The following is a 112,064-nucleotide window of genomic DNA, read 5'->3' on the forward strand; positions in this document are numbered from 1 at the left end:
GCGGCCGCGTACGGCCCGCTGCCCACCAAGGGCCGCGCCTTCATCTCCGTCGCCAACCGCGACAAGCGCTCGATGATCTTCCCGGCGCGTGAACTGGTCGCCCACGGCTTCGAGCTGTTCGCCACCTCCGGCACGGCCGAGGTCCTCAAGCGCAACGGCATACACGCCACCGTCGTGCGCAAGCAGTCCGAGGGCACCGGCCCCAACGGCGAGAAGACCATCGTCCAGCTCATCCACGACGGCGAGGTCGACCTCATCGTCAACACCCCCTACGGCACCGGCGGCCGCCTCGACGGCTACGACATCCGTACCGCCGCCGTGGCCCGGTCCGTGCCGTGCCTGACCACCGTCCAGGCACTCGCCGCCGCCGTCCAGGGCATCGACGCCCTCAACCACGGCGGCGTGGGCGTGCGCTCACTCCAGGAACACGCCCAACACCTGACCGCGGCCCGCGACTAGCAGCCCCGAGGGGGACACCGGAAACGGTGTCCCCCTTCGTGTGAGGCTGTGTGAGGACACACTGATCATGTACAAGCTCTTCTTCCGGCTCGTCTTCAAGTGGATGGACCCGGAGCGGGCCCACCACCTCGCCTTCCGCTGGATCCGCCTCGCCGCCCGTGTCCCCGTGCTGCGGACGTTCGTCGCGGCCGCGTTGGCGCCCCGCTACCAGGAGCTGCGGACCGAGGCGTTCGGGCTGCGGATGCACGGCCCGTTCGGCCTCGCGGCGGGCTTCGACAAGAACGCGGTCGCGATCGACGGGATGTCGATGCTCGGCTTCGACCACATCGAGATCGGCACGGTCACGGGGGAGGGGCAGCCGGGCAATCCGAAGAAGCGCCTGTTCCGCCTTGTGCCGGACCGCGCGCTGATCAACCGCATGGGGTTCAACAACGAGGGCTCGGAGGCCGTAGCGGAGCGCCTGGCGGCCCGTACGCCCGTCTTCAGGACCGTCGTGGGCGTCAACATCGGCAAGACCAAGGCGGTCCCGGAGGCCGAGGCCGCCGCCGACTACGTGAAGTCCACCGAGCGGCTGGCCGCGCACGCCGACTACCTCGTGGTCAACGTCAGCTCCCCGAACACGCCCGGGCTGCGCAATCTCCAGGCCACGGAGTCGCTGCGACCGCTGCTGACCGCGGTCCGCGAGGCCGCCGACCGCGCGGTGACCACGCGCCGGGTGCCTCTGCTGGTGAAGATCGCGCCGGACCTCGCCGACGAGGACATCGACGCCGTCGCCGACCTCGCCGTCGAGCTCGGCCTGGACGGGATCATCGCCACGAACACCACTATCGCGCGCGAGGGTCTCGGTCTGACATCCGAACCCTCGCTGGTCAAGGAGACCGGCGGGCTCTCGGGCGCGCCGCTGAAATCGCGCTCCCTGGAGGTGCTGAGGCGCCTCTACGCGCGCGTGGGGGACCGGATCACCCTGGTGGGCGTCGGCGGCGTCGAGAACGCCGAGGACGCCTGGCAGCGGATTCTGGCCGGTGCCACGCTCGTCCAGGGATACAGCGCCTTCGTCTACGAAGGCCCCTTCTGGAGCCGCGCCATCCACAAGGGCCTCGCCGCCCGCCTGCGCACCAGCCCGTACGCCACCCTGGCCGACGCGGTCGGCGCCGACGTGAGGAAGACGAGGAAGACGGCATGACCGAGCCTTTCGGAGCCCGACTGCGCCGCGCCATGGACGAGCGGGGCCCGCTGTGCGTCGGCATCGACCCGCACGCCTCCCTGCTCGCCGACTGGGGTCTCTCTGACGATGTCGCGGGCCTGGAGCGCTTCAGCCGCACCGTCGTCGAGGCTCTGGCCGACCGGGTGGCCGTCCTGAAGCCGCAGAGCGCGTTCTTCGAGCGCTTCGGGTCGCGGGGCGTCGCCGTCCTGGAGAAGTCCGTCGAGGAGGCGCGGGCGGCAGGCGCGCTCGTCGTCATGGACGCCAAGCGCGGTGACATCGGCTCGACCATGGCCGCGTACGCCGCCGCCTTCCTGGAGCAGGGCTCGCCGCTCTTCTCGGACGCGCTGACCGTCTCCCCGTATCTCGGCTACGGGTCGCTGAAGCCGGCGATCGAGCTGGCGCGCGAGAGCGGCGCGGGTCTGTTCGTGCTGGCGCTCACCTCCAACCCGGAGGGCGGCGAGGTGCAGCACGCGGTATGCCCCGCGGACCCGGCCGGCCGGAACGTGGGCGCGACGATGCTGGCGCACCTCGCCGAGGAGAACGCGGGGGAGACCCCGATGGGCTCCTTCGGGGCGGTCGTCGGCGCCACGCTGGGCGATCTCTCCTCGTACGATCTCGGCATCAACGGCCCGCTCCTCGCCCCCGGGATCGGCGCCCAGGGCGCGACCCCGGCCGATCTTCCCGGCGTCTTCGGAGCGGCGGTGCGCCAGGTGGTGCCGAACGTCAGCCGGGGTGTTCTGCGTCACGGACCCGATATCGCCTCGCTACGCGCGTCATCGGACCTCTTCGCCGAGGAGATCAGGGCAGCTGTGGCGGCGGCGTAGCGCCTTCGGCGAGCGACTCGCGGGGGGCCCGCGTCTGAATACATCCTCAAATCCGGGGCATTTTGTCCCAAATGTTCGGATCGGTTGAGGCTGACCAGGACTTTTCCGCTGTTCTCGCTGACTCCGGCGGACTTGCCCGCTAGTCTCCGACGAGAGTCAACGGGCAGAAGCGTTGCTCGTTGCTCGCCAGGTGTGGGGCGACTAGGTTCCTCACCGGTCCGTATCCGACAGTTCGACATCCGAGGTGACGTAGGCGTGGCTCTTCCGCCCCTTACCCCTGAACAGCGCGCAGCCGCGCTCGAAAAGGCCGCCGCGGCTCGCCGGGAGCGGGCCGAGGTCAAGAATCGACTCAAGCACTCCGGCGCCTCCCTTCACGAGGTCATCAAGCAGGGCCAGGAGAACGACGTCATCGGAAAGATGAAGGTCTCCGCCCTCCTGGAGTCTCTGCCTGGCGTGGGCAAGGTCCGCGCCAAGCAGATCATGGAGCGACTTGGCATCTCCGAAAGCCGCCGTGTGCGCGGTCTCGGCTCCAACCAGATCGCGTCTCTCGAGCGCGAGTTCGGCGGCGGTGCTGCCTGACGTTCTCAGACACTCCTGAGAACCTGGATAATCGCTGCATGGCTGCAACACCCCGGGGGACGACCCCCGTACCCCCGGACGTACGTCCGCGGCTGACCGTGCTCTCCGGCCCCTCCGGGGTCGGCAAGAGCACGGTCGTCGCTCACATGCGCAAGGAACACCCCGAGGTCTGGCTCTCCGTATCGGCCACGACCCGAAAGCCGCGCCCTGGTGAGAAGCACGGCGTCCACTACTTCTTCGTCAGTGACGAGGAGATGGACAAGCTGATCGCCAACGGCGAGCTTCTCGAATGGGCGGAGTTCGCGGGCAACCGCTACGGGACGCCGCGCAGGGCCGTGCTCGACCGGCTGGAGACGGGTGAGCCGGTCCTCCTGGAGATCGATCTCCAGGGTGCCCGGCAGGTCCGTGAGTCCATGCCGGAGGCCATGCTGGTGTTCCTGGCTCCTCCCTCCTGGGAGGAGCTGGTGCGCCGACTCACCGGGCGGGGCACCGAGCCGCCCGCGGTGATCGAGCGCCGTCTGGAGGCTGCCAAGATCGAGCTGGCGGCCGAGCCGGAGTTCGATACCACCCTGGTCAACACCTCTGTCGAGGATGTAGCACGTGAGCTGCTAACCTTGATGGAAGTTGTCTGATCTTTTTAGGTCATTCTTTTCCCCTTTCGGAAGGCAGAGCGTGTCCTCTTCCATCACCACGCCCGAGGGCATCATCAACCCTCCGATCGACGAGCTCCTCGAGGCAACCGACTCGAAGTACAGCCTCGTGATCTACGCGGCCAAGCGTGCCCGTCAGATCAACGCGTACTACTCGCAGCTCGGTGAAGGCCTCCTTGAGTACGTCGGTCCCCTCGTGGACACGCACGTCCACGAGAAGCCGCTCTCCATCGCCCTGCGCGAGATCAACGCGGGTCTGCTGACGTCCGAGGCCGTAGAGGGCCCCGCGCAGTAAGTAATATCTGCAGATTGCAGAAGGCTTTTCCACAGGCCCGGCAGCGTGACTGTCGGGCCTGTGGTGTGTCATGGAGTCGTACGGTTTCGAGTGGAAGCGTGCGTGGGGCGAGTGCGGGGAGGTCCGGTGGACAAGCCGAAGGTCGTGCTGGGGGTCAGCGGTGGCATCGCCGCGTACAAGGCGTGCGAGCTGCTGCGCCGGCTGACCGAGTCGGGGCACGACGTACGGGTCGTACCGACCGAGTCCGCGCTGCACTTCGTCGGCGCCGCCACCTGGTCGGCGCTCTCCGGGCACCCCGTCTCGACCGAGGTCTGGTCCGATGTGCACGAGGTGCCGCACGTCCGGATCGGCCAGGGGGCCGATCTGGTGATCGTGGCTCCGGCCACCGCGGACATGCTGGCGAAGGCGGCGCACGGCCTCGCCGACGACCTGCTGACGAACACCCTGCTCACCGCCCGCTGCCCGGTGGTCTTCGCACCCGCCATGCACACCGAGATGTGGGAGCACCCGGCCACGCAGGAGAACGTGGCGACGCTGCGCCGCCGCGGTGCCGTCGTCATCGAGCCCGCCGTGGGCCGTCTGACCGGCGTCGACACGGGCAAGGGCCGCCTCCCTGACCCCGGGGAGATCTTCGAGGTCTGCCGCCGGGTGCTGGCGCGGGGCGTGACCGAGCCGGATCTCGCCGGGCGTCATGTCGTGGTCAGCGCCGGCGGCACGCGCGAGCCGCTCGACCCCGTCCGCTTCCTCGGCAACCGCTCCTCCGGGAAGCAGGGGTACGCCCTCGCGCGCACCGCGGCGGCCCGGGGAGCCCGGGTCACGCTGATCGCCGCGCACACCGGGCTGCCGGATCCCGCGGGCGTGGACGTGGTCCCGGTCGAGACGGCCGTCCAGTTGCGGGAGGCGGTGCTGAAGGCCGCTCCGGACGCCGACGCCGTGGTGATGGCGGCCGCGGTGGCCGACTTCCGGCCATCGGTGTACGCGAGTGGAAAGATCAAGAAGAAGGACGGCCAGGAGCCGGAGCCGATCGTTCTGGTCCGCAATCCGGACATCCTCGCGGAGATCTCGGCGGACCGTTCCCGCCCTGGCCAGGTGATCGTCGGCTTCGCCGCGGAGACGGACGATGTCCTGGCCAACGGGCGGACCAAACTCCGGCGCAAGGGCTGCGATCTCCTCGTCGTCAACGAGGTGGGGGAGCGCAAGACCTTCGGTTCCGAGGAGAACGAGGCGGTCGTGCTCGGCGCCGACGGAAGCGAGACCCCGGTGCCGTACGGGCCCAAGGAGGCCTTGGCCGAAACTGTGTGGGACCTGGTCGCACACCGGCTCGGGTGAACGTCTCATTCGCTTCAACAGACTCGGCAAAACCAGCACATCAGGGTGTGGGAACCTGGCGGAGATGGTCCGTCGTGTCGCAGAATGCGCGTGCCGCAGGTCACAGCACTCCCGAGAGGCGAGACAGTAGCCCCGCGGCCGAGTGCGACCGATAAACTGTTCTCGGACGACGCCGGGCGCAGCTCCCGACCGTCCGCCAATGATCAGCCAGCAGCCGCTGCAACCCCAGGGAGCGTTGTGTCCCGTCGCCTGTTCACCTCGGAGTCTGTGACCGAGGGTCACCCCGACAAGATCGCTGACCAGATCAGCGACACCATTCTCGATGCGCTTCTGCGGGAGGACCCGAAGTCCCGGGTCGCCGTCGAGACGCTGATCACGACCGGCCTGGTGCACGTGGCCGGCGAGGTCACGACCAAGGCGTACGCGCCGATCGCGCAGCTCGTGCGCGACAAGATCCTCGAGATCGGCTACGACTCCTCGAAGAAGGGCTTCGACGGCGCCTCCTGCGGCGTCTCGGTCTCTATCGGAGCGCAGTCCCCGGACATCGCACAGGGCGTCGACACGGCGTACGAGAAGCGTGTCGAGGGTGATGAGGACGAGCTCGACAAGCAGGGCGCGGGCGACCAGGGCCTGATGTTCGGCTACGCGACGGACGAGACGCCGGAGCTGATGCCGCTCCCGATCCACCTCGCGCACCGGCTGTCGAAGCGCCTGTCCGAGGTCCGCAAGAACGGCACGATCCCCTACCTCCGCCCGGACGGCAAGACCCAGGTCACCATCGAGTACGACGGTGACAAGGCCGTCCGCCTCGACACGGTCGTGGTCTCCTCGCAGCACGCGTCGGACATCGACCTGGACTCACTGCTGGCCCCGGACATCCGCGAGTTCGTGGTCGAGCCGGAGCTGAAGGCGCTCCTGGACGACGGCATCAAGCTGGAGACCGAGGGCTACCGGCTGCTGGTGAACCCGACCGGCCGTTTCGAGATCGGCGGTCCGATGGGTGACGCCGGCCTCACCGGCCGAAAGATCATCATCGACACCTACGGCGGCATGGCCCGCCACGGCGGCGGCGCCTTCTCCGGCAAGGACCCGTCCAAGGTCGACCGCTCGGCCGCGTACGCGATGCGCTGGGTCGCCAAGAACGTGGTGGCGGCGGGTCTGGCCTCGCGCTGTGAGGTGCAGGTCGCCTATGCGATCGGCAAGGCCGAGCCGGTCGGCCTGTTCGTGGAGACCTTCGGCACGGCCAAGGTCGACGCGGAGAAGATCGAGGCCGCCATCAACGAGGTCTTCGACCTCCGCCCGGCGGCGATCATCCGCGACCTGGACCTGCTGCGGCCGATCTACGCGCAGACCGCCGCGTACGGTCACTTCGGACGCGAGCTGCCCGAGTTCACCTGGGAGAAGACGGACCGGGTGGACGCGCTGCGGAAGGCCGCGGGGCTTTAGCTCCTGCACTTTCTTTGCGAGGCCCGGTGTCCCTTCGGGGCGCCGGGCCTCGCCGTGTCAGACGTCGGCGTCGTCTCCCGCCGGGGTGGGGCCGGCGCCGTTGGCGTACGGCACCGCGGTCTGGCCGAAACGGCGGCGTATCTCCTCCGCGGCCACAGCGTCCCGGGACGCGATCGCCATCGCGACCTGATCGGCGATCAGCGCTCCCTCGTCCTCTCCGGGGCGGAAACCCACCCGCCGGAAGAAGTCGGCGAACACGTCCGCCGCAGCCGGTACGCGGTTCTCGAAGACCGGCATCTCCCGTTCCGGAATCGGATGCTCGGTGGGTTCCGAGGGAAAGGCCTCCGGGACCAGATACCGGAAGGGCTCGTCGACTTCGGTGTTGTTCGCCGCCGAGGAAAGCCGGGCCAGGAGGCCGATGTCCTTCACGGTCTTCTCCACATGATCGTCATTCTTGGCGAGCCACCACACGACCGCGCTGCCCGTGCTCGTCAGGACATCACCGCCGAGATACTCCCGCTTGTTCTGCTCGTACTTACGTTGGTGCTCCCATACCGCCTCGTCCTTGCGGATGGCCGCCAGCCGGTCAAGCCGCTCCCGGTCCTCCTCGGAGAGAGTGAGGACGACGTCGAGGGCCATGGCCTGGACATGGCCCTCGCGGTCCGGCTCCATCACGCCCAGCGCTCCGTTGAGCTCGTGCTGGACGAGTGAGCTCCTGAAGGGATCAAGGGCCGCCGTGACGTAGCGGGCACGAGTGAGGACGGCTTCCACCGCCAGCGCACCCGGATTGATCAGCTGGTCGCCCGACATGGGGTCCACTGGGCACCAGCGGACCCGCGCGGAGAAGAGAAAGTCGTAGTCGGGCAGCCTGCTGGGCAGCGGCACCCGGGTTACATGAAACTCGCGTCGCTCGACGACGGGCGGTGCGGCCTGCTCGATCAGGGAGCCGGGTGGGAACGGGTCCCGCCGACGTGCACGGGTCGCGACGACAGTGGCCGTCGACCACGCGGCGAGCAGGACGACTATGGCACCGCCCCACATCCACACGGGCCAGTGCAGGCACAGCCCGAGGATGAGGACGAGCAGTGCGCAGATCAGACTGAGGAAGAACGAGACCGTCTTCTGGCCGGAACTCACGAGGGGGACGCCTCCAGATCGGGTGACCGTTGCGAGAAGTACGCGGTCTGCGCCCTGTTGATCGTGCGCAACAACTGTGCGGACAGGGTGGGTGAGACGGATCGCCGTGCGTCGGCGTACACGCGGCTGAGCACTGGATAGCGGGAGGCGGCAGCATTGACCAGAATGTCCAGGGCCGAGCCGGAGAGGTCACTGTCACCGACCGCGTCGGCCGTGGCCAGCCAGTGGTGGGCACAGGGTGCCCACCGCTCGGGAGTGTGCAGGTCGAAGGCCATCCGCCAGCACCTGGTGAGCCACTCCCGGGTGGCCGACGCCAGCAAGAAGTCGTCCGGGAGGTCCGAGAAGTCGAGGAACAGATCTGCGTCTCGCCGGTGGTGGCGCGATGACTGGGCTGTGGCCATCCGCCAGAGCAGGCGGCGCTGAAGCCTGCTGTCCTGGCCTACGTAACGCAGTAGGGCCTCGCGGGCTACGCCCCGATGGGGCTCGTTCCGGGCGAGGTGATGAAGTCGTACGAGCGCGGCTTCAGGATGGTGGATCGACATGACCTTCTCGCAGACTTCCACCAGGACCTCGCGACGGTTCTTCGTAGGACGGCTGGTGCTCCACTCGCGTGTCAGCCTGCGGAAGTCACTGCCATACGTCTCGTCCTCGATGCTCTTCCCGAGCAGATGGGCTGCGGCTCGCACCTCCGTCGCGCGGGGAGCGTCGTCCCGGGTCCAGAGGTCGATGAGCGTGAGGAGATCCTTGGTGTTGCCCGTGCCCAGACACATCTCTGTGAAGCGTCCCACCAGTCGTTCACGGTCCGTCTCCGTGAGTTCGTGCAGTTTCAGGACTTTGCCGAGCCACTTGCCCAAAGGCGCCCGTACATCGGGCAGGTTGGTCCAGAAGTGACGGCGAGCGGCCTGGGCGAAGCCGAGTTCGGTGAAACGTACACGGGCGTCATCGCCCATCTTGGCGTGCACGACCGACAGGCGCTGCGAGAGACCGTTGTGCTCCAAGAGAGGGCGACTGTCCTGCTCCGAACCCACGTTCTCCAGCAGCATCGCCGTCGCCCGATGCACGGCCTCTGCACGGGCGCCGTCCAGCATGGCGGCCGTGAGCAGCAGCGCCCGCTGCCTGCCCTCCTCCAAATCCGGGAGCAGATCCGCCACTTGCCGATCCCGGTCGGTCAGGGCCGCTATGGCGGTCTCGCACCATGTGGCGAACGTGCCCTGCCCAGGATCGGCGGCACGGGCTTCCACGATCAGGTCGGTCAGACGAGCCACCTCGCGCATCGGCGGATGCGAATCGAGATGGCCGCACAGTACGCCCCGATCCTTCTGCCAGATCGTGTCGCCCAGACCGCTGAGGCGCAGATGACGGACGGCTGCTTCCCACTCGCTGGGGCGGCCGATCTTCTTGTGAACGAAGTCGGTGGATGGCCGTTCCTCGAACCGGTGCGGGAGCACGATCGCGAGGAAGGCGCCCTTCCGCAACAACTCGTGGTGGAAACCGGGCAATTCCTTGTGGACGGCGCTCCATACGGCGATGTCCGTCGCGGACATGTCGAGGAGCATCCGGTCCTCCTCGCCAATGAGATCGGGGGAGAGCCATGCCGCGTTCTCTTTGGGCTGCTCGGGCGCGAGTTCGTGGTACGTCCCTTTTCCGTGCGGGAGTTCACACAGCAGGACCCGGGCCGCCGAGCTCCTGCCGCTCCCCGGTTCGCCGTGCAGGATGACCGTGTGATCCGTTGCCAGCACGTCGTATGCGGCGTTGATTCCTTCCGGACGGGCGAACCGCCTCTGGAGCCGGATGAGTTGGTTCTCGGCGACGCGGCGGGGAACGGCGGCGGGGGTCTTGAGGAGGGACTGTTGCGTCGCTTCGAAGACGTTCAGGTACAAGTCCCTGAACCTGTCGCTCACTGCTCGTCGTCCTCACCGCGGGGCGGGGCTCCGAAGTTCTGATGGATGCCGTTCTCGTTGTTGCCCTCGATGCAGTTGGCGCCGGCGCCCGACTGGCGCACGGTCCGGCTGCTGGGGCCGATGTGGACGGAACCGTGCGTCCCTTTGACACTGCTTATGTCACCGTTCACGGTCCCCGCCTGGACGGACGTACCTCGGACGTCGCCGACGGTGTTGCACAGTGCGCGGGACTCGGGCTCGGTCGGCGCCTCGCTGTCCACCCTGGCGAGCTCCGGCACGAGAGTGGTCAGCGCGTCGCCGAGCTGCTTCAAGTCGTACTCGTCGTTTTGGTGGTCGTACCGGAGGCTCTGGCAGTCGGCGAGCCTGGTCAATGACTTGGGGAGCTGGTCCTTGGCCGGACGTTCGGTCCTCCGGCCGATCAGGACGGGCACGACCCGTATTTCGCACAGGAACGCCTCTTGGATCTCCTTGCGCACCCAGTCGCCCTCGCGGTCCAGGGCCGGATGCGCCAGCCACTGGGGACCGATGAGCGCGAGGAGCACGCCGCTGCGGCGCACACTGTGGATGAGGTTCTCGTCGAAGGCCGCGCCGGGCGGGATCGACTTGCTGGCACGGTAGATCCGGTCCGTGCCAAAGCGTGTCGACAGGGCGCGCTCGATGGTGGCCGCGGCTTGCTCGCCGTCACCGGTCCGATAGTTGATGAAGACATCAGGCATGACGAAATGGCCTTTCTGGGTGGGGAATGATCGCGTGTCGGTCAGTGCGCAGAGGGAGCGATGGTGGCCGCGAGTCGCGGAGCGAGGGACTGGTAGGCCGGATGGTGTGGATGGCGGGAGAGGATGCGAGAGAGGCGGCGGAGGTCTGTGGTGATCGTGGCCGAGGTCACGGAGGCCGTTGTGGCCAGGAGGACGGTCGTGAGCTCGCAGGCGTGGTCCAGTTCGCCCGCGACCGCGTGGGCGAGGGCGCGGCGGGTGCCGTAGCGGGCCTGGGTGCGCAGGGCGTGGGCCGGGAGGCGGGCGCATTCGCGGTCGAGGAGGTCGGCGGCTTGGCGGGGCCTGCCCAGGTCCAGGAGACACCAGCCTGTGATCATGGAGACAGGATCATCCAGGTGTGTCGGTCCGAGTACCGGAGTGGGCGCTGTCGGGGCGGTGTCCGCGGTGGCGCGGACGAGGAGGTCACGCGCCCTGTCCAGGTCGCGCATGCAGGCGTCGTAGTCGCCCGCAAGCGCGTGGCCCTGAGCTCTGCGCTGCGCCGCCAGGCCGCGGATACGGGGTGGGAGCCGGTCGCTCAGCGCGCCTGCCGCCAAGGCGATGGTGTCTGCCGGTTTTCCTTGGTAATACGTGATCAGGGCCCGGCGTACGAGGGCGTACGAGGCGAGGTCCTGGTCGCCGGATACGTCGGCCAGGGCGACGGCGTGGTCGGTCCAACGCACGGCCGCCTCGTCGTCACCCGCTTCCTGCGCCATCCAGCCGGTGAATTCCGCGAAGCGGGCGGAGAGGGCGAGCAGGCCGTTGCCCGTGCGAGGGGTGGCCTGGGCGGAGAGTGTGTGGAGTGCCTTCGTGTGTTCCGCGAGGGCCGGGATGAGCGCGTCCGGCGGCGACAGTTGGGCTATGCGGCGGTATTGGTCGAGCAGTCCGCGATGCGCGCTCAGCAGCGTTCCGTCGGACGGGACTTCCGGGGGTGGTGAGGTGTGGTCTGCCGTGCTCAGGGTGAGCACGGATGCGGCGCTCGCGGTCATCATCTGGCGGCGGGTGGGCGGCGGCCAATGGGATGAGGGAGGTAAGCCGGGAGGCTCGTCCGGTGCATTGGTCGGTGGCATGGCTCCTGCCTGGTCGAGGGGCGAAGAACGAGGACGCCGTTCGTCAGCGGGTACGAGCGCGGACAGGGTGCCGCCCGCGTCGAGCGTCGCGTCGCACAGGCGGGCGAACTCGGTGGTGGCCCGTTTGTGGCCCGTCTCGATCTTGCTGATCTGGCTCTTGCTGTAGTGCACCGATGACGCGAGTTGCGTCAGTGTCAGCCCGGCGGCCAGTCGTAATCGGCGCAGTTCGGGCCCGAACACCTGCGACTGCTCCAGCACGTGAACCTCCTCATGCCGAGGCCGCCCTGCCGGGCCCGTCGTCGCGCACCAGCGTGTGCCGGGCTTGGTGACGCGAGCAAGGCGAGAGGCGGAGTTTCCCGTTTCCAGTTCTGATACCGGGTTGACGGAGGGCTTCAACGTCGGCCCGCCGTGGAGGCCGGATCGGAGGTGGAATTGGCTGGCGGGGCAGACTTGTGGGTTCGTGCGTCGGTGAGCTCGAGGGGGATTGCGAGCCGGCAGCGGTGGGAACTCGGGGACCGGGCGTTGTCGGTGCGGTCTGGTAGGAATGCTGCTGTGAGCAGCAAGGACGGTCAGGGTGACGGCGGAGGCGAGGGGGCGCCGCCGGAGCAGCTTGCGTTCATTCGGGAGGCGGTGCGCAAGGCGCCGCGGGCGAAGCCGAGGACGTGGCGGGGGGCCGCGCTGGCGAAGGAACTGCCCGTCGCCCGTGTGCTCGTCGACAAGGGTGTGCTGCACCTTGACCGGTACTTCGATTACGCCGTGCCCGAGGAGTTGGACGCTGACGCGCAGCCGGGGGTGCGGGTGCGGGTGCGGTTCGGGGCCGGGCGGCATCGGGTGCGGGACGGGCGGCGTGAGGGTGGCGGGCTGATCGACGGGTTTCTTGTCGAGCGGCTGGCCGAGTCCGACTACGCGGGGCCCCTGGCCGCGCTTGCCCAAGTCGTTTCGCCCGAGCCGGTGTTGGGTGCGGAGTTGCTCGGGCTCGCGCGGGCTGTCGCGGATCGGTATGCGGGGAGTCTGGCCGATGTGCTGCAGCTGGCCGTGCCGCCGCGCAACGCACGGGCGGAGGGGAAGCCTTCGCCCGAGCCGTTGCCCGTTCCCGAGGTGCCTGAGGTCGGGTCCTGGGCTCGGTATGCGCGGGGGGCCGCCTTTGTCGAGTCGCTCGCGGCGGGTGGGGCGCCGCGGGCGGTGTGGAACGCGCTGCCGGGGCCCGAGTGGGCCGACGAGCTGGCGCGGGCCGTGGCGGCGACGCTCGCCTCGGGGCGCGGTGCGCTGGTCGTCGTACCGGACGGGCGGGCCGTCAGCCGGGTCGATGCCGCGCTGACCTCGGTGCTGGGGGACGGGCGGCATGCCGTGCTCACCGCCGAGGCCGGGCCCGAGAAGCGCTACCGGCAGTGGCTCGCGGTGCGGCGTGGGTCCGTACGGGCCGTCGTGGGGACCCGGGCTGCCATGTTCGCGCCCGTACAGGATCTGGGTCTCGTCGCCATCTGGGACGACGGGGACGGGAGTCACAGCGAGCTGCACGCGCCTCAGCCGCATGCGCGGGAAGTGCTGCTGCTGCGGGCCGCGCACGACAAGTGCGCGTTTCTGCTCGGTAGTTGGAGCTGCACCGTCGAGGCCGCGCAGCTCGTGGAGACCGGCTGGGCCGCGCCGATCGTCGCCGAGCGGGAGCAGGTGCGCGGGGCGGCTCCGCTCGTACGGACCGTGGGGGACGGGGATCTCGCGCGCGACGAGGCGGCCCGGGCCGCGCGGCTGCCCACCCTCGCCTGGCAGATCGTGCGGGAGGGGCTGCGGCAGGGTCCGGTGCTCGTGCAGGTGCCGCGCCGGGGCTACGTACCGCGGATGGCCTGTGCACAGTGCCGGGCACCCGCGCGGTGTCGGCACTGTGCCGGGCCCTTGGAGGGGCAGGACGCCGGAGGGCTGCGGTGCGGGTGGTGCGGGCAAGACGAGGGGGGCTGGAGCTGTCCGGAGTGCGGTGGGTTCCGGCTGCGGGCACAGGTCGTGGGAGCGCGGCGGACCGCCGAGGAGCTGGGGCGCGCGTTTCCGGCCGTGCCCGTGCGGACCTCGGGACGCGAGCAGGTGCTGGACACGGTGCCGGGGGCGCCCGCGCTCGTCGTCAGTACGCCGGGCGCGGAGCCCGTGGCCGAGGGCGGCTACGCGGCGGCGCTGCTGCTGGACGGCTGGGCGATGCTGGGGCGGCCCGATCTGCGGGCCGGCGAGGACGCGTTGCGGCGGTGGATCGGGGCGGCGGCGCTGGTACGGGGACAGGGGGAAGGCGGGACCGTGGTGGTCGTCGCCGAGCCGACCCTGCGGCCCGTGCAGGCGCTGGTGCGGTGGGATCCGGTCGGGCATGCCGTCCGGGAGTTGGCCGAGCGGGCCGAGCTGGGGTTTCCGCCCGTGTCGCGGATGGCGGCCGTCTCCGGGACGGCGGAGGCACTCGCCGGGTTCCTGGACGCCGTTGAACTGCCCGGTGAGGCCGAGGTGTTGGGGCCCGTGCCGGTGCCTTCGGCGGATCCGGGGCGGCTTCGGCGGGTGGGGGCGCCGCCGGTGGGTGAGCAGTGGGAGCGGGTGCTGATCCGGGTGCCGCCGGGGAGGGGGGCCGCGTTGGCGTCCGCGCTGAAGAGTGCGCAGGCGGCTCGGATGGCTCGTGGGGGGAGCGGGGGCAGTGGTGAGGTGGTGCGGATTCGCGTTGACCCGCCGGATATCGGGTGATCGTTCGGCGCCGCGGGTGGCGGGTGAGGGGTGGCGGGTGGCGGCAGCGGGGGCAGTCGGCTGCCTGCCCGGGATACGTGTGGGACGGGACATGTGGCTGCCCCCGACTCTTGTCGGGGGCAGACGGGTGCGCGGGTCAGCCGTTGCGCGGGCCCGGGAAGGCGCTCGGCCTGACCTCCTCGCGGAGGGTGGGGCTGCCTGCTGTCGGCTGGGTGGGCAGCGGCATGGGCATCGGCATGGAGCGGGCCGCGGGAACCGTGGGCATGCCGGTGTTGACGGCGACCGGGCGGGAGCCCAACGGTTCGGTGGCACGCTCGGCCTCGGCGGCAGCCTGGGCGGTGGCTCGGCGGGCGCCGTAACGGCGGTGCACCGCCTGCTTGGTGACCCCGAGTGCCGAGCCCACCGCGTCCCACGAGAAACCCAGTGAGCGGTCGAAGTCCACGGCGGCCGTGACCAGGGTCTCGACGCTGTCCCGCAGCTCCTGGGCGAGGCGGACGGTCGGCGCGGGAGCGCGCCCGTAGACGACGAAGCCCGTGGACGGGCCGGAGCGGCGCGGGCGGTAGACGTTGCCCAGCTGGGCTGTCAGCGTGCGCAGTGCGTCCACCTGCCGGCGGACCCGCTCGATGTCCCGCACCAGCAAGTGCAGGCTGGCCCGAGCCTGGGCGTCGTGGGTTGCGTGGTCGGCCATGAACAAGCCTCTCGAACCGGCGTTGAAAAGGACCGGGTCGCGAGTGCGGCCCGTTTTGGTCAACTCTTTCTTGACCAACGCGTTTCCGGGTGAGTGGTCACGCTTCAGGGGCGTGGGGGCATATGCGTACGCCCCCGGCGGTCGGGCGTGCGCTCGTCATGGCCCTCAGCTGGGCGAAGGTGAGTCGGCCGCCGTCTCGCCCACATCGCCTGCGGTTGCCCGCGTCGGTCGTGCTGTCCGCACCGGGCGTGCTGCCCGTGCGCGTCGGTTGACGGGTGGGGACTTCCCATTGGACCGGTGGGGACTTCACAGACAGAGACGGACAGACGGAGACGGATGGGGACTTCACCTTGGGGTTGCGCCATCGGCAGCAGCAGTCGCCGCGGCGCGCAGCCGCTGTCCGGTCGTCGCCGGGGCCGGTCACGCGTACGCCCCATAGACTGGTGCGCTGCCCGTCACGAACCCGCCCGAGAGGCCGACTCCCACCCATGAAGCTCGTCTTCGCAGGCACCCCCGAGGTCGCCGTTCCCGCTCTGGACGCCCTGATCGCCTCCGGCCGGCACGAGGTGGCCGCCGTCGTCACCCGGCCCGACGCGCCGGCGGGGAGGGGGCGCAGGCTCGTCGCGAGCCCCGTCGCCGAGCGGGCGGCGGAGGCCGGGATCGAGGTGCTCAAGCCGACGCGGCCGCGGGACGAGGCGTTTCTGGCACGGCTGAGGGAGATCGCGCCGGACTGCTGCCCCGTCGTCGCCTACGGCGCCCTGCTGCCCCGCGTCGCCCTCGACATCCCCGCCCATGGCTGGGTCAACCTGCACTTCTCGCTGCTGCCCGCCTGGCGCGGGGCGGCGCCCGTGCAGCACGCGGTCATGGCGGGGGACGAGATCACGGGCGCGTCCACCTTCCTGATCGAGGAGGGGCTCGACTCCGGGCCCGTGTACGGCACCGTCACCGAGGAGGTGCGGCCCACCGACACCAGCGGGGACCTGCTGACCCGGCTCGCCTTCGCGGGCTCCGGGTTGCTCGCCGCGACGATGGACGGCATCGAGGACGGCACTCTGAAGGCGGTACCGCAGCCGACGGACGGCATCACCCTGGCGCCGAAGATCAACGTCGAGGACGCCGAGGTGGACTGGGCCGCGCCCGCGATGCGCGTCGACCGGGTCGTACGCGGGTGCACGCCCGCGCCCGGTGCGTGGACCGTTTTCCGCGGGGAGCGGCTGAAGCTGATCCAGGTCGTGCCGGTTCCCGAGCGGACGGATCTTGCCCCGGGGGCGCTGTCCGTCGGCAAGAACAACGTGTACGTCGGGACCGGTTCGTATGCCGTCGAGTTGTTGTGGGTGCAGGCGCAGGGGAAGAAGCCGATGCGGGCCGCGGACTGGGCGCGTGGGGTGCGGATCGCCTCCGGCGAGGTGGTGGGGGGCTGAGCTTTTCGATTCGGCTGCCGGTGGGGTGGGGGTTGGTGTGTGCTGCGGGTTGTGACGTGCGGGTCGTCGTGGGCTGGTCGCGCAGTTCCCCGCGCCCCTAAAAGCGGGGCGTTTCCCGTGCCCTGGGGAGAAGGCGGGCCGTTTCCCGTGCCCGTCAAAAGGAGTGTGGCCACTGCGGCGACGTACCCTGAACCTGTACCTCTTCCACGATCCGGAGCACCTTTTACGTGAACGAGCAGGCCCGACGGCCCCGTCAGCAGGGCAAGCCCTACCGTCGTCCCAAGAAGGACCCCGTGCGGATGCTTGCCTTCGAGGCGTTGCGGGCGGTGGACGAGCGGGACGCGTACGCGAATCTCGTGCTGCCGCCGCTGTTGCGCAAGGCGCGGGAGAAGGGGGACTTCGACGGGCGGGACGCGGCGCTCGCGACGGAGCTGGTGTACGGGACGCTGCGCCGGCAGGGGACGTACGACGCTGTCATCGCCGCGTGTGTCGACCGGCCGTTGCGCGAGGTCGACCCGCCGGTGCTGGACGTGTTGAGCCTCGGTGCGCATCAGCTGCTGGGGACGCGGATCCCGACGCACGCCGCCGTGTCCGCTTCGGTCGAGCTGGCGAGGGTCGTCCTCGGCGACGGGCGGGCGAAGTTCGTCAACGCCGTGCTGCGGAAGATCGCGCAGCACGACCTGGACGGCTGGATCGAGCAGGTCGCGCCGCCGTACGACGACGATCCCGAGGACCATCTCGCCATCGTGCACTCGCACCCGCGGTGGGTCGTCTCGGCGCTGTGGGACTCGCTCGGCGGCGGACGCGCCGGGATCGAGGATCTGCTGGAGGCCGACAACGAGCGGCCCGAGGTGAACCTGGTGGCCAGGCCCGGACGCGCCACGGCCGACGAACTCCTCGGCGCGCTCGGTGCGGAGGCCGCCCTGCCCGGGCGCTGGTCGCCGTACGCCGTGCGGCTGTCCGAGGGCGGCGAGCCGGGTGCCATCGACGCCGTACGCGAGGGCCGGGCCGGTGTCCAGGACGAGGGCAGCCAGCTCGTGGCGCTCGCCCTCGCCAACGCGCCCCTCGACGGGCCGGACCGGGCGTGGCTCGACGGCTGCGCCGGGCCCGGCGGCAAGGCGGCCATGCTCGCCGGACTCGCCGCCGAGCGCGGGGCCCTGCTGCTCGCCTCCGAGAAGCAGCCGCACCGGGCCAAGCTGGTGGCGAAGGCGCTCCACGGCAACCCGGGGCCGTACCAGGTCATCGCCGCCGACGGGACGCGGCCGCCGTGGCGTTCGGGGACCTTCGACCGCGTACTGATGGATGTTCCGTGTACGGGACTCGGTGCGCTGCGCCGCCGTCCCGAAGCACGCTGGCGGCGCCGTCCCGAGGACCTGGACGGCTTCGCGCCGCTGCAGCGCGGGCTGCTGCGCACGGCGCTCGACTCGGTGCGGGTCGGCGGTGTCGTCGGGTACGCCACCTGCTCGCCGCACCTCGCCGAGACCCGGGCCGTGGTCGACGACGTGCTCAAGCAGCACGACGCCGAACTCCTCGACGCCCGCCCGCTCTTCCCGGGCGTGCCGGCCCTGGGTGACGGGCCCGACGTACAGCTGTGGCCGCATCTGCACGGGACGGACGCGATGTATCTGGCGCTGATCCGCCGGACGGGCTGAGCTCCTCCCTGCTCTGGCCTGAATCTGTTCCGGCCTGATTCTGTTTGCGGGTCACTTGTAGGTGATGGCCGATGTGCCGTAGCGGCAGTACGTGCCGTCCGGGCCGCTGCCGATCTTGTCCGGCTCAGCGCCTGTGCTGTTGCCCTGGAAGCGCTCGCAGACGGTCATCCCGCTGTCGCCGACGATCGTCACACCGGAGAGGGTGGCGGTGTCCCCGTAGTTGGCGTTGATGCCGACCAGTGTGTTGCCGGGGCCGGTCGCTCTGACGTTGTCGATCACGACGTGGCGTTTGTACTGCGTGTCGCAGTTGCCGCACGAACGGTAGAGCTTGCCGAACTCGGCGACCTGGAAGTTCCTGATGGTCAGCGTGCCGGCGCCGTTGTGCTGGAAGACCTTGTCGTCCGCCTTCCGCGCGCCGCCGCCGATGACGGTGTACCTGGCCGAGGGCGACGTGCCCTTGAAGGTGGCCGCGTCCTCGCCGACGTCCTGCCACCACACGTTCTCCAGGGTGCAACTGCCCAGGCAGTGCACGCCGTCGGCGGCCGGGGCGCCGAGGACGACGTTCTTCAGGGTGGCGCCGTCGGCGAGTTCGAAGACCGCGTCCTGGTCCTCGTCCTGGCCGTCGCCACCGAGGGCGCCGGAGCCGAAGAAGCGCTTCAGGCCGCCGTCGTAGGTGCCGGAGACCTCGACGGTGGAGGTCACCGGCCTCCCCGCGGTCGCGGTGGGCCAGGAGCCGAGGGCCGAGCCGGCGGGCGGGGGCGCGGCGGCGGCCTTCGGGGACTTGGAGGCGGACGCGGCTGCGGACCTGCTCGCCGATGCCGAGGCCGACCCCGAGGCGGACGGGGATGCGGACGGGGACGACGTCGGGCGCGACGGTGCGGGCGACGCCGAAACGGGCGCCGGGTCCCGGTCCTCGACCGCCTTCACCGTCGAGCTCTCGCCGCTCCCCTTCAACAGGATTCCGCCGGTGATCGCGCCCCCGATCAGAGCGGTGGCCACCACGCCGATCAGAAGGGTGCGACGGTGCCGGCGGTTCGTTCTCCTGCGCCCCGGCCGGCGGTGCAGGGCTGCTCTTGGACTCACGTGCTGGCCTTCGTTCGGAAGTTCGTCGAGCTCCTCGCCCGGGAGTCGCCACGGCTTCCGAAAAGGTTGCCGTTCCTGCTGAAGGTTGCCGTTCCTACTCCGTCGGCCCGCCCGGCCGCGACGCCGTTTCCGGTTCCTCCGCGGCGGCCGTCGACTGTGCCCTGCCGCCGTCCTCGTGGGCCAGCCGGTGCGGCCACCACACCTTCGGACCCACGTCGAGGAACAGGGACGTCACGAGCACCGACCGCACGACGAACGTGTCGAGCAGTACGCCCAGGGCCACCGCGAAGCCGAGTTCGGCGAAGGCGACCATCGGGAGGGTGCCCAGGGCGGCGAAGGTGCCGGCGAGGACCAGGCCCGCCGAGGTGATGACCGCACCGGTCGCCGCCAAGCCCGTCACCACGCCCTTGCGCGTGCCCTGGCGGGCCGCCTCCTCGCGGATGCGGGTGGTCAGGAAGATGTTGTAGTCGATGCCCAGGGCCACCAGGAAGACGAAGACGAACAGCGGGAAGTCCGTCGACTCGCCCGCGTAGTCGAAGAGGTACCGGAACGCGAGCGCGCTGATGCCGAGCGCGGCGGCGAACGACAGCACCACCGTGCCGATCAGCAGCAGCGGGGCGATCAGGGCGCGGAGCAGGCCGCAGAGGATCAGCAGGACCGCGACGAGCACCAGCGGGATGATCAGGATGTTGTCGTGGGTCGTCGCCTTGTCCATGTCGAGCAGGGACGCGGTGCCGCCGCCCACCTGGGCGTCGGCGTCGGGGACGGCGTGCACGGCGTCCCGTACCCGCTCCACCGTCTGCTTCGCGGCCTCGCTGTCCGCGGGGGCGGTCATCGTGGCCTCGAAGAGGACCTTGCCCTCGAACTCGGGTTCGGTGTTCGGTGGCAGCCCCAGGGAGTCCGGTACGACGCCGGAGGTGGCCGCGACCGCCTGGCCGACCTCCTCGGCCCGGTCGCGGTCGCTGACGATGACGAGCGGATCGCCGCTGCCCGCGGGGAAGTAGCGCGCCGACACCTCCTGGCCGACGATCGAGTCCGGTTTGCCGGTGAAGGCGTCGGCGTTGCTGATGCCCTCCGCGCGCAGCTGGATCAGGCCAAGCGAGAGCAGCGCGAGTGCCGCCGCCGTGACGCCCCAGATCATGCGCGGGCGGCGGGCGAAACTTCGGCCCATGCGGGCCCAGGCGCCGCGCTCGGCCGGGTCGGCGGCGCCGACGTGCGGGATCACCGGCCAGAAGATCCAGCGGCCGAAGATCACCAGCAGGGCCGGGAAGAGGGTCACCATCGCGGCCAGCGCGACCGCGACGCCGATGGCGGCGACCGGGCCGAGGCCGCGCGTCGAGTTCATCTCGGCGGCGAGCAGCACCAGCATGCTCAGCACGACGGTCGCGCCGGACGCGAGCACCGCGGGGCCCGCCCGGTGCAGGGCCAGCGCCATCGCCTCGTGGCGGTCCTCGTGGCGGCGCAGCTCCTCCCGGTAGCGGGCGACCAGGAGCAGGGCGTAGTCCGTCCCCGCGCCGAAGACGAGGACCGTGAGGATGCCCGCGCTCTGGCCGTTGACGGTCAGGCCCGCGTGCTCCGCGAGGAAGTAGATCAGCGCCTGCGAGGTGAAGAGCGCGGCGACCACACCGAGCAGCGGGACCAGGAGCAGCGTCGGACTGCGGTAGGTGATCAGCAGCATCACGATGACGACGGCCATCGCGGACAGCAGCAGCGTGGAGTCGATGCCCTCGAAGGCCTCGGAGAAGTCCGCGGACGTACCGCCAGGACCGGTGATGTGCACGGCGAGCCCGTCCCCGCCGTCGCCCACCACGTCACGGATCGAGTCGACGGCGGGCGCGATCTCCTCCCAGCCGTTCTCGTCCATCGTGATGGGGACGAGGAGCTGGGCGGCACGCGGATCGCTGTCGCGGTCGAAGACCGGCTCGCGGGTCTCCGCGCCGCGGATGCCGTGCGCCCGCAGCTCCTTGATCTGCCGCGCGTCGTCGGCGATCCGCGCCCGCTCCTGTGCGGTCAGGCCGGCCTCGCGGGCGTACACGACGACCGCGGGGATCTGTTCCGGCCTGAAGTCCTCGGAGATCTGGAGGACCTGGGTGGACTCGGCGGAGCCCGGCAGCCAGGAGGCCGCGTCGTTGTCCTGGGCGTCGGTGAGTTTCTGGGCGAAGGGCGCGGTGAGGACGAGCAGCACCAGCCACAGTCCCACCACGAGCCACTTGGCCCGGCGTCCGCAGACCAGATGCGCGACGCCTCGTTTCGGCCGACTTCCTACGTCCGTCATGGCCACCCCCGCAGCCGTATCTGGACCCTGTGGGCGGCCCAGCATGGCACGGGCGAAGGCGCGCCGTAAGAGGCGCGGGGCCGTGCCGCGTGCGCCTGCGCCGTGCGGGTGGGACCGGCCACGAACGACCCGCGGGTTCCGTATCGCCCGAGCCGCGGGGAACCGGCGTTACAGCAGGGCTCGGCGCATGGCAGGCTTGGAGCATGGCCGCGCAGATCAACCCGAGCATCCTGTCCGCCGACTTCGCCCGCCTCGCCGAGGAGGCGAAGGCGGTGGAGGGGGCCGACTGGCTCCACGTCGATGTGATGGACAACCATTTCGTACCGAACCTCACGCTTGGTGTGCCGGTCGTAGAGTCCCTGGCGCGGGCGACGGACACGCCGCTGGACTGCCATCTGATGATCGAGGACGCCGATCGGTGGGCGCCCCAGTACGTAGAGGCGGGTGCCGGTTCCGTCACCTTCCATGTCGAGGCGGCCGCCGCGCCCGTGCGGCTCGCGCGGGAGATCCGGGCCAAGGGCGCCCGCGCCTCCATGGCGCTCAAGCCCGCGACCCCCATCGAGCCGTACGAGGATCTGCTCGGCGAACTCGACATGTTGCTGATCATGACCGTCGAGCCGGGCTTCGGAGGCCAGGCCTTCCTCGACATCATGCTCCCCAAGATTCGCCGCACCCGCGAGTTGATCAGCAAGCACGGCCTTGAACTGTGGCTTCAGGTCGACGGCGGTGTCTCGGCCGCCACCATCGAGCGCTGCGCCGAGGCGGGCGCCGATGTCTTCGTCGCCGGCTCGGCGGTCTACGGGGCGGCCGACCCCGCGCAGGCGGTACGTGCACTACGCACGCAGGCGGAGGGGGCGATGGCCCGGGCAAGCTGGGCGTGCGACCACTGAGCCAAGGGAACGTGAACGCCGCCCCTCAGGGCTGATCAAGTACGCCGGATCTGCAAGGATGAACGGCGAATCCAGAGTGTGAACAGCAGTGAGGAGAACGCCGTGTCGGGTATGTCGGCGGGCCGGTCAGCCATGCGGATGGGACCCGCTGAGCTGGTGCAGGCGGCGGCCATGGCCCGCCGCTTCTACCTAGAGGGCAAGTCCAAGATCCAGATCGCCGAGGAGTTCGGCGTCAGCCGCTTCAAGGTGGCCCGGGTCCTGGAAACCGCTCTCGAACGAGATCTCGTGAGGATCGAGATCCGTGTCCCCGCAGAGCTGGACGCGGAGCGCTCGGACGCGCTGCGCGCCCGCTACGGCCTGCGGCACGCCGTTGTCGTGGAGTCTCCGCCGGAGGCCGTGGAGTCGCCCGACCCGGAGAACCTCGGCGAGGTCGCCGCGGATCTGCTGGGCGAGCTGGTCGCCGAGGGCGATGTGCTCGGCCTGGCCTGGGGCCGCTCCACCATCCACATGGCGGCCGCCCTCGACCGGCTGCCGCCGTGCACGGTGGTGCAGCTGACGGGTGTCTACGACGCCGGGACGGCCGAGCGCGGCTCGGTCGAGGCCGTCCGCCGGGCCGCCCAGGTCTCGGGCGGGGACGCCCACCCCATCTACGCGCCGATGCTGCTGCCGGATGTGGCCACGGCGGCGGCGCTGCGCAACCAGACGGGCATCGCCCGCGCCTTCGAGTACTTCGACAAGGTGACGGTCGCCTGTGTGTCCATCGGTTCCTGGGAGGCGGGCATCTCCACGGTGCACGACATGCTCAGCGACGAGGAGCGCGCGCACTACGCGTCGCTCGGTGTCGCCGCCGAGATGTCCGCGCACCTCTTCGACGCCGAGGGCCGACGGGTCGGGCGGGACCTGGGAGAGCGGTGCATCACCGTCGAGGCCGACCGGCTGCGGCGTATCCCGGAGGTCGTCGCGATCGCCGGCGGGCAGCGCAAGGCGGCCGCCATCGACGCGGTGCTGCGGTCCGGTCTGGTCACCAGCCTGGTGACGGACACGGCGGCCGCGGACTATCTGATGACGGCTGGTCCGACGCCGCTTCCGGCCCTGAACCGGGCCGACCCCGACGGGCCGTGATCACCCGGAGGCTCCGAGGGGCCGTGATCCGCTGAGGGGCTTCGGCCCTTTGGCGGGACGGCCCCCTCGGAGGCTCGGCAACGCGCCGCGCGGGGACGGCTGTGGCAGCATCGGCGGCATGCTGCTCCGGTCCGTCCCCCGTCTGTTCGCGGGGCTGCTCGTCTGCCTCGCGGTCCTGCTGACCGGCTGTTCCGCTACGGATACGACGGCTACGACGGACCCGAGGGACACGAGGACGGACACCGGGACCGTCGGCATGAGGACGGTCGAGGAGTCGCGGCTTCCCGCCGAGGCCCGGCAGACCCTCGCTCTCATCGACACGGGCGGCCCCTTCCCGTACGCCAAGGACGGTGCCGTCTTCGGCAACTTCGAGCGCGAACTGGCCCGGCACCGGCGCGGCTACTACCACGAGTACACGGTACGGACGCCGGGCGAGCGGGACCGTGGAGCCAGGCGCATTGTCACCGGGCAGGGCGGCGAGGTCTACTACACCGATGATCACTACAAGTCGTTCAGGACGGTGTTGAGATGACCGAGGACGTGGCGGGCCGGCTCGCGGTCACGCTGGACCTCGACGGGGTCACGGACAAGACGGACTTCATGGAGCGGTGCGTACGCGCCCTGGAGCTGCCGGACTGGTTCGGCCGTAACTGGGACGCGCTCGCCGACAGCCTCGGCGATCCCTCCGTTTGGCCCGCGGCCGCCGTGGAGAAGGGGCTGCTGGTCGTCGTCACCGGCTGGCGGACGTACGCGAAGGCGCGGCCGGACGAGTGGGAGATCGCGCAGGACGTGTTCACCCAGGCCGTGGACCGGACATCGGCGCTCTCCGTGGTGTTGGCTCTCGGAGCCTGAGCTACGACGGTAGCGCGGCGCCTGAACGACCGGGCGGAACTCACGAGTCGTCGGCGGGTGCGGTCCTCAAGGGTGCATCGCCCTCAGGACCTGCTGCGTGCCTGCTCCAGGGCGGTACGAATCTCCTCGGCGCTGGCCGGCTTTCCCGGGTCGCGGGGCCAGGGCAGTCGGGGGTCCGACAGGTAGGGGAGGACCCAGGCGGGGCTGCCGTCCTGGACGCGCCGGCTCTCCGCCGTGGCGCCGGCGTCGACGGTGTCGTAGCCGAGCCGGTCGAGCAGAGCGGTGACGGACTCCTTGGCCGCGTCGTCGTCGCCGGTGATCGGGAGCGCGCTGCGGTCCGGGGACCCGGCGGGACGGGCGAGGGCGAGGAGGTGCTCGAAGTAGATGGTGCTGAATGTCTTGACCGCCCGAGCCCGGGGAACGTACCGCTGGAACAGCTCTCCTGCGGTCAGGCTGCCTGTCTCTGGTTCGGCGATGACGCCGTCCCGCCGGCGGTAGTAGTTGTTCGCGTCGATGACGGTCTTCCCGGCCAGCGCGTTCGCGGGCAGGTGGGGCACGGCGCTGAAGGGGACCGCGACGACCGTCCAGTCGCCGGCCGCGGCGGCTTCCGCCGGAGTGGCCGCACGCGCCCGGGGGCCGAGGTGGTCGGTGAGCGCGCGCAGGGTTTGGGGACCGCGCGAGTTGCTGAGCACCAGGTCGATCCCCGCGTCGACGGCCAGGCGAGCGACCGCGCCGCCGATGTTGCCACTGCCGATGATGCCGAGTGTGTCGTTCATTGCTTTCCTTGTGGTGAAGAAGTGCGTACTCGGGCGCCCCCGCGCCCGCAGACCGCACGGTCTGCGGGCGCGGGGGCGTGTTTCGGTGCGCGGACGGATGCGCGGTGTGTGGGCTGCGCCAGGTGGTCAGTGGCCGGATTCGAGTCGTTCCTTCAGAGCCTTGCCGTAGCGTGCGCCGCTCTCCTCCATTTTGGCTCGGTTGGGCTCCACGGCTTCCACGGCGGCTGGGCCGCTGAACTCCTCGGAATCCGTGACTCGCGTTCCGCCGTCATGGGGGTCGAGGAGGAAGGAATGTACTCCGGTGACGACGCCGGGGACGCCGCCCTCCCAGGCCAGCCGGCGCGGTGCCTCGTAGTGCAGGACCGTGAACTCGTACTCCCCGTCCATCTCGGATCCATTCGACAGACGGGCCCGCAGCTTGGTGCCGGGCCGGACTTCGGTGGGCACGTCGACGAAGCTCAGGTCGGGGTGCCACTGTGCGTATCCGGCGAAGTCGGTCAGGACCTTCCACACCTCCTCGGGGGAAGCGGCGATGTCTGTGACCGTGCTGATGACCGGGTTGTTCGTCATGTTTCTCAGGCCTCCGTACGGTTTTCGAGGACGATCTTGCCCCGGGCGTGGCCGCCGGCCAGCAGCTGCTGGGCCTGCGCCGCCCGGTCGAGGGGGAAGGTCCGGCCGACGTGCACGGTGAGCTTGCCCTGCTCGGCGAGCTCCACCAGCCGGGTCAGGTCGTCGCCGTCGAGGTGCAGGAAGACGTCGATGGTCCCGGGGTACTCGGCGGCGGACAGCGTGATGGAGGCGACCCGCGCCCCGAGGGCGGCGATCGCGTGCGTCGTGGACAGGGAGCCACGCCCCGCGGTGTCGAGAATGGCGTCGATCCCGTCCGGGGCGATCTCGCGCACCTGCTCGACGAGTTCGTCGCCGTAGCGCACCGGCGTCGCTCCCAGGGAGGCGATGAACGTCTGGCTGGTCTCGGAGCCGGTTCCGATCACCCTTGCGCCGCGCGCGGCGGCGATCTGCACGGCGAGGTGTCCCACGCCGCCCGCCGCCCCGTGCACCAGGACGGTGTCACCGGCGCTCACCTCCAGGCTGTGCACGATCGCCTGGTACGCGGTCAGTCCGGCGACCGGCAGTCCGGCGGCCTGGGCCCAGCTCAGGTTCCGCGGTTTGCGCACCAGTTGGCGCGGTTCGGCCGAGATCTTCTGCGCGTAGGTGCCGTAGTGCATGGCCTTGTCGCGGACGAAGCCGATCACCTCGTCGCCCGGCCGGAACCCCGTCGTCGCGGTTCCGGCCTGCTCGACGACCCCGGCCAGGTCCCACCCGGGGGTCACGGGGAAGAGGAAGTCCACGACGGGATCCGGGGCTCCGCTCTGGAATCCCAGGTCCGCCGGGTTGAGGGCGGCGGCCTCGATTCTCACCAGGACGAGATCGTTGAACATCTTCGGATCCGGAACATCGACGACTTCAAGGACCTCGGGTCCGCCGAATTTCTGATACTGAACGGCTCTCACAGCATTGCCTCTCGTATGGCGTGCGGGTCGGCACGGCGCAGGCACCTCATCCGGCCGAGGGGGCGGGGCGCACGACCAAGCTGACCAGGGCATCTACGGCGGAGCAATGACGGTCTGGGCAACGGGTAATACCCTGGAGGCATGAATCAGCTGGAGACCCGGGAACTGGTCTACTTCGTGGCCGTGGCCGAGACGCTGCACTTCGGCCAGGCCGCGGAGGGCCTGGGCATCACCCAGCCGCCGCTGTCCCGGGCCATCGCCCAGCTGGAGCGACGCGTGGGCGTCCCGCTGCTGGAACGCACCACCCGGCAGGTGCGGCTGACCGCCGCGGGTGAGGTGTTCCTGGCCGAGTGCCGCACCATCCTGGCGGCGCTGGACACCGCCGTACGCAAGACGCGTAAGGCCGCCGAGCATCGGGTCACCATCGCGGCACGGCCCGGCTCCGGCCCCGGCGTCCTGCCCGCCCTGCTCGCCGCCGCCGAGGGTGCGGATGGCGTGCACACGGACGTCGTGTTCACCTACGACGAGCTCGGCGCCCTGCGGGACGGCACCGCGGACGTCGCCCTCATGTGCCAGACGGTTGCCGTCCCCGGCCTCGAACTGATGGAGCTCGGCCCGGAAGAGCCGGTCGTCCTGCTCCCGGCGGGCCACCGCCTGGCCGAGCGCCCGTTTTTGTCCCTCACCGAGGTGGAGGCGCTGGCGGGCTACAAGGCGCACCTGCCCAACGAGGCATTGGACGTCATGGTCGACCGCGTCGCACTCGGCCGGCTCGTGGTCGTCGTCGGTGAGAGCGTCCGTGGCCGCTTCGGCGAATCCGTCCGGGCGGTGCCCGTCCACGGATACCCGGCCACCCAACTGGTGCTGGCCTGGCTCCCGGACGCCCGCCCGGCCGCCTCCCGCCTCACCGCGATCGCCCACGCCGTGCTGGCGGGACGCACGCCTGGACCGCCGGCGCCGGCCGAGCTCTGACCTCAGCGCAACTCGGCCGTAGGCGGACGGCGGTCGACACGACGCGCAGCGGGCGGCAGCGCCGGCCGGCGGCCTCTGCTTCACCCGCGCTCACGAGCCTCTTCGTAACCATTCGTACTCGACCGTTGCCGTCGCCGCAGGGGGGCGGACGGAGCGCCAGGGGCCGCCTGAGCGGTGGGCGGTCACTCACCCTGTCGACTTGCCGGCCGCCGCCTCGGCCTGTCTCCTCGCGGAAGTCTCACCTCGAATGACTTGCACCTGCCACTAGCGGCAGGTTCTACCGTGGCGGCCGAAGTCGCAGACCAGTGGCGTGAGTTGGCCGCCGACCGGTCTGCATCAGTGCCGCCGGACCAGCGCCCGCGGCGACCGCTCCCCGTCCACAGAGGAAAATCGTGAGCTTCAATCACATCTGCATCATCGTGAGTGATCTGGACCGATCGCTGCCCTTCTACCAAGACCTCCTGGGATTCAAGAACGTGATAGCGGAAAGCACCGAGCCCGGAATCTGGTTCGACTCCTCGACGCTCGACGACATTCTTGGCGTGAAGAACGCGGCGACCCGGATCGTGGTCGTCGCCGACGACGATGGCGCGGCGCTGGAACTGCAGCAGGCGGCCAACCCGCTCTCCACCAAGGCTCCGGACGAGTACCTGCGCTACGGCAAGACAGGCGTCAAGGAGCTGGCGATCGATGTGGCCGACATCGACGATCTCTTCCAGCGTGTCAAGGCCGCTGGTCACGAGCTTCAGACCGACTACATCTGGTCCCCGTACGCAGGAACCCGTTCTTTCCTGTTCTACGACCCCGACGGCGCGCTCATCCAGGCCATGGAAGTCTCGGAGGAGCGATTTCCGCGTAAGTGAGGCGATGCCCGACGCGCTCGCTCATTGAACCGCTCCGGGGCTGGTAGAAGCTGTGGTGCGTCCCGGGCCTGATGGAATCGCCTTGCTGGTTCCCGGCACTCGATGAGCTTCTTCGGGGTCAAGGCTTCGGCGTTGCTCGCGCGATGCCACGGTCGTGGCGATCCGTCAGCTCGGCGGGCCTCGGAGTGCGGCAGGCACGGTTTCAAGATCATGGAATTCCCCAGTGCCGTGATCCGAGTGGAAGACCGTGCCTGCCGGCGCGGCCGGCCGAGGTGCTGGACCCGCGGGATGATGCCCCGGGGTGCGTGCTGGAACAGGTCGGCGCCCAACCCGATCCGCTTCTGCCCAGGCGGGTCCTCAGCTGACCATCAGCAACTCAGCACGTTGTCTACCGGAGGAGACGAGAGGTTCGTGATGTCGTCATCAGCTACGCTGAACCTCACGCTGACGTCAGATGCAACTCTGGTATGACGCGCAAGAGGCAAGGAGCAGCCATGCGGATCGGAGAGGTCGCCGAACAGGCGGGAGTGAGCGTTCGGGCGCTGCGCTACTACGAAGAGCAGCGGCTGCTCGACTCCACGCGCACCAGCGGGGGACAGCGGCAGTACCCGGACGGCGCGGTCGAGCGGGTCAGGATGATCCAGACGCTGTACGCCGCCGGTCTGTCGAGCAGGCTCGTTCGCGAGGTCCTGCCTCGGTGCATGCATGAGGGCGAGGTGACCTACGAGTTCGTCGAGAGCATCATCACCGAACGGGCCCGCATCGACCGCCAGATCAACGACCTGACGCAAGTGCGCGCCCGCCTCGACGAGATCATCGCTGCGGCAACGGACCCCAATCATCCGGAGTACTGCCACCCGGTGCACTCCGGTCTCCCCAGTAACGCCTGAGGCGGTCTCACCGCGCTCAGGGCCGTACGCGCCGGCGCCTCGTCCGCTCCGTGCACCGTCCCGCCGCGGTCGGTGCAACCGGCAGCGGTCGGAGACCGGCCTCCGACCGGGCGACCCGTGTCACAGCCGTGCGGGCCGTCGTGACAGGCATGGCAGCAGGCGCCGCCCTCCACCGCCTGACCGACGCCTGCGATGAGATCAGCTACCTCGCTGGAGGCGGTCGGCAGGGGCGGCACCGTCCTGGGAGGCGGCCCAGGAGGCGAGGAGGCGCAGGGCTTCTTCGGAGGGTGAGCCGGGTTCGGCGGTGTAGATGAGGAGGGTGACGCCGGGTTCGTCGTCCACGGCCGAACCGTGCCAGGCCAGCGTGAGTTCACCGACGACCGGGTGGTGGAAGCGTTTGACGCCGGTGCCGTGACGGCGGACGTTGTGGGATCCCCAGCGGGTGCGGAAGGCGTCACTGCGGGTGGACAACTCACCCACCAGATCGTGGAGGTCCTTGTCGTGCGGGTTGCGGCCGGCCTCGGTGCGCAGCACGTCCACGGTCATGTCGGCGATGAGGTCCCAGTCCGGGTAGAAGCGGCGGGCCGCCGGGTCCAGGAACTGGAAGCGGGCCATGTTCGGCGGCGTCGTGCCGCTGTCGTAGAGGTCGGCGAAGAAGGCGCGGGCGAGTTGGTTGGCGGCCAGCAGGTCCAGGCGGCCGTTCGTCACGAACGCGGGCCCGGCGGTGACGGCGTCCAGGGCCCACTGCAGGCTCTTGGGCAGCGCCCGCTGCCGGCTGGAACGTGACCGGGGGCGGGCCAGTGTGTCGGAGCCTTCCTGGGCCTGGGCCAGGTGGAGCAGGTGCGCCCGTTCGACCTCGTCCAACTGGAGCGCCCGGGCGACCGATTCGAGCACCGCGGGGGAGGCACCGGTCAGGTTGCCGCGCTCCAGCTTGCCGTAGTAGTCGACGCTGACGTCGGCCAGCGTGGCGACCTCGCTCCTGCGCAGTCCGGGCACGCGGCGCCGGCTGCCGGCCGGCAGCCCTGCCCGCTCCGGGGTGATCTTGGCTCTGCGCGAGGTGAGGAACTCGCGGACTTCGTCACGGTTGTCCACACCTCTGACCGTACGCCGCCCGTCCGGCCGTAAGCGTGTACTGCCAGTACATGGATCAACAGCCACTGGTTGCCCGCGCGAAACGAGGGTTCCCTGGATGACGTGGCACTCAGCCAGCCAGCCAGCCCGGCCGTCCGACGCGGCCGGTCCCTCCGTACGCAAGGAGCAACCCCCATGCGCGGTGTCGTGATGCACGCCCCAGGTGACTTCCGGGTGGAGGAGCGCGAAGACCCGACGATCCTGAAGCCCACGGACGCGGTCATCCGCGTGGCGGCGGCCTGCGTGTGCGGCTCGGACCTGTGGCCCTACCGCGGGGCCGAGCCCTTCGAGGCACGCTCCCCGATCGGCCACGAGTACGTGGGCGTCGTGGAGGAGATCGGCAGCGCCGTCACCACAGTCAAGCCCGGTCAGTTCGTCGTCGGCGGCTTCTCCACTTCGGACAACACCTGCGCCAACTGCCGTGCCGGCTACCAGACCGCATGCGTCCAGCGCGAGTGGATGAACGAGATGGGCGCCCAGGCGGAGCGGCTGCGCATCCCGCTCGCCGACGGCACCCTCGTCGCCACCCCGGGCACCCCGGACGAGGACCTGATCCCGAGCCTGCTGACCGCTTCCGATGTGCTGGGCACCGGCTGGTTTGCCGCTGTCGCCGCCCAGGCCGGTCCCGGCAAAACGGTCGCCGTGGTCGGTGACGGCGCGGTCGGCCTGCTCGGCGTGCTGGCCGCCCGACAGCTCGGCGCCGAGCGGGTCATCGCCATGAGCCGGCACGCCTCCCGGCAGAAGCTGGCCCTGGAGTTCGGCGCGACCGACATCGTCACCGAGCGCGGAGACGAGGGCGTCGAGAAGATCAAGGAGCTGACCGGCGGCTTCGGCGCCCACTCGGTCATCGAGGCGGTCGGCACCCAGGAGTCGATGCTCCAGGCCATCCGCTCCACCCGCCCGGGTGGCCATGTCGGTTACGTCGGCGTCTCCCACGACGTCACCCTCGACGGCCAGGAGCTGTTCTTCTCCCACGCGCACCTGCACGGCGGCCCGGCCCCGGTCCGCCAGTTCCTGCCGCGGCTGATCGACCTGATCTGGACGAGGCAGATCGACCCGGGCAAGGTCTTCGACCTCACCCTCCCCCTCGACCAGGCCGCCGAGGCCTACCAGGCCATGGACGAACGCCGCGCCATCAAGGTCCTGCTCAAGCCCTGACCGGCCACCACGCCCCAGAGCATCCGCGGCCCCGGCAACGACCTGCGACGACCTCAGCCTCTCCGGGTGCCGCATCCCTTGCGAAAGGACGGTAGGCGCATGAGTGACGAGATGAGATACGGGCACTTGGGCCGCTCCGGTCTGCTGGTCAGCCGGATCGGCCTGGGGACGATGGACTTCGGTTTCACCGTGGACGAATCGACCAGTTTCGCGGTCATGGACACCGCCGTCGATGCGGGTATCAACCTCTTCGACACCGCCGACGTCTACGGCGGCCCGCAATCAGCGGACATGGCCAAGGGGTACGGCGTCTCGGAAGAGACCATCGGCCGGTGGCTGAAGCGCAGCGGGCGCCGCGACGACATCGTCCTGGCCACGAAGGTGTACCAGCCGATGGGCCGGGGCCCGAACGACCGCCGGCTGTCCGCCTACCACATCCGGCGCGCATGCGAGGCGAGCCTGCGGCGCCTCCAGACCGACCACATCGACCTCTACCAGATGCACCACATCGACCGTGCCACGCCCTGGGAGGAAATCTGGCAGGCGATGGAGCAGCTGGTGCGCGAGGGCAAGGTCAGCTACGTCGGCAGCAGCAACTTCGCCGGCTGGGACGTGGCGCTCGCCCAATCGGCCGCCACCGCACGGCACTTCCTGGGCCTGACCTCCGAACAGAGCCTGTACAACCTCGCCGTACGGGCCGTGGAACACGAACTCGTCCCCGCACTGCGCCACCTCGGCATCGGACTGATCCCCTACAGCCCACTGCACGCCGGCCTGCTCACGGGCGCACTCGCGTCCGCCGCCGAGGGGCGCATCCGGGACGAGTCGATGCTTCAGCGCATCGACGCGCACCGCGACCAACTCGAAGCGTACGAAGAGCTGTGCCGGGAGCTGGGCGCCAAGCCGGCGCACATGGCGCTGGCCTGGGTGCTGCACAACCCTGCCGTCTCCACCACGGTCACCAGAGCCACGACGAGCGAGCAACTACGGTCCAACCTGGGCGCACTGTCCGTACACCTGGACGACGAGACCGTGGAACGCCTCGACCGCATCTGGCCGGGGCCGGGGGAAGCCCCGCAGGCGTATGCCTGGTGAAGCCGGTCCCGGGCCGACCGGCATCCCAGGCCGCCGTACTGTCGCATCGCCGAGTTCTTCCGAGGGGCGACCCGCCCATGGCGCGGATCGCTGGGACCTCAGCCCTGACCACCACACCGACCACCACACCGACCACCGCGCCGACATCCGGGACTTCCTCGTCGGCCGACGCGCCAGGATCACCCCGGAGCAGGTCGGACTGCCGATCAGCGGCCCACGACGGGTGCCCGGGCTGCGGCGCGAGGAGGTCGCGCAGCTTGCGTCCATCAGCACCGACTACTACACCCGGGTCGAGCAGGGGCGCATGCGGGCGTCCGTCTCCGTCCTGGAAGCGGTCGCCCGGGCCCTGCAACTGGACGAGGACGAGCGCAGGTACCTGTTCGACCTGGCCCAAGCAGCCGGTCCCGCCCGGCGTGCGGCTCGCCGCCGCGGGGATGTCGAGGTGCCGCCCTCCGTCCAGTGGATGCTCGACTCCATGACGAAGTCGTCGTCCTTCGTACGCAACGGCCGCATGGATGTCATCGCCCACAACGCGCTGTTCCGTGCTCTGCACGCGCCTATGTTCGACAGCGACAGCGGCAGCGACACCGGCAATCGACGCGGCCGGCCGAACATCGCCCGCTACCTCTTCCTCGATCCGCGCTCAGCCGATTTGTTCGTCGACTGGGAGGCCGCCGCCGTGACCACCGTCGCGCTGATGCGCGCCGAAGCCGGGCGCGAACCCCGCGATCAGGCCCTGCGCGAACTCATCGGCGAACTGGCCACGCTCAGCACCCAGTTCCGCACCCAGTGGGCCGCCCACCACGTCCGCATCCGCCACTACGGCATCAAGCGGCTGCGCCACCCCGACGTCGGCCGCCTGGAGCTGGCGTACCGATCCATGGACCTGCCCCTGTCCGACCGTGCCGTGTACGACCTGACTGTCTATACGGCCGAGCCCGGCACCTCGTCCGAAGACCGGCTCAAGCTCCTCGCCAGTTGGACAGCCAGACAACCGTCGGCCACAGAGCCCACCCGACACGAGAGTCACTGAGACTGATCGGCGAAGACTCCCACCGGGCCGCCGCGGACATGTGCCCGATGATCACCAAGTGCGCGGGGTCGGCGTCGGCGGTGGCGAAGGGGCGGGCGCTCGGTATCCCGGGCGCCCGCCCACCTCAGCAACCGAAGGTTACGGCGTGACCTTCTCGATCAGGACGGTGCCGGCGCCCGCGACCGTGCCGCGCGCGTTCAGTAGCCGTACCTGTCCGATCAGGTCGCGTCCGTCGGGTCCGGTACCCGTGGCGGTGACCTCGGCGGACACCGTCGCCGAGTCGCCCGTGCCGAGCTTCACCGGCGCCGGGTCGTCGACCGCGACAGTGCCGAGCGTCGCGGAGAAGTACGTGTCGCGGTAGTCGTACGTGGTGGAGTCGCCCGACATCGCGAAGCTGAGCACCTCGATGGTGTACGTACCGGCGGCCGGGTCGACGATGGAGACCGACTCCTCGGAGTCGGCGTCCGCGTCCTGCCCGACCACGTTGCCGTCCTTGTCATAGACCGTCAGGTCGAGGTCGGCGGCCGGGTCGGAGACACCGCCGATGACGACGTCCAGCGACGTGGCGCCCTCGGGCACCTCGACGGTGGTGGTCTGTGTGGCGCCCTTGGCGATGGCCGGCCGCGCGATCCTGGCGGAACCGAGCGGGCCGCCCTCCACCGTGCCGTCGACCGCGGCGTGGCTGTTCGTCACCTGCCAGGAGACCGCCGCCGGGATGCCGGCCCTGGCCTCGGGGACGGTCACGGTCTCCGGGGCGAAGTCCGCGCCGAGCACCTCGATGCTCAGCTTGTAGGGGTTGTCGAGAAGCGGCGACGTACGGTGCGACTCGACCTCGATCTCCCAGACCCCCGGCTGCGGGTCGCTGTACGACCGCAGGTCGCCGCGGCAGCTCCTGCCGGCGGGGTAGTTGCTGTAGCAGCTCTCCGTCCCGACGCCGTCGGGCAGGAGGCCGTACGGGTGGATGGCGAGGAACCTGGTCCGGCTCTTGTCGCTCAGCCCGCCGAGTGCGACCTCAAGGGTGTGGGCGCCCTCGGGAACGGTGACGAAGTACGACTTGTAGCTATTGCGCTGCACCGAGTCCGACACGGTGAAGGTGTGCTCGCCCGGGACGGCGACCACGACGGTCGACAGGATCTGCTTGTCGACGCCGACGGTCTTGGGGTCGTCGACCTCGAGGATCGCGCTCTTGATGCCCTCGGCCCGCGGAGCGGCCTGGAGCCTGACGGTCACCGGCTGGTTCAGCGGCAGCCTCACCGCGTCGGGGCCGAGGATCTCGAAGGTGTCACCGGCGTTGTTCTTGAGGCGCAGCGTGTGGCGGACGGCCTTGTCGGCGCCGGAGGTACGCGTGATGGTGACGTCGTACGTCTTCTTCTGTCCGGCCCGCAGACCGCCCTCGCGGTCGTAGACGCCGGTGCCGAAGCCCGGGATCTTGAGCGCCTGGTCGAGCGCGGTGTCGACCGGGGCCTTCACCGCGTACTCGTGCGCGGTCGCCCCGGCCCTGATGGCCTTCCACGCGTCCACGATGTCGATGAGGCCGGCGCCTTCCTCGTACGCCTGAAGGCCCTCGATGGGGTGGGCGGTCGAGGTCAGGGCCGTGCGCAGCTTCACCGGGGTGAGGTCGATGCCCCGCTGTTTCGCCGCCGACAGCAGCAGCGCGCTCGCGCCCGCGGCCTGCGGCGATGCCGCTGACGTGCCGTAGTGCGTCGAGTAGCCGGGCGGCAGCGACCAGACCGCCTCGGCCGTCGTGACGGCGGGCTGCCAGGTCGGCGTGGCGTTGACCGAGGCGCCGGGCGCGGACAGGATCGGCGTGAAGCCGCCGTCCTCACGCGGGCCGCGCGAGGAGAACGTGAACAGGTTGTTCTGCTTCTCCACGGCCGAGCCGTAGTCGGCGGCCCAGGTCTCCTTGGAGACGGTCGCGCCGACCGAGACGACCTTGTCGGTCAGACCGGGGTGGCCGATGGTGTTGGCGCCGGGGCCCTCGTTGCCCCCGGCTATCACCAGCTGGACGCCGTAGGTGTCGATGAGTCGCGTGTACAGCTCGGACTGCGCGTTGTCGCCGTCGTTGAGTGCCGGCAGGCCGCCGATGGACATGTTGACGATGTCGACGCCGCGGTTGACGACGAGGTCGATCATGCCCTCGGTCTCGGCGACGTTGCTGCAGCCCGGCCCGAACTCGCAGGCGCGGGACGAGACGATCTTCGCGCCGGGCGCGGCGCCGTTCATCCTGCCGCCGAACAGTCCGTTCGCGGCGGCGATGCCGGCGACATGGGTGCCGTGCGCGCCGGAGATGATGCCGATGTTGACGAAGTCGGCCTCCTTGCCGACCCAGTCGCCGCCGTACGGATCCATGGGTACGTCCTTGCGGATCTGCACGACGAACGACTGGCGCTCGGCGACGTCGGTCGACGGGTCGTCGGCGCCGAAGTAGCCGATCTGGTAGCCGTCCTTGTACGGCTTCATCGGCTCGTCGTCGGTGAAGTCGCCGTTGTCGTTCACGTCGACGGTGACCGTGCCGGCCGCCGCGTCGTACAGCACGCCCCAGACGTCGGTGGTGTCGCCGTCGCGGTTCACGTCGCCCTCGGCGTCGCCGCCCGCCGTGACGGCCTCGCGGAAGACGTTGACCCGGTAGTCGCCCGCCGGAGCCTGCCAGGTGCGGCCGCCGTAGGTGAAGACGGGCCCGGACACCGAGTTCGTCATCGCACGCCAGGTGCCGTCGCCGTCGGTGATCGGGTCGGTCGCCGTCACCCAGTCGACGATCTTGCGCTCGCCTGTGGTGGTCTTCTGCAGTGCCGGGTGAGTGAGGTCGACGCCGGTGTCGAGGATGCCGATGGTGATGCCGCGGCCGTCCGCCTTGGGGTTCTTCTTCACGAAGTCGACGGCGCCCGTTTCGAAGGACGGGTTGTACGGGTTCCTGGCGGGGGTGTTCGCGTCGGGCGCGGGGTAGTTGCCCGCGGGCGCCTTCGTGGAGGCGTTCTTCGTTGCGTCCGGTCTGGGTGACGGGTCTTCCAGCGGTATCTCCTCGCGCAGGTCGATGCCGTGCACGGCGGAGAACTTCGCGGCGGCCGCGATGACCGAGTCCGCCTTCTTGGTGGGGACGGTGGCGCGGACGTACCCGAGTTTGTCGTAAGTACGGCCCACGGAAGCGCCGTTGACCGCGTTCAGCTGCTCGGCGACCTGCTCGGTCCGCCCCGGAGCGGTGGCGATCATCATCGTGACGTTCTTGTCGCCGCCGGCCTTGGCCTCGGAGAGCAGCTCGGCGTCCTTGCCGCCGAGCTTGTCCTCGGCCGACTTGACGCCGCCGACGGACGGGACGGCGGTGGACATGGTCTGGTTGGACAGGGTCGCCGGTATCGGGATCGGGCCGATCGCGGCGGCGCCGGCCACCAGGCCCGCGGCGACGGCGGCACGGATCACACGTTTCGCGCCCGGGGTACGGGCGCGGTGGGGGATGAAGGGCATGGGGGTCCCTAACGATGCGCAGAAATATGCGGGGGTTGGACGGCCAGGACCGATCGGTCTGGCCACGGAAATTCGGAGTGACATCCCTGATGAGCGTCGGCAGCGTCGGCCGTGTCAGCGCATGACCAGGCCGCCGTCGACGCACAGCACCTGGCCGGTCATCGCTGCCGCGTCGTCCGAGGCCAGGAAGGTCACGGCCGCGGCGGTGTCCTCGCGAACGAGTCGGCGGGCCAGGGCCTGCTGGGCCACCACGGCCTCGAACTGCTCGTCGCTGTTGACGGTGCGGGAACCAGGCGTGTCGGTGAGACCGGGCGCGACAGCCGTGACCGAGATGCCCGAGGGACCGAGGGTGCGGGCCAGCACGCGCATCATGCCCAACTGCGCTGCCTTACTGGTGATGTAGGGCAGCAGTACGGGATCGGGCGGCATCCACACGGTGTCCGACGTGATGAGGATGAGGCGGCCGAACCCACGCTCGGCCATCCCGGGGGTGAACGCCTGGCTCAGCCACAGCACGGACTCCACGTTGACGCTCCGCACGTGTCGCCACCGGCTCACGTCGACAAGGATGCCCGCGCCGCCCAGCACCACCAGGCGACGCACCCCGGCCCTGCGTACGCCGTGCAGTACGCCGCGGCCCACCTCCAGCAGTGACTCGGAGGCCTCGATGCCGTCTCGTGGCGGTACCACGGCCAGTACCACCCGCGTCGTGGCCGGCCGCCATGCGTGCGACGGCGTCGATGTCGCTCGCGTGCGCCGCGAGGGTGCCGTCCTTCCCGCTGCGCGTGGCCCCGCTCGCCCGCCTCGGCGGCGATCCGGCTGCCGATCGTCCCGGTGGCTCCGAACGGCAAGATGCGCATGGTATGACCCCTGGAAGGCGTCATGCGTGCCGCGCGCATGCCGTCACCAGTAAGGTATCCATTGGATACTGATTACTTCTACGATCCTTAAGTATCCTTCGGATATGAAGGCTGCCAACGACTCTGATATCTGCTGCCCGCCCCGGCTGGTGCTCGACCGTATCGGTGACAAATGGTCGGTGCTGATCGTGCTGCAGCTGAGCGACGGACCCAAGCGGTTCACGGAGCTGCGCGAACTGCTTCATCACGTGACACCCAAGGTCCTCACCCACACCTTGCGGGGCATGGAACGCGACGGCCTGCGCACCCGGACGGTCTTCGCCGAGGTCCCGCCCCGCGTGGAGTACGAACTGACTTCGCTGGGCCACTCCCTGGCGCCGGTCATGAAGCCGATCGATGCCTGGGCCGCGGAACACGTGGACGAGGTCCTGAGCTTGCGCAACGCCCACGACGCCCGCTCCGCGGACGAGTTCGCGGGCTAGTTTCCGAGCCGCAGCAAGGACAGGTCGACGGCGTCGGCGATGGCTTTCGCGCCGGCGTCGTTGACGTGGAGACCGTCGCCGCTGTTGTACTCCTCGCGGATCCGATCGGGTCGCTCCGGGTCGGCGACCGCGGCGGCGATGTCGAGGACGGCGTCGAAGGGCTGGTCGGGGCCGAGCAGCCAGTCGTTGATCCGGTGGCGCAGGGCCTGACCGGCCGGGGTGTCGGCACCGTCGTACACCGTTCCCTCGTAGGGGCCGAGTGTGGCGGCGACGGCTACGAGGCCGGCGGCATGGATGCGGTCGGCGAGCGTTGTGTAGCCGGCGATGAGGTCGTCGAGGGCCGGCAGGACCGGGGGTTCGGGGAAGGACTGGGTGCCTGGCACGCCCAGATCGTTGAGACCGATGTGGATGAGGACGTGGCTGACGCCGGGCACGTCGAGCACATCGTGTTCGAGACGGGCCAGGAGGTGTTCGCCGATGCCGTCGGTGAGGAGCCGGTTGCCGGAGATGCCCTGGTTGACGATCCAGCCGTGGGGGAGACGACGGCCGAGCTGAGCGGGGAAGCTGTTGTCGGCGCCGGGCGTGGTGGCGAAGCCTTCGATCCAGGAGTCCCCGAAGGCCACGGCGACGGCGGTGCCTTCCGGGGCGAGAACGTCGACACCGGTGAGGAAATGGCTGGTGGCCAGATCCTCGGCGGTGGTGAAGGACGCGGCGGTGAGCTGGTTGCCGGGGACCGCGTACCCGATGTCGTAGGGGACCGCCGAGTAAGTGGTCAGGCCCGTGTCGTGCGGGAGACAGAGGCTGAGGGCGAGTTCTTCCCCCGCGCTCACCTGCTGCTCGACGGGGTCGCTGACGACCTCGTCTCCCACGCCGATCGTGACAGTGTCGGCGCCCGCGAAGCGCAGCACGGTGTCGCTCGCGGGGTCGATCGCGCTTGCTTCGGTGCGCCTGGCGAGGTGTGCGCCGGCTATCTCCAGCGGCTCTTTTCCGTAACGGTTGCTGAGGCGTATGCGCAGGGCCTCACCTCCGCCGGCGATTCGCAACGGCTGCCGTACGGTCTGGTCGGCGAATCCGCGAAGTTCGAAGAGCGTGAAGTCCTTATGGGGATTGATGACGGCGGATCGGTGGGCGGCGATCCAGATGGCGGACGAATTGGCCATGGAAACTCCGGTCGTGGCGTGCCGAACTGCGGCGGCGGGACTGCACTGCGAAAACGCGCTGAGACGGCGCGACTGCGAAATACGGCCCGCCATGCACAAGACCATGGTGCCGTGGTCGATGATCGTGTATGGCGGGCCGCTTTTTAAGTCGCTTCTATCTCACTTCGAACTCAGAAGAGCCCGTTCTTGTTGGCGGCCGGGAGATCCGGAGAAAACCAGGGAGCGGCGTTTTCCGGAGTACCTACGATCTGCAGGACCTCCCAGTGCTCGATCGCCTTGCCATCGGCGTTCATCTTGAAAATGTCCGCGCCGGCGATCCCCGTGTCGTCAGGATCGTCGTTGAAGAGATTGAGAAAGTTTGAGTGGACCCACACGTAGTCATCCACCGCGATGATGCGATGCCCAACCCAACGAGCGTTCGGGCGGTCCTTGAGGACGTTGTCGAAGAAACTCGACAAGCCTTCCGCGCCAGTACTGAGGAGGGGGTCGTGCTGGATGTAACCCGGGTCCAGGAACTGCGCCACGGCTTCCGCGGGCCGCCTCTGGTTGATCATCACTTCGTGAAGGTCCACGATGTTGTTCAGGTTGCGAACGGCTTGATGATCATTGGCGTCGACCAATTTGAGCATTTATTATCCCCTTTTTAATGCGTTCGTCTCGGTCTTCGGCGCTCTGGCGGCCTCAGCGGCCTGGGAAGTCCGTGAACATGGTCGGCGGCGGATTCGACCCCACCCATTCCCGAAGCTCGGTCTCGATGGGCCCGTGGAGTTCCACGGATCCAATTGCCGCACATTCCGTCAACCGCTCCAGCAGTACCGCCGCTCGCTCCATGTGTGCCATGGCCGCCGCGGAGTCGGCGTACTCCTCGATCACCAGATAGCTGCCGTCCTCGGCCGAGAACCACCGGTAGCTTTTGGTGCCGGGCTCGTCGTCGGCCTGGAGGCGCAGCGCGACCACCAGTTTCTCGAATTCTTCGTGCCGTTGTTCTCGGACATCGAACCGTACGCGCACGAAGATGCTTTCCTTGCCCACCTTGCCCCTACTCTTTTCAATCAATATGCGACGTGGGCGGGGTGGTGGATATGTGCCCCCTTCTCCAGCTCGTCGACAAGGGCGACCGCGTAGTCCTTGACGCTGATCCGGCTTTCACCCTTGCTGTCGACAAGGAACTGGTCGCCGCCTGTCCGGTAGGCACCGGTGCGAACACCGGGCTCCAGCACCATCGGTGGGGAGATGTAGCTCCACTCCAGGTCGTCGGCGCTGTCCCGGATGAGTTCGAGCAGCGCTATCTGGGCGAGTGCGCGCGGCAGCAACTCCTCGGGGAACCCGGCGGCGTCGACGGCCCGTACACCCGGCGCCACCTCGACGGCGCCCGAGCCACCGACCACGATCAGGCGACCTGTCCCGGCCTTGCGCACTCCGTCCAGTACGCCCCGGCCCACCTCCAGGAGCGACTCGGTGGACTCGCTGCCGCCGCGTGGCGGCGACACCGCCAGCACCACCGCGTCGTGCCCGGAGACCAGGCGCGCGACGGTATCCGGGTCGCTCGCGTCCGCCGCCCGGGTGCCGCTCTTCCCGCCGCGAGTGACGCCGGTGATCTCGTGCCCCCGTCTGCGTGCCTCGGCGGCGACCTGACTGCCGATCATCCCAGTGGCTCCGAACAATACGATCCGCATGGCAATGGCCTCCCTGAAACGCTCTCAAAAGCGCCGTCGACCAGGAAGGTACCCACCGGGTACTGGTTACTTCAACGATCCTTGAGTTTCTCTCGGAAACCATGCTGACCAGTGATGGGCGGGGCGGGGGAACATCGACGGGTGGGCGCCGTCCTCCATTTCGGTTCTGTGGGCCATTGCCTGGCATCCCATCCTGACCTATTATCTGACGCACGTAATATTATGATCGACAGGTAATGCCTGATCGATCTGCCACCGTCAGAGGTGAGGCATGCCGTGAGTGACGTCCCCTTCCGATCCGCCGTGGAGCAGTCTCGTGCGCTGGCCGCGGGTGAGATTTCGAGCCAGGAGCTCGTCGAGCTCTATCTGGGGCGGATCGCCGTCCACAACCCCGCGCTGAACGCGGTGGTGACCCTGGACCCCGAGCGTGCCCGCCGCGAGGCCGGGGAGGCGGACGCCGCGCGGGCGGCGGGGCAGGACCTCGGTCCGCTGCATGGGCTGCCGATCACGGTCAAGGACAGCTTCGAGACAGCCGGGATGCGCACCGTCTGCGGGCGCACGGACCTCGAGGACTACGTGCCCGACCTGGACGCCGAGGCGGTCAAGCGGCTGCGTTCGGCCGGTGCCGTGATCATGGGGAAGAGCAACATGCCTCCGGGCAACCAGGACGTCCAGGCCGACAACCCGGTGTTCGGTCCTTCGTCCAACCCGTGGGACACGACCCGCACCTCGGGCGGATCCGCCGGGGGCGGCGCCGTCGCCACCGCCGCAGGCCTGGCGGCATTCGACTTCGGCTCGGAGATCGGCGGATCGACCAGGATCCCGTCCCACTTCAACGGCCTGTACGGGCACAAGTCGACCTGGCGGTCGATACCCCTCATCGGGCATGTGCCCTACGGCCCGGGCACGGGACGATGGACGGACGCCGACATGGCCTGCGGCGGCGCACAGGTCCGCGACGCACGCGACCTCGTCCCGATCCTGCGGGCAACGGTCGGGCCGGCCGACTACGACGGAGGCTTCAGCTACACGCTCGCTCCGCCGCGCGCGACCAAGCTCGCCGACTTCCGGGTCGCCATCTGGGCCGAGGATCCGTCGTGTCCGGTCGACAGCGACATCGCGGCAGCCATGGACGACGCGGTCACCGTGCTGCGGGCGGCCGGCGCGAAGGTCACGGTCCAGCCCGCGACCCTCCCCGTCGACATCGCGACGAATCACCGGAAAGCCTTCCTGCCGCTGCTCTTCGGCGCGTTCACCTACGACCGCACCGGCCTCACTCCCGCCCCCAACGCCGCTCTGCTGGCCCGGCTCGTCCAGCACCCGCGCGGCGACGCGGGTCCCGCCCTGCGGGGAACCTTCCAGTCCCACCACCACTGGCTGCAGGCCCACGCGTTGCGCAACGAGCTCCGGCAGCGATGGTTCGAGTTCTTCCAGGACTTCGACATCGTGCTCATGCCGGTCGCACCGACGGCCGCCCCTGCCCACCACAACAAGCTGATCGACCGCTTCGGGCGGCCCTACGAAGTCGACGGTGTGCGACGCCCTTACTGGGACCAGGTCAAGTGGAACGCCCTCGCCAACGTCTCCGGCGGTCCGGCGACGACCATCCCGGTACGCAAGGGGAGGGGCGGGCTGCCCATCGGTCTGCAGGCCATGGGCCCGGGCGGTGGCGATCTCACCACCATCGAGTTCGCCGCCCTGCTGGGCCGGGAGGTCGACGGCTTCGTGCCGCCCCCGGCCTTCGTCTAGACGCGACCCACCGCCCCGAGAACCAGGAGAAGCACCATGCACAGCCCGAGCCGCAACGTGTCACGCATCCTGACGGATTCCGTGTCCCGGTACCCGCAGCGCATCGCGATCGTCTTCGGTGACGACCGCATCACCTACGCCGCCCTCGACGCCGCGGCCAACCGGGTCGCCAACCTGCTCGTCTCACGCGGCATCCGGCCGGGAGACAAGGTCGCGCTGTCCTGCCCCAACCTGCCCCACTTCACCAGCGTCTACTTCGGCATCCTCAAGGCCGGGGCCGCGGTCGTGCCGCTGAACGTGCTGCTGAAGGCCCGCGAGGTCGCCTACCACCTCGCCGACTCCGACGCGAAGGCGTACTTCGCCTTCGAGGGCACGGCGGAGCTGCCGATCGGGCAGAGCGCGTGGGAGGGCTTCCAGGCCACCGAGGGCTGCACCGAGTTCTTCCTGATCGAGAGCGGTGGTGGTGCGGCGTGGGCCGGGGACGGTGGCGGGCCGCCGGAGTCGTACGCCGCCGTCGTCGCCGGGCAGCCGGTGACGTTCCGGACGGTCGAGCGCGACGAGGACGACACCGCGGTGGTCCTGTACACGTCCGGCACGAGCGGCCGGCCCAAGGGCGCGGAGCTGCGGCACCGCAACGTGTACGACAACGCGCTCGCCGGCATCGACCTGTTCGCCGCCGGCCCCGAGCGCCCCGACACGTATCTGTGCGTGCTGCCGCTGTTCCATGCCTTCGGCCAGACCGTGATCCAGAACGGTGCCCTCGCCTTCGGCGGCACGATCGTGATGCAGCCCAGGTTCGAGGCGCGGCCGGCCCTGGGTCTCATGCTCGACCACGACGTGACGTTCTTCGCCGGCGTCCCGACGATGTACTGGGCTCTGCTCGCCGCCCTCGACGACACGGTCGACGTGGCCCGGCTGGCCGCGAATCTGCGCGTGGCGGTGGCCGGTGGCTCGGCGCTGCCCGGCGAGATCCACAAGCAGTTCGAGGACCGCTTCGGCGTCACGATCCTGGAGGGCTACGGCCTGTCCGAGACGTCCTCGGTCGCCTCCTTCTCCCGGTTCGGACAGGAGCCCCGGGTCGGGTCGATCGGGGTGCCGATCCCGGGCGTGGAGATGAAGCTGATCCGTGACGACTGGTCCGAGACCGAGGGCGGCCCCGGTGAGATCGGGGAGATCGCGATCAAGGGACACAACGTCATGAAGGGCTACTACCAACGGCCCGAGGCGACGGCCGAGGCGATCAGGGAGGGCTGGTTCCGCTCCGGCGACCTCGCCCGCAAGGACGAGGACGGCTTCTACTTCATCGTCGACCGGTCCAAAGACATGATCATCCGCGGCGGCTTCAACGTCTACCCGCGCGAGGTCGAGGAAGTGCTCATGGAGCACCCCGCCGTCTCACTGGTCGCCGTCATCGGGGTACCGCACGAATCCCACGGTCAGGAGATCAAGGCCGTCGTGGTGAGGAAAGCCGGCAGCGGCACGACTGAGGAAGAACTCGCCGCCTGGGCGAAGGAGCGGCTCGCCGCGTACAAATACCCGCGCGTCGTCCAGTTCGTCGACGCACTGCCCCTGACCCCCACCGGCAAGATCCTCAAACGCGAACTCACCTGAGCACGCAGGGCGTTGTCGCGCCTGCGGCGACCGAACGCTTCTCCGATATCGATGTGCCGCGCCAGGCACCCATTCCACCGAAGGACGATCGCCCATGGCCTCCCTGTCCGACCACCTGACCCTGCCCAACGGTCAGGCGCTGCCGAACCGGATCATGAAATCCGCGTTGAGCGAGGCACTCGCCGACAAGCGCAACGCCCCGGATCACCGCCTCGAACAGCTCTACCGGACCTGGAGCCAGGGCGGGTACGGACTGATCATCACCGGCAATGTCATGGTCGACCGCACCCAGCTCGGCGAGCCGGGCAACGTCGCCATAGAGGACGACCGCGACATCGACGCGCTCACCCGATGGGCCGCGACGACCAAGGACGCAGGCATCCCCACCTGGGTTCAGCTCAACCACCCGGGCCGCCAGGCCAACTTGCTCGCCCTGGGGCACACACCGGTCGCGCCCAGCCCGGTCGCGCTCAACCTGCCCGGCGCCGCCAAGCCCCGCGAGCTGACGTCCGCGGAGATCGAGGACATCGTCGAGCGATTCGCGACCGCGGCGGCGGTGTGCGAAACGGCCGGCTTCGCCGGGGTACAGGTGCACGGAGCTCATGGCTACCTGGTGTCGCAGTTCCTTTCGCCGCTGTCGAACCGGCGCGACGACGAGTGGGGCGGCGACCCTGAGCGGCGGATGCGGTTCGTCCTGGAGGTCGTACGCCGTATCCGGTCACGGGTGTCACCCGGCTTCGCCGTCGCCGTGAAGCTCAACTCGGCCGACTTCCAGCGTGGTGGCTTCACCGAGGAGCAGTCTCGCGCAGTCGTCGCGGCTCTGGCGAAGGAAGGACTGGACCTGATCGAGGTCAGCGGCGGCAGCTATGAGTCTCCGGCGATGACGGGCTCCGCCGCGGCGTCGACGCGCGCCCGCGAGGCCTACTTCCTGGAGTACGCCCGCACGGTGCGCGCCCTGGTGGGCGACATTCCGCTGGCGGTCACGGGAGGCTTCCGATCCCATGATGCGATGGAGGACGCCGTCGCCGGGGGCGAGTGCGACGTCGTCGGTATCGGCCGGCCCACCGCCACGACGCCTGATGCCGCGGACGTCATCCTCACGGGTCGCGCCGAGGCGGTCGTCGCACATCAGATGCGCTATGGCATGCGCCGCGTGCTGGGCAGGATCACCGACATCAAGGCACTCGACGGTGTGCTCGACCTCGGCTGGCACGCGGACCAGCTGCACCGACTGGGCGCCGGCCTCGAACCCGACCTGGCCCGCGGGCGTCTTGCCGCCACTGTCTCGATGGTGCGACGAAACGGGAGGACGTCCTTCCGCCGTAAGCGCGGGGCCTGAGGTCCACGTGACCTCACGATCGCCGCGTGCGGCTCCAGTCGGCTCTGGGACGCCCTGATCAGGCTGACCTGCCTGCCGTGTGCCGTCGGGCCGCGTCGGCGAAGGCATCGAAAAGGCGACCGACCACCTCGACGTCGCCGTCGATCGCGAGGCGGCCGGACTCACCGGCGGTGGACGGCTTCTCTGTCCCGGGCGACAGTGCGATCGCAGGGTTCGGAGCCGGTCAGTGAGGCGATTCGGTCCGATCGAGGGCATGCGGCCGAGGATCTCTGTGAACCGCTTCGGGCCCAACAGGAGTTCACGGAGGACGAGGACGGTCCGCACGCCGGGCCAATGCGAAGGCCGCATAAGAGGCGTGGAGTAATACGCGCCTGTCCTTCCCTCCGCGAAGGGGAGTGGCCGGTGGCACATGAGGACGGGTCCGCCTGCACCGCGTCCCAGCGGGACCCGGCCCCCTGCTTGTCCTGCCCACGGCCGGCCGCGGACCGCGGACTTCCGACTGCCGACGGCCCGCACCGACCGATCTCACCGCCGACCACACAGTGGTGGCTCCCGACTTGCGAAAACACGGCCTGAGCGACAATCAGGCCACTGGTTGGGGCAAGCGGCCGGTGGCCGTCGGCACGGCCGCTTCGTCGAACCTAGAGGTCGAAGGCGTGCTGTGAACAACAGGGTTCGCGGCGTAGCTCCCGGCTGACGGTGAGCCAGTCGGTGTGGTCCGTGGTGCGGTCTTCCGCCGGCCTGGCGGCGAACGTGCCGACCAGGTCGTCCTGGCGGTGGACAACGCCGTCGCGCATGACCCACGAGGTACGGATCAGGTCGTCGAAGTTCTGGAAGGGGTTTCCGTCGACCGCCACGAGGTCGGCGAGCTTTCCTGGTTCCAGGGTGCCGAGGTCGTCACTCACTCCGAAGGGAGCCGCCCATGCCGGTGTGCACGGGTGTCGCACCATTCGGCCCGACGCTCGCCCGTCGTCCTTGCCGCAGAGGTCAACCGGCGGTGAGGCGGCCGTCACTTGCCGCTGCCCGGCCTATTGTATTACGATCGAAATATAATTGACCGGGAGAGCCCGTGAAGGGCCATCGGGCCTTCCGGCCGGCTAAGGAGTGTGTGTGGTGCGGTACGGAACAGAGCACAAACAGGAGACAAGGCGGCGGATCGTCGAGGCGGCGGGCCGCCGATTCAAGCGAGACGGTATCGACGGCTCGGGGGTCTCGGCGCTCATGAAGGACGCGGGACTGACCAACGGCGCCTTCTACGTTCACTTCGAATCCAAAGATGACCTCGTAACCACGGCAATCGCCGACCAGTTGAAGGCGCAGGCCGAGAGCGTTGTCGCGCTGGCTGCGCCTGGCCGTGCCGGACTTGAGCAGATAGTGCGGGGCTACCTGTCGCCCCGGCATCGCGACAGCCCTGGCGACGGCTGCCCCAACGCCGCTCTGCTCGACGAGATCGGGCGCTGCGCCGACGCAACCAAGCGGGCGTACACCGACGGAGTACTGGTCCTCGTCGACGGCATCGCCGCCCGTATGGCGCCCGAAGACCCGTCCTCCGCACGCGTGAAGGCGCTCAGCCTCCTCGGCCTGATGGCCGGAACGCTGCAGCTTTCCCGCGCCTTGACCGACCGCCAACTCGCCGACGAGCTCCTCGATCAGGGGATAAGCAACGCCTTCGCCCTGTCGGACGCCGGGCAGCGCGTCTGACACACCCCGGCAGGGCGTCGCAGTCCTGCCGCGCACGACGTGCCGCTCTTTCGCACCTTGGCGGAATGCCGCGCCGACTCGACGCGGCTCCTTTGCTCGCCCGCACCCCAGTGCGGTGCCTCGGGGTGACGCCGCTGGACCGCTGCCGCTCGCTGGTCGACGCGGCGCCGGAGCCCTGTCGTCTGCGCTGGGATCGCTCCGGACCCCGCAACGCCGTACGGCTGTTCTCTCGATCGCATGCCATGACCCCCTGGGGGGCGCTCACTTGCAGAACCCGGACCGCGTTTCAGCGAGGCAGCAGGACGCTGACCTGCCTTCGGATGTCCTGCGCGATCTCTTCGACGCTCAAGGCGATGTTCGCGCTCGTCGCCATGCTGAGGAACATCACGGCGGACACGATGTGTGCCAGCGTCGCGGCATCGCCCTCTGTGACCCGTTCGTTTCGGCGCAGCACGGCGGCGATGGCCTCCTCGGCCTGCGCGGCGATGGCCAGCGCTTCGCCGTGCCGGGGCTCCTCGGGGTCGCCGAAGACTGCTTCTCGCATGTAGGTGCGTCCGTTGTCGATCTGGGTGCGGTTGCATTCCACGATCGGCCGGACGATCGCCAGCACCGCGTCCAGCACGCCTGGGATGGTCTCGGCATCCGCCCGGCCCCGGTCGAGCGCTTCGGCGTATTTGACGTTCTGTACAAGCAGGAGGAGCTCGCCCTTGGTCTTGGCGTACAGGAACAGCGTCCCGGTGCCGATGTCGGCCTTGTCGGCGATCTGCTGGGTCGTGACCTCGTGGACGCCGCGTTCGGCGAACAGCTCGCTGGCGGCGGCAATGATGCGGTCCAGTTTGTCCTGTTTATTCCGCTCGCGCCGTCCTGTCGGCTGGGAGGCGGCAGGCATGACGGCGCCCTCCGGGAATAGATTCTGACTACGCTCACTTATGAGAGTAGTCATTAACGTGTCGGCTCGAAAGTGCCGTCGCTCATGCTCCCACAGCAGGGCGCGGAGCCATCGCTCCATCCGTGCGCAGTGGTCGCGCCGACCGTGCTTCATACCCCTTGGAAAGGAACACCGATGCCCTCCCTCAATGGAGCAGTCGTCTTTGTCACCGGAGCAAACGGCGGCCTTGGTACCCACTTCGTCCACGACGCCCTGGCTCGTGGCGCCGCCAAGGTCTACGCCACCGCACGCTCCCCCCGCACCTGGGACGATGAACGCATCGTCCCCCTCACGCTCGATGTCACCGACCCCGCGTCGATCGACGCGGCCGTCGCCGCCGCGCCGGATGTCACCATGCTCATCAACAACGCGGGCGCGATCCCGCCGAGCGCGAGCCTGCTCGACGTCACCGAGGCAGACATCCGGGTGAACATGGAGACGAACTTCTTCGGCCCCGTCCTCCTCGCCCGCGCCTTCGCACCGGTCCTCGCCGCCAAGCCGGAGGCTGCCCTCGTCGACGTGCACTCCGTTGCCAGCTGGTACGCCATGGGCGGCGTCTACAGCGCGTCCAAGGCCGCACTGTGGTCGGCCACCAACTCTTTGCGCATCGACCTCGCGCCCAAGGGCGTCCACGTGACGGGGGTGCACATGGGCTACGTCGACACCCCTATGGCCGCGCACGCCGACGGCCCCAAGTTGCTGCCGGCAGAGCTGGTGACGACGGTCTACGACGCCGTTGAGGCCGACGAATACGAGGTCCTGGCCGACGAGTTGACCGCGCAGGTCAAGGCGGCTCTGAGCGGCCCGGTCGAGGCGCTCTATCCGGACCTGCGCCGCACGAACGCCTGAGCTTGTTCTTCGGCCCCGACGTGGTCATTCCAGGTCGGGGTTCCGCGATCCATATTGGCGGTCGCCCCAGCAGCAGCCCGATCAGCCAGCGGGCGTGGAATGTACGCGGTTCGCAGTCCGGCGTCGGCGGCCGCACGCAGGTCATCGAGATGGCAGGCGAGCGGTCGAGAGTCGACAGGTGAGGTGAGGTGAGGTGAGGTGAGGTGAGGCAATCTCCACCGTCGCAGGGCGATCAGTCTCGGTCCGATGGAGTGACGGCGGAGGAGGTGAGGTGGGAGCACTGCCAGCGGCAGTTGGCCTCGGGGCGTGTGCCCAGTGGCGCGCACTCGTCTCGGGCCACCCGATCATCGCCGAGGGCTGGGGACTCCGTCCCGAACTTGTCGCGCCCATCATCGAGTCACCGCGTCGGATGGTCGTCATGGTGCCCACACCGGAGTTCCGCCGGCACCAGCTCCGCGAACTACCCCGAGCCGCCTCGCTCGGGCACCGCGTCAGCGATCCGGTCCGGGCCCAGGCCAACCGCCTCGCCCGGGATCACCTCGTCGCCGAGGACGCCGTCCGCGCCGCCCGCCGGCTCGGCATCCGTGTGATCGAAGTCGACGGTTCCCGCGATGCCGCTGCGATGGCCGAGATCGTCGCCGACCACTTCAGTCCCTATCTCTCGCGTCGACATCACGAGACTTGATCACCACACGCATTGAGACAGTCCCGCTTCTGGAGAGTTCAGTGAGAGCTCAGTGGAGTGGGGCCAGAACTTCTGGATTCGCGCAGTGCGCGAGCGGCCGGCCTGCCAGGAATCTTTCTACTTCCGAGGCCACGATGGAGGCGGCGTTGAAGGCGGTCTGTTTGCTGGCGCCGGCCAGATGGGGTGTCATGACGATGTTGGGGGTCGTCAGCAGGCGTGAGTGGGCGGGGATCGGCTCGCGGGGGAAGACGTCGAAGGCCGCGCCGAAGAGCTTCCCGGTGTCCAGGGCGTCGCACACGGCGTCGTAGTCGACGAGGGACCCGCGGGCACAGTTGACCAGTACGCCGCCCGCGGGCATCAGGTCGATCATCTGTCGGGAGATCAGGCCCTCGGTTTCCGGCGTCGCGCGGGCGTGGACGGTGACGAACGTGGAGCGCCGCATGAGGTCCGCCAGGTCGGTGACCTCGGCCGGTGACACGTCGTCCGGATGACGGACAAAAGGGTCGGCGACGAGTACGTGTGCGCCGAATCCCTGGAGGATCCGGGCGACGCGGGAGCCGATGGCGCCGTATCCGACGATGCCTACGGTGCTGCCTTCGAGCTCGGGCCCGACCTTGTCGAACATGTAGTAGTCGCCTCGCCAGGTGCCTGCGGAGAGGTCCGCGTGGGTGGCGGGGACGCGCCGGGCGGCGGCCGTCATGAGGGCGACCGTGTGCTCGGCGGTGGCGGTGGCGTTGCGCCCGGGGGCGAAGGAGACCGCGACGCCGTGCCGGGTGGCTGCCGCCAGGTTGGCGTTCACGGGGCCGCCGCGGCTGACACAGAACAGGCGCAGATCGGGGCAGGCTTCGAGGATCCGTTCGGTGAGCGGCGCCATCTGGGTCACGCAGATGTCCACTCCGCCGAGGGCCTCGATGAGCTGGTCCTCGGTGCCGGAGGCCTCCCGTACCTCGCCCACGTCTCCGAAGGGTTCGACCGGCCAGGGCAGGGTGAGTTCGCGGAAGGTCGCGGTGGGTGCGGCCGGCCGGAGCCTGTCGGTGAGCAGGGAGTTGAGGACGAAGTGGTCACCGGCGGTGAGGATGGTGGTCACTTGAGTTCTCCTGGGGTCACGGGGCGGTTCAGTGTCAGCAGCGACGGCGCGCCGTCACGCAGGACGAGTTCGTTCAGGGCGCAGTTGGCCAGGAACGGGAAGGTCCGGCGGTACTGGCGCAGAGGCAGGCCGAGTATCCGGCAGAGCGCCAGCCGGATCGCGGTGGAGTGGCCCACGACGAGGACGCGGCCTTCGCCGTGATCGGCCTGGAGGTCGGTGAGGAACTCCAGATAACGGTCACTGGCGGCCAGGGGGTTCTCCCCCTTGGGGAAGTGGTTCGTCACCGGGTCGGTCTTGAAGGCCGCGAGGTGGTCGGGAAACCGCTGTTGCATCTCCGCGCGTGTGAGGCCCTCGGCGATGCCGAAGTCGAGTTCGCGCAGCCGGTCGTCCACGTTCACGGGCAGCCCGGTGCTCGTCGAGCTGTCGCGTGCGGTCTCTTGCGATCGCGTGAGTGGGGAGGCGAAGATCGCGGTCAGGTCCGCCTGTTGCGCCCAGTCCGCGAGCGCGCGTGATTGTGCGTGGCCGTGCTCGGTGAGGGCGATGTCGGTGCTGCCTGCGTACCGGTTTTCGGCGTGCCACAGGGTCTCCCCGTGTCGGACGAAGATGACATGGAGGCTCAATGTGCCGTCCTTTCTCGTGCGTGGGTCGCGACGACGCCGGGGAGCCAGCCGCGTTGGACAAGCAGATCGAGCAGTCGGAAGTAGCCCTCGTCGTGCGGGTTTTGCTCTGAACGGCGTGGTTCGAGGGTCCGGTCCAGTCGCACCATCGTGGCGGCGACGCTGTCCAGAGCGTCACGGCTCGATGCGGCCAGCACCGCCATGCCGAGCGCGGGTTGCGCGTTGCGCGGAAGGCTCACGGGGCGTTGCAGTACATCGGCTCGCAACTGGTTCCACAGGGGGTTGCGGGTGGCCCCGCCGGTGAGGACGACCGCTCCGTCGGTCGGAGCGCCCAGCAGGTCCACGTAGTCGAAGCAGAGCCGTTCGACGTAGGCGGCGCCCTGCAGCAGTGCGGCGAAGGACTCGGACCGGGTGGCCGGCTCGCGGCTGCCGAACGCGCGGGCGTCCGGGGCGATGAAGGGAAACCGTTCGCCCGGGGACACCAGCGGATAGCGCAACAGGTCGGTGGGCAGCAGTGCCGCGGCCTCGCGGGTGAGCATGTCCAGGTCGGCGCCTGCGAATTCGCGTGCGACCAGGCCGGCTCCGACACTGGAGGCTCCGCCGGGCAGCCAGTGGCCAGAGGGTGACCGGTGGGAGTAGACGACCCCTCGCGGATCATGGACGAGGTCTTTGGTGACGCCCTTGAGGACCAGGGTGGTGCCCATGACCGAGTTCCAACTGCCGACGGCGGTCGCGCCGGAGCCCAGTTGGGCCGCGCAGCCGTCGGTCATCCCGGCGACGACGGCGGTGCCTTCGGTGAGCCCGGTCTCGGCGGCGGCCGCGGCGCAGACCTGACCGATGACCGTGCCGGGCAGCACCAGGTCGGGCAGCATCGCGCGGGGGATCTCCAACGCGGCGAGAACGGGCTCGGGCCAGGTCACCTGTGCGGCGTCGGCGCCGGTCTTGAGCGCGTTGCTGGTGTCTGTGGGTACCTCGTGCCCGACGAGCTTGGTGTTGATGACGTCGTTCTGATGTGCCAGTCGCCAGCCGTTCTCTGCGGCCTGGGGATAGTGGTTCAGCAGCCACCGGAGCTTGGGCAGTGCCCAGGACCGCTGCATCCGCTGGTACCCGGCCTTGGCCCACTGCTGCTCCCCGGCGGCGTTGACCTGTTCCGTCTCCGCCGCGGCGCGCCCGTCGTCGTACATCAGGGCCGGCGTCGCACACAGGCCACGGCGGTCCAGCATGGTGATGGTGCCGGAGGTCGCGTCCACGGCCACCCCCTGGACCCGGCGCAGGTCGGCACCCGCGGCGCGTGCCCGGTCGATCGCCGTGAGGACCGCGCGCCACCACTCCTCCGGGTGCTGCTCATGGCGATCGCCCTCCCGGCGGCTGGTCAGCGGACACGAGCCCTCGCCCAGCAGACTCCCGTCGGACGCGGCGACGACCACGCGTACGCCCTGAGTCCCCAGGTCGATGCCCAGCCAGGCATCACTTTGCCGGGTGTCATTTCCGATGGCGGTCATGCGCCGACTCCACCGGTCGGGGTCGGACGTGTCTGTCCGCTGTCGCGTGTCCACATCGGCCGGTTCAGCTCCCGCAGCCGCAAGAAGTCGGCGTACTGCTCGCTGAACTCGTCGAACGCCTTCAGATCGGGCTGGTACGTGGCGGCGACCTCCACGTGCCGGACTGCGGCGGTCGGGAAGTCCGGCTCGCGGCCGGTGGCAACCAGGCCGGTCAGCCAGGCGCCGCGGGCCCCGACCTCCGCGGAGGCGGGAATCGTCACAGGAAGGCCGGTCACGTCAGCGATCAGCCGCATCCAGAAGTCGCTTCTGGTGCCACCGCCGCAGAGCGCCAGCCTGTCCGGTGCACCTGGGGCCGCGGCCAGGCAGTCGCGGATGGTCATGGTGACTCCCTCCACCAGCGCACGAGCCACATCTTCGCGGCCGGCTTCCAGGGACAGGCCGGACAGGGAACCACGCGCGGTGGTGTCGAAGAACGGGGCCCGCTCTCCGGCCGGGGAGAGGTAGGGGATGAACCGCACCCCGGCCGTACCGCGGCTGCCCTGTGCGGCCAGAGCCATCAGATCGGTGACCGAGGTCAGTCCGAGCAGTCCTGCCCCCCACTCCAGAACGTCGCCGCCGCTCATGGTGGGGAAGGCGCGAAGGTAGCGACCGGGGACCCCGAGCGTCACGGTGATGCCCACCGGTTCGTCGGTGACCACCGTGTCCGTGATGACCTCGGTGGACAGGGTGGTGCCGAGGATGCAGCACGCCTGTCCTGCGGTCACCGCACCGGCGCCGATGGCGGTGGCGCAGATGTCGTACGGCGCCAGCACCACCGGGATATCCGCGGGCAGGCCGGTCTCCGCGGCTGCTGAGGTGCTGATCGTGGTGACTCGGTGGTCGTCGTCGCGAAGCTCGGGCAGGAGGCGCCGGGCCCACTGAAGGCCGTAGAGCTCGAACAGCCGGTCGGACCAGGCGCGCCGCCTGATGTCCATGAACGGTGCCGAGGCGTCCGACTCGTCGACGGCCGGCTCGCCCGTCAGCTTCAGGTGAAGCCAGCCACCGCAGGTCAGCAGGTGGCTCGACCGGGCCACCCGGTCGGGGTCGTTCTCGCGCAGCCAGGCCAGTACGGCGTTGGGCATGCCGGTGGACAGACGCGATCCGCTGATCCGGAACGCCTCCCGCGCCACCCCGTCGCGCTCCCACGCCGCGATCTGGGCGGTGGCCCGTCCGTCGTTCCACAGCACGGCGGGCCCGGTGGGGTGCTCCTGGTCGTCGACCAGCCAGGCGCCGTCGCCCTGTGCGGTGACGGCGACCATGCCGGGTGCGTCGGGAAGCGCGGCGACGACTTCCCGGACGGCGTCGGCGACCGCGGCCCAGACCTCGGCCATGTCCTGCTCGGCCCACCCGGGACGGGGTCGCATCACCTGGGTCGGCCGGCGGCTCACCGCCAGCTCATTCCCGTCGTCGGCGTATCCGACCACCTTGATGGTGGTGGTGCCCGCGTCGATGGCGATCGCAGTCATCTGTGTCACCCCCGACCGTGTGCCTGGCGCGAGCGCCGGGCGACGGAGTCCAGGCCGACGGCGATGAGCAGCACCGCGCCGGTGATCATGAACCGGTAGGAGGAGTCGAGGTTCAGCAGCGTGAGACCGCTGGAGATCGACTGGATGACCAGGACGCCGAGCAGGGCGGCGATGGCCGAGCCGCGGCCGCCGAACAGGCTGGTCCCGCCGATCACCGCCGCGGCGATGGCGTTGAGGTTGACGTCTCCGGTACCGGTGCTCTGGTTCGCCGCGGCCAGTCGCGACGCGGCCAGGATGCCGCCGACCGCGGCCAGGCCGGAACACAGGACGAACGCCGAGGTGTATACGCGCCGCACGTTGATGCCGGCCCTGCGGGACGCCTCGGCGTTGCCGCCGACCGCGTAGATCGATCGTCCGAACTTGGTGCGGGACAGCACGTAGTGCATCACCAGCACCAGGGCGACGAAGAACACGAACATCCAGGCGACGCCGCGGGTGCGGTTCAGGTAGAAGACCACGAGCAGCAGCCCGGCCAGCAGCAGAAGCGACTGCATGACAAGCCACTGCGGCGACGAGGACGACAGCCCGGCCGTGCGGCGGGTTCGGGCCCGCACCCACCCGGTGGCCAGGAACCCACCCGCGGCCACCACGGCCAGCGCGTACGCCATCCAGTCGGGGACGAACCACAGCTGGGCGAACTTCACCAGGGTGGAGTCGTAGGGCAGGTTGATCGCGTTCTGGCCCCGCAGCAACCACAGCTGTACGCCGAGGAAGGCCAGCAGCCCTCCCAGTGTGACCACGAAGCTGGGCACGCCGAAGCGGTTGAGCACCTGGCCGTAGAGCCAGCCGATCAGGCAGCCGGCGGCCACGGCCGCGAGGACCGCCAGCCACATGGGCTGCTCGTTCTTGACCATGACGACGGCCGTGACCGCGGCCGACACGCCGCTCACCGATCCCACGGAGAGGTCGATCTGGCCGACCAGCAGGACGCACACGATCCCCAGCGCGAGGACGCCCACCGGAACCATGTCGAAGGACAGGTTCACCAGGTTGGTGCTGGACAGGAAGGTCGGATTCAGTACCTGGAAGATCGTCCAGATCACCACGATGCCGCCGACGACGGGCAGCATGCCCAGGTCTCCGCCCCGCACGCGGCGGATCGTGGCCCTGATGCTGTCGGTGATGCCCTGCGGCGTCACGAGGCGTTCATCCTGCAGGTCGGTGGCCGTTGCCACCGGGTTTTCGGTGATGGTCACAGCTCTTCCTTCTCTTCCTGCGGGGGAGCCACCTGCGGGGAAGCCACCTGCGGGGGAGGCACTCGGCCTGCGGCTCGCCGCGAGACCACGTTGTCGGTCGCACCGGTGATCGCGGCGACGATCTCTTCGGAGGAGACGTCCCTGGCGTTGTACACACCGTTGTTGCGGCCCAGCCGCAGCACCGCGACGCGGTCGGCGACCGCCCGGACGTCCTCCATGTTGTGGCTGATCATCACGACGCCGAGTCCGCTGTCCTTGAGCCGCTCGACCAGGTTGAGGACCTCGGCCGTCTGTGCGACGCCCAGGGCGGCCGTCGGCTCGTCGAGCAGGACGATCTTCGGGTTGCTCAGCAGTGATCGGGCGATCGCGACCGTCTGGCGCTGGCCGCCCGAGAGGGCCGCCACCGGGACGCCGAGGGTGGGGATCTTCGCCGACAGCTGTCGCAGCAACTCCCAGGAGCGCTTTTCCATGGCGACGTCGTCCAGCATCCAGGGCCGGAGTTCCCGGCCCAGGAACAGGTTCGCCTTGACGTCGAGGTTCTCGCACAGGGCGAGGTCCTGGAACACCGTGGCGATGCCCATCGCATGGGCGAGGGCCGGTGAGCCCAGAGACACCTTCTCGCCGTGAAAGAAGATCTCTCCCGCGTCGGGCGTGTAGACCCCGGACAGGATCTTCACCAGGGTGGACTTGCCGGCGCCGTTGTCCCCGACGATGGCGACCACCTCACCGGCCGCGACGTCGAGCTCGATATCGGTCAGCGCGGCGACCGCGCCGAAGTTCTTGCTGATTCCGCTGAGCGACAACACGGTGTCCGTGCCCGCACCGGTAACCGCGGTGCCTGTCATCGTGACCCTCTTTCCTCAGAGACTTCAGAGACTCGGAGACCTCGGACCGCTACTGGATGCCCAGGCGCCCGCAGTCGGCGGCGTACTGCGCGGTGCACACGTCCTTCGCCTTGAGCACTCCATCGGAGCCGAAGATGACCTCCTTGAGGTTCTTCTGTGTCACGACGGTCGGCTTGAACAGCTGCGACGGGGTGTTGAACAGCTTCTTGTCCGCCTTGGGCTTCTCGCCCTGCAGCAGCTGGTGGGCAACGTCCGCGGCCGCCTCGGCGACGATCTTGATCGGCTTGGAGATGGTGTTGTACTGGTCGCCCGCGATGATGCGCTGGATCGCTGCCAGCTCCGCGTCGTTGCCGGTGATCGGCGGGACCTTCACATCCGCCGCCTTGAACGCCGCGATCGCTCCGCCGCCGGTGCCGTCGTTGGCGGCCACCACACCGGCGATCCTGCCGCGGTACTGGGCGATCTGGCCGCTCGCCCACTGCTGGGCCTTCTCCGGTGACCAGCCTGGTGTGTCGTACTCGGCGAGCAGTTTGAACCCGCTGTCGTCGACGGCGTTGTGAACGCCCTTCTTGATCAGCCCGGCGGCCGCGTCGGTGGGCGAGCCGTTGATCTGGAGCACACCGCCCTTGGCCTTGGTCTCCTTCAGGTGATCGACCAGCGACTGGGCGATGGACTCGCCGATCGCCTCGTTGTCGAACGACACGTAGAAGTCCGCGGGCTTGTCCGGGACGGGTCGGTCGTAGGCGACCACCTTGACGCCCTGGGACTGCGCCGTCTGCACGATCGTGGCCGCCCCGGCCGAGTCCACCGGGTCGATCACGATCACCTTGGCGCCCTGGGCCATCGCGGAATTCGCCTGCTGCTGCTGAAGCGAGGCGTCACCGTTGGCGTTCTGGTAGATCACCTTGCAGTCCGGGCACAGCGTGGCCATGCGCTTCTTGAACAGCGGAGCGTCGTACTGCTCATAGCGGGTGGAGGCCAGATCGGGCATGAGGAAGGCGACCTTGCCCGACTCTCCGTCCGCCTTGGCGGTCCCGGAGTTCCCGCCACTCGGTTCCTCAGCGCATGCGGTGAGAGCGCCCAGGGCGAGGATGCCGACGAGAGCACCACTGGCCAGTCTTCTCATGTTCGACTCCTTGATGCGGACCGTGTAGCTGCCGGTCGGCCGCCATCACGTAACGCACAAGAAACTCGCGGCGTTCATGAGTGTCAACGGATCCTGAGAACTGAACACCGAAGTCTGATCCTTTGATCAGCCTGACTGTTCGTTCTCCTGGCTTGGGTGAACATCGGTGTGCCATGCTGCTTCGCGAAGCGCGTCATAAACCGTGCTGTAACAGGCTCATTGCAGGTGGAGAGCGTGCAGCGGACGAGGCGAAAGCCCGACACGACCCGCATGTGTTCTGTTAACAGAAAGGGAACAGGGGGACCTCATGGGGGAAGGCCAAGATCCAGCCACCGGCGAGGGCGGGCGAGGACCGAGGGAGAGGCGGGAGCGGATCAAGAGCCGTGTCGTCGACGAAGGCTTCGTCCGCATCGAGCGGCTCGCCGACGAGCTTGGCGTGACACCGATGACCATCCGCCGGGATCTCGACTACCTGCAGGGCAAAGGGTGGCTGAGGAAGGTCCGCGGCGGGGCGACCGCACAACCGTCGACGGCATTCCACGGCGACATCCGGCACCGCACCCAGTCCATGGCGCCGGCGAAGAGCGCACTCGCCCGTGCGGCACTTGGCCTCGTCAAGCCCGGGCAGTCCCTCATCGTCGACGACAGCACCACCGCCCTCGCGCTCGCCGGACTGCTCTCACAGCGCGCACCGCTGACGGTCATCACCAACTTCGTCCCCGTGATCCAGGTGCTCGCCGGCAGTCCGGGGATCGAGCTCATCTCACTCGGCGGCGCGTACTACCCCGCGTACGACGCGTTCCTCGGCATCCGGACCATCGACGCGGTCAACAGCCTGCGCGCCGACACGCTGTTCGCCTCGACGACCGCCATCACCCGCGGCCACTGCTACCACCAGTCCCAGGAGACCGTGGGGGTGAAACGAGCCCTGATGGACGCCTGCGACCGCAAAATCCTGCTGGTCGACCACACCAAGTTCCAACGCCGCGGCCTTTACCAGCTCGCACCCGTCACCGCGTTCGACCTCGTCATCGTCGATGCCGGCATCTCGGCGCCACAGCTCGACACACTGCAGGCCAGCGGCGTGGAAGTCCTCGTCGCCGACCCGGAGTGAAAGCCGGCTCCCGTACGGCCCGTACGGCGGGGGAGTGGTCCGCGGCGCCGCCACGGTGTCGCGCGCAAGGCCCCCGCGCGTGGACCCGGGCCCTGCCTGGCTCACCAGCAACAGGTCTTCGGCCGGTAGTTCCGCTTCTGCCAGGCGGTTCAGGCTCCGGCAGTCCTCGGATGACGTGCCGTCCTGGAAGCGGTCGCGCGACGATGTCGATTCTCGCTGTGCGTCAACATCGCTTCCGCCCCCGAGCTCAATGCCTTCGGCATCGCTGCGGCCGAGTGCCCCTGTTGGCGCTGCTGTTGTGAGTCGGACTACTCAAGCGCGCTTTGAAACGGCATCGCTTCCAAGCTGCCACATTTCGTAGTTCCCACATTCCGCCGTGATCTCGGCCGTCGCCTGAGCCGCGGTGAAGAAGTCGTCGACCACTGGCGAGGTGCGCGATGCCGCCGCCGCGAGGCATACCTGGTCGGGCGCCAGCCCCGGGATGGGCACATAGACGACGTCCGGATGTGAGGAGAACACGGACGCCGAACGGGCCAGGAACGAGATGCCCCGGCCGGCCGCGACGTGCTCGAGCGTCTCGTCCACCCCGCGCACCAGGTACCCGGCGTTGGGGTGCGGGCGCCTGGTGGGCTGCGTGCTCGGGTCGGCATGCCAGAGCAGCGGTTCGCCGGCCAGGTCGGCCTCGGTGACCTCCTCCTTGCCGGCCAACCGGTGGCCGGCGGGCAGCACCGCCACCCGCGGCTCGGTGTACAGCGGGGTGACGCGCAGGCCGGTCTCGTCGATGGGCAGCCGCACATAGCCAACGTCGATGCGGCCGTCGAGCAGCATCGGGGCCTGGTCGTCCCCTTCGATCCGCTGCACGTCCACGACCACGTCCGGATGCCGGGCCTCGAACGCCCGCGCCGCCGGGATGACCGGGATGCCGGCCCGGAAACCGACCATCAGGCGCCGGCTGCCACGGGCGGCCACGGACACCCGGCGGCGGGCCGCGTGCGCGGAGGCGAGCAGCGGACCGGCGTCGGCCAGCAGCTGTCGGCCCGCGTCGGTCAGCGCTACGCCGTGCCGATCCCTGGTGAACAGCGAGGCGCCGAGATCCTTCTCGAGCGCGCGGATCTGCCGGCTGAGTACCGGCTGCGCGATATGCAGCTCATCGGCGGCGCGGCCGAAGTGCAACCGGTCGGCCACGGCGGCGAAGTAACGCAATTTGCGCAGGTCCAGATCCATGGCGCCTCCCAGTCCGGTGATGCCTTCAGGGTATCACCGCGGCCAAAAGAAGTCTTGGACACCCAATCAGGCCAATGGCAAACTGAATAGGTACCCATTGGGGCCGAGCGAATTCGACCCAAGAATTCGACATCGGAAATTGATAGCAGGGCCCAGGCCCAGAATGAGCACATCAGGAATTGAGCGCCGCCCATCGCGTCATTCGACGGCGTCGACGACACAACCGTTAACCACAACGGGGTGGGCATGGCGTCCTGTCCAACTCCGGAAAGCAGGCACACCAATGAGCAGCATCAGCGTTATCGGCCTGGGGACATGGCCGGCGCCGCCAATGCAGATTTAACGGGCTTTGTCGCCCCCGACGGCAGTTCCGATGCGCAGGAGATAGCCAAGGCAGCCCCCGTCGGCGCGCATGTCGTCAAGGCGTTCAACACCCTGTTCTCCCACTACTCTCACAAGGACAGCAAAATGCGCGTTTTCGTCGCTGGCGGGACCGGCCATTCCGGTTCGTACATCATCCCCGAGCTCATCGCCGCCGGGCACGAGGTCACCGGCCTGGCCCGGTCGGACACGGCCGCGGCGGCGGTGTCCGCACTCGGCGCGAAGGTGCGTCGCGGCGACCTCCAGGATCTCGACGGGCTCAAGGAGGCGGCCGCGGACTCCGACGGCGTCATCCACGTCGCGCACAGGCAAGACCTGCTTCCCTCCGGCGGGCTCGACGCCGTGGCCGCCGCGGAGCTCCCAATCGTGCTCGCGTACGGCGAGGCACTCGCCGGAACCGGAAAGTCGCTGGTCGTAGCGGGGAGTATCGGCTCGCCAGGGAACCTGGGCCGGCCGGCCACCGAGGAGGACCCGGCCCTTCCCGGCGGCGATGAGTACAAGGGCACCCTGCGGGTTCGTAACGTCGTGGAAACCGCCGTAGTCGGCCTCGCCGAACAGGGGGTGCGGTCTTCGGTCGTGCGGATTGCCAATATCGCGCACAGCACGACTGATCGTGCCGGCTTCCTCCCCACGCTGATCGCGCTCGCGAAGGAGAAGGGTTTCGTCGGCTACCCCGGAGACGGCGCGAACCTGTGGAACGCCGTGCACATCCGCGATGTCGCCTCCTTGTTCCGCTTGGCTCTGGAGAAGGGGCCGACTGGCAATTACTGGCACGCGGTTGGGGACGAGGGCATTCCGTTCCGCGAGATCGCCGAGGCCATTGGCAGCCGTCTGGGCCTGCCCGCCGTGAGCATTCCCGCGGACGTACTGATGGTGCCGGGATACTTTGGATTCCTCGCGAACATAGTCACGCAGAACTACCCGGCGTCCAACCTCATCACCCGCCGGACCCTCGGCTGGGAACCCGCTCAGCCCAGCCTGCTCGCCGATTTGGACAACGGCCATTACTTCTCCGCCGGCTGACGGCAGGGACCCGGGCAACGAGTCCGGCAAATGACAAATGAAAAATGAAAAGGGTCCGGCTCTTCTGGAGGGCATCGGCAGTACCGTCGCACGGCTCGCCATCGAGGCCGGGCACCAGGTCGTGCTCAGCAACTCGCGCGGTCCCGAAACGCTCGCGGACCGGACGCGCGTAAGCACGGCCGCTCCCAAGTCGGTGACCCGGCCGACGTCGGCGAGCTGCCGGTTGCGGGCAAGTGCGGGCTCGGAGTGGTGGCCTGGAGCTCGCCCGACAGCGGCTGAACGGGATGGCGCTGTCGCTTTCGGGGAGTGAGCGATGCGATGTGGGGTACTCCTCGGCTCGCAGCCCGTCCAAGTGCTCGGGTAACGTTTCGATGTAAGGCAGGTTCCTGCCCGGCGCCGGAGTCCCCGTACCTCCTTGGAGGATTACATGATCGCGGGGGCGTTTTGCTGTGTCTTCAGGGGAGTGACCTGCTCCGTTACGCGTGAAAATGTGGGTCTATGCGTTTCATTGAGCCCGGCACCGGTCGCTACGTAGAGTCATCTCCGGTTCCCTACGACCTGACGTACGACGACGTCTTCATGGTGCCGAGCCGCTCCGCGGTCGGCTCGCGGCAGGGCGTCGACCTGGCTTCGCCGGACGGCACCGGCACCACGATCCCGCTGGTGGTCGCCAACATGACGGCGATCGCGGGCCGCCGGATGGCCGAGACCTTGGCCCGCCGCGGCGGACTCGTCGTCATTCCGCAGGACATCCCGATCGAGGTCGTCACCGAGGTCGTCACCTGGGTCAAGGGCCGGCACCACGTCCTGGACACTCCGATCGTGCTCGACCCGCACCAGACGGTCGCCGACGCACTGGCGCTCCTGCCGAAGCGGGCGCACAACGCCGGCGTCGTGGTGGACGAGGACGGCCGGCCGGTCGGTGTGGTCACCGACGCCGACCTGGGCGGGGTCGACCGCTTCACGCAGCTGTCCGAGGTCATGTCCAGGGACCTGCTGCTGCTCGACGCGGACATCGACCCGCGCGACGCGTTCAACAAGCTCGACCACGCCAACCGCCGCTACGCCCCCGCCGTCGACAAGGACGGCCGCCTCGCGGGCATCCTCACCCGCAAGGGCGCCCTGCGCGCCACGCTCTACACACCGGCCACCGACGCGAACGGCAAGCTCCGCATCGCCGCCGCCGTAGGCATCAACGGCGACGTCGCGGGCAAGGCCAAGCAGCTGCTCGCCGCGGGCGTCGACACGCTCGTGGTGGACACCGCGCACGGGCACCAGGAGTCGATGCTCGCCGCGGTCAGGGCCGTCCGCGGACTCGACCCGCAGGTCCCGATCGTGGCGGGCAACATCGTCGCCGCCGAGGGTGTACGCGATCTGATCGAGGCCGGCGCGGACATCATCAAGGTCGGTGTCGGACCGGGCGCCATGTGCACCACGCGCATGATGACCGGTGTGGGCCGCCCGCAGTTCTCGGCGGTTCTGGAGTGCGCCGCCGAGGCGAAGAAGCACGGCAAGCACGTGTGGGCCGACGGCGGTGTCCGCCACCCGCGCGACGTGGCCATGGCGCTGGCCGCGGGCGCGTCGAACGTCATGATCGGCTCCTGGTTCGCCGGTACGTACGAGTCGCCCGGCGACCTCCAGCAGGATGCCAGCGGGCGCCTCTACAAGGAGTCGTTCGGCATGGCGTCCGCCCGCGCGGTGCGCAACCGTACGTCGGAGGAGTCCGCGTACGACCGGGCCCGCAAGGCCCTGTTCGAGGAGGGCATCTCGACCTCCCGCATGTTCCTCGACCCGACCCGGCCGGGCGTCGAGGACCTGATCGACTCGATCATCGCGGGCGTCCGGTCCTCCTGCACCTACGCCGGCGCCAACTCCCTGGCGGAGTTCGCCGAGAACGCCATCGTCGGCATCCAGAGTGCCGCGGGCTATGCGGAGGGCCAGCCCCTGCACGCCAGCTGGAGCTGACGCGCTTCGTCTTGTGAGCGGGCCCTGTCTGCTGCCGTCAGGCCCTCTTGACGTCAAGGTGTCTTGACGCAAGGTTGGGAACATGACGACACCGCAGAGCATCGAGCCCCAGTACACGCTGCTCACCGCCGTGGCCCGGCTCGACGAGCTGCGGGTCCGGGAGTCCATGGCCGGCGCCGGGAGTGATGAGGAGGCCCTCGACCGCGGGGAGCTCCTCGAACTGCTCGCGCTGAGTGAGGTGGTGGCCCGCAAGGCCGCGTACGGGCGGCAGCTCAGTGTGCGTGCGGCGCGGGCGGCCGGGGCCTCCTGGTCGCAGATCGGAGCCGCCCTCGGGACCAGCAAGCAGGCCGCCTGGGAGGCCCACAGCCGGTGGATCGACGAGCAGGCCGCGGCGCACGGGCGGCCCGGGCAGTTGGGCTTCGACGAGGACGACGTGGCCGAGGCGCGGGCGATCGCGGGGCGGCCGGACGGGTCCTGAGCGGGTCCTGGGTGGGTTCTGAACGGGTTCCGAGGGTCGTAAAGGCTCCGTACGATGAACGCCTGCCGAGCTGTGACCTGCGTCGTCTTCGGCGTCCGGGTGGCCGTCGGGCTCGTGTTCTACTTCAGTTACGGCTATCGCCGGTCCCGTCTTGCCACCTCGGAGAAGTGATCCGCCCGCAGTGCTGAACGATCTCGACGAACGCATCGTGCACGCCCTCGCCGAGGACGCCCGCCGCTCCTACGCGGACATCGGCCAGGAGGTCGGGCTGTCCGCGCCCGCGGTGAAGCGGCGGGTGGACCGGTTGCGGGCCACCGGGGCGATCACGGGGTTCACGGTTCGGGTGGACCCCGCCGCGCTCGGGTGGGAGACCGAGGGGTTCGTCGAGATCTACTGCCGCCGGAACACGTCGCCGGAGACCATTCAGCGCGGTCTTGAGCGGTATCAGGAGGTTGTGGCCGCCTCTACCGTCACCGGGGAGGCGGATGCCGTTGTGCAGGTTTTCGCTTCTGACATGCGGCACTTTGAGCGGGTGCTGGAGCGGATCGCGGGGGAGCCGTTCGTTGAGCGGACCAAGTCCGTGCTGGTGCTGTCTCCGTTGTTGCGGCGGTTTTCTTCCGGGTCGCCTACGTAGCGCTCCGCGGGTCGTGCGGGTGGGGCTGGTGTTGGTGGGTGCGTGCGGGCCGTCGTGGGCTTGTCGCGCAGTTCCCCGCGCCCCTTAAAAGATGGGGGGGGGGGGCTCGCGGCAGCTCGTATCGTGCGGGTTCTCGTGGGCTGGGCGCGCCCACGCGGCGGAGCCGCACAATGTCACAGCCCCGCGCCCCTTAACGGGGGCGCCTTACGGGGCGCGTCTTGCCAAAGCGTTGTTCGCTATCGAGTTGTGGATGCTGAAGCTCACTGCGTCCGAGCGGTAGCGGTCGTCGGACCATTCGACGGGGCGGCCTTCGGGGGTGGTGGTGACTCGGCGGACCCGGAGGAGGGGGCCGGTGCGGCGGATGTCGAGGAGGTCGGCGTCCTGGGCGCCGGCTGCCACCGCGTCGATGATGTGCTCGCCGTAGGCGAAGACCAGGCCGGTGTCCTCGTAGAGGCGCTGGGTGACCGACGGGCAGTCCGGCTCGATGCGTTCCACGGCTGGGGAGATCCAGTCGGCGTACACCGTGCGTTCCAGCAGTACGGGTTCGCCGTCCAGGCCGCGTACCCGCAGGACGTGCAACACCGGGGTGCCCGCGGCTAGTTGGAGGCGTACGGAGTCTTCCGGGGTGGCCGGTCGGTACGTCGACGACACCACGCGGCCCGTCGCCTCGCGGCCCATCGCGCGGGCCCACTGGGCGAAGCTGCGCAGTTCCCCGAAGGTCTGGCTGCGGCGGCTGGCGAGGACCACGCGGCGCGCGCCCTGCCGGGAGCCGATGAGCCCCTCGGAGGTCAGTGCGGCGACGGCCTGGCGGACGGTGCCGCGGGAGACGGCGTAGCGGGCCGCGAGGTCGGTCTCGGCGGGCAGTCGACTGCCCACGGTGTACTCCTCGCGGTCGATCGCCTGCCTGAGCTCTTCGGCGATCTCCTCGTGTCGTGCCGCCATGCTCCCCCTCTGTGCGCAGGTGTGTACCCCTTGACCAGCCTAGACGAGGTTCGGCGGTGCCATGTGCGCGCGGCGACTGGCCGGAGAACCAAGGGTCATGGTTTTTCCAGAGTTTACGAACAGGACATCAACGGCGGGCCTACTGAGGCCAACTTGTTCAGACAAGTTCCGCTGACAAGTTCTCAGTCCCGCGTGACCCCCGCCTCGCGTGACCGCTGCCTCGTGTGACCCCTGAGCGCATCCCTGGAGAAGACCGTGACCGTGTCCCTGTCGAGAACAGCCGTCTTCGTCGGCGCTGCCGCACTCGCTCTGAGTGCCTGCGGCGCGGCGCCCGACGACGCCTCCACCACCACCGACGGCAGGAGTGCCGCCACCGCGACCTCGGCCGAGGCCTTCGGCGGCATGGACGCGCTCGTGAAGGCGGCCAAGAAGGAGGGCACGCTGCAGGCGATCGCGCTGCCCCGCGACTGGGCCAACTACGGCGCGCTGATCGACGGATTCCAGAAGAAGTACGGCATCAAGATCGAGGTCGAGAACCCCGACGGCAGCAGCCAGGACGAGATCAACGCCGTCACCTCCCGCAAGGGCCAGGGCCGCGCCCCGGACGTGCTCGACCTGGGCAGTTCCTTCGCGCTGAGCGCCGCCCAGCAGGGACTCCTCGCGCCGTACAAGGTCGCGGGCTTCGCCGACATCCCCGAGGGTCAGAAGGACACGCAGGGCCGTTGGTACAACGACTACGGCGGCTACATCTCCATCGGCTGCGACGCCAAGCGCGTGAAGACCTGTCCGGCGACCTTCGCCGATCTGCTCAAGCCGCAGTACAAGGGCCAGGTCGCGCTGAACGGCAACCCCACCAAGTCCGGTTCGGCCTTCGGCGGCGTCTGGGCGGCCTCCCTCGCCAGTGGCGGCTCCTTCGACGACATCCAGCCCGGCCTGGACTTCTTCGCCAAGCTCAAGAAGAACGGCAACTACACGCCCGTCGAGTCGACCCCGGCCACGGTCGAGAAGGGCGAGACGCCGATCAGCATCGACTGGGACTACCTCAACGCCGGATACGCCGACGAGTTCAAGTCCAAGGGTCTGGACTGGAAGGTCGCGGTCCCGTCCGACGGCGAGTTCTCCCAGTACTACTCGCAGGCCGTCAACAAGGACGCCTCGCACCCGGCGGCCGCCCGCCTGTGGCAGGAGTACCTCTACAGCGCCGAGGGCCAGAACCTCTGGCTCAAGGGATACGCCCGCCCGGCCCTGATGCCCGCCATGGAGAAGGCCGGCACCCTCGACAAGGCGGCCGCGGCCAAGCTGCCCGAGGTCTCCGGTACTCCGGAGTTCCCGACCGAGGCCCAGCAGAGCAAGGCCAAGGAAGTACTCGGGCAGGGCTGGGGCAAGGCCGTCTCCGGATGACCGCGACCCTCACCCGAGTCGACGTGGCGCCGCCGGTCGCTTCCGTGAAGCGGCGGCGCCCCGCCCCCGGCTGGCTCGCCGTCGTCCCGCTGCTCGCCTTCGTGGCGCTCGCCTTCGGGATCCCCGCCCTCGCCATGCTGAACGGCGCCTTCACGGTCAAGGACCCGGCCGGCGGGGCGAGTTCGTACAGCACGGCCAACCTGGAGGCCTCGCTCAAGGGCGCGTACCTCACCGCCCTGCTCGGCAGCGTCAAGCTGTCCGCCGTCTCGGCGGTCCTGTCGGCCGTACTCGGCCTGCTGCTCGCCCAGGCCGTGGTGACGTCCCGCTTCGGCGCGCTGCGGGAGGCCGTGCTCACCGCGTCCGGCGTCCTCGCCAACTTCGGCGGCGTCCCGCTGGCCTTCGCCTTCGTCGCCACCCTCGGCAACTCGGGTGTCCTGACCCGGTACCTGGACCTCACCGACAAGGGCTGGGACCTCTACAGCTTCTGGGGACTGGTGATCGTCTACCTGTACTTCCTGATTCCGCTGATGGTCCTCACCATCACCCCCGCGCTCGACGGCCTGCGCGTCCAGTGGCGCGAGGCCGCGCGCAACAACGGGGCCACCGCCGTCCAGTACTGGCGGCACGTCGCCCTGCCCGTCCTCGCGCCCTCACTGCTCGGCGGGTTCGTGCTGCTCTTCGGCAGCGCCTTCGCCGCGTACGCCACCGCCGCGGCCATGGTGGGCAGTTCGGTCCCGCTGGTCACGCTGCAGATCGCCGACGCCATCTCCGGCAACGTCCTGGTCGGGCAGGAGAACGTGGCGCTCGCCCTCAGCCTCGACATGGTCCTCGTCGCGGGCCTGGTGATGGCCGTGTACCTGCCCCTGCAACGACGGAGCGCGCGATGGCTCGAAGCATGACCACCTCCGCGCCGAGCACGAACACATCGGCTCGGGGCCTCAGCAAGCCCGTACGCGTACGTCCCTGGCGCGGGGTCGTCCTCGTCGGCGCCGCGCTCTACTTCCTGGTGCCGCTGGCCGCGTCCGTGATCTTCACGGTCGACGTGCCGGGGGAGGGCGTCACCTTCGACGCGTACACCCGGATCTTCGGCACCGACGGCTTCGTCTCCAGTCTGCTGCTCTCGCTGGAACTGGCCGCCGCCACCATCGCGATCGTCCTGCTGCTGATGGTGCCCGCGATGGTCGCACTGCGGCTCGGCGCGCCGAAACTGCGGCCGGTCGTCGAGGTCGTCTGCTCACTGCCGCTCGTCGTGCCGCCGATCGCGTTCGTCGCCGGCATCGGCACGGTCCTGAAGTGGGGGCCCGAACACCTCTCGCGCACCCCGCTGTTCCAGACGTTCACGGCGATCCAGAACCCCGACTTCCCGTTCGTGCTCGTCCTCGCGTACGTCGTTATGGCGCTGCCGTTCGTGTACCGGGCGCTGGACGCCGGGCTGCGCGCGATGGACGTACGCACCCTCGTCGAGGCGGCCCGCAGCTGTGGCGCGGGCTGGCCGCAGGCGCTCGTACGGGCCGTGCTGCCGAACCTGCGCGGGGCGCTGCTCAACGCCTCCTTCCTCACGCTGGCCCTGGTGCTCGGTGAGTTCACCGTCGCCCAGCTGCTCGGCTTCCAGCCGTTCGCCGTGTGGATCGTCAACGTCAGCGGTTCGCAGGCCCAGTTGTCCGTCGCCGTGTCCGTGCTCAGCCTGCTCGTGACCTGGGCACTCCTCCTCGCGCTCGCCGGGTTCGGCGGCCGCTCCCGTACCGCTTCCGCCTCCCGGGGATGAACCATGACCGTCACCACGCTCGATAAAGCCGCCGCAACCACGGCCGCGACCGTCGAATTCCGCGGACTGCGCCGGGAGTTCGGGTCCACCGTCGCCCTCGACGGGCTCGACCTGACCGCACGTCCCGGCGAACTCCTCGCCCTGCTCGGCCCGTCCGGCTGCGGCAAGACCACCGCGCTGCGCATGCTCGCCGGGTTCGAACACCCCGACTCGGGCGAGGTGTTGGTCGACGGCGAGGACGTCACACGCGTCCCGGCCCACCGGCGAGACGCCGGGATGGTCTTCCAGTCGTACAGCCTCTTCCCGCACCTCAGCGCCCTCGACAACGTGGCCTTCGGGCTCCGGATGCGCAAGGTGCGTACGGCCGAACGGCGGTCGCGCGCGGCCGAGTTGCTCGAACTCGTCGGGCTCGGCGACAAGGGCGGCAGCTTCCCCCACCAGCTCTCCGGCGGCCAGCAGCAGCGCGTCGCGCTGGCCCGCGCGCTCGCTCTGCGGCCCCGCGTGCTGCTCCTCGACGAACCGCTGTCGGCGCTAGACGCCAAGGTGCGGCTCAATCTGCGCGAGGAGATCCGTCGGCTCCAGCAGGAACTCGGCATCACCACACTGTTCGTGACGCATGATCAGGAGGAAGCGCTGTCGATGGCCGACCGGGTCGCCGTGATGCGGGCCGGGCGGCTCGAACAGTGCGCGGCTCCGGCGGAGTTGTACGGGCGGCCCGCCACGGCCTTCGTCGCGGAGTTCGTCGGGACGATGAGCCGCATTCCGGGGCGGTCGGCCGACGGGACGGTCGAGGTGCTCGGTCAGCGGCTGCCGGTCGACGGCGAAGCGCCCGCCGCGGCGGAGGTGGACGTGCTCGTACGGCCCGAGGCGGTGCGGGTGCGCGCCGACGACGGGGGAGACGCCCGGGTCGTCGCCTCCGCCTTCCTCGGCGCGGCCACCCGCGTCACCGTCCGGCTCGCCGACGGGACCGAGGTGAAGGCCGACCTGCCGACCCACGAGGCCGCCGCGCTGGGCGCGGGCTCCGCCGTGACCGTCAGCCTGCCGGAGCGTCCCGTACTGGTCGCCGAACGCGTATGAGAGAGAGTCACGTGTCCCCCCACACCCCTGACCGGTACCAACAGCCGCTCCAGGCCGTCCTGTTCGACATGGACGGCACCCTCGTGGACACCGAGCGGCTGTGGTGGGAGGCGGTCGAGCAGGTGGCGGCGGGGCTCGGCCGTTCGCTCGCGGAGACCGACGAGGCGGATGTCCTCGGGCGGCCCGTCGAGCACACCGCGGAGGTGCTGAGCCGGGCCACCGGTGCCCCCTTCGCCGAGGTCGCCGCCGACCTGCACCGGGAGTTCACGGTCCGGGTGCGCTCGGGTGTCGTGGCCCGGCCCGGCGCGCTGCGACTGCTCGACGCGCTGGCGGCGGAGGGCGTACCCACCGCCCTGGTGACCGCGTCCCCGCGAGCCGTCGCGGACCACGTGGTCGAGGCCCTGGGTGCCGGCCGGTTCGCGGTCACCGTCACCGCCGACGACACCCCGCGCACCAAGCCCGACCCCGACCCGTACCTCGCCGCCTGCCGCGCCCTCGGCGTCGAACCCGCCTCCTGCGTCGCCGTCGAGGACACCCAGACCGGTGTCTCCTCCGCCGAGGCGGCGGGCTGCGCGGTCCTCGCGGTGCCGTCGCTGGCGCCGATCGCCGCCGCGCCGGGGCGCACGGTCCTTGAGAGCCTGGAGGACGTGACCCCGGCACGGCTGCGCGAGATGATCACGACCTTCTCGCTCACGGCTATTTCGCTGGGCCGGACAGCAGGTCCCGTCTAACATCGGTGCCATGACCTGGCGACATTGATCCACCAGCCGTGCCTCCCGAGGACCGCCTCGGATGCCGTACCTCCGGCGTCCGAACTGTCCCCGCGGTCCCTTCGGGAAGGCCTAATGAGTCTCTCACCTGCACGTGTGCCCAGCACCGGTCCTGGTACCGGCCCCGCCGTCCGGCGGCTGACGACCACGTTGTACGGCTACATGTTCCTGGACAACCTCGTCCTGCTCTACCCGGTGTACGCGCTGCTGTTCCACGACACCGGGCTCACCGTCTGGCAGATCTCCTCGCTGTTCGGCCTGTGGTCGCTGACCGGCGTTGTGCTGGAGATTCCGTCCGGCGCCTGGGCCGACGCCGTCTCGCGGCGCGTGCTGCTGTGGTTCGGGCCGCTGCTCACCGCCACCGGATTCACGCTGTGGGTGCTCGTCCCGTCGTACTGGGCGTTCGCCCTCGGCTTCGTGCTCTGGGGTGCCAAGGAAGCGCTCGGTTCCGGCGCGCTGGAGGCGCTGGTGTACGAGGAGCTCGACCGGCTCGGCGCGGCCGACCGGTACGGGCGCACCATGGGCCGGGCCCACGCGGCCGGCCTCGTGGGCGTGATGGCGGCGATGGGGCTGGCCGGCCCGGTGCTCGACTTCGGCGGCTACCCGGCCGTGGGTTTCGCCAGTGTGCTGGGCTGTCTGCTGGCGGCGGTCGCCGCGGCGCGGTTCCCGGAGCACCGGGACCCGGCCGCCGCCACGGCGGACGGACCGGGCGACGGATGGGCCCGGACCCTGCGGGCCGGACTCGCCGAGGCCCGCGACGACCGGTCCGTCCGTGGCGCCCTGCTGCTCGTGCCGGCCGTCACCGCGGTGTGGGGCGCGCTGGACGAGTACACCCCGCTGCTCGTGCGTGACACGGGCGTCGCGGAAAGCGCCGTCCCGTACTGGCTGTTGCTGATCTGGGCGGGGGCCACGGTCGGCGGCCTGCTGGCCGGGGCGGGACAGCGGCTGGGGAAGGGCGGGTTCGCGGGGCTGCTGGCGGGCTCCGCGCTGGCGCTGGCCGCGGGCGCGGCGGCGCGGACTCCGGCCGGCATCGGGCTGGTGGCCCTCGCCTTCTGCGGCTTCCAGCTGGCGAGCGTCCTGGCCGACGCCCGGCTCCAGGACCGCATCGGCGGAACCGGCCGGGCCACCCTGACCTCGGTCGCCGGGGTGGGCACCGACCTGACCACCATCGCCGTGTACGGCGCCTACGCGGTGGCCGGGACGGTGACCACACACGGCACCGCCTTCGCCCTGCTCGCGGTGCCCTACCTGGCGACCGCGCTGATCACGGCTGCCGGGAAGCGGGTATCTCGCCGGGCTGGAAGCTAGCAGCTGGGCCCTAGAAGTCCGGGTTCCAGGGCACGACCTTGAAGTCGCCCGTGCCCTTCTTCACCTTCTCGAAGGGCGCGGAGCCGACACACTTGGGCAGGTCCTTCGGGCCCATGTCCTCGGACGCGGCCCAGCTGTAGCCGAGCCGGTCGGTGCCGCCGGTGTCGTGCACGGTGATGCCCACCCGGTGGCCCTCGACTCCGTCGATGTCCGTGTCGGTGATGACCCCGGAGACGACGGCCACCTTGCCTCCGGTGACGAGGCAGTCGACCTTCGCCTTCGCCCAGCCGCCGCCCTCGCCGTTGGCGTCGTGGTGGCTCCAGCGGAACGTGCCGGTGGCCTTCAGCGGGTCGTCGGTGTTCCTGGCCGCCAGATGCGCGTCGAAGGAGAACATGATGTCGTCGCCCGCCGTCCTGTACAGCTTCGCGGTGCCGGTCAGCGCGGCGGCCTCGCGCCGGCGCTCCTCGGACGCGGTGGCAGAGGCGGAGGTGGCGGTGGCGGAGGCCGATTCGGAGGAGGCGGAGGAGGAGGCAGTGGTGACGGTGGTGGACGCGGTGGCGGATCCCGCGACAGATCCCGTGACTCCGGCGGTGACGAGCAGGGCCGTGCCCAGCACGGCGGTCTTCGTACGGCGGTTCATGGAGGTCCTTTCGACGGGTCGTTCGGACAGCTCTCACTGTCCCGGCGCCGGGGCCGCGGCACATCGCGCCGGAGGCTGCACCGAGCGTCCACCAGCGGGCTGACCAGCGCCTCCCCGATGCGCCCCTGGGATGACAGGCCGTCATACCCAGGGCGCGCAACGAATCGCCGCCGGAGCCGCGGTGGACGCAACGATTCGTTCACCGGTGCGCAACGGCTCCTCCTTGTCCGGCCGAGCCGGCCGCCCGTACCGTCTATCTGGCCTGCCTCTCTGGCCCCAAGACCCTTCCGTACGGTGAGGAACACGCATGCGCACCGCCCTGCTCCAGAGCTCCGGCCGCCCCGGCTCCGTCGTCGAGAACCTCAAGGTCCTCGACGAGGCCGCGGGCCGTGCCGCCGCCGCGGGCGCCGGGCTGCTGATCGCCCCCGAGATGTTCCTGACCGGCTACGCGATCGGCGCCGACGTGCACCGGCTCGCCGAGCCCGCCGACGGCGACTCCGCGGACGAGCTCGCCGAGATCGCCGCCCGGCACGGCGTGGCGGTCGTCTACGGCTACCCGGAGCGCGCCGGCGAGACCGTCTTCAACTCGGCCCAGTTGATCTCCTCGGACGGCACCCGTCTCGCCAACTACCGCAAAACCCACCTCTTCGGCCGCTTCGAGCAGGAGTGCTTCACCCCCGGTGACGAGCCGGTCGTCCAGGCCGAGCTGGACGGCCTCCGCGTCGGCCTCATGATCTGCTACGACGTGGAGTTCCCGGAGAACGTCCGCTCCCACGCCCTCGCCGGCACCGACCTGCTCGTGGTGCCCACGGCGCAGATGCACCCGTTCCAGTTCGTCGCCGAGTCCGTCGTCCCGGTGCGCGCCTTCGAGAACCAGATGTACGTCGCGTACGTCAACCGGGTCGGTACGGAAGGGGAGTTCGAGTTCGTCGGGCTCTCCACGCTGGCCGGCCCCGACGGCGGAGCCCGGGCCCGCGCCGGCCGCGGGGAGGAACTCGTCCTCGGTGACGTGGACCCCGCGTTCCTCGCCACCTCGCGCGAGGAGAACCCGTATCTGAAGGACCGCCGCCCCGGTCTCTACGGGTCCCTGATCTGACGATCGACACCCCCACCTCCCCACCTGACGCTCCATCAAATGGCGTCTCCCCCTCAAGAGCTTTCCCGCAAGGAGTCCGTACCCCATGACGTCCACGGTGCCCAACGCCGTCCAGCACGCCGACGCGCAGCAGCCGCCGATCACCATGTTCGGCCCGGACTTCCCGTACGCGTACGACGACTTCCTCGCGCATCCCGCGGGTCTCGGACGGATACCGGCGACCGGGTTCGGCACCGAGGTCGCGGTGATCGGCGGTGGTCTTTCCGGCATCGTGGCCGCGTACGAGCTGATGAAGATGGGCCTGAAGCCGGTCGTGTACGAGGCCGACCGGATCGGCGGGCGGCTCCGGACCGTCGGCTTCGACGGCTGCGATCCCTCCCTCACCGCCGAACTGGGCGCGATGCGCTTCCCGCCGTCCTCCACGGCGCTCCAGCACTACATCGACCTGGTGGGACTGCGCACCGAGCCGTTCCCCAACCCCCTCTCCGAGGCCACGCCCTCGACCGTCGTCGACCTCAAGGGCGAGTCGCACTACGCGGAGACCGTCGAGGATCTGCCCGAGGTCTACCGGCAGGTGGCGGCGGCCTGGAACGCCTGCCTGGAGGAGGGCGCCGACTTCTCCGACATGAACCGGGCCATGCGCGAGCGCGACGTTCCGCGTATCCGAGAGATCTGGGCCCGGCTCGTCGAGAAGCTCGACAACCAGACCTTCTACGGCTTCCTCTGCGACTCGGAGGCCTTCAGGTCCTTCCGGCACCGCGAGATCTTCGGCCAGGTCGGCTTCGGTACGGGCGGCTGGGACACGGACTTCCCGAACTCGATCCTCGAAATCCTGCGCGTGGTCTACTCCGAGGCCGACGACCACCACCGCGGCATCGTCGGCGGCTCCCAGCAGCTGCCGCTGCGCCTCTGGGAGCGCGCGCCGGAGAAGATCGTGCACTGGGCGTACGGGACGTCGCTGGCCACGCTGCACGACGGGGTGCCGAAGCCCGCCGTCACCCGTCTGCACCGCACGGCCGGCAACCGGATCACGGTCACGGACGCGTCCGGTGACATCCGTACGTACCAGGCGGCGATCTTCACCGCCCAGTCCTGGATGCTGCTGTCCAAGGTCGCCTGCGACGACGCGCTCTTCCCGATCGACCACTGGACGGCGATCGAGCGGACCCACTACATGGAGAGCTCCAAGCTCTTCGTACCCGTCGACCGGCCCTTCTGGCTGGACAAGGCCGTCGACGACAGGGGAAATCCGACCGGCCGGGACGTCATGTCGATGACGCTCACCGACCGGATGACGCGCGGCACCTACCTCCTCGACGACGGTCCGGACCGGCCCGCCGTCATCTGCCTCTCGTACACCTGGTGCGACGACAGCCTGAAATGGCTGCCGCTGTCCGCGAACGAGCGGATGGAGGTCATGCTGAAGTCGCTCGGCGAGATCTACCCGAAGGTCGACATCAGGAAGCACATCATCGGCAGCCCGGTGACCGTGTCCTGGGAGAACGAGCCCTACTTCATGGGTGCGTTCAAGGCGAACCTGCCCGGCCACTACCGCTACCAGCGGCGCCTGTTCACGCACTTCATTCAGGACCGGCTGCCCGAGGACAAGCGGGGCATCTTCCTCGCGGGCGACGACATCTCCTGGACGGCGGGCTGGGCCGAGGGCGCCGTCCAGACCGCGCTGAACGCCGTGTGGGGCGTCATGCACCACTTCGGCGGCGAGACCGACCCGGTCAACCCCGGGCCCGGCGACGTCTACGAGGAGATCGCGCCGGTGGAGCTGCCCGAGGACTGAGCCGGGCAGCTTCCCGTGGACCGAACCGGGCCGGTTCGTCCGGCGGACGGCGCGGGGATCAGATCCCGGCGGCCCGCGCCGCCGTGTACACCTCGGCGGCCAGGTCCTTGAGCTCCTGGGCATCCCGTGGGGCGTCCGCGAAGTCGAGGAAGAACTCCTCGACGCCGACCTCGGCATGGGCCGCGAGGTCCGCCACGATCTGCTCGACGCTGCCCTGGAACGGGGCGCGGTCGGCGCCGTCGTACGCCTTGGCCGTGTACTGGAGGTTCGCCCGCGCCACCGACTGGAGCGGCTCGGTGCGCCCCTGCCCGGCCCAGGCGTCCCGCACCTGCCGCGACTGCGCGGCGAGTTGCTCGACGCCCATGGCGACCGGCATCCAGCCGTCGGCCCGCTCGACGAGGCGGGTCAGTGCCTTCTTGCTGTTTGCGGGCAGCAGGATGGGGATCGGCCGGGCGGGCTTGGGAGCGACCACGGCCGACGCGATCTTGGTGAGGCGGCCCTCGTAGACCACCGGGTCCTGGCCCCACACCGCGCGGCACACGCCGATGACCTCGTCCAGGACCTGCCCGCGCTCCTCGAACGGCGCGACGCCGGCGGCCGCGTACTCGTCGAGCGACCAGCCCGTGCCGAAACCCGCCACGACCCGGCCGCCGCTCGCCGCGTCCAGCGTGCCGAGGGTCCTGGCCAACTGGAACGGGCCGTGCAGCGGGGCGACCAGCACACTCGTGCCCAGGCGCGCCCGCCGGGTGGCCGAGACGGCCAGCGTCAGCGTCACCAGCGGCTCGGCGAGACCGCGGTACGCCTCGGGCCAGGGGAGGCCCGGGACGCCGTACAGGCCCTGGGTCGCGGGCTCCGGGAACAGGGCGCGCTCAAGCACCCACAGGCTTTCGTAACCGATCTCCTCGGCGGCGCGCGCCACGTCCGGCACGTCCCGTCCGAGGTCGTACTGATGTGTCTGCGGAAGACTCAGTCCCAGTCGCGTGGTCATGGACACTCCTCATCGGTGTTCGATCCGTGTCTGTCCCCCTCGTCGTCCTACCACGCCGACCGGCCGAAGCGCCGCAGCGCGCGGCCGACGGCCGCAACTGGCGCTCGGGCACCACGAGTTCGAGCCACGGGTCAGCGGCACGCCAGTGGAGTGAGCAGGCAGCGGCCGACCAGGCCGAGGCCCGTGTCGAGGCGTTCGACGAACTCCTCCGCCAGGTCGGGGAGTTCGCGCAGCGCCCACACCGCGCGGGCGGCGGACCATGCCGCGTCCCGGGCCCGCTCCAGACTCCACGCGCCGAGCAGATGGGTCAGCGGGTCGGCGATCTGGAAGAGGTCGGGGCCGGGCATCAGATCTTCGCGGATGCGCTCCTCCAGCGTGCGGAGGACCTCGCCCACGCGCTCGAACTCGTCCTCCAGTTCGGCCGGTTCGCAGTCGAGCGTACGACAGGTGTCTACCACCGCGAGCGCCAGATCGTGCCCGATGTGCGCATTGATGCCCGCGAGCGCGAACTGCAACGGACGTACGCCGGGATGACGCCGGAACTGGAACAGCGGTCGCCAGCAGGCGGGCGGACGGCGCTCGTCCGCGACCGCCTCGACGGCCGCCAGATAGCGCTCCGCGAACCGTACGTCCAGCGTGCTCGCGGCATGCGTGTCGGCGAAGTGCCCCGCGTCCAGGCGCCGGTCGACCTCCTCCGTGACCGCGAGGTAGACGCGGTTGAAGACGGCGACGCCGTCCCGCTCCGGCCAGGCCGCGGCGAGCGTGCGTATCCGGCACAGCACCCCGTCGACGCCGTGCTCAGAAACCGCGATTTCCCCGAAGCGTTCGAACCGCACCATTGGGGCAGCGTCCCAGGCCTACGCTGTCCCGAGGGCCGCCGGGCCGAGCGCTTCCCCAGAACGGGGGAACAGGCCGGACTCGGGGGAGAGGGGGGAGCACCACGTGTCAGGCTTGCGCGCCCAGCGTCTGGCCGACCGCCGGGCCGAGCGCAGACGTGCCGCCCGGCGCGCCGCCATGGTCGCGATGGCCTCCGTCGTCGCCGTGGTCGGCACCGTGACGGGGATGGTGTCCGCGCTGGACGACGGACGCGGCAGCGACGAGGCGCGCCCCGACGTGTCCAGTTCACCGCTGCTGCAGCCGCTGCCCGCCGTGCCCACGCCGTCCCCCTCGAAGACGTCCGCCTCGCCGTCGCCTTCGCCGTCTCCCTCACCGTCCAAGGCCAAGCCGAGCCCGTCCCCCTCGAAGACCGAGACGACGAAGCCGAAGACCGAACCCGCGTCCGTACAGCTGTACCGCCACCCCGAGTCGCAGGTCCTCGACTGGGTCCGCACCAACCGGGACGACCCGCGCCGGGCGGTCATAGAGTCCCGGATAGCGGACCGCCCGGCGGCGGTGTGGTTCGCGGACTACACCCCGTCGAACATCACCTCCCGCGTCCGGGCGGTCACCTCGGCCGGCTCCGACAAGGGCAGGGTCCCGGTCGTCGTGCCGTACGCGATACCGGACCGCGACTGCGGCGGTGCCTCGCAGGGCGGCGCGCCCGACCTCGGCGCGTACGACGGGTGGATCGAGAAGTTCGCCGCGGGCCTCGGCTCCGGCGAGGTCATCGTGATCCTGGAGCCCGACGCGCTCGCCCAGTCCGACTGCCTCTCCGAGGGCCAGCGGACCGCCCGCTTCGCCTCGCTGGCCCGCGCGGGCCGCGTCCTCAAGGCGGCGAACCCGAAGGCCCGGGTCTACTACGACGCGGGCCACTCCGACTGGAACACGCCGGAGAAGCAGGCCGGGCTGCTGCGCCGGTCCGGTGCCGCGTCCGCCGCCGCCTCGGACGGCGTCTTCAGCAACGTCTCGAACTTCAACCGGACGGGCGACGAGATCGCGTACGTCCGCCGGACCCTCGACGCACTCGGCGGCGCCGCGGGCCTGGGCGCAGTGATCGACACCAGCCGCAACGGGAACGGCGCCCCGGCCGACGGCGAGTGGTGCGATCCGGCGGGCCGGAAACTGGGGCAGGCACCGACCCTGCGTACCGGCGAGGCCCGGATCGACGGCTACCTGTGGGTGAAGCTGCCGGGGGAGTCCGACGGCTGCAAGGGCGCACCCGGAACCTTCACGCCCGACTACGCCTACGACCTGGCGCGCTGACTCTTCGGTCGCGCCGGCTCTTCGGCCCTGTTCGGTTCTCTTCGGGTCAGGGGTGCAGGCCGGGAACCGGCGTGCTCGGCGGGGTGACCTTCGGACGGTCGCGGTCGGCCGTGCGCAGGACGCCCGCGAAGGCGACGAGTCCGCAGGCCAGGACCGTCACCAGACCGAACGACACCATCAGGCTCGTCGCCTGGGCCAGCCCGCCGATCGCACTGGGGGCGATCAGCCCCGAGGTGTACGTGATGGTGGCGACGCCCGCGATGGCCAGGCTCGGGTTGGAGCCGCTGCGCCCGGCCGCGGCGAAGCACAGCGGTACGACGACGGCGATGCCCAGGCCCAGCAGCGCGAAGCCGGCCATGGCCACCGCAGGATGGCCCGAGACGACGATGAGCAGCCCGCCGAGCACGGCCAGTACGCCGCCCACCCGTACGGTGCCCACCGAGCCGAAGCGGTTCACGACCGCGTCACCCACGAGCCGGGCCACCGCCATGGTCAGCATGAACCCGGTCGTCGACGCCGCCGCGAGACCGTCCGAGGTGCCCAGCTGGTCCCGCAGGTAGACCGCCGACCAGTCCAGGCTCGCGCCCTCCGCGAACACCGCGCAGAAGCCCACCGCGCCGATCAGCAGCGCCGACCTGGGCGGCAGCGCGAACCTCGGCGGCGGCTCCTCGTCCTCGGCGGGCACCAGGTCGAGCACCCAGCGACAGGCGGCCACGCCGAGGACCGTGAGGGCGGCCGCGGCCAGCGCGTGGTGCAGGCGCGCGTCCGAGCCCAGGTGCGCGGCGAGCGTGCCCGCCGCCGAGCCGATCAGGGCACCCACGCTCCACATGCCGTGCAGCCCGGACATGATCGACTTGCCGAGCCGGTGCTCCAGTTCGACGCCCAGCGCGTTCATGACGACATCGGCCATGCCCGCCGTGGCGCCGTACGTGAACATCGCCAGGCACAGGGTGAGCAGGTTCGGCGCGAGGGCCGGGAGGGTCAGCGAGAGCGTCCAGAGGGCGATCAGGCCGCGCAGGGCCGTACGACTGCCGAAGCGGTGGCTGATCCGGCCGGCGAGCGGCATCGCGACGGAGGCACCGAAGGCCGTGAACGCGAGCGCGAAACCGAGCTGGCCCGTGCTGACCGACGCGTGGTCCTGGATCCACGGGACGCGGGTCGCGAAGGACCCGGTGACGGCACCGTGCACGGCGAACACCACGGCCACGGCGTACCGGGCGCGCTTCGTCTCGCGCCGGTCGTAGACCACTTCACTCATGCTCCGGCCCCATCCGCTGTCTTCTTTCCGTCCCGCCGCCGTAAACTATCAGGGAGCCTGCCTGATAGATAGGCGTTATCGGGCCGCCGCCACGACGCCACCGATCTGGAAGGATCCCGGCATGCCGCCCGCATCTTCGAGCACCGCCCGGGCCATCAACGACCGGCTCGCCCTGCGGCTGCTGCAGCAGGAAGGCCCTTTGACGGCCGGGCAGTTGAAACAGCTCACCGGCCTGTCCCGGCCCTCCGTCGCCGACCTCGTGGAACGCCTCGCGGAGGCCGGGCTGATCGGCGTGGTGGGGGAGACGGGTGCCCAGCGACGCGGTCCGAACGCCCGCTTGTACGGGATCGTCGCCGACCGGGCCCACCTGGCGGCGCTCGACGTGCGCACCGAGGGCGTCGCCGTGGTCGTCGCCGACCTGCTGGGCTCCGTGCTGGCCGCGGCGTCGGTGCCGATCGGCGACGAGACGGACACCGGGCCCGCCGTCGAGCAGGCGGTCGCGCTGGTCGAACGTACGGCCAAGGAGGCGGGCGTCGAGCGACTGCACACGATCGGCATCGGAGCCCCCGGCCTCATCGACCCCACCACCGGCGAACTCCGCAACTCCTCAGGCCTGCCCGAATGGCACCGCCGCCTCACCACCGCCCTCCAGGAACGGCTCCCGGCCCGCGTCCTCGTCGAGAACGAGACGAACCTCGCGGCGCTGGCCGAGCAGCGGGACGGCTCCGCCCGTGACCGGGAGACCTTCGTCCTCCTCTGGCTCGGCCACGGCATCGGTGCCGCCGTCGTCCTCGACGGCGCCCTGCGCCGGGGCGCCTCCGGCGGCACGGGGGAGATCGGCTTCCTGCCGGTACCGGGCACCGGCGCCCTCCCGTCGGCGACGGGCTGCGAGGGCGGCTACCACTCCCTCGCGGGGGCCGCGGCGATCGCCCGGCTCGCCGCGGAGCACGGACTCGCGGCCCCGCCGGTGCCGCACGAGCCGCATGCGGCGGCCTTGGTGCGCGCTGCGGTGGCCCGGGTGGCGGAGGCCGCGCCTGGGGGTTCCGCCTCTGCCTCTGACTCCGGTTCCGGCTCTGCCTCCGACCCCGACTCCGGCCTCGCGTCCCGCTTCCTCGACGTGCTCGCCGATCGCGTGGCGCTGGGCGCCGCGTCCGTCATCGCCGTGCTCGACCCCGGGTGCGTGGTTCTCGCGGGCGAGGTCGGCCGGGCGGGCGGCGAGGTGCTCGCCGCCCGGGTCCAGGAGCGCCTCGCCCGGATGTCGCCGCTGCCCACCGAGGTGCGGGCCGGTGCGCTCGGCGGCGGCGCGGTCCTGCGCGGAGCGCTGCTCATGGCCCGGGACGGGGCTCAGGACGAGCTGTTCGGGCCTTCGGAGCGGTAGGCGGGCCGGAACGACGGGAAGGAACGACGGGAAAGGAGACCCGGCGGCGGGGCAAGGGCCTCCGTCACCGCCGCCGGGTCGCTCTTGGGGCGGGCCGGTGAACGCAGACCCTAAAGAGGACTAGACCACAGCGTCAATAGGTATGGACCATAGCGAAGACGCTGCACCCGCACGGAAGTTGGTCCGTCACGAGTGTCCCGTGAAGTCCATCACCACACCCTGTGAGCCACCCCACAGCATTCACCCGCATGGGCGTCGATCGGGCGTGGCACACTGAGTCTGTACCAGAAGCAGCGCACTCCGGGGTCGGTGAAAGTCCGAACCGGCGGTTACAGTCCGCGACCCGGTCGCTTCCAGCGGCCGGTTGATCAGGTGAAATTCCTGGACCGACGGTTAAAGTCCGGATGGGAGGCAGTGCGCGGCGGGCAGGCATTCGTGCGTGCCGCCGATTGTTTCGACGTGTCCCACGGGGCACGTCCCTTTCGGCGTCGCCCCCAGTGTCCTCGCCCGTTCATATCTGTCGTCATCGACAGGCCCCGGAGTCCGTGCCCGAAGAGGCAGGAGGACCCGGGAAGTGTTCACCGGAATCGTCGAAGAGCTGGGTGAAATCACCGCCGTCGAGAACCTCGACGACGCCTCACGTTTCCGGCTCCGTGGCCCCGTGGTCACCGAAGGCGCGCGCCACGGTGACTCCATCGCCGTCAACGGCGTCTGTCTGACGGTCGTCGACCACGAAGGCGACGAGTTCACCGCAGACGTGATGGCGGAGACCCTGAACCGCTCCAGCCTCGGCGCCCTCGCCGTCGGCTCCCGCGTCAACCTGGAACGCCCCATGGCCGTGGGCGACCGCCTCGGCGGCCACATCGTGCAGGGCCACGTGGACGGCACGGGCACGGTCATCGAACGCAAGCCGTCGGAGAACTGGGAGATCGTCAAGATCTCGCTCCCCGCGGACCTCACGCGCTACGTCGTGGAGAAGGGCTCCATCACGGTCGACGGCATCAGCCTGACCGTCGTCGACGCCGGCCCCGACTACTTCACCGTCAGCCTCATCCCGACGACCCTCGACCTGACCACGCTCGGCCTCAAGCAGCCCGGCGATCCGGTCAACCTGGAGGTCGACGTGATCGCCAAGTACGTCGAGCGGCTGCTCGGCGCGCGGGCAGAGCAGCCGGTCACGTTGCCCGGCATCCAGGGGGCGGCCCAGTGAACTGGCTCAACTCCGAGGCGTTCGTCCTCTTCGACCAGCACATCCTGTGGTCGGACATGGTCGGCAACATCCTCGGCCTGGTCGGCCTCGCCCTTGGCTGGCGTCGGAACATCTGGAGCTGGCCCGTCCAGTTCCTGTCCGGCCTCATCCTCTTCGGGGCGTTCTTCGGCCACCTGACGGGCAGCGCGGGCAAGCAGGCCGTCGTCATGGTCGTCGCCGGGTACGGCTGGTGGCAGTGGAACCGCCACCGGGGCCGGGCCGGAGACGGCGGCGACGGCCACATCACCCCGCGCTTCGCCAGCTGGCGCGAGCGCGCGGCGATGGTCGGCGCCGCAGCCGTCGGCACGGTCGCGGTGGCCCTGCTCTTCAAGGCGTACCCGACCCTGTCGTGGGACCCCTGGCCGGACGCCTACATCTTCGTCGGCACCGTCGTCGCCATGTACGCCCAGGCGCGCGGCATGGTCGAGTTCTGGTTCGCCTGGCTGCTCGTCGACCTGGTCGGCGTCCCGCTGAACTTCGCCAACGGCTACGCCTTCTCCGGCTTCGTCTACGTCATCTACGGCGCACTCGTCCTGTGGGGCATGCGCGACTGGTGGCTGCGCTCGCGCAAGAGCTCGCAGCCCGTCCTGGAAGGAGCTCCGGCATGACTGTGGCGCCGGTTTGGTACAGCACAGGTCACGACGAGGACGCCTCGGACTTCGCGCTCGACCCCGTCGAGAAGGCGATCGCGGACATCGCCGCGGGCCGCCCCGTCGTGGTCGTCGACGACGAGGACCGCGAGAACGAGGGCGACCTCGTCATCGCCGCCGAGAAGGCGACGCCCGAGATCATCGCCTTCATGATGAGCGAGTGCCGCGGGCTGATCTGCGCACCCATGGAGGGCGACGAGCTCGACCGCCTCCAGCTCCCGCAGATGGTCGAGAACAACACCGAGTCGATGCGGACGGCCTTCACCGTCTCCGTCGACGCGGGCCCCGCCTATGGCGTGACCACCGGCATCTCCGCCGCCGACCGCGCCACCACGCTCCGGCTGCTGGCCGGCGGGGAAGCCGAGGCCACCGACCTCGTGCGCCCCGGCCACATCTTCCCGCTGCGCGCCAAGCCCGGCGGCGTCCTGGTCCGCAACGGCCACACCGAGGCCGCCGTCGACCTGGCCCGGCTCGCGGGACTGCGCCCGGCCGGCGCCATCGTCGAGATCGCGGGCGAGGACGGCCGCATGCTCCGGCTGCCCGAGCTGATCCCGTTCGCCCGCAAGCACGGCCTGACGATCATCTCCATCGAGGACCTGATCACCTACCGCCGAACCGCAGAGCCCACGGTCCGCCGCGAGGCCAAGACCGAACTGCCCACCGTCTTCGGCGAGTTCACCGCCTACGGCTACCGCTCCACCGTCGACGGCGTCGAGCACGTGGCCCTGCTGCACGGCGAGATCGGCGACGGCGAGGACGTCCTGGTCCGCGTCCACTCGGAATGCCTGACGGGCGACGTCTTCCACTCCCTGCGCTGCGACTGCGGCCCCCAGCTCGAAGCCGCCCTGCGGCGCATCCAGGCCGAGGGCCGCGGCATCGTGGTCTACCTGCGCGGCCACGAGGGACGCGGCATCGGGCTGCTGTCCAAGCTGCGCGCGTACGAACTCCAGGAGCGCGGCCGCGACACCCTCGACGCCAACCTGGAGCTCGGCCTGCCCGCCGACGCCCGGGACTACGGCGCCGGAGCGCAGATCCTGGAGGACCTCGGCGTCCGCAGCCTGCGCCTGATGACCAACAACCCCGACAAGACCGACGCGCTCGTCCGCCACGGCCTCAAGGTCACCGACCGCGAGCCGATGCCCGTACAGGCGGGCGAGCACAACCTCCGGTACCTGCGCACCAAGCGGGACCGGATGGGGCACGACCTGCCCTGGCTGGACACGACCACCGTGTCCGCCTGCGGCAACCAGTAAACGAAAAAGCACGAGGAGACACGTGAGCGGCAAGGGTGCACCAGAACTGTCCGTACGCAACTGCGGGGACCTCAGGGTCGCCGTCATCGCGGCGCAGTGGCACGAAAAGGTGATGGACGGTCTGGTGGACGGCGCCCTGCGCGCCCTGCACGACCTGGGGATCGACGAGCCGACCCTGCTGAGGGTCCCGGGCAGCTTCGAGCTCCCGGTCGTCGCGAAGGTCCTCGCGGGCCGCGGCTACGACGCGATCGTCGCGCTCGGCGTCGTCATCCGCGGCGGCACTCCCCATTTCGAGTACGTGTGTCAGGGCGTCACCCAGGGCCTCACCCAGGTCTCCATCGACACCGGCGTCCCCATCGGCTTCGGCGTGCTGACCTGCGACACCGAGGAGCAGGCCCTCGACCGCGCGGGCATCGAGGGCTCCCACGAGGACAAGGGCCACGAGGCGGTGACCGCCGCCGTGGCGACCGCGGCCACCCTGCGCTCAGTATCCGAACCGTGGCGTCAGGCCTCCCGGCACAACGCGTAAAGTGGGCGCCACCATGTCCAAGAAGACTTTCGAGGAGCTCTTCACCGAGCTCCAGCACAAGGCCGCCACCGGCGACCCCGCCACCTCCCGCACCGCAGAGCTGGTCGGCAAGGGGGTCCATGCCATCGGCAAGAAGGTCGTCGAAGAGGCCGCCGAGGTCTGGATGGCCGCCGAGTACGAGGGCAAGGAAGCCGCCGCCGAGGAGATCTCGCAGCTGCTCTACCACGTCCAGGTGATGATGGTCGCCCGCGGCATCTCCCTCGACGACGTGTACGCCCACCTCTGAGCCGTCGCCCCAACTCCCGCACCGTACGAACGAACGAAGGAAGCCGACCTCATGCTGCGCATCGCCGTCCCCAACAAGGGTTCCCTGTCAGGCCCCGCGGGGGAGATGCTGCATGAGGCCGGCTACCAGCAGCGCCGGGAGTCCAAGGAACTGCGGATCGTCGACCCGGAGAACGAGGTCGAGTTCTTCTACCTCCGCCCGCGCGACATCGCGATCTACGTCTCCTCCGGCAAGCTCGACATCGGCATCACCGGACGCGACCTCCTGATCGACTCCGGAGCCAACGCGGAGACGATCCTCCCGCTCGGCTTCGCCCGCTCCACCTTCCGCTTCGCCACCAAGCCCGGCACGGCGGCCCGCGTCAAGGACCTGGCCGGCATGACCGTCGCCACCTCGTACGAGGGCATCGTCGCCAAGTACCTCGCCGACAAGGGCGTCGACGCCTCGGTCGTCCACCTCGACGGCGCGGTCGAGACCGCCATCGAGCTGGGCGTCGCCGAGGTCATCGCGGACGTCGTCGAGACCGGCACCTCGCTGCGCAACGCGGGCCTTGAGGTCTTCGGCGACCCGATCATGAAGTCCGAGGCCGTCGTCATCCGCCGCACCGGCGCGGACGTCGACGAGGACGCCGAGGCCAAGGTCCAGCAGTTCCTGCGCCGCCTCCAGGGCGTCCTGGTCGCACGGACGTACGTGATGATGGACTACGACTGCCGCGTCGAGCAGTTGGAGAAGGCCGTCGCGCTCACGCCCGGCCTGGAGTCGCCGACCGTCTCACCGCTGCACAACGAGGGCTGGGTCGCCGTGCGCGCCATGGTCCCGTCCAAGGAGGCGCAGCGGATCATGGACGACCTGTACGACATCGGCGCGCGGGCCATCCTGACCACGGCCATCCACGCCTGCCGTCTCTGAGGAACCGCCCGTCATGTCCGATTCACCCCAGCTTCCCGTCCTGCCCGCCCTGCCGGTCACGTTCCGGCCGGGCCGCACCCGGGCCGTCCTGCTGACCGCCGGCGCCGCGATCTTCGTGGTCATCACCACGGTCGCCGTGCTCCTCGAAAAGCTCAGCCCGGGGGAGCGCCTCAGCTTCGTCTTCACCGCGGCGCTGCTGCTCGGGGTGCTCGTACTGCTCGCGCGGCCGAAAGTAGTCGCTGACGAGTCAGGGGTCACCGTCGTCAACATCGCCAGCCGGCGCCGGCTGGCCTGGGCGGAGATTCTGCAGGTCAACCTGCGTCCGGGCGACCCGTGGGTGTTCCTCGACCTCAGCGACGGCACCAGCCTGGCCGCCCTCGGCATCCAGCCGGGCATCGCCAAGCAGCATGCGATCAACGACGCCCGTACGCTGCGCGCACTCGCCGAGACCCGCTCGACCGGCGGCTCCGACAGCCGCGACGGCGAGCAGCACGACGAACATCACGGCTGACTCTCAGCCTTCTCCCCTGCCGCACGGGCCCATGTCTTGATTAATCTGTTGGCGGAGGCGTTTTCGTTGCGCCTCCGTCTCTGATGTTCCACTTGGTGTTCAGAGGCCCCCTGCTATTTCGAGGAGTGACTCCCTCCAGCGATGGACGGATCGTCCTGTAGTACCTGCGCCGCCCCCTCCCGGCATATCGAGGCGGCGGCATGACCATCCCCTTGCTGCTCCTCGGGGCGGCGTTCCTTCTGATCCTCGCCAACGGCTTCTTCGTGGCGGCCGAGTTCGGCCTGGTCACGGTGGAGCGCCCCGACGCCGAGAAGGCCGCCGCCGAGGGCGACCGACGGGCCCGTACGGTCGTCAACTCGCTCAAGGAGCTGTCCTTCCAGCTCTCCGGCACCCAGCTCGGCATCACCATCACCTCACTCGTCGTCGGCATGCTCGCCGAGCCCGCGCTCGCCGAGCTGCTGCACGGCCCCTTCACCTCCGTCGGCATCCCCGAAGGCGCCGTGTCCGGTGTCTCCGTGGTCGTCGGCATGCTGCTGGCCTCGGCCGTGCAGATGGTGATCGGCGAACTCGTGCCCAAGAACTGGGCGGTGTCCAAACCGCTCCAGGTCGCCCGCTTCGTCGCGGGCCCGCAGCACATGTTCTCGACCCTGTTCCGGCCGGTGATCGCCGCGCTCAACGCGGTGGCCAACCGGCTCGTCCGGGCCCTGGGCGTCGAGCCCACCGCGGAGCTGGCCTCGGCCCGCACCCCCGGCGAGCTCGTCTCCCTGGCCCGGCACTCGGCCCAGGCCGGCGCTCTGGAACAGGACACCGCCGACCTCTTCGTCCGCACCCTCTCGCTGGCCGACCTCACCGCGCAGCACGTCATGACCCCGCGCGTGAAGGTCAGCGCCCTCCAGTCCTCCGCGACCGCCGAGGACGTCGTCAACCTCACCCGCGCCACCGGCCTCTCCCGCTTCCCCGTCTACCGGGAGCGGATCGACGAGATCGTCGGCATGGCGCACCTCAAGGACGCCCTCGCGGTGCCCCAGCGGGACCGGCTGCGCACGCCCGTGGGCCGGATCGCCCAGGCTCCGCTGCTCGTCCCGGAGACGCTGCCCGTGCAGCCCCTCCTGGAGCGGCTGCGCAACGAGCAGCCCATCGCCGTCGTCGTCGACGAGTACGGCGGCACGGCGGGCGTCGTCACCCTGGAGGACATCGTCGAGGAACTCGTCGGCGAGGTCCGCGACGAGCACGACGGACACGACGTGCCCGAGATCGCCGTCGCGCCGTCCGAGGACGGCCGGCCCGCCTGGGACGCCGACGGCAGCTGCCGTGTCGACATCCTCCTGCGGATAGGCCTGGACGTCCCCGAGGGCCCGTACGAGACGGTCGCGGGGCTCGTCGCCGATCTGCTCGGCCGTATCCCCGCGCCCGGCGACAAGGCCGAGCTGCCCGGCTGGCGACTCTCGGTGCGCCAGGTCGGGCACTACCGGGCCGAACGGGTCCGGCTGGTCAGGACCGCCGACGCCGCTTCCGTGGCGGGGGCCGTCCGATGAGCGTCCTCCAACTCCTGTTCGCCGCCCTGCTAGTGCTCGCCAACGGGTTCTTCGTCGGCGCCGAGTTCGCCCTGGTCTCGGTACGCCGCAGCCAGATCGAGCCGCTCGGCACGGCGCGGGCCCGGCAGGTGATGTACGGCCTGGAGAACCTGCCGCAGATGATGGCCGCCGCGCAGTTCGGCATCACCGTCTGCTCGCTGACGCTCGGCGCGGTCGCCGAGCCCACCGTGGCGCACCTTCTGGAGCCGGTCTTCCACGCCGTGCACCTGCCCGAGGGCATGATCCACCCGCTCGGGTACGTCATCGCCCTCGCCATGGTGGTCTTCCTGCACCTCGTCGTCGGCGAGATGCTGCCGAAGAACCTGGCGATGGCCGCGCCCGAGAAGACCGCGCTGTGGCTCAGCCCGGGCCTGGTCGCCTTCGCCCGGCTGTGCAAGCCGGTCACCATCGGCCTCGGCGCCTGCGCCCGGGTCATCCTGCGGCTCTTCCACGTCGAACCGAGGGACGAGGTCGAGGCGGTCTTCACCAGCGAGCAGCTCAACCGGCTCGTCGAGGACGCCGGGCAGGCGGGCCTCCTCGACCCGGAGGAGCAGGAGCGCCTGGAGGACGCCCTGGAGCTGGGCTCCCGCCCGGTCACGGACGTGCTCCTGGACCGGGAGTCCCTGGTGACCGTCGGTCCCTCGGTCACCCCGGGCCAGGTCGTCGCGCTCACCGCCCGCACCGGGTACTCCCGGTTCCCGGTCCGCGCGGAGACCGGCGCCTTCATGGGCTACCTCCACGTGAAGGACGTACTCGACGTGGAGGACTCCGAGCGGGCCGTGCCGCAGCAGGTGTGGCGCCCCATGACGACCCTCAGGGCCGAGCTGCCGCTGGACGACGCCCTGACCGTGATGCGCCGCGCCGCGACGCACCTCGCGCAGGTCGCCGACGCCTCGGGCCGGGTGCTCGGTCTGGTCGCGCTGGAGGACGTACTGGAGCTGCTGGTCGGCGAGGTACGGGACCCGGCGCACCGGGAGGCCCCGGCTCCGGCGGTACGGGTCACCGAGCCGCGTTCGGAGTCCCCGGAGCAGGCACTGGCGAGCTGAGAGCGTGAAACGGGTCCCGGGAACCATGCGGTTCCCGGGGCCCGGCACGTCATACGGCTCAGCACCGTCACATCGGCGACGGATCCTGCGGCCCCCGCCCCGACAGCACCTCTCCGTACGCCTGCATCAGATCGGGCAGCCGGAGGGTGGACAGGTCGTCGCGGGTGAGGGTGGCCGCGTAGCCGGACAGCCGCAGATCGCGGTAGGCGCAGCTCTTCTCGTACAGGGTGCGCAGGAAGCGGCCGTTGCCGAGCTCGTCGATCCAGCCCTGGTCGACGACGTGCCCGCTGATGGAGCGCAGCTCGTCGAGCGCCTCCTCGTCCCACACGTCGCCGTTCTCGCCGGCCAGCACCTCGCCGATCGAGGTGAGTTCGAGAGGACGGTACGAGGGGAAGTCGACGCGGGTCGTGAAGCGGGACGAAAGGCCGGGGTTGGCCGCGAGGAGGCGGTCCATGCCCTCCGGGTAGCCCGCGAGGATCACCACGAGGTGGTCGCGGTTGTCCTCGGCGCGCTTCAGGAGCACCTGAAGGGCCTCGTCGCCGTACGCGTCGCCCTTGCCGTAGCCTGAGTTGGAGAGCGAGTAGGCCTCGTCGACGAAGAGGACCCCGCCGATCGCGGAGTCGATCAGCTCGTTGGCCTTCACGGCGGTCTGGCCGAGGTACTCGCCCACCAGGTCCGCCCGTTGGGCCTCGACGAGGTGGTCGCCGCCGAGCAGGCCGAGCGCGTAGAAGACCCGGCCGAGGATGCGGGCCACGGTGGTCTTGCCGGTGCCGGAGGGCCCGGAGAACACGAAGTGGCGCTTCGGCGGCTGGACCGGCAGGCCCTGCCCGGCGCGCAGCCGTGCCATGTTCAACTGGGCCGACAGCGCCTTCACTTGGCGCTTCACGGGTTCGAGGCCGACCATGCCCTCCAGCTCGGCGAGCGCCTCGTCGAGCAGGGCGGGGTCGGTGGGCCCGGTCGGCAGATGCGGCGGCCGTACCGGCACGATGGCCTTCTCGCGGACCCGGTCGGCCTCGGACGGCAGACCGCCCGGCGGCGGCAGGTCGGGCTCCGACAGCTTGAGGTCCCGGCCCTCGGTGCCGAACAGCGGGTCGATGCCGTCGGGGCCGTCCATCATGTCCTGGCCGACGCCGGTGAGGGTGATCGCCGCGAGGTCGGCCGTGTCGTCGTACCCGTCGCCCTCGGAGATCGCGGCGAGCCGGGCGGAGGTGTCCATGAAGGCCGGATCGACCCGGTGCACCGCCCGGTAGAGCGGAAGGGCCGCCGCCGAGCGTCCGGTGCCCTCGTGCGCCCGCGCCAGCCAGTAGCGCAGCTCCTTGCGCTGCGGCTGCTCGCTGCGGCAGCGCATCAGGGCGGACGACAGGAGCGGCTCGGCCTGCCCGTACATCTCCAGGCGCACCCGCGCCATACCGCCGAAGAGGCCGGCCTCGATGCCCAGCATCGGATCGTCGATCAGCGGGTCCGTGTGCCGGACCAACTGCTCCCAGTCCTTGACGAGATAGGCCCGGCAGGCGTGCAGGAAGCGCACCTGCGGATCGGTGTCCACCGGCGGCAGGCCCGCCAACGCCCGGTCCAGCTCCGGGACATGACGTCCGTCGAGCCAGTGCGAGGCGTGCGCGAGCAGCAGATCGCGCGGCGATTCGAGCACCGGCTGCACCCACCAGCCCAGCCAGTACCAGGAGTTGAGCGTGCGCCGATGGCGGGTGCGCTGTTCCCCGAAGCGCTCCCGGTGCCGGAACATCCGCAGTAGCGCGGTCGTCGTCTCGATGCGCAGCGCGTGCAGCCCCAGCCAGCCGTCGGCCATCCCCGGATCCATCCGGACCGCGGCGCGGAACTCCTCCTCCGCCTGTGGATAGGCCCCCATCGTGTACGCGTCCACACCTCGCAGCCAGGCGAGGTCGGCCGGGGCCTCGGGGCCCTGCGTGCCGAAGTCCATCACGTCCCCCACAAACCGTGCCCCCGTTGATCGCCGGGCGGGCCGGTGCCCGTCGGCAGTCTTCGTCGAACCGCTGTGCCGCGGACGGGAGTTGCGTTCGGTGCGGAGAGCAGCCGTCCGAAGGTCGTACCGAGAGGCATCGTACCTGCGGGGCAGTGCCGGGCCGAAGGGTGCGTCACGTCGGGTTCTTCGAGGTGGGAGCAGATGGGGCGCACTCCGCTCGGTGACCGAGGGTGAGCGAATCACGCCTCGGAGCGTCCGGAAAACGGTTGAGGGCAGAACGAAGCCCCCGATCACGGGGGAACAACCGGGGGCTTCGCGTCTGCGGGGCGGCCTCGAACGGCCGCACATTCAGAACGTAAGTCCTGTACGGCCCCTCGGTCAAGCCGAGTTGGGGCACTCAGGCAACTTCTCGGACAGGGGTCTTCACAAGTTCAGCACACAGGCGCTGGGCCGTCACGGTGTGTGATGGCGGGGCTTGCCGCTGAGGTCGCAGCAGGCCCCGGAAGCACCTCGTATCCCTCTGAACACTGTCGCACCAGAAGATCCGCGAAAGATCGTGAAGGGTCCTCGGTGAAGTGCCGGCGCTCGGCGCGGACCCACCCTTCCCAGAACTCGCTCTGTGCCGAACCGTCCCGCCGCTGCCCACGTGCCCAGGCGTCCTCAACAGGCACATCCATCCACAGCAGCCGCACCAGTCGCGGCCGCAGCACCCGGCGTCCGGCGCCGACCCCCTCGACGAGGATCACGGGCGCGGGCGGCAGGGCACGGGCCGGTCCGAAGTCGCGGCCATGCCAGTCGTATGGCCGGTAATGAGCGGTCTCCCCGCGGCTCAGCGGCTCGACGACCTCCCGCAGCAGCCGCCCGGTCCAGGCGAAGAGCTCCTCGTGCGTGGCGATGTCGTCCAAGTGCAGCACGGGTGCGCCGCCCAGCGCCTCGGCCAGCCGTCCGGCGAACGTGGTCTTTCCGGACCCCGCGTGCCCGTCTACGCCGACGAGCCGCACGGGGCCGCAGGAGGGCGGCAGCCGGTGCAGGCGGGAGGCGAGGGCGTGGAGGTGGATGAGGAATCCCCGGGTGTGGTGCGATGCGTACCTGGTCCGGGGACCACTTTACTGAGGAGCCCAGCTGCGCCAGGGGCGCCGCGTGCCTGGTCGTGCCACCGCTCCTGACCGATATTGCCGCCCGCCGCGAAGCCCGAGATGCTGGCAGAAGCCGTGGTCGGGATCCATAGTTGGCGCACACCCGAACCGGCGCACACCCACGCGTTGGACTCGCCCGTTCCGGACACCTGGGGGCCACCCACCCATGACCAGAGCTGAACAGCCGTCCCGCAGATCCCTGCTGGCCGTGGCGGTGACCGCGGCCGCGGCGGGCGCCTCGAGTCCGGCGGCCACCGCCGACTCGGCGGCCCGCCCCGCGAAAGCCCCGATGACAGCCCCGTCGAAAGCTGCTTCCGGCCTCATGGACAACCGTGCCTGGACCTCGTACGCCGACTGGAGCGGCGGTACCGCGGAGGGCACCCGGGCCGTCGCGGGGGACCGCCCGGGCCTGGTGCTCGGGACCCCTGAGGGCCGTACCGACTACCGGGACCCGCACACCGGCAGGACCGCCACCTGGGAGTACGCGCGCTGGACCTCGCCCGTCCACCGCCTCGCCGTCCCCTCGACGGAGGTCATCGCCTCCTGGAACGCGCGGACTCCGGCGGGCACCTGGCTCCAGGTCGACCTGAAGGGCACCTACTCCGACGGCACGAGCACGCCCTGGTACGTGATGGGCCGCTGGGCCGCCGGTGACCAGGACATCAGGCGGACCTCGGTGGACGACCAGGGCGACGGGAAGAGCGGCGTCCGGACGGACACCTTCTCGATCGGCGACCCGGCCTCGGGCCTGCGCCTGGTGTCGTACCGGCTGCGGCTGACGCTGTACCGCAAGCCCGGGGCCGAGGTCACGCCGACCGTGTGGCGGCTCGGCGCGCTGGGCTCGGACGTCCCGGACCGCTTCACCGTGCCGGCCTCGACGCCCGGGCTCGCGCGGGAGCTGACGGTGCCGCGCTACTCGCAGGAGATCCATGCGGGCCAGTACCCCGAGTACGACAACGGTGGCGAGGCCTGGTGCAGCCCCACCTCCTCCCAGATGATCATCGAGTACTGGGGGCGGCGGCCCACGGCCGAGGACCTGGCGTGGGTCGATCCGGAATACGCGGATCCGCAGGTGTGTCATGCCGCCCGGCACACCTTCGACCACCAGTACGCGGGCTGCGGCAACTGGCCGTTCAACGCCGCCTACGCCGCGACGTACAAGGACCTCCAGGGCGTGGTGACGCGGCTCGGTTCGCTCGCCGACCTGGAAACGCTGATCGCGGCCGGTGTTCCGGTCATCACGTCCCAGTCGTTCCTCAAGGGGGAGCTGACCGGGGCGGGCTACGGCACGGCGGGGCATCTGATGACGGTCATCGGCTTCACCGCCGACGGCGACGTGATCGCCAACGACCCGGCCTCGCCCAGCAACAGCGCGGTGCGGCGGGTGTACCGGCGGCGCGAGTTTGAGAACATCTGGCTCCGTACCAAGAGGTACAACGCCGCCGGGAAGGTCGTCTCCGGTACCGGCGGGGTCTGCTACCTCTACTTCCCGGCGCACCCCACGGCCCGCCGGCGGGAGGCGCTGGCCGCGGTGGGCATTCGCTGAGCGTGGTGAAGGGCGGTCCCGCCGGATCTCCGGGGCCGCCCTTCACGCGTGACGAAGCTCTCCCCCGCAAAAGCCCGATCCGGTGGCAAGGTGGACAGACCGGTGGGGGGAGTCCACCGCACGCAAGACGAACGTGAGCGAGCCGCCATGACCACGACCACCGCCACCGCCGGACGTGTCCGGGCCCGCACCGGAGGCCCCAAGGACGACGGCCCGAAGATCGTCGAGCACATCGCGGGCTGGACCTTCGTGATGGTGCTCGCGATGCTCGTGACACAGCTCGGCCTGGTCTGACCCAGCAGGCCGCCAGTGCTGCTCTGCCATACTGCGGATGTCCCGCCCGCAGTTGGAGACCAGGTCAGGAATTGAGCAACAGTCAGCAGCGCGGCCTCGACCGCCCGGGGGCGCGCGGTACCGACCGTTCCTTAGCGCGCCGTGCCGAACTCATCGCCATCGGACGGAAGTTGTTCGCCGACACGTCCTACGACGCCCTGTCGATGGACGACATCGCGAAGCAGGCGCACGTCGCCAAGGGACTGATCTACTACTACTTCAGATCCAAGCGCGGCTACTACCTGGCGATCGTCGAGGACTCGGTGGCCGATCTGATCTCCCGGGCCGCCGGCGGTCTCGAACTGCCCCCCGAGGAACGGGTGCACCGCACCATCGACGGCTATCTGCGCTACGCCGAGCACAACCAGGCCGCGTACCGCACCATCATCAGCGGCGGCGTCGGCTTCGACGCCGAGGTGCAGGCCATCCGGGAGAACGTGCGGGAGACCATCGTCGAGACCATCGCCGAAGGGGCGTACGGACAACGGAAGATCGCGCCGCTGCCCCGCACGGCGCTGCTCGGCTGGCTGTGCAGCGTCGAGGGCGCCACCCTCGACTGGATCGACCACCACGGCCTCTCGCACGACCTCATGCGCGAGCTGCTGGTGAAGATGCTCGGCGGCACGTTGTGGGCCGTCGAGGAACTCGACGCCTCCTACCCGGCCCCGCGGCCTGCCCGCCGCGTCGAGCGGCCCGCCGGAGGGTCAGGGGACCTTGAGGTTCGGTGATTGCGCCGGCCTGGCGAAGGTGGGGCGCTCCACGTCACTGTCCGCTGAACGCCGCGCGCAGTGAGTAGCCGGGACTTTCTTGAAGTAAGCGGTCGTTAACTGGTGACTCGATGCCTCCGATCGGGCATACTCACAGCGCACAGCCGCTGATCAGCGGCTTCCGTGACCCGGAAGCGCGAGCATCGGCAGTGTCCAGTGAGACCAGGCGGGGCAGCCCCACCCAGGTGTGCGTTCGCCGATGTGCCCGACAGGGAGGAGAGCGTCGCCATGCCCGACCGCGCCCCGCAGCCGGTGGACCGGCAACTGCCCACGGACGAGGCCCGGGATCTGATCTCGCTCGTCCGCGACATCGCGCAGCGCGAGATCGTCCCGAAGGCGGCCGAGGAGGAGGACGCCGGGCACTTCCCCCGCGAAGTCTTCGCCCTGCTCTCGGAGTCGGGGCTGCTCGGTCTTCCGTACGACTCCGAGTACGGCGGGGGAGACCAGCCGTACGAGATCTACCTCCAGGTCCTCGAAGAACTCGCCGCGGCCCGCCTCACCGTCGGTCTCGGCGTCAGCGTGCACTCGCTGTCCTGTCACGCCCTGGCCAACTACGGCACCAAGGAACAGCAGGTCGAGCACCTGCCGGCGATGCTCGGCGGCGGCCTGCTCGGCGCCTACTGCCTCTCCGAGCCGGCATCCGGATCCGATGCCGCCAGCCTGCGTACGAAGGCGGTCCGGGACGGCGACGGCGGCTGGGTGATCACGGGGACCAAGGCGTGGATCACACACGGCGGAGTCGCCGACTTCTACACCGTGCTGGCGCGCACCGGCGGCGAGGGCGCGCGCGGCATCTCGGCGTTCCTGGTGCCCGGCGACGCCGAGGGGCTGAGCGCCGCGCTGCCGGAGAAGAAGATGGGCATGAAGGGCTCGCCCACCGCGCAGGTCCACTTCGACGGGGTGCGGATCTCCGACGACCGGCGCATCGGCGAGGAGGGCCAGGGTTTCGCGATCGCCCTGTCCGCGCTCGACTCCGGGCGGCTCGGCATCGCGGCCTGCGCGATCGGCGTGGCCCAGGCGGCGCTCGACGAGGCGGTCGCGTACGCCACCGGGCGCGAGCAGTTCGGCCGGCGGATCGCCGACTTCCAGGGCCTGCGCTTCATGCTCGCGGACATGGCGACGCAGATCGAGGCGGGCCGGGCGCTCTACCTCGCCGCGGCGCGGCTGCGGGACGCGGGGCGGCCGTTCGCCAAGCAGGCGGCCATGGCGAAACTGCTGTGCACCGACGCGGCGATGAAGGTCACCACGGACGCGGTCCAGGTGCTCGGCGGGTACGGCTACACCGCGGACTTCCCCGTCGAGCGCCTCATGCGCGAGGCCAAGGTGCTGCAGATCGTCGAGGGCACCAACCAGATCCAGCGGATGGTCATCGCCCGTCATCTCGCGGGTCCCGAAACCCGTTGAACTGCCCGTACCCGTACAGGGCCGAGGGCGCCGCGAGCCGGACCCACTCCGGGTCGTGGCGGCCCGGCAGGGTCCGGCCCCGGTCGGCCCACGTACGGACCATGGCGCGGTAGATGGGGGGATCCAGGGGCTGCTGAGCTCCGTGGGACCCTTGCGTCCACTGGGTCTCCTGTGACACCTGGGAAACCGATTCTGCGGACGCGGGAAGAAGGATCCGGTGGCGTCGGCCCGTCTCTGCATAGGTGGGGGTCATACCGGGGCCAACGCGTCCGCACGCGGACAGGTCACCGGGTCGGCGAATCGCCCGTGAGTTCGCGACGGGCCCGTACGGGGGGCGCCTCAGGCGCCGGCCGAGGTGTCCAGGACCCTGGCCTCGGCACCCCTTCTGACGTACCGTCAACTCCGCCGCCGGGGGCCGCACCCCTCCGGGCGACGTCAACTGCCGTGCGCCGCTCGCCCGGGAGGCAGCCCGTGCCCGACGACCGCCCTGTAGCACTCGACGAGTACCCCGTGCACCAGGTCCCCCTCTCGATGAAGCATGTGGCGACGGGGGACCGGAACGCGTACGACCGGTGCATCTTCCACGTCTTCGACCACCAGGGGCGGGCGTTGCTCATCCTGGGGCTCGGGGTGTACCCGAACGTCGGCGTGATCGACGCGTTCGCGACTGTGCGCCTGGGTGACACCCTGCACGCCGTACGGGCCTCGGACGCGCTGGACGACGACACCCGGATGAAGATGAACGTCGGCCCGCTCCGGATCCTCGTCGAGCGGCCGCTGAAGGACTTCGTCCTGGTGTGCGCGGCCGACCCCGACGACCCGGACGGACTCTCGTACGAGATCAACTGGGCGGCGGATTTCCCGGCGCTGTGGGAGCCGCATCACCTCCAACGCCGGGGCGCCCGCCTCACGTTGGAGGGCAGGCGCTTCGTCCAGGCGGGCCGGTGCGAGGGCTGGATCCGGGTCGCGGGGCAGGAGATACGGTTGTCCGCCGACGAGTGGACCGGCACCCGCGACCGCAGCTGGGGCACGCGCCCCCTGCCCGGCGAGGAGGGCGGCCGCCTTGCCGAGGAGCACCCGACCGAGGGCTTCCACTGGCTCTGGTGCCCCGTCCGCTTCGAGGACCGCTTCCTGATGGTCGTCACCCAGGAGGACGCCGACGGGTACCGGACCCTGAACGACGCGACGCTCGTCCGCGACGGGGAACGCGATCGCCAACTCGGCTGGCCCCAGGCCGAGATCACCTACCGCAGCGGCACTCGCCACCCGGAGCGAGCGGTCGTCCGTCTCGGCGATCTCCGCAAGCCGCTGGAACTCGGCGTCGAGATCCTCGCCTCCTCACCCCTCGCCGTCGGTGCCGGCTACCCGCCTGCCGACGACTGGCAGCACGGCACCTGGCGCGGCCGCGGCTGGACCGACCGCCGTACGTACGACCTGTCCGCCCCGGCCGCACACCCCCTCGCCGCCTACGGGGTGACCGACCACGCGGCACGCTTCACCCTCGACGGGCAGGTGGGGCACGGGATCTTCGAGCACGGTTCGTTCGGGCGGCACGACCCGAGCGGGTTCAGCGGCTTCGACTCCGTCGCGCCTTGAGGCAGCGGCGGGAGGAAGGGAGTGGGGATGGCGACGGCGCCCCGTCCGCGTACCACCACGCGTGACCCGGAGGAAGTCGCGCGGCGGCTGACCGCCTGGCTCGGCGCACGCCTGCCCGGCGCCGAAGCGGTCGACGTGCGCGTCCCCGAGTCCAACGGGCTGTCCAGCGAGACGCTGCTCTTCGGCATCGAACACCCCGAACCCCCGGTCCGCGCCTGCGCGTTGAGGCTCGCGGCGGACCCGGCGGCGTACACCGTCTTCCCGGTCTACGATCTGCCGCGCCAGTTCCGCACCATGCGCCTGGTGGCGGACCGTTCGGACCTTCCGGTGCCGCGCGTGCTGTGGCTGGAGGAGGATCCGGGACCGCTCGGGGCGCCCTTCTTCGTCATGGAACGCGTCGAAGGGCGTGTACCGCCGGACGTCATGCCCTACACGTACGAGGGGAACTGGCTGCACGCGGCGAGCGAGGCCGAGCGGGAGCGGCTGGAAGCCGCCTCGGTCGGACTGCTCGCCAGACTGCACGACCAAGTCCCGGTGCGTGAGGCGGGGTTCCTGACCGCGCCGGGCGACGGCAGTCCGCTGCGGCGTCATGTCGACGCCCAACACACCTACTACGAATGGGTGATTGACGGACTGTCACGCTCACCCCTCATCGAGGACGCCTTCGACCGCCTCGACGAGCTCTGGCCCCGCGACGAGGGCGAGACGGTGCTCAGCTGGGGCGACGCACGCATCGGGAACGTCATCTACGACGGCTTCGAACCCGCCGCCGTACTCGACTGGGAGATGGCGGCCCTGGCCCCGCGTGAGGTCGACCTCGGCTGGATGATCTACCTGCACCGCTTCTTCCAGGACCTCACGCTGAGCTTCGGCCAGCGCGGACTGCCCGGTTTCCTGCGCCGCGACCGCGTGGAGCGACGCTATGCCGAACTCACCGGCCACACGCCGCGGGACATGGACTTCCACATCCTGTACGCGGCTCTGCGGCACGCCGTCGTCATGCTGCGCGTCGCCTACCGGCAGGTGCACTTCGGTGAAACCGTCGTCCCGGCGGACCCGGACACGCTGATCCTGCACCACGACAGTCTGCGAGCCATGGTGCAGGGCGGTTACAGGGATTGAAGACCGCTCAGCGGGGACCGGGCTGAGTACGCGCCGCGTACCCGCTCAGGCGGCCTGGCCGCGCATCACCGGCACCTGCATGGGGCGCGAGCCGGGGCCACCGACGTGCGAGAAGGGCTGGGTCCGCCAGTCGAGCCCCTGAGGGAGCGTCAACAGCAGGGCGGTGTCCTGCTCCTGGGCCTCCAACGTCTCGTCGGCGGGCCGGGCCCCGGCCGCCGCGCGACCCGTACCGGCACAGACCGTGAGCCCGAACGGGTTCCACCGCGTCGCGCACAGCGCGTGCTCCGGCAGGACCTCCTCGTCGGCCAGCAGGGCGATGGGCTGTGTGCAGTCCGGGCAGATCACCCGGTACATCTCGAAGGTGTCGTACGCGTCGAACTCCTCGCCGTCCAGGGCGTCCGGTTCGACACCCTCCGGCTCGGGCTCGACAACAGGCTGCTGCCGCTTGGGTGCGGTGCGACCAGGGCGCTTCAGACTCTGCATGGGCTACTCCCCCTCAGGTGGGCCGACCAGGCGCTGCGGCCTCGACCACAGCAAGCACTTCCCGCCCCGTCTCGGCGGTAATCACGAGCGCATCACGGAACCGACCGGCGCCATGTGGCGTTCGTCACATGCCGCCCGCAGGTGCCCGAGCCGAGGGATTTGCCCCCGCGCGTCTCGCCGGGTCCTCCCGGCCACATCACAACCGGGTATGACCTGCGCCGCTGAGGTATCCGAGGGGATCAAGGGACCTGTAGGTTCTCCGCCATGGAGGAGCTGGACCGCCACATCGTGCAGCTGCTCGTCGAAGACGGGCGGATGAGTTACACCGATCTGGGCAAGGCCACGGGCCTGTCCACGTCGGCCGTGCACCAGCGGGTGCGCCGGCTGGAGCAGCGCGGCGTCATCCGCGGTTATGCCGCGGTCGTCGACGCGGAGGCCGTGGGGCTGCCCCTGACGGCCTTCATCTCGGTGAAACCGTTCGACCCCAGCGCCCCGGACGACATCGCGGAACGCCTGGCCGGCGTCCCGGAGATCGAGGCGTGCCACAGCGTGGCGGGGGACGAGAACTACATCCTCAAGGTCCGTGTCTCGACCCCGCACGAGCTGGAGGAACTCCTCGCGCGCCTGCGTTCGCTGGCGGGGGTCTCCACGCGGACGACAGTGGTCCTTTCGACGCCGTACGAGGCACGGCCGCCGAAGATCTGAGCCCGGCTTCCGCGCGGCCGAGCCGCGTGTTCCGGCCCCGCGCACGGGACCGGCGCGGCGGGGAGCGAGACTGTTCCCCATGAGTGAGAGCACCGCCACCCCCCGAACCGTGCTGCTGCGCGGCGGGGAAGTCCACAGCCCCGCCGACCCGTTCGCCACCGCGATGGTGGTGGAACGCGGGCAGGTCGCCTGGGTCGGCTCCGAAGGCGCGGCCGACGCGTTCGCGGAAGGCGTCGACGAGGTGGTGGATCTCGACGGGGCGCTGGTCACCCCGGCCTTCACCGACGCGCACGTGCACACCACGGCCACCGGCCTCGCCCTGACCGGCCTCGACCTCTCCGACGCCCGCACCCTCGGCGAGGCGCTGGCTCTCGTACGGGACTTCGCGGCCGCCCGTCCCGCCGACCGGGTACTGCTCGGCCACGGCTGGGACGCGTCCCGCTGGCCCGAACAGCGGCCGCCGCGACGGGACGAACTCGACGAGGCCACCGGCGGCCGCCCGCTCTACCTCAGCCGGATCGACGTCCATTCGGCCGTCGCCACCACGGCCCTGCTTGACCTGGCGCCCGGCGTACGCGAGGCGGCCGGCTTCCAGGACCGCGCTCCGCTCACCCGCGACGCCCACCACGCCGTACGCGCCGCCGCCTTCGCGGCCGTCACCCCCGAGCAGCGCACCGAGGCGCAACGCGCCGCCCTGAGGCACGCCGCCTCGCTCGGTATCGGGTCCGTCCACGAGTGCGCCGGTCCGGAGATCTCCTCCGAGGACGACTTCACCGGGCTCCTGCGGCTCGCGGCCGAGGAGGCTGGGCCCCGCGTCCTCGGCTACTGGGCCGAGCAGGATGTCCACAAGGCCCGCGAGCTGGGAGCGATCGGCGCCGCCGGCGACCTCTTCGTGGACGGCGCCCTCGGCTCGCACACGGCCTGTCTGCACGAGCCGTACGCCGACGCGGACCACGCCGGCACCGCCTACCTGGACGCCGAGGCCGTCGCCGCCCACGTGGTGGCCTGTACCGAGGCGGGCCTCCAGGCGGGCTTCCACGCCATCGGGGACGCCGCGGTGACCTCTGTGGTCGACGGAGTGCGCGCCGCCGCGGAGAAGGTCGGCCTGGCCCGCGTACGGGCCGCCCGGCACCGCGTCGAGCACGCCGAGATGCTCACCCCCGAGACGATCGCCGGTTTCGCCGAACTCGGCCTCACCGCGTCCGTCCAGCCCGCCTTCGACGCGCTGTGGGGCGGCGAGGACGGCATGTACGTCCAGCGCCTGGGCGGCGAACGGGCCCGTACGCTCAACCCCTTCGCCACCCTGCTGCGCACCGGCGTGCCGCTCGCCTTCGGCTCCGACAGCCCCGTCACCCCGCTGGACCCGTGGGGCACCGTCCGGGCCGCGGCCTTCCACCGGACACCCGAACACCGGATCTCCGTGCGCGCCGCGTTCACGGCGCACACGCGGGGCGGCTGGCGGGCGGTCGGACGCGACGACGCCGGTGTCCTGGTCCCGGGCGCACCCGCGGACTACGCCCTGTGGCGAACCGAGGAGCTCGTCGTGCAGGCCCCGGACGACCGGGTCGCCCGCTGGTCCACGGACCCCCGCTCCGGAACCCCCGGACTGCCCGACCTGACGCCCGGGTCGCCGCTCCCCGTCTGCCTGAGCACCGTGGTGGGCGGTCGGACCGTATTCGTACGGCCGGACGAGTGATGTCCCGGGGTGGCGCGGCGCCGATCACCGCCCGCCGCCCTGTCGCGCGACCTGCGTGTCCTCCCCGCTGACCAGGCGTTTGAGGGAAAGTTCGCAGGTCAAACGGCTGTTGACAGCGAGCGGCAGGTGGCCGGTAGGTTCGGCCGGGTCCACCACCGGACGTCCGGCCGGTGAACTTCCGCGCAGTCGCCGCAGCGCAGTTGGGTCAGGGGTGGTGTGCCGCACCGGCGCACCACAACTGGGAGCCAGGCCCAGCGCCCGCGCCACGGGGCGAGGGAACGTTCCGGCCGGATGGTGTGACCCGGGTGGGGCCCGGACGTCCAGTAGACAACGGCTTTCGGTCGACCCGCAGCCAGCGGGTCCCAGGTCGGCCCGAAGGGCGCCGGGCCCCGATCCGCAGTGATTCCCCCCTTCTTGGGGTTCTTGGGGCCGGTACGTTCCCCATCACCAGGGGCCCGAAGTGGGCGCCTCACCAGCGTGAAGAGCGGCGCTCGCTATGGTGGAGCCCCTGCACGGAAGTCTTAAGGGGAAGCTGTGAACGACGGCGGTGGGCGACAGTTCGGTCCGCTCGGCACGAGCCTGGTGATCATTCCGACCTACAACGAGGCGGAGAACATCAAGGCGATCGTCGGCCGGGTACGGGCCGCCGTGCCCGCGGCACACGTGCTGATCGCCGACGACAACAGTCCCGACGGCACGGGCAAGTTCGCCGACGAGCTGACCATCGAGGACGACCACGTCCACGTACTGCACCGCAAGGGCAAGGAGGGCCTCGGCGCCGCCTACCTCGCGGGCTTCCACTGGGGTCTGGAGCACGGGTACGGCGTCCTCGTCGAGATGGACGCCGACGGCTCGCACCAGCCCGAGGAGCTGCCCCGGCTGCTCACCGCGCTCAAGGGCGCCGACCTGGTCCTCGGCTCCCGGTGGATGCCGGGCGGGCGGGTGGTGAACTGGCCCAAGTCCCGGGAGTTCATCTCGCGCGGCGGCAGCCTGTACTCGCGCGTCCTGCTCGACGTGCCGATCCGCGACGTCACCGGTGGCTACCGGGCCTTCCGCCGCGAGACCATCGAAGGCCTCGGCCTGGACGAGGTCGCCTCGCAGGGCTACTGCTTCCAGGTCGACCTGGCACGGCGGGCTGTCAAGGCCGGCTATCACGTGGTCGAGGTGCCCATCACGTTCGTCGAGCGCGAGCTGGGGGACTCCAAGATGAGCCGCGACATCCTGGTGGAGGCCCTGTGGCGGGTGACCACGTGGGGTGTGGGGGAGCGGGCAGGCCGCATCCTGGGACGCAAACAGCCCTGACTCCGGCCCGGTCCAGGCCGGTTGCTGGTCCACGGCAGCCGCTGATCACCTGCTTATCCCGTACTGAGCCGCGCCCAGGCACACTGGACGTATGACGACAGGCGCTCCGACTCCGACGTACCCCGCCCGGCCGCGGCGCTCGCGGCTGCTCAGGTTCCTGCCGCTCGGTATCGCCGCGTGGCTGGTGCTGGAGATCTGGCTGCTGACCGTGGTGGGGGCCGCGGCGAGCGGCTTCACCGTGTTCCTGCTGCTGGTCGCCGGGTTCGTCCTCGGCTCCGTGGTCATCAAGCGGGCCGGACGCCGCGCCTTCCGCGTTCTGAGCGAGACGCTGCAACAGCAGCAGAGCGGGGTGCTGCCGCAGAGCGAGCGTGGCGCCGAGGGCAACGGCCTGCTGATGCTGGGCGGCCTCCTGCTGATGCTCCCGGGCCTGATCTCGGACGCGTTCGGCCTGCTCCTGCTCGTGCCGCCGATCCAGAAGGCCCTCAGCCGGTACGGAGAGCGCACTCTCGAACGCAAGATCCGCGAGGCCACACCGGGCACCCTCGGTGACGCCTTCCAGCAGGCCCGCATGCACCGCCCCGACGGCAAGGTCGTCCCGGGCGAGGTCATCCGCGACGACGCCCCCCAGAGCCGCCAGGAGGACACGGGCCCCCGCCCGCCCCTGACCGGCTGAGACCGATGAGCCAGTTAACCCGCGCCTCGCAAGCCGCGCCCCGAAAGGCGCGCCCCTAAGGGGCGCGGGGAACTGCGCGCCCAGCCACGACGAACCCGCACTCAAAATCCACTCGTACACGCACGTGACCCGGCTCAAAGAGAATGCGCACACCCCAATGACCGCGGGCACCGTACCCAAAAGGTACGGCGCCCGCGGTCATTGGCGTTGCGCTGTATGCCGCCCAACCCCCGGAGGGGCTACGCGGACTTGCGGCTGTCCCGCGGATGTACCGCGATGTTCATGGCTCCGGAGCGAAGCACGGCCAAACGCTCTTCGAGGACCTCTTCGAGCTCCTCCCGCGTACGCCGCTCCATCAGCATGTCCCAATGCGTACGCGCGGGCTTGGCCTTCTTCTCTTCAGGGCCGTCGCCGTCCACCAGGAGTGCCTGGGCCCCGCAGACCTTGCACTCCCACTCCGGCGGGATCTCCGCCTCCACCGAGAAGGGCATCTCAAAACGATGTCCCTTCTCGCATGCGTACTCCACGGCCTGGCGGGGAGCCAGGTCGATGCCGCGGTCCGTCTCGTAGCTGGTCACCACGAGGCGCGTGCCGCGAAGAGCTCGCTCACTCATGAATCGTGCCTCCCGGGCTTGTCGCCCACAGGACAGGTGTCGCTGTCGTCGTCATCAGGTCAACGTCCGGTCGGCGGTAAAGATTCCCGTTCCGGGTCATGCGTCGCCGTCGTAGCCGCCCTTGTTGTACCCACCCACGCCCGGTTTGTCACATCTGAGAGCAGATGTCACCCACCGTTTCGGCATCTTTGACGCGCAGTAACGGTACGCCTGGCAGGCCAAACGCGTACACTACCGGCCTTTGGCCCCGGGCGCTAAATCCTGTCCGGAAGAGGGTTGCCCGCGTCGCGCACCGCCTGCCGCACCGGAACCCGTGCGAGCAGCAGAAATCCCAGTACGAAGAAGACCACGAGCGAGATGATCGCGTCCCGATAACTTCCGGTCAGCTGGTATGTCAGGCCGAACAGAAGCGGGCCCAGCCAGCTCATGCCGCGGTCGCTCATCTCGTACGCCGAGAAGTACTCGGCCTCCTTGCCCGGCGGCACCAGATGCGAGAACAAGGACCGGGACAGCGCCTGGCTGCCGCCGAGGACGAGCCCGATGCCGGCGGCGAGCACGAAGAACCAGACGGGAGCGCCCGCGGGCAGGAAGTAACCGGCGCCCAGCGTGAGAGTCCAGGCGATCAGGGAACCGAGGATGGTCCGCTTGGCGCCGTAGATCCTGGCCAGCCGGCCCATCCCCAGGGCCCCAGCCACCGCGAGCAGCTGGACCAGCAGCACGGCGACGATCAGGGTCGACTGGCTGAGGCCCAGTTCCTCGGAGCCGTAGACGGAGGCCTGGGAGATGACCGTCTGGATGCCGTCGTTGTAGACGAGGTAGGCCAGCAGGAAGGAGAGCGTCAGGGGCTGGCGGCGCATGTCCCGCACGGTGGCGGCCAGCTGTCGCCAGCCGTGCACGGACGTCCCCGAAGGGGACGTCGTACGGCGGTCGCGCAGCCGCTTGAGCGGTACGAGCGTGAAGGCGCCCCACCAGACGCCCGCCGAGGCCAGGCAGATGCGGACCGCCGTGGCCTCCGACACGCCGAAGCTGTCATGCGCCGTGTAGAGGATCATGTTCGCCACCAGGACCAGCGCGCCGGCCGCGTAGCCGAAGGCCCAGCCCTTCGACGAGACGGCGTCGCGCTCCTCGGGCGGGGCGATCTGCGGCAGGTAGGAGTTGTAGAGCACCATCGAGACGGCCACTGAGGCGTTCGCCACAATCAGCAGGAAGCCGCCCAGCAGATAGCGGTCGCCGGCCAGGAAGAACATGCCGGTGGTGGCCGCGGCGCCGGTGTAGGCGGCGGCCGCGAGCAGTGGCTTCTTGCGGCCGGTGCGGTCGGCCGCCGCGCCCACCAGGGGCATCACGAGGACCGACAGGATCACGGACGCGGACACGGAGTACGCGAAGAAGGAACCGGCGCGGATCGGGATTCCGAGCGGGTGGACGAATCCGTCCGCGTCCGCCGCCGACTTGGCGACCGAGGTCAGATAGGGACCGAGGAACACGGTGAGCACGCTCGTCGAGTAGACGGAGCAGGCCCAGTCGTAGACGTACCAGCCGCGTTGTTCGTACCGCCGCTCGGCGGCGTCCTCGGCCGACCGTTCCCGCACGGTGTCGGTGCCCACCCGTGCCCTCGCTTCCCCGTAGCAGTCCCCGTACGCGGACGCCGCGCGGTGCGCCGGGCCGTCAGACCCAGGTGCCGCGGTCCTTCAGGACCCCGCGCAGCGTCTCGATGTGATCGGTCATGATGCCATCGACGCCCAGGTCGAGAAGCCGGTGCATCGCCTCGGGGTCGTTGACCGTCCACACGTGGACGTGCAGCCCGCGCGCGTGGGCGGCGCGCACGAAGCGGTGGTCGACCACCGGGACGCCCGACTGGGCTTCGGGCACCTGGGCGCAGACCGCCGAGCGGCGCAGTGCGGCGGGGATGCCCCAGGAGCGCAGCCGCAGCCCCAGTACGCCCCGGGTGCCGTAGGACGTGGCCAGACGGGGGCCGGCCAGTTGCTGGGCGCGGGCGACGCGCGCCTCGGAGAAGGAGCCGACGCAGATCCGGTCCCAGGCCTCGGTACGGCGGATCAGGTCGAGCAGGGGGTGGAGGGCGGGCTCCGCCTTCACGTCGACGTTCCAGCGGACGGTCGGGAACGTCTCGAGGAGTTCCTCGAAGAGGGGGACCGGTTCGGCGCCCGCCACGCGCGCGTGGCGTACGTCGTCCCAGGGGAGGTCCGCTATCCGGCCCACCCCGTCGGTCACCCGGTCCAGGGTCGCGTCGTGGAAGGCGACGAGTTTTCCGTCCACCGTTGCGTGTACATCGGTCTCGATGTACCGATAGCCCGCCTCGACCGCGCGCCGGAACTGGGCCACGGTGTTCTCCAGGCCGTCCGCGGCCCCGCCCCGGTGGGCGAAGGCGATCGGGCCGGGGTGGTCGAGGTAGGGGTGGCGTGTACGGCTGGTCACCCGCGCAGTATGGCCTGCTCGGTTGGCCCCGCGGCAACGACCGTGCTGCCGCTCGATGATGAGGAGGGGGCGGCAGGGACGGAGGGGACGGCGAAGAGGCGCAGGAACAGCTGGGCCAGCGGCCCGATGGCCAGCGCGTACAGGACCGTGCCCACGCCGACCGTGCCGCCGAGGGCGAAGCCGGTCGCCACGACGGCCAGTTCGATGGCCGTGCGTACCAGGCGGATCGAGCGGCCGGTGCGCCGGTGCAGACCGGTCATGAGGCCGTCGCGCGGGCCGGGACCGAAGGTGGCCGCGATGTAGAGGCCGGTCGCCGCGCCGTTGAGGAGGATGCCCGCCACCAGCAGGGGGATGCGGACGGCGAGGGTGTGCGTGTCGGGGATCAGGGCGAGGGTGCCGTCCATCGCGAGGCCGACCACGAAGACGTTGGAGACCGTGCCCAGGCCCGGACGCTGGCGCAGCGGGATCCACAGGAGCAGGACAGCCGCGCCCACGATGATCGACACCACGCCGATGGTCAGACCGGTCAGCTCGGCCAGGCCCTGGTCCAGGACGCTCCAGGGCGCCAGGCCCAGGTCCGCCTCCACGAGGAGGGCCACACTCGCGCCGTACAGCGCCAGGCCTGCGTACAGCTGAAGCAGTCTTCGGGTGAGGTGACCCGATGGCGACGGCGGTGACGGCGACGATGGCGGCGTGGACAAGGTGGCCCCCTGTGGTGGTAGTGGCCTTACCCGTGTCACTCTGTGGCTTGAGGAGAAACCTCTTCCATGGCCAATTCGGTGAAGGTGGACTGGAAATCATGGCGCAGTGGACTTCGGCGATAGGGGCCGCTCAGCTCGCCCGGCTGCTCACCTCCCAGCAGGAGCGACCGGCGGGGCCCGGCACACGCCGCCCGCCCGCCTATCGCGCCCTGGCCGACGGCATCCGGCTGCTCGTCCTCGAAGGGCGCGTCGCCGTCGCCGCGCGGCTGCCCGCCGAGCGCGAGCTGGCGCTCGCCCTCTCCGTCAGCCGCACCACCGTGGCGGCCGCCTACGAAGCGCTGCGCGCGGAAGGGTTCCTCGAGTCCCGCAGGGGAGCCGGCAGCTGGACCTCCGTACCGGCCGGGAACCCGCTTCCCGCGCGCGGCCTCGAACCGCTGCCGCCCGAGGCCCTCGGCTCGGTGATCGACCTCGGTACCGCGGCACTGCCCGCGCCCGAGCCCTGGCTCACCCGCGCCGTCCAGGGCGCGTTGGAGGAGCTGCCGCCGTACGCCCACACGCACGGCGACTATCCGGCGGGGCTGCCCGCGCTGCGCGAGATGCTCGCCGAGCGGTACACCGCGCGCGGTATCCCGACCATGCCCGAGCAGATCATGGTGACCACGGGCGCCATGGGCGCCATGGACGCCATCTGCCACCTCTTCGCCGGGCGCGGTGAGCGCATCGCCGTCGAGTCCCCGTCGTACGCCAACATCCTTCAGCTGATGCGCGAGGCCGGGGCCCGGCTGGTGCCCGTCGCCATGGCCGAGGGGCTCGCGGGCTGGGACATGGACCGCTGGCGGCAGGTGCTGCGCGACGCGGCGCCCCGGCTCGCGTACGTCGTCGCGGACTTCCACAACCCGACCGGCGCGCTGGCCGACGAGGACCAGCGGCGGCGGCTCGTCGACGCGGCACGGTCCGCCGGCACCGTGCTGGTGGTGGACGAGACCATGAGCGAGCTGCATCTGGACGAGGGGCTGGAACTGCCGCGCCCCGTCTGCGGGTTCGATCCGGCTGGGTCCACGGTCATCACGGTCGGCTCGGCCAGCAAGGCGTTCTGGGCGGGCATGCGGATCGGCTGGGTACGGGCCGCGCCCGACATCATCCGGAGCCTGGTCTCCGCGCGCGCGTACGCCGACCTCGGCACCCCCGTCGTGGAGCAGCTCGCCGTGAACTGGCTGCTCAGCACCGGGGGCTGGGAGCGGGCCGTGGACGTGCGGCGGAACCAGGCCAGGGAGAACCGCGACGCGCTGGTGACGGCCGTACGCCGGGAACTGCCGGACTGGGAGTTCGACGTGCCGCACGGCGGGCTCACCCTGTGGGTGCGTACGGGAGGTCTGTCCGGTTCCCGCGTCGCCGAGGCGGGCGAGCGGGTGGGCGTTCGCGTGCCGTCCGGGCCCCGCTTCGGGGTGGACGGAGCCTTCGAGGGCTATGTGCGGCTGCCGTTCACCGTCGGTGGCGCGGTGGCAGACGAGGCCGCGGCGCGCCTGGCCGCGGCGGCCCGGCTGGTGGAGACGGGGGCGAGCGGAGGGACGGAGTCGCCGCGCACGTTCGTCGCGTGAGGCGCCTGCCTGTCCATCGCGTAAGGCCCGCGCCTGCTCGTCGGGACGGCCTGCGCCCGTTCGCCGCGTGAGACCCGCTCCTGTTCGTCGTGTGGCGAGCAGCAGCGGGCCCCGCGTGAACCGACCCCGATGTTCGTCTGGTGCTGTCCCGTGCTCAGCCGTCCGCGGTGACGCCGATGGGACCGTCCGCGGTGGCCCGGACAGAGTTGTCCGGGGTGGCGCCGGCCGGGTCGTCCGCGGCGACGCCCACGGGCTCCTCCGTCGTGACTCCCACGGGCTCCGAGTCCGCCGGAGTCGTGCGTTCCGGCAGGAGGCCCAGGACCGCCTGACGGTGGTTCTCGCTCGTCGCCTCGTCGTACGGGTCCGGGGTCGCCGGGACCTGGAGGCGGTGGACCGGGCCCGCGCCCAGGCGGGCGTAGCCGCGGCCGGGAGGCATGCCGGGTGCCGGTGTCGTGTGCGGGGGAGCTCCGAGCACGGCCTCCAGCTGGTCCGCCGACGCCGGGCCGAGGACGGCACGCGCGCGCGTGTGCTGCCGTACCGCGTCGGTGAGGGACTCCATGCCGTCGAACTGCTCGGCCACCACCACCGTCACATGGGCCGCGCGGCCGTGGCGCAGCGGCACCTGGAGGAGAGCCTGCGGATCGTCGCGACCGTCGGCCGCCGCGAGGTGGCCGAGCACGGTCGGGCGGTCGAGGAGGAGCCAGAGGGGGCGCTTGGTGTCTTCCGGCGGGGCGTGGCCCGCCTGCCGGGCCCGGTTCGCGGAGATGAGGCGGCGCTCCGTCTCGTGCGCCGCCCACTCCAGACTGGCCAGCGCGCCGGTCAGACCGCACTCGACGGCCAGGACACCGTCGCGGCCCGTGAGACACGCGTACTCGCCCGTGCCCGCGCCCTCGACGATCAGCACGTCGCCGTGCTGGAGCGCCTGCAGCGCGATCGAGCGCAGCAGAGTGGTGGTGCCGCTGCCGGGCCCGCCGATCGCGAGCAGGTGCGGCTCGGTCGAACGCACGCCGGTGCGCCAGACGACCGGCGGGACGTCGCGCCGTTCCTCACCGAAGGCGAGCGGGAGCGTGCGCTGGACGCCGGCCGGGTCGGTGAAGCCGAGGACGGTCTCGCCCGGAGCCGTGACGAAGCGCTGGGCGGCGACATCGGTGGGAAGCGGCGGCAGGACCGTGACGGTGAGCTGGTTGCCCTCCTCGTCCCACTCGAAGCGGTACTCGCGCCCGCGGCCCGACTTCGCGTGCAGCAACTGCTCGATACGGGCCCGGGAGTCGGCCTCCCCGTCCGGGAAGTACGCGGGGTAGCGGACCGACAGATACGAGACGCGGCCGGTGTCGTCGAACTCGTACGACGCGAAGGCCTGCGCCCAGTCCCCGCCGTGCGCGTAGAGGGGCGCCGGGTCCTCGGGGACCGAGAAGTAGGGGACGAGCGCCTCGTAGAGCGACTTCAGACGCTTGGCCTGCGCCTCGTCGGGGCCCTCCGGCCGGGGCGGGGTGCGGTCCCGGCCCTGCCACGCGGCCGCCGCCATCAGGGCGATGACGGCGAGCAGCGGCCCGTACGGGACGAGGGCCACGGCCAGCACGACGGAGGCGATCAGGAAGAGCAGTGGCCCGCGCCGGTCCTTGGGGGTCTCCACCCACTTGCGCCGCCCGGCGGACGCCAGCACCCGCAGTCCACGAGTGATCGTGATCAGCGGGTGGAGGACGTCGGTGGCGCCGTCGGCGGCCGTCCGGGCCAGGTCCCGGCCGCGGGCGATCTGCGCGCTGCCGGTGCTCAGAATGCGGGGGAGAGGGCGCGGGGCCACTGCTGTCTCCTGAAGGTGCGTGCGGACGGTCTCGGAGTCAGAACTTGATCCCGCTGAGCATCCCGGCGAGGCTCGCGCCGCCGGCCGTGATGCTCGGGGCGATGGCCGTGCCCGCGAGGTAGAACCCGAAGAGCGCGCAGACCAGCGCGTGCGAGGCCTTGAGGCCGTCCTTGCGGAAGAAGAGGAAGACGATGATGCCGAGCAGGACTACGCCCGAGATGGAAAGGATCATGAGGATTCTCCTGGTCGATGGGGACAGTCACCATGAGTACTTCCAGGCTCACAGCATGTATCCATACGATAAAAGGTGCAACTGAGTGAAATTCCTCTTATTTCATCTCAATGGCCCTGCCGTGTTCGGTCGATCGGGCAGTCGCGCGACGGTTTGCCGGGTTCGTGGTGATCTTTGCCTCGGCTGGGACCGGTCATGTGCCCGCGAAGCCAGTACGCTGGCGAATCACTCGTACGGCCGCACCGCGCGCGGTCGTACGCCCCCGAGTCCCTTAGTCGTCACAGTGAGAGGCGGAACAGTGAGAGGCGGACCGGACGATGAGTGAAGCCCCCGACCCCGAGGTCGTGGAGCTGGCGACCAAGATCTTCGATCTGGCCCGGCAGGGTCAGGCCGAGGCGCTCG

104 protein-coding genes, 3 pseudogenes and 1 riboswitch (1 of these 108 running past the window's edge) are annotated in these 112,064 nt (G+C 70.3%); of the genes and pseudogenes, 64 read left to right on the forward strand and 43 right to left on the reverse strand.

Annotated elements, in window-relative coordinates:
* From carB to metK, 8 genes and pseudogenes are all read left to right on the forward strand, one after another.
* Positions 1-459: pseudogene (gene carB / locus AB0I18_RS05230) on the forward strand (carbamoyl phosphate synthase large subunit); the annotation flags it as partial.
* Between the two features lie 67 nt (positions 460-526).
* On the forward strand, positions 527-1,642 hold the full coding sequence (locus AB0I18_RS05235; protein WP_363104007.1) for a quinone-dependent dihydroorotate dehydrogenase: 1,116 nt from the start codon (positions 527-529) through the stop codon (positions 1,640-1,642).
* On the forward strand, positions 1,639-2,487 hold the full coding sequence (gene pyrF, locus AB0I18_RS05240; protein ID WP_363104008.1) for an orotidine-5'-phosphate decarboxylase: 849 nt from the start codon (positions 1,639-1,641) through the stop codon (positions 2,485-2,487). The genes AB0I18_RS05235 and pyrF overlap by 4 nt, the downstream gene beginning before the upstream one ends.
* A 255-nt stretch (positions 2,488-2,742) precedes the next feature.
* Positions 2,743-3,066 carry an integration host factor gene (locus AB0I18_RS05245; protein WP_005319887.1) on the forward strand — a complete coding sequence of 108 codons (324 nt, stop codon included), beginning with the start codon at positions 2,743-2,745 and terminating at the stop codon, positions 3,064-3,066.
* Positions 3,067-3,104: 38 nt separating this feature from the next.
* Positions 3,105-3,698, forward strand: a complete 594-nt coding sequence (gene gmk, locus AB0I18_RS05250; protein ID WP_363104009.1) for a guanylate kinase — start codon at positions 3,105-3,107, stop codon at positions 3,696-3,698.
* Positions 3,699-3,738: 40 nt separating this feature from the next.
* Positions 3,739-4,011 carry a DNA-directed RNA polymerase subunit omega gene (rpoZ, locus tag AB0I18_RS05255; RefSeq protein ID WP_030610454.1) on the forward strand — a complete coding sequence of 91 codons (273 nt, stop codon included), beginning with the start codon at positions 3,739-3,741 and terminating at the stop codon, positions 4,009-4,011.
* A 126-nt stretch (positions 4,012-4,137) separates the two neighbouring features.
* Positions 4,138-5,340: a bifunctional phosphopantothenoylcysteine decarboxylase/phosphopantothenate--cysteine ligase CoaBC gene (coaBC, locus tag AB0I18_RS05260; RefSeq protein WP_363104010.1), complete on the forward strand. Its 1,203-nt coding sequence runs from the start codon at positions 4,138-4,140 to the stop codon at positions 5,338-5,340.
* A 237-nt stretch (positions 5,341-5,577) separates the two neighbouring features.
* Positions 5,578-6,786 (forward strand): methionine adenosyltransferase, encoded by a 1,209-nt coding sequence (gene metK / locus AB0I18_RS05265; RefSeq protein ID WP_363104011.1) that lies wholly within the window; start codon positions 5,578-5,580, stop codon positions 6,784-6,786.
* A gap of 57 nt (positions 6,787-6,843) precedes the next feature.
* Here the strand turns inward: metK and AB0I18_RS05270 are convergent, their stop codons facing one another.
* From AB0I18_RS05270 to AB0I18_RS05285, 4 genes are read right to left on the reverse strand one after another with little or no spacing between them, the layout of a single operon-like run.
* Entirely contained in the window at positions 6,844-7,923 is a 1,080-nt protein-coding gene (locus AB0I18_RS05270; RefSeq protein WP_363104012.1) for a hypothetical protein, read from the reverse strand.
* Positions 7,920-9,824, reverse strand: a complete 1,905-nt coding sequence (locus tag AB0I18_RS05275) for a hypothetical protein (protein WP_363104013.1) — start codon at positions 9,822-9,824, stop codon at positions 7,920-7,922. The genes AB0I18_RS05270 and AB0I18_RS05275 overlap by 4 nt, the downstream gene beginning before the upstream one ends.
* Positions 9,821-10,540: a TIR domain-containing protein gene (locus AB0I18_RS05280; RefSeq protein ID WP_363104014.1), complete on the reverse strand. Its 720-nt coding sequence runs from the start codon at positions 10,538-10,540 to the stop codon at positions 9,821-9,823. Before AB0I18_RS05280 ends, AB0I18_RS05275 begins: the two co-directional genes overlap by 4 nt.
* 41 nt (positions 10,541-10,581) lie before the next feature.
* Positions 10,582-11,901 (reverse strand): helix-turn-helix transcriptional regulator, encoded by a 1,320-nt coding sequence (locus AB0I18_RS05285; RefSeq protein ID WP_363104015.1) that lies wholly within the window; start codon positions 11,899-11,901, stop codon positions 10,582-10,584.
* Between the two features lie 294 nt (positions 11,902-12,195).
* On the opposite strand from AB0I18_RS05285, the gene AB0I18_RS05290 reads away from it, so the two are divergent.
* Positions 12,196-14,349, forward strand: a complete 2,154-nt coding sequence (locus AB0I18_RS05290) for a primosomal protein N' (protein WP_363104016.1) — start codon at positions 12,196-12,198, stop codon at positions 14,347-14,349.
* A gap of 136 nt (positions 14,350-14,485) precedes the next feature.
* On the opposite strand, the gene AB0I18_RS05295 is transcribed toward AB0I18_RS05290, so the two are convergent.
* Complete coding sequence (locus AB0I18_RS05295; RefSeq protein WP_363104017.1) at positions 14,486-15,037, reverse strand: hypothetical protein; 552 nt, start codon at positions 15,035-15,037, stop codon at positions 14,486-14,488.
* Positions 15,038-15,525: 488 nt separating this feature from the next.
* Here AB0I18_RS05295 and fmt point away from each other — a divergent pair, with 488 nt between their 5' ends.
* The gene (gene fmt, locus AB0I18_RS05300) at positions 15,526-16,458 is read left to right on the forward strand and encodes a methionyl-tRNA formyltransferase (RefSeq protein WP_363104018.1); all 933 of its coding nucleotides are present in this window, start codon (positions 15,526-15,528) and stop codon (positions 16,456-16,458) included.
* Between the two features lie 227 nt (positions 16,459-16,685).
* On the forward strand, positions 16,686-18,110 hold the full coding sequence (locus AB0I18_RS05305) for a transcription antitermination factor NusB (protein ID WP_363104019.1): 1,425 nt from the start codon (positions 16,686-16,688) through the stop codon (positions 18,108-18,110).
* A gap of 51 nt (positions 18,111-18,161) precedes the next feature.
* Here the strand turns inward: AB0I18_RS05305 and AB0I18_RS05310 are convergent, their stop codons facing one another.
* Positions 18,162-19,109: a pectate lyase gene (locus AB0I18_RS05310; protein WP_363104020.1), complete on the reverse strand. Its 948-nt coding sequence runs from the start codon at positions 19,107-19,109 to the stop codon at positions 18,162-18,164.
* 178 nt (positions 19,110-19,287) lie between these two features.
* Entirely contained in the window at positions 19,288-21,468 is a 2,181-nt protein-coding gene (locus AB0I18_RS05315) for an MMPL family transporter (protein ID WP_363104021.1), read from the reverse strand.
* 203 nt (positions 21,469-21,671) lie between these two features.
* Here AB0I18_RS05315 and rpe point away from each other — a divergent pair, with 203 nt between their 5' ends.
* The 4 genes from rpe (at position 21,672) to AB0I18_RS05335 (ending at position 24,332) form a co-directional block, all read left to right on the forward strand.
* Positions 21,672-22,358, forward strand: coding sequence for a ribulose-phosphate 3-epimerase (gene rpe / locus AB0I18_RS05320; RefSeq protein ID WP_363104022.1), 687 nt, complete (start codon positions 21,672-21,674; stop codon positions 22,356-22,358).
* A gap of 78 nt (positions 22,359-22,436) precedes the next feature.
* On the forward strand, positions 22,437-23,480 hold the full coding sequence (locus AB0I18_RS05325) for a sugar-binding domain-containing protein (RefSeq protein WP_363104023.1): 1,044 nt from the start codon (positions 22,437-22,439) through the stop codon (positions 23,478-23,480).
* 118 nt (positions 23,481-23,598) lie between these two features.
* Positions 23,599-24,012: a ribonuclease domain-containing protein gene (locus AB0I18_RS05330; RefSeq protein WP_363104024.1), complete on the forward strand. Its 414-nt coding sequence runs from the start codon at positions 23,599-23,601 to the stop codon at positions 24,010-24,012.
* On the forward strand, positions 24,009-24,332 hold the full coding sequence (locus tag AB0I18_RS05335) for a barstar family protein (protein WP_363104025.1): 324 nt from the start codon (positions 24,009-24,011) through the stop codon (positions 24,330-24,332). Before AB0I18_RS05330 ends, AB0I18_RS05335 begins: the two co-directional genes overlap by 4 nt.
* 83 nt (positions 24,333-24,415) lie before the next feature.
* Here the strand turns inward: AB0I18_RS05335 and AB0I18_RS05340 are convergent, their stop codons facing one another.
* The 3 genes from AB0I18_RS05340 to AB0I18_RS05350 form a co-directional block, all read right to left on the reverse strand.
* Complete coding sequence (locus AB0I18_RS05340) at positions 24,416-25,108, reverse strand: NAD(P)-binding domain-containing protein (RefSeq protein WP_363104026.1); 693 nt, start codon at positions 25,106-25,108, stop codon at positions 24,416-24,418.
* Between the two features lie 126 nt (positions 25,109-25,234).
* On the reverse strand, positions 25,235-25,678 hold the full coding sequence (locus tag AB0I18_RS05345) for an SRPBCC domain-containing protein (protein ID WP_363104027.1): 444 nt from the start codon (positions 25,676-25,678) through the stop codon (positions 25,235-25,237).
* 5 nt (positions 25,679-25,683) lie between these two features.
* Positions 25,684-26,619 (reverse strand): NADP-dependent oxidoreductase, encoded by a 936-nt coding sequence (locus tag AB0I18_RS05350; RefSeq protein ID WP_363104029.1) that lies wholly within the window; start codon positions 26,617-26,619, stop codon positions 25,684-25,686.
* Positions 26,620-26,760: 141 nt separating this feature from the next.
* Here AB0I18_RS05350 and AB0I18_RS05355 point away from each other — a divergent pair, with 141 nt between their 5' ends.
* The 3 genes from AB0I18_RS05355 (at position 26,761) to AB0I18_RS05365 (ending at position 29,341) form a co-directional block, all read left to right on the forward strand.
* The gene (locus AB0I18_RS05355) at positions 26,761-27,588 is read left to right on the forward strand and encodes a LysR family transcriptional regulator (RefSeq protein WP_363104030.1); all 828 of its coding nucleotides are present in this window, start codon (positions 26,761-26,763) and stop codon (positions 27,586-27,588) included.
* Between the two features lie 392 nt (positions 27,589-27,980).
* Positions 27,981-28,451 carry a VOC family protein gene (locus AB0I18_RS05360; RefSeq protein ID WP_363104031.1) on the forward strand — a complete coding sequence of 157 codons (471 nt, stop codon included), beginning with the start codon at positions 27,981-27,983 and terminating at the stop codon, positions 28,449-28,451.
* Between the two features lie 494 nt (positions 28,452-28,945).
* Positions 28,946-29,341: a MerR family transcriptional regulator gene (locus tag AB0I18_RS05365; RefSeq protein WP_363104032.1), complete on the forward strand. Its 396-nt coding sequence runs from the start codon at positions 28,946-28,948 to the stop codon at positions 29,339-29,341.
* Positions 29,342-29,539: 198 nt separating this feature from the next.
* Here the strand turns inward: AB0I18_RS05365 and AB0I18_RS05370 are convergent, their stop codons facing one another.
* Positions 29,540-30,433 carry a helix-turn-helix transcriptional regulator gene (locus AB0I18_RS05370; protein WP_363104033.1) on the reverse strand — a complete coding sequence of 298 codons (894 nt, stop codon included), beginning with the start codon at positions 30,431-30,433 and terminating at the stop codon, positions 29,540-29,542.
* 174 nt (positions 30,434-30,607) lie between these two features.
* Between AB0I18_RS05370 and AB0I18_RS05375 the strand changes: the two genes are divergently transcribed.
* The 3 genes from AB0I18_RS05375 to AB0I18_RS05385 all read left to right on the forward strand — a co-directional run bounded on the left by AB0I18_RS05375 (position 30,608) and on the right by AB0I18_RS05385 (position 33,758).
* Positions 30,608-31,630 (forward strand): zinc-dependent alcohol dehydrogenase family protein, encoded by a 1,023-nt coding sequence (locus tag AB0I18_RS05375; RefSeq protein ID WP_363104034.1) that lies wholly within the window; start codon positions 30,608-30,610, stop codon positions 31,628-31,630.
* 99 nt (positions 31,631-31,729) lie between these two features.
* Positions 31,730-32,725 carry an aldo/keto reductase gene (locus AB0I18_RS05380; RefSeq protein ID WP_363104035.1) on the forward strand — a complete coding sequence of 332 codons (996 nt, stop codon included), beginning with the start codon at positions 31,730-31,732 and terminating at the stop codon, positions 32,723-32,725.
* Positions 32,715-33,758 carry a helix-turn-helix transcriptional regulator gene (locus AB0I18_RS05385; protein ID WP_363104036.1) on the forward strand — a complete coding sequence of 348 codons (1,044 nt, stop codon included), beginning with the start codon at positions 32,715-32,717 and terminating at the stop codon, positions 33,756-33,758. The genes AB0I18_RS05380 and AB0I18_RS05385 overlap by 11 nt, the downstream gene beginning before the upstream one ends.
* A gap of 138 nt (positions 33,759-33,896) precedes the next feature.
* On the opposite strand, the gene AB0I18_RS05390 is transcribed toward AB0I18_RS05385, so the two are convergent.
* Both AB0I18_RS05390 and AB0I18_RS05395 read right to left on the reverse strand, forming a co-directional pair.
* Positions 33,897-37,217 (reverse strand): S8 family serine peptidase, encoded by a 3,321-nt coding sequence (locus tag AB0I18_RS05390; RefSeq protein WP_363104037.1) that lies wholly within the window; start codon positions 37,215-37,217, stop codon positions 33,897-33,899.
* Between the two features lie 114 nt (positions 37,218-37,331).
* Positions 37,332-37,907 carry an SDR family oxidoreductase gene (locus tag AB0I18_RS05395; protein WP_363104038.1) on the reverse strand — a complete coding sequence of 192 codons (576 nt, stop codon included), beginning with the start codon at positions 37,905-37,907 and terminating at the stop codon, positions 37,332-37,334.
* 274 nt (positions 37,908-38,181) lie between these two features.
* Here AB0I18_RS05395 and AB0I18_RS05400 point away from each other — a divergent pair, with 274 nt between their 5' ends.
* Positions 38,182-38,559 (forward strand): helix-turn-helix domain-containing protein, encoded by a 378-nt coding sequence (locus AB0I18_RS05400; RefSeq protein ID WP_363104039.1) that lies wholly within the window; start codon positions 38,182-38,184, stop codon positions 38,557-38,559.
* Here the strand turns inward: AB0I18_RS05400 and AB0I18_RS05405 are convergent.
* From AB0I18_RS05405 to AB0I18_RS05420, 4 genes are all read right to left on the reverse strand, one after another.
* Entirely contained in the window at positions 38,556-39,719 is a 1,164-nt protein-coding gene (locus AB0I18_RS05405) for a GDSL-type esterase/lipase family protein (RefSeq protein WP_363104040.1), read from the reverse strand. The two genes, AB0I18_RS05400 and AB0I18_RS05405, sit on opposite strands and share 4 nt — an antisense overlap.
* A gap of 170 nt (positions 39,720-39,889) precedes the next feature.
* Positions 39,890-40,348, reverse strand: coding sequence for a nuclear transport factor 2 family protein (locus AB0I18_RS05410; protein ID WP_363104041.1), 459 nt, complete (start codon positions 40,346-40,348; stop codon positions 39,890-39,892).
* A 52-nt stretch (positions 40,349-40,400) separates the two neighbouring features.
* Entirely contained in the window at positions 40,401-40,751 is a 351-nt protein-coding gene (locus AB0I18_RS05415) for an antibiotic biosynthesis monooxygenase family protein (protein ID WP_363104042.1), read from the reverse strand.
* Between the two features lie 20 nt (positions 40,752-40,771).
* Positions 40,772-41,395, reverse strand: a complete 624-nt coding sequence (locus AB0I18_RS05420; protein ID WP_363104043.1) for an NAD(P)H-binding protein — start codon at positions 41,393-41,395, stop codon at positions 40,772-40,774.
* A 276-nt stretch (positions 41,396-41,671) separates the two neighbouring features.
* On the opposite strand from AB0I18_RS05420, the gene AB0I18_RS05425 reads away from it, so the two are divergent.
* The 3 genes from AB0I18_RS05425 to AB0I18_RS05435 all read left to right on the forward strand — a co-directional run bounded on the left by AB0I18_RS05425 (position 41,672) and on the right by AB0I18_RS05435 (position 46,094).
* On the forward strand, positions 41,672-43,144 hold the full coding sequence (locus tag AB0I18_RS05425; RefSeq protein WP_363104044.1) for an amidase: 1,473 nt from the start codon (positions 41,672-41,674) through the stop codon (positions 43,142-43,144).
* Between the two features lie 36 nt (positions 43,145-43,180).
* On the forward strand, positions 43,181-44,755 hold the full coding sequence (locus AB0I18_RS05430; RefSeq protein ID WP_363104045.1) for a long-chain fatty acid--CoA ligase: 1,575 nt from the start codon (positions 43,181-43,183) through the stop codon (positions 44,753-44,755).
* Between the two features lie 94 nt (positions 44,756-44,849).
* The gene (locus AB0I18_RS05435) at positions 44,850-46,094 is read left to right on the forward strand and encodes an NADH:flavin oxidoreductase/NADH oxidase family protein (protein ID WP_363104046.1); all 1,245 of its coding nucleotides are present in this window, start codon (positions 44,850-44,852) and stop codon (positions 46,092-46,094) included.
* Between the two features lie 213 nt (positions 46,095-46,307).
* On the opposite strand, the pseudogene AB0I18_RS05440 reads toward AB0I18_RS05435, so the two are convergent.
* Positions 46,308-46,505, reverse strand: a pseudogene (locus tag AB0I18_RS05440) (winged helix-turn-helix transcriptional regulator); the annotation flags it as partial.
* Between the two features lie 230 nt (positions 46,506-46,735).
* The gene (locus AB0I18_RS05445) at positions 46,736-46,999 is read right to left on the reverse strand and encodes a hypothetical protein (RefSeq protein ID WP_363104047.1); all 264 of its coding nucleotides are present in this window, start codon (positions 46,997-46,999) and stop codon (positions 46,736-46,738) included.
* A 205-nt stretch (positions 47,000-47,204) separates the two neighbouring features.
* On the opposite strand from AB0I18_RS05445, the gene AB0I18_RS05450 reads away from it, so the two are divergent.
* Complete coding sequence (locus AB0I18_RS05450; RefSeq protein WP_363104048.1) at positions 47,205-47,795, forward strand: TetR/AcrR family transcriptional regulator; 591 nt, start codon at positions 47,205-47,207, stop codon at positions 47,793-47,795.
* Between the two features lie 286 nt (positions 47,796-48,081).
* Here AB0I18_RS05450 and AB0I18_RS05455 read toward each other — a convergent pair whose 3' ends face one another.
* Positions 48,082-48,684, reverse strand: a complete 603-nt coding sequence (locus tag AB0I18_RS05455) for a helix-turn-helix domain-containing protein (protein WP_363104049.1) — start codon at positions 48,682-48,684, stop codon at positions 48,082-48,084.
* A 174-nt stretch (positions 48,685-48,858) separates the two neighbouring features.
* On the opposite strand from AB0I18_RS05455, the gene AB0I18_RS05460 reads away from it, so the two are divergent.
* Together AB0I18_RS05460 and AB0I18_RS05465 are read left to right on the forward strand one after the other, a co-directional pair.
* A complete protein-coding gene (locus AB0I18_RS05460; RefSeq protein ID WP_363104050.1) occupies positions 48,859-49,572 on the forward strand; it encodes an SDR family oxidoreductase in 714 nt (237 codons plus the stop codon).
* A gap of 271 nt (positions 49,573-49,843) precedes the next feature.
* Positions 49,844-50,257 carry a hypothetical protein gene (locus tag AB0I18_RS05465; protein ID WP_363104051.1) on the forward strand — a complete coding sequence of 138 codons (414 nt, stop codon included), beginning with the start codon at positions 49,844-49,846 and terminating at the stop codon, positions 50,255-50,257.
* A 49-nt stretch (positions 50,258-50,306) separates the two neighbouring features.
* Here AB0I18_RS05465 and AB0I18_RS05470 read toward each other — a convergent pair whose 3' ends face one another.
* From AB0I18_RS05470 to AB0I18_RS05500, 7 genes are all read right to left on the reverse strand, one after another.
* Positions 50,307-51,344, reverse strand: coding sequence for a 2-hydroxyacid dehydrogenase (locus AB0I18_RS05470; protein WP_363104052.1), 1,038 nt, complete (start codon positions 51,342-51,344; stop codon positions 50,307-50,309).
* Positions 51,341-51,964, reverse strand: coding sequence for a histidine phosphatase family protein (locus AB0I18_RS05475; RefSeq protein ID WP_363104053.1), 624 nt, complete (start codon positions 51,962-51,964; stop codon positions 51,341-51,343). The genes AB0I18_RS05470 and AB0I18_RS05475 overlap by 4 nt, the downstream gene beginning before the upstream one ends.
* Positions 51,961-53,463: an FGGY family carbohydrate kinase gene (locus AB0I18_RS05480; protein ID WP_363104054.1), complete on the reverse strand. Its 1,503-nt coding sequence runs from the start codon at positions 53,461-53,463 to the stop codon at positions 51,961-51,963. Before AB0I18_RS05480 ends, AB0I18_RS05475 begins: the two co-directional genes overlap by 4 nt.
* Entirely contained in the window at positions 53,460-54,968 is a 1,509-nt protein-coding gene (locus AB0I18_RS05485; RefSeq protein ID WP_363104055.1) for an FGGY-family carbohydrate kinase, read from the reverse strand. The genes AB0I18_RS05480 and AB0I18_RS05485 overlap by 4 nt, the downstream gene beginning before the upstream one ends.
* A gap of 5 nt (positions 54,969-54,973) precedes the next feature.
* Positions 54,974-56,098 carry a sugar ABC transporter permease gene (locus AB0I18_RS05490; RefSeq protein ID WP_363104141.1) on the reverse strand — a complete coding sequence of 375 codons (1,125 nt, stop codon included), beginning with the start codon at positions 56,096-56,098 and terminating at the stop codon, positions 54,974-54,976.
* 122 nt (positions 56,099-56,220) lie between these two features.
* Positions 56,221-57,069, reverse strand: coding sequence for an ATP-binding cassette domain-containing protein (locus AB0I18_RS05495; protein WP_363104056.1), 849 nt, complete (start codon positions 57,067-57,069; stop codon positions 56,221-56,223).
* A 49-nt stretch (positions 57,070-57,118) separates the two neighbouring features.
* Entirely contained in the window at positions 57,119-58,195 is a 1,077-nt protein-coding gene (locus AB0I18_RS05500) for a sugar ABC transporter substrate-binding protein (RefSeq protein ID WP_363104057.1), read from the reverse strand.
* A 307-nt stretch (positions 58,196-58,502) separates the two neighbouring features.
* On the opposite strand from AB0I18_RS05500, the gene AB0I18_RS05505 reads away from it, so the two are divergent.
* Entirely contained in the window at positions 58,503-59,309 is an 807-nt protein-coding gene (locus tag AB0I18_RS05505) for a DeoR/GlpR family DNA-binding transcription regulator (RefSeq protein ID WP_363104058.1), read from the forward strand.
* A 312-nt stretch (positions 59,310-59,621) separates the two neighbouring features.
* Here the strand turns inward: AB0I18_RS05505 and AB0I18_RS05510 are convergent, their stop codons facing one another.
* Entirely contained in the window at positions 59,622-60,533 is a 912-nt protein-coding gene (locus tag AB0I18_RS05510; protein WP_363104059.1) for a LysR substrate-binding domain-containing protein, read from the reverse strand.
* A gap of 468 nt (positions 60,534-61,001) precedes the next feature.
* Here AB0I18_RS05510 and AB0I18_RS05515 point away from each other — a divergent pair, with 468 nt between their 5' ends.
* From AB0I18_RS05515 to AB0I18_RS05530, 4 genes are all read left to right on the forward strand, one after another.
* Positions 61,002-61,937 carry an SDR family oxidoreductase gene (locus tag AB0I18_RS05515; RefSeq protein WP_363104142.1) on the forward strand — a complete coding sequence of 312 codons (936 nt, stop codon included), beginning with the start codon at positions 61,002-61,004 and terminating at the stop codon, positions 61,935-61,937.
* 498 nt (positions 61,938-62,435) lie between these two features.
* Positions 62,436-63,902, forward strand: a complete 1,467-nt coding sequence (locus AB0I18_RS05520; protein ID WP_363104060.1) for a GuaB1 family IMP dehydrogenase-related protein — start codon at positions 62,436-62,438, stop codon at positions 63,900-63,902.
* An 82-nt stretch (positions 63,903-63,984) separates the two neighbouring features.
* Positions 63,985-64,380 (forward strand): hypothetical protein, encoded by a 396-nt coding sequence (locus tag AB0I18_RS05525; RefSeq protein ID WP_363104061.1) that lies wholly within the window; start codon positions 63,985-63,987, stop codon positions 64,378-64,380.
* A gap of 181 nt (positions 64,381-64,561) precedes the next feature.
* Complete coding sequence (locus tag AB0I18_RS05530) at positions 64,562-65,014, forward strand: Lrp/AsnC family transcriptional regulator (RefSeq protein WP_359310919.1); 453 nt, start codon at positions 64,562-64,564, stop codon at positions 65,012-65,014.
* A 204-nt stretch (positions 65,015-65,218) separates the two neighbouring features.
* Here the strand turns inward: AB0I18_RS05530 and AB0I18_RS05535 are convergent, their stop codons facing one another.
* A complete protein-coding gene (locus AB0I18_RS05535; RefSeq protein WP_363104062.1) occupies positions 65,219-65,956 on the reverse strand; it encodes a GntR family transcriptional regulator in 738 nt (245 codons plus the stop codon).
* A 255-nt stretch (positions 65,957-66,211) separates the two neighbouring features.
* On the opposite strand from AB0I18_RS05535, the gene AB0I18_RS05540 reads away from it, so the two are divergent.
* The 6 genes and pseudogenes from AB0I18_RS05540 (at position 66,212) to AB0I18_RS05565 (ending at position 72,277) form a co-directional block, all read left to right on the forward strand.
* A complete protein-coding gene (locus tag AB0I18_RS05540) occupies positions 66,212-67,357 on the forward strand; it encodes an extracellular solute-binding protein (RefSeq protein ID WP_363104063.1) in 1,146 nt (381 codons plus the stop codon).
* Positions 67,354-68,256: an ABC transporter permease subunit gene (locus AB0I18_RS05545; protein WP_363104064.1), complete on the forward strand. Its 903-nt coding sequence runs from the start codon at positions 67,354-67,356 to the stop codon at positions 68,254-68,256. Before AB0I18_RS05540 ends, AB0I18_RS05545 begins: the two co-directional genes overlap by 4 nt.
* Positions 68,253-69,122: an ABC transporter permease subunit gene (locus tag AB0I18_RS05550; RefSeq protein ID WP_363104143.1), complete on the forward strand. Its 870-nt coding sequence runs from the start codon at positions 68,253-68,255 to the stop codon at positions 69,120-69,122. Before AB0I18_RS05545 ends, AB0I18_RS05550 begins: the two co-directional genes overlap by 4 nt.
* A 3-nt stretch (positions 69,123-69,125) precedes the next feature.
* Positions 69,126-70,199: an ABC transporter ATP-binding protein gene (locus AB0I18_RS05555; protein ID WP_363104065.1), complete on the forward strand. Its 1,074-nt coding sequence runs from the start codon at positions 69,126-69,128 to the stop codon at positions 70,197-70,199.
* Positions 70,196-70,876, forward strand: a pseudogene (locus AB0I18_RS05560) (HAD family phosphatase); the annotation flags it as partial. The gene AB0I18_RS05555 and the pseudogene AB0I18_RS05560, both read left to right, overlap by 4 nt.
* 168 nt (positions 70,877-71,044) lie before the next feature.
* Complete coding sequence (locus tag AB0I18_RS05565) at positions 71,045-72,277, forward strand: MFS transporter (protein ID WP_363104066.1); 1,233 nt, start codon at positions 71,045-71,047, stop codon at positions 72,275-72,277.
* Between the two features lie 10 nt (positions 72,278-72,287).
* On the opposite strand, the gene AB0I18_RS05570 is transcribed toward AB0I18_RS05565, so the two are convergent.
* On the reverse strand, positions 72,288-72,917 hold the full coding sequence (locus tag AB0I18_RS05570; protein WP_363104067.1) for a hypothetical protein: 630 nt from the start codon (positions 72,915-72,917) through the stop codon (positions 72,288-72,290).
* Positions 72,918-73,224: 307 nt separating this feature from the next.
* Between AB0I18_RS05570 and AB0I18_RS05575 the strand changes: the two genes are divergently transcribed.
* Together AB0I18_RS05575 and AB0I18_RS05580 are read left to right on the forward strand one after the other, a co-directional pair.
* The gene (locus tag AB0I18_RS05575; RefSeq protein WP_363104068.1) at positions 73,225-74,013 is read left to right on the forward strand and encodes a carbon-nitrogen hydrolase family protein; all 789 of its coding nucleotides are present in this window, start codon (positions 73,225-73,227) and stop codon (positions 74,011-74,013) included.
* 85 nt (positions 74,014-74,098) lie between these two features.
* Positions 74,099-75,808 carry an NAD(P)/FAD-dependent oxidoreductase gene (locus tag AB0I18_RS05580; RefSeq protein WP_363104069.1) on the forward strand — a complete coding sequence of 570 codons (1,710 nt, stop codon included), beginning with the start codon at positions 74,099-74,101 and terminating at the stop codon, positions 75,806-75,808.
* Between the two features lie 58 nt (positions 75,809-75,866).
* Here the strand turns inward: AB0I18_RS05580 and AB0I18_RS05585 are convergent, their stop codons facing one another.
* Entirely contained in the window at positions 75,867-76,796 is a 930-nt protein-coding gene (locus tag AB0I18_RS05585; RefSeq protein WP_363104070.1) for an LLM class F420-dependent oxidoreductase, read from the reverse strand.
* Positions 76,797-76,927: 131 nt separating this feature from the next.
* Complete coding sequence (locus AB0I18_RS05590) at positions 76,928-77,635, reverse strand: DUF5995 family protein (RefSeq protein ID WP_363104071.1); 708 nt, start codon at positions 77,633-77,635, stop codon at positions 76,928-76,930.
* A 175-nt stretch (positions 77,636-77,810) separates the two neighbouring features.
* Here AB0I18_RS05590 and AB0I18_RS05595 point away from each other — a divergent pair, with 175 nt between their 5' ends.
* Positions 77,811-78,938 carry a glycoside hydrolase family 6 protein gene (locus AB0I18_RS05595; RefSeq protein WP_363104144.1) on the forward strand — a complete coding sequence of 376 codons (1,128 nt, stop codon included), beginning with the start codon at positions 77,811-77,813 and terminating at the stop codon, positions 78,936-78,938.
* A 46-nt stretch (positions 78,939-78,984) separates the two neighbouring features.
* Here AB0I18_RS05595 and AB0I18_RS05600 read toward each other — a convergent pair whose 3' ends face one another.
* Positions 78,985-80,196 (reverse strand): MFS transporter, encoded by a 1,212-nt coding sequence (locus AB0I18_RS05600; protein WP_363104072.1) that lies wholly within the window; start codon positions 80,194-80,196, stop codon positions 78,985-78,987.
* Positions 80,197-80,317: 121 nt separating this feature from the next.
* On the opposite strand from AB0I18_RS05600, the gene AB0I18_RS05605 reads away from it, so the two are divergent.
* From AB0I18_RS05605 to AB0I18_RS05650, 10 genes are all read left to right on the forward strand, one after another.
* Positions 80,318-81,574, forward strand: coding sequence for an ROK family transcriptional regulator (locus AB0I18_RS05605; RefSeq protein WP_363104073.1), 1,257 nt, complete (start codon positions 80,318-80,320; stop codon positions 81,572-81,574).
* A gap of 291 nt (positions 81,575-81,865) precedes the next feature.
* Positions 81,866-81,996: riboswitch (FMN riboswitch) on the forward strand.
* Positions 81,997-82,148: 152 nt separating this feature from the next.
* Complete coding sequence (locus tag AB0I18_RS05610; protein WP_363104074.1) at positions 82,149-82,784, forward strand: riboflavin synthase; 636 nt, start codon at positions 82,149-82,151, stop codon at positions 82,782-82,784.
* Positions 82,781-83,431 carry a nicotinamide mononucleotide transporter family protein gene (locus tag AB0I18_RS05615; protein ID WP_363104075.1) on the forward strand — a complete coding sequence of 217 codons (651 nt, stop codon included), beginning with the start codon at positions 82,781-82,783 and terminating at the stop codon, positions 83,429-83,431. The genes AB0I18_RS05610 and AB0I18_RS05615 overlap by 4 nt, the downstream gene beginning before the upstream one ends.
* Entirely contained in the window at positions 83,428-84,726 is a 1,299-nt protein-coding gene (locus AB0I18_RS05620; protein ID WP_363104076.1) for a bifunctional 3,4-dihydroxy-2-butanone-4-phosphate synthase/GTP cyclohydrolase II, read from the forward strand. Before AB0I18_RS05615 ends, AB0I18_RS05620 begins: the two co-directional genes overlap by 4 nt.
* Positions 84,727-84,748: 22 nt before the next feature.
* Complete coding sequence (ribH, locus tag AB0I18_RS05625) at positions 84,749-85,255, forward strand: 6,7-dimethyl-8-ribityllumazine synthase (RefSeq protein WP_363104077.1); 507 nt, start codon at positions 84,749-84,751, stop codon at positions 85,253-85,255.
* A gap of 13 nt (positions 85,256-85,268) precedes the next feature.
* Complete coding sequence (locus tag AB0I18_RS05630) at positions 85,269-85,541, forward strand: phosphoribosyl-ATP diphosphatase (protein ID WP_026249121.1); 273 nt, start codon at positions 85,269-85,271, stop codon at positions 85,539-85,541.
* A gap of 51 nt (positions 85,542-85,592) precedes the next feature.
* Positions 85,593-86,450: an ATP phosphoribosyltransferase gene (gene hisG / locus AB0I18_RS05635; RefSeq protein WP_363104078.1), complete on the forward strand. Its 858-nt coding sequence runs from the start codon at positions 85,593-85,595 to the stop codon at positions 86,448-86,450.
* Positions 86,451-86,463: 13 nt separating this feature from the next.
* Positions 86,464-86,961, forward strand: a complete 498-nt coding sequence (locus tag AB0I18_RS05640; protein ID WP_363104079.1) for a PH domain-containing protein — start codon at positions 86,464-86,466, stop codon at positions 86,959-86,961.
* Between the two features lie 200 nt (positions 86,962-87,161).
* Positions 87,162-88,496: a hemolysin family protein gene (locus AB0I18_RS05645; RefSeq protein WP_363104080.1), complete on the forward strand. Its 1,335-nt coding sequence runs from the start codon at positions 87,162-87,164 to the stop codon at positions 88,494-88,496.
* On the forward strand, positions 88,493-89,581 hold the full coding sequence (locus AB0I18_RS05650; RefSeq protein WP_363104081.1) for a hemolysin family protein: 1,089 nt from the start codon (positions 88,493-88,495) through the stop codon (positions 89,579-89,581). Before AB0I18_RS05645 ends, AB0I18_RS05650 begins: the two co-directional genes overlap by 4 nt.
* A 67-nt stretch (positions 89,582-89,648) precedes the next feature.
* Here the strand turns inward: AB0I18_RS05650 and AB0I18_RS05655 are convergent, their stop codons facing one another.
* On the reverse strand, positions 89,649-91,517 hold the full coding sequence (locus AB0I18_RS05655; protein ID WP_363104145.1) for an AAA family ATPase: 1,869 nt from the start codon (positions 91,515-91,517) through the stop codon (positions 89,649-89,651).
* Between the two features lie 434 nt (positions 91,518-91,951).
* Positions 91,952-92,578, reverse strand: coding sequence for a hypothetical protein (locus AB0I18_RS05660; RefSeq protein ID WP_363104146.1), 627 nt, complete (start codon positions 92,576-92,578; stop codon positions 91,952-91,954).
* Positions 92,579-92,822: 244 nt separating this feature from the next.
* Here AB0I18_RS05660 and AB0I18_RS05665 point away from each other — a divergent pair, with 244 nt between their 5' ends.
* From AB0I18_RS05665 to AB0I18_RS05680, 4 genes are all read left to right on the forward strand, one after another.
* Positions 92,823-94,202, forward strand: coding sequence for a peptidase C39 family protein (locus AB0I18_RS05665; RefSeq protein WP_363104082.1), 1,380 nt, complete (start codon positions 92,823-92,825; stop codon positions 94,200-94,202).
* 147 nt (positions 94,203-94,349) lie between these two features.
* Complete coding sequence (locus tag AB0I18_RS05670) at positions 94,350-94,496, forward strand: SCO1431 family membrane protein (protein WP_363104083.1); 147 nt, start codon at positions 94,350-94,352, stop codon at positions 94,494-94,496.
* A 71-nt stretch (positions 94,497-94,567) separates the two neighbouring features.
* A complete protein-coding gene (locus AB0I18_RS05675) occupies positions 94,568-95,263 on the forward strand; it encodes a TetR/AcrR family transcriptional regulator (RefSeq protein WP_363104084.1) in 696 nt (231 codons plus the stop codon).
* Positions 95,264-95,530: 267 nt separating this feature from the next.
* Positions 95,531-96,706, forward strand: a complete 1,176-nt coding sequence (locus tag AB0I18_RS05680; protein WP_363104085.1) for an acyl-CoA dehydrogenase family protein — start codon at positions 95,531-95,533, stop codon at positions 96,704-96,706.
* On the opposite strand, the gene AB0I18_RS05685 is transcribed toward AB0I18_RS05680, so the two are convergent.
* Positions 96,669-96,959: a hypothetical protein gene (locus AB0I18_RS05685; RefSeq protein ID WP_363104086.1), complete on the reverse strand. Its 291-nt coding sequence runs from the start codon at positions 96,957-96,959 to the stop codon at positions 96,669-96,671. The genes AB0I18_RS05680 and AB0I18_RS05685 overlap by 38 nt on opposite strands.
* A gap of 218 nt (positions 96,960-97,177) precedes the next feature.
* Here AB0I18_RS05685 and AB0I18_RS05690 point away from each other — a divergent pair, with 218 nt between their 5' ends.
* Together AB0I18_RS05690 and AB0I18_RS05695 are read left to right on the forward strand one after the other, a co-directional pair.
* Positions 97,178-98,302, forward strand: a complete 1,125-nt coding sequence (locus AB0I18_RS05690; RefSeq protein ID WP_363104087.1) for a hypothetical protein — start codon at positions 97,178-97,180, stop codon at positions 98,300-98,302.
* 27 nt (positions 98,303-98,329) lie between these two features.
* The gene (locus tag AB0I18_RS05695) at positions 98,330-99,424 is read left to right on the forward strand and encodes a phosphotransferase family protein (protein ID WP_363104088.1); all 1,095 of its coding nucleotides are present in this window, start codon (positions 98,330-98,332) and stop codon (positions 99,422-99,424) included.
* A 45-nt stretch (positions 99,425-99,469) separates the two neighbouring features.
* Here the strand turns inward: AB0I18_RS05695 and AB0I18_RS05700 are convergent, their stop codons facing one another.
* On the reverse strand, positions 99,470-99,907 hold the full coding sequence (locus AB0I18_RS05700) for a hypothetical protein (protein WP_363104089.1): 438 nt from the start codon (positions 99,905-99,907) through the stop codon (positions 99,470-99,472).
* A gap of 264 nt (positions 99,908-100,171) precedes the next feature.
* On the opposite strand from AB0I18_RS05700, the gene AB0I18_RS05705 reads away from it, so the two are divergent.
* The 4 genes from AB0I18_RS05705 to fxsA all read left to right on the forward strand — a co-directional run bounded on the left by AB0I18_RS05705 (position 100,172) and on the right by fxsA (position 104,283).
* Positions 100,172-100,612: an Lrp/AsnC family transcriptional regulator gene (locus AB0I18_RS05705; protein ID WP_363104090.1), complete on the forward strand. Its 441-nt coding sequence runs from the start codon at positions 100,172-100,174 to the stop codon at positions 100,610-100,612.
* Between the two features lie 79 nt (positions 100,613-100,691).
* Entirely contained in the window at positions 100,692-102,308 is a 1,617-nt protein-coding gene (locus AB0I18_RS05710) for an amidohydrolase (protein WP_363104091.1), read from the forward strand.
* 534 nt (positions 102,309-102,842) lie between these two features.
* The gene (locus AB0I18_RS05715; protein ID WP_363104092.1) at positions 102,843-103,610 is read left to right on the forward strand and encodes a polyprenol monophosphomannose synthase; all 768 of its coding nucleotides are present in this window, start codon (positions 102,843-102,845) and stop codon (positions 103,608-103,610) included.
* A gap of 91 nt (positions 103,611-103,701) precedes the next feature.
* Positions 103,702-104,283: an FxsA family membrane protein gene (fxsA, locus tag AB0I18_RS05720; protein ID WP_363104093.1), complete on the forward strand. Its 582-nt coding sequence runs from the start codon at positions 103,702-103,704 to the stop codon at positions 104,281-104,283.
* A gap of 239 nt (positions 104,284-104,522) precedes the next feature.
* Here the strand turns inward: fxsA and AB0I18_RS05725 are convergent, their stop codons facing one another.
* From AB0I18_RS05725 to AB0I18_RS05740, 4 genes are all read right to left on the reverse strand, one after another.
* Positions 104,523-104,897, reverse strand: coding sequence for an RNA polymerase-binding protein RbpA (locus AB0I18_RS05725; protein ID WP_003977404.1), 375 nt, complete (start codon positions 104,895-104,897; stop codon positions 104,523-104,525).
* A 254-nt stretch (positions 104,898-105,151) separates the two neighbouring features.
* Positions 105,152-106,501 carry an MFS transporter gene (locus tag AB0I18_RS05730; RefSeq protein WP_363104094.1) on the reverse strand — a complete coding sequence of 450 codons (1,350 nt, stop codon included), beginning with the start codon at positions 106,499-106,501 and terminating at the stop codon, positions 105,152-105,154.
* 61 nt (positions 106,502-106,562) lie between these two features.
* The gene (locus AB0I18_RS05735; RefSeq protein ID WP_363104095.1) at positions 106,563-107,330 is read right to left on the reverse strand and encodes a glycerophosphodiester phosphodiesterase; all 768 of its coding nucleotides are present in this window, start codon (positions 107,328-107,330) and stop codon (positions 106,563-106,565) included.
* Positions 107,327-108,031 carry a hypothetical protein gene (locus tag AB0I18_RS05740; RefSeq protein ID WP_363104096.1) on the reverse strand — a complete coding sequence of 235 codons (705 nt, stop codon included), beginning with the start codon at positions 108,029-108,031 and terminating at the stop codon, positions 107,327-107,329. Before AB0I18_RS05740 ends, AB0I18_RS05735 begins: the two co-directional genes overlap by 4 nt.
* Positions 108,032-108,129: 98 nt before the next feature.
* On the opposite strand from AB0I18_RS05740, the gene AB0I18_RS05745 reads away from it, so the two are divergent.
* Positions 108,130-109,629, forward strand: coding sequence for a PLP-dependent aminotransferase family protein (locus AB0I18_RS05745; protein WP_363104097.1), 1,500 nt, complete (start codon positions 108,130-108,132; stop codon positions 109,627-109,629).
* Between the two features lie 154 nt (positions 109,630-109,783).
* Here AB0I18_RS05745 and AB0I18_RS05750 read toward each other — a convergent pair whose 3' ends face one another.
* Positions 109,784-111,430 carry a hypothetical protein gene (locus AB0I18_RS05750; RefSeq protein WP_363104098.1) on the reverse strand — a complete coding sequence of 549 codons (1,647 nt, stop codon included), beginning with the start codon at positions 111,428-111,430 and terminating at the stop codon, positions 109,784-109,786.
* Positions 111,431-111,467: 37 nt separating this feature from the next.
* Entirely contained in the window at positions 111,468-111,662 is a 195-nt protein-coding gene (locus AB0I18_RS05755) for a hypothetical protein (protein WP_217456975.1), read from the reverse strand.
* A gap of 317 nt (positions 111,663-111,979) precedes the next feature.
* Here AB0I18_RS05755 and AB0I18_RS05760 point away from each other — a divergent pair, with 317 nt between their 5' ends.
* Positions 111,980-112,064, forward strand: partial view of an ankyrin repeat domain-containing protein gene (locus tag AB0I18_RS05760; protein WP_363104099.1) — the 5' end (the start) only. 308 nt of this gene lie beyond the right edge of the window; the window shows 85 of its 393 coding nt (coding positions 1-85); its start codon is at positions 111,980-111,982; the stop codon falls past the right edge of the window.

The organism is Streptomyces sp. NPDC050704 (genome assembly GCF_040654355.1).
Lineage (GTDB): Bacteria > Actinomycetota > Actinomycetes > Streptomycetales > Streptomycetaceae > Streptomyces.

Excerpts from the sequence above, each read along its gene's own strand:
- AB0I18_RS05410 (WP_363104041.1), bottom strand. The coding sequence starts at position 40,348 with ATGCTCAAATTGGTCGACGCCAATGATCATCAAGCCGTTCGCAACCTG.
- AB0I18_RS05295 (WP_363104017.1), bottom strand. The coding sequence starts at position 15,037 with ATGGCCGACCACGCAACCCACGACGCCCAGGCTCGGGCCAGCCTGCAC.
- AB0I18_RS05710 (WP_363104091.1), top strand. The coding sequence starts at position 100,692 with ATGAGTGAGAGCACCGCCACCCCCCGAACCGTGCTGCTGCGCGGCGGG.
- AB0I18_RS05390 (WP_363104037.1), bottom strand. The coding sequence starts at position 37,217 with ATGCCCTTCATCCCCCACCGCGCCCGTACCCCGGGCGCGAAACGTGTG.
- AB0I18_RS05505 (WP_363104058.1), top strand. The coding sequence starts at position 58,503 with ATGGGGGAAGGCCAAGATCCAGCCACCGGCGAGGGCGGGCGAGGACCG.
- AB0I18_RS05340 (WP_363104026.1), bottom strand. The coding sequence starts at position 25,108 with ATGAACGACACACTCGGCATCATCGGCAGTGGCAACATCGGCGGCGCG.
- AB0I18_RS05330 (WP_363104024.1), top strand. The coding sequence starts at position 23,599 with ATGCTGCTCCGGTCCGTCCCCCGTCTGTTCGCGGGGCTGCTCGTCTGC.
- AB0I18_RS05665 (WP_363104082.1), top strand. The coding sequence starts at position 92,823 with ATGACCAGAGCTGAACAGCCGTCCCGCAGATCCCTGCTGGCCGTGGCG.
- AB0I18_RS05620 (WP_363104076.1), top strand. The coding sequence starts at position 83,428 with ATGACTGTGGCGCCGGTTTGGTACAGCACAGGTCACGACGAGGACGCC.
- hisG (WP_363104078.1), top strand. The coding sequence starts at position 85,593 with ATGCTGCGCATCGCCGTCCCCAACAAGGGTTCCCTGTCAGGCCCCGCG.
- AB0I18_RS05565 (WP_363104066.1), top strand. The coding sequence starts at position 71,045 with ATGAGTCTCTCACCTGCACGTGTGCCCAGCACCGGTCCTGGTACCGGC.
- AB0I18_RS05315 (WP_363104021.1), bottom strand. The coding sequence starts at position 21,468 with ATGACGGACGTAGGAAGTCGGCCGAAACGAGGCGTCGCGCATCTGGTC.
- AB0I18_RS05630 (WP_026249121.1), top strand. The coding sequence starts at position 85,269 with ATGTCCAAGAAGACTTTCGAGGAGCTCTTCACCGAGCTCCAGCACAAG.
- gmk (WP_363104009.1), top strand. The coding sequence starts at position 3,105 with ATGGCTGCAACACCCCGGGGGACGACCCCCGTACCCCCGGACGTACGT.
- AB0I18_RS05280 (WP_363104014.1), bottom strand. The coding sequence starts at position 10,540 with ATGCCTGATGTCTTCATCAACTATCGGACCGGTGACGGCGAGCAAGCC.
- AB0I18_RS05335 (WP_363104025.1), top strand. The coding sequence starts at position 24,009 with ATGACCGAGGACGTGGCGGGCCGGCTCGCGGTCACGCTGGACCTCGAC.
- AB0I18_RS05645 (WP_363104080.1), top strand. The coding sequence starts at position 87,162 with ATGACCATCCCCTTGCTGCTCCTCGGGGCGGCGTTCCTTCTGATCCTC.
- AB0I18_RS05590 (WP_363104071.1), bottom strand. The coding sequence starts at position 77,635 with ATGGTGCGGTTCGAACGCTTCGGGGAAATCGCGGTTTCTGAGCACGGC.
- AB0I18_RS05700 (WP_363104089.1), bottom strand. The coding sequence starts at position 99,907 with ATGCAGAGTCTGAAGCGCCCTGGTCGCACCGCACCCAAGCGGCAGCAG.
- AB0I18_RS05485 (WP_363104055.1), bottom strand. The coding sequence starts at position 54,968 with ATGACTGCGATCGCCATCGACGCGGGCACCACCACCATCAAGGTGGTC.
- AB0I18_RS05385 (WP_363104036.1), top strand. The coding sequence starts at position 32,715 with ATGCCTGGTGAAGCCGGTCCCGGGCCGACCGGCATCCCAGGCCGCCGT.
- AB0I18_RS05235 (WP_363104007.1), top strand. The coding sequence starts at position 527 with ATGTACAAGCTCTTCTTCCGGCTCGTCTTCAAGTGGATGGACCCGGAG.
- AB0I18_RS05510 (WP_363104059.1), bottom strand. The coding sequence starts at position 60,533 with ATGGATCTGGACCTGCGCAAATTGCGTTACTTCGCCGCCGTGGCCGAC.
- AB0I18_RS05345 (WP_363104027.1), bottom strand. The coding sequence starts at position 25,678 with ATGACGAACAACCCGGTCATCAGCACGGTCACAGACATCGCCGCTTCC.
- AB0I18_RS05755 (WP_217456975.1), bottom strand. The coding sequence starts at position 111,662 with ATGATCCTTTCCATCTCGGGCGTAGTCCTGCTCGGCATCATCGTCTTC.
- AB0I18_RS05405 (WP_363104040.1), bottom strand. The coding sequence starts at position 39,719 with ATGGCCAATTCGTCCGCCATCTGGATCGCCGCCCACCGATCCGCCGTC.
- AB0I18_RS05600 (WP_363104072.1), bottom strand. The coding sequence starts at position 80,196 with ATGAGTGAAGTGGTCTACGACCGGCGCGAGACGAAGCGCGCCCGGTAC.
- AB0I18_RS05580 (WP_363104069.1), top strand. The coding sequence starts at position 74,099 with ATGACGTCCACGGTGCCCAACGCCGTCCAGCACGCCGACGCGCAGCAG.
- AB0I18_RS05500 (WP_363104057.1), bottom strand. The coding sequence starts at position 58,195 with ATGAGAAGACTGGCCAGTGGTGCTCTCGTCGGCATCCTCGCCCTGGGC.
- AB0I18_RS05525 (WP_363104061.1), top strand. The coding sequence starts at position 63,985 with ATGACGACACCGCAGAGCATCGAGCCCCAGTACACGCTGCTCACCGCC.
- fmt (WP_363104018.1), top strand. The coding sequence starts at position 15,526 with ATGAAGCTCGTCTTCGCAGGCACCCCCGAGGTCGCCGTTCCCGCTCTG.
- AB0I18_RS05355 (WP_363104030.1), top strand. The coding sequence starts at position 26,761 with ATGAATCAGCTGGAGACCCGGGAACTGGTCTACTTCGTGGCCGTGGCC.
- AB0I18_RS05430 (WP_363104045.1), top strand. The coding sequence starts at position 43,181 with ATGCACAGCCCGAGCCGCAACGTGTCACGCATCCTGACGGATTCCGTG.
- AB0I18_RS05520 (WP_363104060.1), top strand. The coding sequence starts at position 62,436 with ATGCGTTTCATTGAGCCCGGCACCGGTCGCTACGTAGAGTCATCTCCG.
- AB0I18_RS05420 (WP_363104043.1), bottom strand. The coding sequence starts at position 41,395 with ATGCGGATCGTATTGTTCGGAGCCACTGGGATGATCGGCAGTCAGGTC.
- rpe (WP_363104022.1), top strand. The coding sequence starts at position 21,672 with ATGGCCGCGCAGATCAACCCGAGCATCCTGTCCGCCGACTTCGCCCGC.
- AB0I18_RS05555 (WP_363104065.1), top strand. The coding sequence starts at position 69,126 with ATGACCGTCACCACGCTCGATAAAGCCGCCGCAACCACGGCCGCGACC.
- AB0I18_RS05605 (WP_363104073.1), top strand. The coding sequence starts at position 80,318 with ATGCCGCCCGCATCTTCGAGCACCGCCCGGGCCATCAACGACCGGCTC.
- AB0I18_RS05480 (WP_363104054.1), bottom strand. The coding sequence starts at position 53,463 with ATGACCGCCATCGGAAATGACACCCGGCAAAGTGATGCCTGGCTGGGC.
- AB0I18_RS05535 (WP_363104062.1), bottom strand. The coding sequence starts at position 65,956 with ATGGCGGCACGACACGAGGAGATCGCCGAAGAGCTCAGGCAGGCGATC.
- AB0I18_RS05650 (WP_363104081.1), top strand. The coding sequence starts at position 88,493 with ATGAGCGTCCTCCAACTCCTGTTCGCCGCCCTGCTAGTGCTCGCCAAC.
- AB0I18_RS05435 (WP_363104046.1), top strand. The coding sequence starts at position 44,850 with ATGGCCTCCCTGTCCGACCACCTGACCCTGCCCAACGGTCAGGCGCTG.
- AB0I18_RS05680 (WP_363104085.1), top strand. The coding sequence starts at position 95,531 with ATGCCCGACCGCGCCCCGCAGCCGGTGGACCGGCAACTGCCCACGGAC.
- AB0I18_RS05670 (WP_363104083.1), top strand. The coding sequence starts at position 94,350 with ATGACCACGACCACCGCCACCGCCGGACGTGTCCGGGCCCGCACCGGA.
- AB0I18_RS05515 (WP_363104142.1), top strand. The coding sequence starts at position 61,002 with ATGCGCGTTTTCGTCGCTGGCGGGACCGGCCATTCCGGTTCGTACATC.
- AB0I18_RS05570 (WP_363104067.1), bottom strand. The coding sequence starts at position 72,917 with ATGAACCGCCGTACGAAGACCGCCGTGCTGGGCACGGCCCTGCTCGTC.
- fxsA (WP_363104093.1), top strand. The coding sequence starts at position 103,702 with ATGACGACAGGCGCTCCGACTCCGACGTACCCCGCCCGGCCGCGGCGC.
- AB0I18_RS05695 (WP_363104088.1), top strand. The coding sequence starts at position 98,330 with ATGGCGACGGCGCCCCGTCCGCGTACCACCACGCGTGACCCGGAGGAA.
- AB0I18_RS05575 (WP_363104068.1), top strand. The coding sequence starts at position 73,225 with ATGCGCACCGCCCTGCTCCAGAGCTCCGGCCGCCCCGGCTCCGTCGTC.
- AB0I18_RS05460 (WP_363104050.1), top strand. The coding sequence starts at position 48,859 with ATGCCCTCCCTCAATGGAGCAGTCGTCTTTGTCACCGGAGCAAACGGC.
- AB0I18_RS05655 (WP_363104145.1), bottom strand. The coding sequence starts at position 91,517 with ATGGACTTCGGCACGCAGGGCCCCGAGGCCCCGGCCGACCTCGCCTGG.
- AB0I18_RS05705 (WP_363104090.1), top strand. The coding sequence starts at position 100,172 with ATGGAGGAGCTGGACCGCCACATCGTGCAGCTGCTCGTCGAAGACGGG.
- AB0I18_RS05550 (WP_363104143.1), top strand. The coding sequence starts at position 68,253 with ATGACCACCTCCGCGCCGAGCACGAACACATCGGCTCGGGGCCTCAGC.
- AB0I18_RS05640 (WP_363104079.1), top strand. The coding sequence starts at position 86,464 with ATGTCCGATTCACCCCAGCTTCCCGTCCTGCCCGCCCTGCCGGTCACG.
- pyrF (WP_363104008.1), top strand. The coding sequence starts at position 1,639 with ATGACCGAGCCTTTCGGAGCCCGACTGCGCCGCGCCATGGACGAGCGG.
- AB0I18_RS05595 (WP_363104144.1), top strand. The coding sequence starts at position 77,811 with ATGGTCGCGATGGCCTCCGTCGTCGCCGTGGTCGGCACCGTGACGGGG.
- AB0I18_RS05375 (WP_363104034.1), top strand. The coding sequence starts at position 30,608 with ATGCGCGGTGTCGTGATGCACGCCCCAGGTGACTTCCGGGTGGAGGAG.
- AB0I18_RS05725 (WP_003977404.1), bottom strand. The coding sequence starts at position 104,897 with ATGAGTGAGCGAGCTCTTCGCGGCACGCGCCTCGTGGTGACCAGCTAC.
- AB0I18_RS05455 (WP_363104049.1), bottom strand. The coding sequence starts at position 48,684 with ATGCCTGCCGCCTCCCAGCCGACAGGACGGCGCGAGCGGAATAAACAG.
- AB0I18_RS05745 (WP_363104097.1), top strand. The coding sequence starts at position 108,130 with ATGGCGCAGTGGACTTCGGCGATAGGGGCCGCTCAGCTCGCCCGGCTG.
- AB0I18_RS05490 (WP_363104141.1), bottom strand. The coding sequence starts at position 56,098 with ATGCTGCCCGTCGTCGGCGGCATCGTGGTGATCTGGACGATCTTCCAG.
- AB0I18_RS05585 (WP_363104070.1), bottom strand. The coding sequence starts at position 76,796 with ATGACCACGCGACTGGGACTGAGTCTTCCGCAGACACATCAGTACGAC.
- AB0I18_RS05380 (WP_363104035.1), top strand. The coding sequence starts at position 31,730 with ATGAGTGACGAGATGAGATACGGGCACTTGGGCCGCTCCGGTCTGCTG.
- AB0I18_RS05495 (WP_363104056.1), bottom strand. The coding sequence starts at position 57,069 with ATGACAGGCACCGCGGTTACCGGTGCGGGCACGGACACCGTGTTGTCG.
- AB0I18_RS05400 (WP_363104039.1), top strand. The coding sequence starts at position 38,182 with ATGAAGGCTGCCAACGACTCTGATATCTGCTGCCCGCCCCGGCTGGTG.
- AB0I18_RS05545 (WP_363104064.1), top strand. The coding sequence starts at position 67,354 with ATGACCGCGACCCTCACCCGAGTCGACGTGGCGCCGCCGGTCGCTTCC.
- AB0I18_RS05685 (WP_363104086.1), bottom strand. The coding sequence starts at position 96,959 with ATGACCCCCACCTATGCAGAGACGGGCCGACGCCACCGGATCCTTCTT.
- AB0I18_RS05365 (WP_363104032.1), top strand. The coding sequence starts at position 28,946 with ATGCGGATCGGAGAGGTCGCCGAACAGGCGGGAGTGAGCGTTCGGGCG.